58 protein-coding genes (1 of these 58 only partly in view) are annotated in these 115,343 nt (G+C 61.1%); 15 read left to right on the top strand and 43 right to left on the bottom strand.

Translation table 11 applies throughout. The features are described from left to right. Window positions 1–114: 114 nt before the first annotated feature. The 24 genes from map to rpsJ form a co-directional block, all read right to left on the bottom strand. Complete coding sequence (gene map / locus M0639_RS09300) at window positions 115–912, bottom strand: type I methionyl aminopeptidase (RefSeq protein ID WP_003940806.1); 798 nt, start codon at window positions 910–912, stop codon at window positions 115–117. Next, on the bottom strand, window positions 912–1,457 hold the full coding sequence (locus M0639_RS09295) for an adenylate kinase (protein WP_003940868.1): 546 nt from the start codon (window positions 1,455–1,457) through the stop codon (window positions 912–914). The genes map and M0639_RS09295 overlap by 1 nt, the downstream gene beginning before the upstream one ends. Then, window positions 1,454–2,773: a preprotein translocase subunit SecY gene (secY, locus tag M0639_RS09290; RefSeq protein WP_003940773.1), complete on the bottom strand. Its 1,320-nt coding sequence runs from the start codon at window positions 2,771–2,773 to the stop codon at window positions 1,454–1,456. The genes M0639_RS09295 and secY overlap by 4 nt, the downstream gene beginning before the upstream one ends. A gap of 276 nt (window positions 2,774–3,049) precedes the next feature. Next, entirely contained in the window at window positions 3,050–3,493 is a 444-nt protein-coding gene (rplO, locus tag M0639_RS09285; RefSeq protein WP_003940829.1) for a 50S ribosomal protein L15, read from the bottom strand. Window positions 3,494–3,495: 2 nt separating this feature from the next. Further along, window positions 3,496–3,675, bottom strand: a complete 180-nt coding sequence (rpmD, locus tag M0639_RS09280) for a 50S ribosomal protein L30 (RefSeq protein ID WP_003940751.1) — start codon at window positions 3,673–3,675, stop codon at window positions 3,496–3,498. Beyond that, entirely contained in the window at window positions 3,675–4,346 is a 672-nt protein-coding gene (gene rpsE / locus M0639_RS09275; RefSeq protein WP_003940718.1) for a 30S ribosomal protein S5, read from the bottom strand. The genes rpmD and rpsE overlap by 1 nt, the downstream gene beginning before the upstream one ends. A gap of 31 nt (window positions 4,347–4,377) precedes the next feature. Then, window positions 4,378–4,785: a 50S ribosomal protein L18 gene (rplR, locus tag M0639_RS09270; protein WP_003940996.1), complete on the bottom strand. Its 408-nt coding sequence runs from the start codon at window positions 4,783–4,785 to the stop codon at window positions 4,378–4,380. A gap of 1 nt (window position 4,786) precedes the next feature. Then, window positions 4,787–5,326: a 50S ribosomal protein L6 gene (rplF, locus tag M0639_RS09265; RefSeq protein ID WP_003940970.1), complete on the bottom strand. Its 540-nt coding sequence runs from the start codon at window positions 5,324–5,326 to the stop codon at window positions 4,787–4,789. Window positions 5,327–5,340: 14 nt separating this feature from the next. Next, window positions 5,341–5,739 carry a 30S ribosomal protein S8 gene (gene rpsH / locus M0639_RS09260; protein WP_003940873.1) on the bottom strand — a complete coding sequence of 133 codons (399 nt, stop codon included), beginning with the start codon at window positions 5,737–5,739 and terminating at the stop codon, window positions 5,341–5,343. A gap of 451 nt (window positions 5,740–6,190) precedes the next feature. Beyond that, window positions 6,191–6,376 carry a type Z 30S ribosomal protein S14 gene (locus tag M0639_RS09255; RefSeq protein WP_003940698.1) on the bottom strand — a complete coding sequence of 62 codons (186 nt, stop codon included), beginning with the start codon at window positions 6,374–6,376 and terminating at the stop codon, window positions 6,191–6,193. Window positions 6,377–6,380: 4 nt separating this feature from the next. Further along, entirely contained in the window at window positions 6,381–6,947 is a 567-nt protein-coding gene (gene rplE, locus M0639_RS09250; protein WP_003940924.1) for a 50S ribosomal protein L5, read from the bottom strand. Window position 6,948: 1 nt separating this feature from the next. Beyond that, window positions 6,949–7,266, bottom strand: a complete 318-nt coding sequence (gene rplX, locus M0639_RS09245; protein WP_003941019.1) for a 50S ribosomal protein L24 — start codon at window positions 7,264–7,266, stop codon at window positions 6,949–6,951. Next, the gene (gene rplN, locus M0639_RS09240) at window positions 7,266–7,634 is read right to left on the bottom strand and encodes a 50S ribosomal protein L14 (protein ID WP_003940951.1); all 369 of its coding nucleotides are present in this window, start codon (window positions 7,632–7,634) and stop codon (window positions 7,266–7,268) included. Before rplN ends, rplX begins: the two co-directional genes overlap by 1 nt. 346 nt (window positions 7,635–7,980) lie before the next feature. Further along, window positions 7,981–8,262 (bottom strand): 30S ribosomal protein S17, encoded by a 282-nt coding sequence (gene rpsQ, locus M0639_RS09235; protein WP_003941020.1) that lies wholly within the window; start codon window positions 8,260–8,262, stop codon window positions 7,981–7,983. Next, on the bottom strand, window positions 8,259–8,495 hold the full coding sequence (rpmC, locus tag M0639_RS09230; RefSeq protein WP_003940734.1) for a 50S ribosomal protein L29: 237 nt from the start codon (window positions 8,493–8,495) through the stop codon (window positions 8,259–8,261). The genes rpsQ and rpmC overlap by 4 nt, the downstream gene beginning before the upstream one ends. Next, window positions 8,495–8,911 (bottom strand): 50S ribosomal protein L16, encoded by a 417-nt coding sequence (gene rplP, locus M0639_RS09225; RefSeq protein ID WP_003940899.1) that lies wholly within the window; start codon window positions 8,909–8,911, stop codon window positions 8,495–8,497. Before rplP ends, rpmC begins: the two co-directional genes overlap by 1 nt. Window positions 8,912–8,914: 3 nt before the next feature. Then, a complete protein-coding gene (gene rpsC, locus M0639_RS09220) occupies window positions 8,915–9,721 on the bottom strand; it encodes a 30S ribosomal protein S3 (RefSeq protein ID WP_003941003.1) in 807 nt (268 codons plus the stop codon). Further along, entirely contained in the window at window positions 9,721–10,125 is a 405-nt protein-coding gene (gene rplV / locus M0639_RS09215) for a 50S ribosomal protein L22 (protein ID WP_003940717.1), read from the bottom strand. The genes rpsC and rplV overlap by 1 nt, the downstream gene beginning before the upstream one ends. Continuing rightward, window positions 10,122–10,403 (bottom strand): 30S ribosomal protein S19, encoded by a 282-nt coding sequence (gene rpsS / locus M0639_RS09210; RefSeq protein WP_003940820.1) that lies wholly within the window; start codon window positions 10,401–10,403, stop codon window positions 10,122–10,124. The genes rplV and rpsS overlap by 4 nt, the downstream gene beginning before the upstream one ends. Before the next feature lie 13 nt (window positions 10,404–10,416). After that, window positions 10,417–11,253, bottom strand: coding sequence for a 50S ribosomal protein L2 (gene rplB, locus M0639_RS09205; protein WP_003940895.1), 837 nt, complete (start codon window positions 11,251–11,253; stop codon window positions 10,417–10,419). A gap of 39 nt (window positions 11,254–11,292) precedes the next feature. Next, window positions 11,293–11,598, bottom strand: coding sequence for a 50S ribosomal protein L23 (rplW, locus tag M0639_RS09200; protein WP_003940990.1), 306 nt, complete (start codon window positions 11,596–11,598; stop codon window positions 11,293–11,295). Next, window positions 11,595–12,269, bottom strand: coding sequence for a 50S ribosomal protein L4 (gene rplD, locus M0639_RS09195; protein WP_003940723.1), 675 nt, complete (start codon window positions 12,267–12,269; stop codon window positions 11,595–11,597). Before rplD ends, rplW begins: the two co-directional genes overlap by 4 nt. Then, on the bottom strand, window positions 12,266–12,922 hold the full coding sequence (gene rplC, locus M0639_RS09190) for a 50S ribosomal protein L3 (RefSeq protein WP_003940826.1): 657 nt from the start codon (window positions 12,920–12,922) through the stop codon (window positions 12,266–12,268). Before rplC ends, rplD begins: the two co-directional genes overlap by 4 nt. A gap of 17 nt (window positions 12,923–12,939) precedes the next feature. After that, a complete protein-coding gene (gene rpsJ / locus M0639_RS09185; protein ID WP_003938093.1) occupies window positions 12,940–13,245 on the bottom strand; it encodes a 30S ribosomal protein S10 in 306 nt (101 codons plus the stop codon). Window positions 13,246–13,797: 552 nt separating this feature from the next. On the opposite strand from rpsJ, the gene M0639_RS09180 reads away from it, so the two are divergent. From M0639_RS09180 to M0639_RS09160, 5 genes are all read left to right on the top strand, one after another. Further along, window positions 13,798–14,274, top strand: coding sequence for a hotdog fold domain-containing protein (locus tag M0639_RS09180; RefSeq protein WP_003940943.1), 477 nt, complete (start codon window positions 13,798–13,800; stop codon window positions 14,272–14,274). A gap of 85 nt (window positions 14,275–14,359) precedes the next feature. Further along, window positions 14,360–14,884, top strand: a complete 525-nt coding sequence (locus tag M0639_RS09175; RefSeq protein WP_042922406.1) for a chorismate mutase family protein — start codon at window positions 14,360–14,362, stop codon at window positions 14,882–14,884. Further along, window positions 14,881–16,965, top strand: a complete 2,085-nt coding sequence (gene pabB, locus M0639_RS09170; RefSeq protein WP_064073937.1) for an aminodeoxychorismate synthase component I — start codon at window positions 14,881–14,883, stop codon at window positions 16,963–16,965. Before M0639_RS09175 ends, pabB begins: the two co-directional genes overlap by 4 nt. Before the next feature lie 8 nt (window positions 16,966–16,973). Further along, entirely contained in the window at window positions 16,974–17,873 is a 900-nt protein-coding gene (locus tag M0639_RS09165) for a prephenate dehydrogenase dimerization domain-containing protein (RefSeq protein ID WP_064073938.1), read from the top strand. Window positions 17,874–17,879: 6 nt separating this feature from the next. Then, on the top strand, window positions 17,880–18,857 hold the full coding sequence (locus tag M0639_RS09160) for a diiron oxygenase (RefSeq protein WP_064073939.1): 978 nt from the start codon (window positions 17,880–17,882) through the stop codon (window positions 18,855–18,857). Window positions 18,858–18,978: 121 nt separating this feature from the next. Here M0639_RS09160 and M0639_RS09155 read toward each other — a convergent pair whose 3' ends face one another. Beyond that, window positions 18,979–19,836 carry a glycosyltransferase family 2 protein gene (locus tag M0639_RS09155; protein WP_064073940.1) on the bottom strand — a complete coding sequence of 286 codons (858 nt, stop codon included), beginning with the start codon at window positions 19,834–19,836 and terminating at the stop codon, window positions 18,979–18,981. A 404-nt stretch (window positions 19,837–20,240) separates the two neighbouring features. Between M0639_RS09155 and M0639_RS09150 the strand changes: the two genes are divergently transcribed. From M0639_RS09150 to M0639_RS09130, 5 genes are all read left to right on the top strand, one after another. Continuing rightward, the gene (locus M0639_RS09150; protein WP_020969036.1) at window positions 20,241–21,212 is read left to right on the top strand and encodes a daunorubicin resistance protein DrrA family ABC transporter ATP-binding protein; all 972 of its coding nucleotides are present in this window, start codon (window positions 20,241–20,243) and stop codon (window positions 21,210–21,212) included. Beyond that, a complete protein-coding gene (locus M0639_RS09145; RefSeq protein ID WP_007728549.1) occupies window positions 21,209–22,072 on the top strand; it encodes an ABC transporter permease in 864 nt (287 codons plus the stop codon). The genes M0639_RS09150 and M0639_RS09145 overlap by 4 nt, the downstream gene beginning before the upstream one ends. Continuing rightward, entirely contained in the window at window positions 22,069–22,926 is an 858-nt protein-coding gene (locus M0639_RS09140; protein ID WP_007728547.1) for an ABC transporter permease, read from the top strand. The genes M0639_RS09145 and M0639_RS09140 overlap by 4 nt, the downstream gene beginning before the upstream one ends. Window positions 22,927–23,120: 194 nt before the next feature. Next, a complete protein-coding gene (locus M0639_RS09135; RefSeq protein WP_007728545.1) occupies window positions 23,121–24,134 on the top strand; it encodes an alpha/beta hydrolase in 1,014 nt (337 codons plus the stop codon). A 129-nt stretch (window positions 24,135–24,263) separates the two neighbouring features. Then, window positions 24,264–25,127, top strand: a complete 864-nt coding sequence (locus M0639_RS09130; RefSeq protein WP_054827807.1) for an esterase/lipase family protein — start codon at window positions 24,264–24,266, stop codon at window positions 25,125–25,127. Between the two features lie 156 nt (window positions 25,128–25,283). Here the strand turns inward: M0639_RS09130 and M0639_RS09125 are convergent, their stop codons facing one another. From M0639_RS09125 to M0639_RS09080, 10 genes are all read right to left on the bottom strand, one after another. After that, window positions 25,284–47,021, bottom strand: coding sequence for a non-ribosomal peptide synthetase (locus tag M0639_RS09125; protein WP_248671226.1), 21,738 nt, complete (start codon window positions 47,019–47,021; stop codon window positions 25,284–25,286). Window positions 47,022–47,293: 272 nt separating this feature from the next. Further along, window positions 47,294–61,201, bottom strand: a complete 13,908-nt coding sequence (locus M0639_RS09120) for a non-ribosomal peptide synthetase (protein WP_217018615.1) — start codon at window positions 61,199–61,201, stop codon at window positions 47,294–47,296. Between the two features lie 93 nt (window positions 61,202–61,294). Further along, window positions 61,295–90,082 carry a non-ribosomal peptide synthase/polyketide synthase gene (locus M0639_RS09115; RefSeq protein WP_248671225.1) on the bottom strand — a complete coding sequence of 9,596 codons (28,788 nt, stop codon included), beginning with the start codon at window positions 90,080–90,082 and terminating at the stop codon, window positions 61,295–61,297. Between the two features lie 457 nt (window positions 90,083–90,539). Next, window positions 90,540–91,145 (bottom strand): 3-oxoacid CoA-transferase subunit B, encoded by a 606-nt coding sequence (locus M0639_RS09110; protein ID WP_039973146.1) that lies wholly within the window; start codon window positions 91,143–91,145, stop codon window positions 90,540–90,542. A 41-nt stretch (window positions 91,146–91,186) separates the two neighbouring features. Next, a complete protein-coding gene (locus tag M0639_RS09105; RefSeq protein ID WP_007730192.1) occupies window positions 91,187–91,942 on the bottom strand; it encodes a CoA transferase subunit A in 756 nt (251 codons plus the stop codon). A gap of 3 nt (window positions 91,943–91,945) precedes the next feature. Continuing rightward, the gene (locus tag M0639_RS09100; protein WP_003942031.1) at window positions 91,946–92,773 is read right to left on the bottom strand and encodes an HpcH/HpaI aldolase/citrate lyase family protein; all 828 of its coding nucleotides are present in this window, start codon (window positions 92,771–92,773) and stop codon (window positions 91,946–91,948) included. Beyond that, window positions 92,770–93,258: a MaoC family dehydratase gene (locus M0639_RS09095; protein ID WP_003942078.1), complete on the bottom strand. Its 489-nt coding sequence runs from the start codon at window positions 93,256–93,258 to the stop codon at window positions 92,770–92,772. Before M0639_RS09095 ends, M0639_RS09100 begins: the two co-directional genes overlap by 4 nt. Then, window positions 93,255–94,418, bottom strand: coding sequence for an acyl-CoA dehydrogenase family protein (locus M0639_RS09090; RefSeq protein ID WP_007730190.1), 1,164 nt, complete (start codon window positions 94,416–94,418; stop codon window positions 93,255–93,257). Before M0639_RS09090 ends, M0639_RS09095 begins: the two co-directional genes overlap by 4 nt. Next, window positions 94,418–96,457, bottom strand: coding sequence for an acetyl-CoA carboxylase biotin carboxylase subunit (locus tag M0639_RS09085; RefSeq protein WP_064074224.1), 2,040 nt, complete (start codon window positions 96,455–96,457; stop codon window positions 94,418–94,420). The genes M0639_RS09090 and M0639_RS09085 overlap by 1 nt, the downstream gene beginning before the upstream one ends. A gap of 5 nt (window positions 96,458–96,462) precedes the next feature. Beyond that, window positions 96,463–98,052, bottom strand: a complete 1,590-nt coding sequence (locus tag M0639_RS09080) for a carboxyl transferase domain-containing protein (RefSeq protein WP_042453308.1) — start codon at window positions 98,050–98,052, stop codon at window positions 96,463–96,465. Between the two features lie 98 nt (window positions 98,053–98,150). Here M0639_RS09080 and M0639_RS09075 point away from each other — a divergent pair, with 98 nt between their 5' ends. Both M0639_RS09075 and M0639_RS09070 read left to right on the top strand, forming a co-directional pair. After that, a complete protein-coding gene (locus tag M0639_RS09075) occupies window positions 98,151–98,750 on the top strand; it encodes an SACE_7040 family transcriptional regulator (protein WP_003941968.1) in 600 nt (199 codons plus the stop codon). A gap of 48 nt (window positions 98,751–98,798) precedes the next feature. Further along, window positions 98,799–99,545, top strand: coding sequence for a GTP pyrophosphokinase (locus M0639_RS09070; protein ID WP_024487832.1), 747 nt, complete (start codon window positions 98,799–98,801; stop codon window positions 99,543–99,545). A gap of 158 nt (window positions 99,546–99,703) precedes the next feature. Here M0639_RS09070 and M0639_RS09065 read toward each other — a convergent pair whose 3' ends face one another. Then, window positions 99,704–99,964: a GlsB/YeaQ/YmgE family stress response membrane protein gene (locus M0639_RS09065; RefSeq protein ID WP_003942027.1), complete on the bottom strand. Its 261-nt coding sequence runs from the start codon at window positions 99,962–99,964 to the stop codon at window positions 99,704–99,706. A gap of 188 nt (window positions 99,965–100,152) precedes the next feature. Between M0639_RS09065 and dctA the strand changes: the two genes are divergently transcribed. Both dctA and M0639_RS09055 read left to right on the top strand, forming a co-directional pair. After that, entirely contained in the window at window positions 100,153–101,550 is a 1,398-nt protein-coding gene (dctA, locus tag M0639_RS09060) for a C4-dicarboxylate transporter DctA (protein ID WP_021343541.1), read from the top strand. Between the two features lie 532 nt (window positions 101,551–102,082). Continuing rightward, window positions 102,083–102,955, top strand: a complete 873-nt coding sequence (locus M0639_RS09055; protein ID WP_037129871.1) for a glycosyltransferase family 2 protein — start codon at window positions 102,083–102,085, stop codon at window positions 102,953–102,955. 45 nt (window positions 102,956–103,000) lie between these two features. On the opposite strand, the gene M0639_RS09050 is transcribed toward M0639_RS09055, so the two are convergent. The 3 genes from M0639_RS09050 to M0639_RS09040 form a co-directional block, all read right to left on the bottom strand. Continuing rightward, on the bottom strand, window positions 103,001–104,365 hold the full coding sequence (locus M0639_RS09050; protein WP_064074168.1) for an outer membrane protein assembly factor BamB family protein: 1,365 nt from the start codon (window positions 104,363–104,365) through the stop codon (window positions 103,001–103,003). Beyond that, window positions 104,362–105,807 carry a hypothetical protein gene (locus tag M0639_RS09045; RefSeq protein WP_054827684.1) on the bottom strand — a complete coding sequence of 482 codons (1,446 nt, stop codon included), beginning with the start codon at window positions 105,805–105,807 and terminating at the stop codon, window positions 104,362–104,364. Before M0639_RS09045 ends, M0639_RS09050 begins: the two co-directional genes overlap by 4 nt. Window positions 105,808–105,990: 183 nt before the next feature. Then, window positions 105,991–108,237 (bottom strand): MMPL family transporter, encoded by a 2,247-nt coding sequence (locus M0639_RS09040; protein ID WP_047268953.1) that lies wholly within the window; start codon window positions 108,235–108,237, stop codon window positions 105,991–105,993. Between the two features lie 224 nt (window positions 108,238–108,461). Between M0639_RS09040 and M0639_RS09035 the strand changes: the two genes are divergently transcribed. After that, window positions 108,462–109,910: a zinc-binding metallopeptidase family protein gene (locus M0639_RS09035; RefSeq protein ID WP_064074169.1), complete on the top strand. Its 1,449-nt coding sequence runs from the start codon at window positions 108,462–108,464 to the stop codon at window positions 109,908–109,910. A 55-nt stretch (window positions 109,911–109,965) separates the two neighbouring features. On the opposite strand, the gene M0639_RS09030 is transcribed toward M0639_RS09035, so the two are convergent. The 4 genes from M0639_RS09030 to M0639_RS09015 all read right to left on the bottom strand — a co-directional run. After that, window positions 109,966–111,078, bottom strand: a complete 1,113-nt coding sequence (locus M0639_RS09030) for an NDMA-dependent alcohol dehydrogenase (protein WP_003942086.1) — start codon at window positions 111,076–111,078, stop codon at window positions 109,966–109,968. A gap of 47 nt (window positions 111,079–111,125) precedes the next feature. After that, on the bottom strand, window positions 111,126–112,625 hold the full coding sequence (locus M0639_RS09025) for an aldehyde dehydrogenase family protein (protein WP_019744236.1): 1,500 nt from the start codon (window positions 112,623–112,625) through the stop codon (window positions 111,126–111,128). A 108-nt stretch (window positions 112,626–112,733) separates the two neighbouring features. Continuing rightward, the gene (locus M0639_RS09020) at window positions 112,734–114,401 is read right to left on the bottom strand and encodes a sigma-54-dependent Fis family transcriptional regulator (protein WP_003942072.1); all 1,668 of its coding nucleotides are present in this window, start codon (window positions 114,399–114,401) and stop codon (window positions 112,734–112,736) included. Window positions 114,402–114,405: 4 nt separating this feature from the next. Beyond that, window positions 114,406–115,343 carry the 3' portion of an AMP-binding protein gene (locus M0639_RS09015; RefSeq protein WP_003941942.1) on the bottom strand. It continues 700 nt past the right edge of the window, so 938 of the gene's 1,638 nt are visible here — the last part of the coding sequence; the start codon falls outside the window, past its right edge; the stop codon is at window positions 114,406–114,408.

Below are 115,343 nucleotides of genomic sequence, written 5' to 3'. Positions count from 1 at the left end.
AGGGTGACGACGCACACCGCTCCCCCATCGAAAAAGTCCCAGCCTCGAAATGAGGCTGGGACTTCTCGAACGTGAATCATGCTCGCTGCCAACACTTGTCAGCGACTGTGTCGACTACTCCGGCCGGAGTGTCAGAATCCGCGGACCGTCTTCGGTCACTGCGACAGTGTGTTCCCAGTGCGCCGCACGGGACCCGTCGGTCGTCACAACGGTCCAGTCGTCGTCGAGAATCACCGTGTCGGTGGTGCCGAGCGTGAGCATCGGCTCAATCGCCAGGCACGATCCGACAACCAGTTCAGGACCCTTACCCGGGGCACCTTCATTGGCGAGGAACGGATCCATGTGCATTTCCCGGCCGATTCCGTGTCCGCCGTATCCGTCGACGATGCCGTAGGAACGACCGTGCAACTTCTCGGCGGCATGAGTACCGACCTCGATCGCGTGCGAAACATCCGTCAGACGGTTGCCGGCGATCATTGCCGCGATCCCGGCTTCCATGGAAAGCCGAGTGGCTTCGCTGAGCTCCTGATCGGCGACGCTGATCTCACCGACACCGAACGTCCAAGCGGAGTCACCGTGCCATCCGTCGAGGATCGCGCCACAGTCGATGGAAACCAGGTCGCCTTCAGCCAGGATGTCCTGAGCTGAAGGGATTCCGTGAACGACGCGATCGTTGACCGAAGAGCAGATCGAGCCGGTGAAGCCGTGGTACCCGAGGAACGAGGGCACGGCGCCGGCGTCACGAATGACGGATTCAGCGACCGCGTTCAATTCCAAAGTGCTGACACCGGGCTTCGCCGCAGCGCGAACCGCCACCAGAGCCGAACCCACGATCGCGCCGGCAGCAGCCATCGCGTCGAGTTCGCCCGCGGAGCGGAACGGAACAACCTTGCGTTTGCGCCCGAAGACCATTACTTACCCAACGCTGCCAGTGCGCGAGCGTTGACCTCTTCGACCTCGCCGATCGCGTCGACGGAGACGATGCTGTCCTTGTAGTAATCGAACAGCGGTGACGTCTCGTCGCGGTAGACCCGGAGTCGGTTGCGAATGACGTCCTCGGTGTCGTCTGCACGACCGCGGGCGAGCATACGCTCGACCACGATGTCCTCGTCGACGACGAAGGAGAGGACACCGTCGAGCTTGGTGTCGAGATCCTTCAAGATTCCCTCGAGTGCCTGAGCCTGTTCGACCGAGCGCGGAAATCCGTCGAGAAGGAAACCGTTTGCTGCGTCCGGTTCTGCGACGCGAGCCTTCACCATGTCGTTGGTGATCGAGCTCGGTACGAGTTCGCCGGCGTCGATGTACTTCTTTGCTTCCACACCGAGAGCGGTGGCCTGACCGATGTTCGCGCGGAAGAGATCACCCGTGGAGATATGGGGAACGCCGAACTTCTCGGACAAGATAGCGGCCTGGGTGCCCTTGCCGGCACCGGGAGGACCAAGGAGGACAAGTCTCACTTGAGGAACCCTTCATAGTTACGCTGCATTAGCTGACTCTCGATCTGCTTCACGGTGTCCAGGCCGACGCTGACCATGATCAGCACCGCGGTGCCACCGAACGGCAGGTTCTGCGCGCCGCCGCCATTCCCGATGTCGAGGAACAGGTTGGGCAGAACAGCAATGGTGCCGAGGTAAATCGCACCCGGAAGGGTGATGCGACTCAGCACGTAGTTGAGGTAGTCCGCGGTCGGCTGACCGGGTCGGATACCGGGGATGAAGCCGCCGAACTTCTTCATCTCGTCGGCGCGCTCTTCGGGATTGAAGGTGATGGCGACGTAGAAGTACGTGAAGAAGACGATCAGGCCGAAGTAGATCGCGATGTACACCGGGTTGGCCGGATTCACCAGGTAGGTGTTGATGAGGCGCTGCCACCAACTGGGGTCGACCGCTGTACTGGCCGAAGTCAGCTGTGCAATCAAGTTCGGGAGGTACAGCAGTGAAGACGCGAAGATCACCGGGATGACGCCGGCCTGGTTCACCTTCAGAGGCAGGTACGTCGAGGATCCGCCGTACATCTTGCGTCCGACCATCCGCTTCGCGTACTGCACCGGGATACGACGCTGACCCTGCTCGACGAAGACGACACCGGCGATGATCAGCAGCGCTGCGAGGCAGACGAAGGCGAAGACCAGCGGACCACGGCTGTCGAGGATTGCCTTGCCCTCGCTCGGGATACGCGATGCGATACCGGCGAAGATGAGGAGGGACATACCGTTGCCGACGCCACGTTCGGTGATGACCTCGCCGAACCACATGACCATGGCAGCACCGGCAGTCATGACCAGCACGATGATGACAAGTCCGAAAATCGACTTGTCGGCGATGATGTCGTCACAGCCCTGGAGCAACTGTCCGCGTGCCGCAAGAGCGACGATGCCGGTCGACTGCAGGATTGCCAGAGCAATGGACAGGTAACGCGTGTACTGCGTCATCTTGGCCTGGCCGGACTGGCCTTCTTTCCGAAGTTCCTCGAACTTCGGAATCACCACGGTCAGGAGCTGCACGATGATGCTCGCCGTGATGTACGGCATGATGCCGATCGCAAAGATCGACATCTGCAGCAGAGCGCCGCCGGAGAACAGGTTGATCAGCGAGTAGATACCTGCTGAGTCACCGGAGTTGGCGATATCGATGCACTGACGCACACGGCCGTAGTCGACACCTGGGGACGGGATGAGAGCGCCGACCCGATACAGAGCCACCAAGCCGAGGGTGAAGAGGATCTTCCGCCTCAGGTCTGGGGTCCTGAGGGCCGAGACGAAGGCGGAAAGCAAAGATCCTCCTGGCACGACGGTAGGGAGACAGATCGTTTTGACCTGTCGAACTTTTGAACTCTAACAGTGAGCATTTGGGAACTAGGCGGGCAGACCACGAAAACCGGGTAAGCCGAAGATACATTTGCCACTCGGTGACCAGAATACTGGCCCGTCCGAGCATGCACGACCAATCTGTGACACGACCTCGTACCTGTGACACGACCTCGTAGACGCCGATGGCCGCACCGCAGCAAACGCTGCGCTGCGGCCATCGGACTAGCTACGCGTGATCACTCACAGCTCGGTGGCGGAACCACCGGCAGCAGCAATCTTTTCCTTGGCGGAACCGGTGAACTTGTCGACGGTCACCTGAACGGCAACTGTCAGTTCGCCGTCGCCCAGAACCTTGACGAGCTGGTTCTTGCGGACTGCGCCCTTGGCGACGAGATCCTCGACCGTGATTGCTCCACCTTCGGGGAACAGACGGGCGATGTCGCCGACATTGACGACCTGGTACTCGACGCGGAACGGGTTCGTGAAGCCCTTGAGCTTGGGCAGACGCATGTGAAGCGGCATCTGTCCACCCTCGAAGCCCACGCGCACGGTGTTACGTGCCTTGGTGCCCTTGGTACCGCGACCTGCGGTCTTACCACGCTTGCCGCCCTCACCGCGTCCAACACGAATCTTGTTGGACTTGGATCCCGGAGCGGGGCGCAGGTGGTGCAGTTTGATGGTCATGGTTAGACCTCCTCAACTGTTACGAGGTGGCGCACCACGTTGATCAGACCGCGGTTCTGTGCGTTGTCCTCACGAACAACGGTCTGACGGATGCCCTTGAGACCCAGCGTGCGCAGAGAATCCTTCTGGTTCTGCTTGGTCCCGATGATGCTCTTGATCTGAGTGACCTTGAGATCTGCCATTACTTCACACTCCCAGCAGCCTGTGCGCGAGCGCGAAGCATGCCGGCGGGTGCAACCTCTTCGAGGGTGAGGCCGCGGCGAGCCGCAACTTCCTCGGGACGCTGCAGACCCTTGAGCGCAGCAACGGTCGCATGCACGACGTTGATGGCGTTGTCGCTACCGAGCGACTTCGACAGGATGTCCGCGATACCAGCGCACTCCAGCACGGCGCGCACAGCGCCACCGGCGATAACACCGGTACCGGGGCTTGCCGGGCGAAGCATGACGATGCCGGCAGCAGCCTCACCCTGAACGGGGTGAGTGATGGTGTTGGCGATCATCGGGACGCGGAAGAAGCTCTTGCGAGCCTCCTCGACACCCTTCTGGATGGCCGCGGGAACTTCCTTGGCCTTTCCGTAGCCGACGCCGACCAGTCCGTTGCCGTCTCCGACGATCACCAGAGCGGTGAAGCTGAAGCGACGACCACCCTTGACGACCTTGGAAACGCGGTTGATCGTGACAACGCGCTCGATGAACTGTGACTTCTCCGCAGCGTTTCCGCCACGGCCACCGTCGCGACGGTCACGGCCGCCACCACGGTTGTCCCCACGAGCGTTGCTGTTGTCACCGCTGTTGGGGCCATTCTGTCCGGCGGGTCCGCTTCCGCCGTCACGCCTTTGACGTCCCGGCATCAGGCTGTCCTTCCGTTGAAAATGTTGGTCATCAGAACTTCAACCCGCCTTCGCGAGCCGCGTCTGCCAGGGCCGCGATGCGACCGTGGTAGCCGTGTCCGCCGTGGTCGAAGACAACTGCTTCCACGCCGGCAGCCTTGGCGCGCTCGGCGATCAGCTGACCGACCTTCGCGCTCGCAGCCTTCTTGTCGCCTTCTGCCACGCGCACGTCTGCTTCGATGGTCGACGCGGAGGCCAGGGTGTGGCCGGCCAGGTCGTCCACGAGCTGGACGTGGATGTGGCGCGAGGACCGGTTGACGACCAAGCGGGGACGCTCGGGCGTGCCGGAGACCTTCTTGCGGAGACGGAAGTGACGACGCGTCTTCGAGAGACGACGCTTGGTGGACGCATCCTTGCCCAGCGGAATCCGCTTGGCTTTCTGGTTTGCAGTCTGGCTCATATCACTTACCCGTCTTTCCGACCTTGCGGCGGATCTGCTCACCCTCGTAACGCACGCCCTTACCCTTGTACGGGTCCGGACGACGGAGACGACGGATGTTGGCCGAGATCTGCCCGACCTTCTGCTTGTCGATGCCGGACACCGAGAACCGGGTGGGCGACTCGACGACGAAGGTGATGCCTTCAGGAGCCTCGATCGGCACCGGGTGGCTGAAGCCGAGCGCGAACTCGAGGTCCTTGCCCTTCAGTGCCACACGGTAACCAACACCGTGGATCTCCATCTTCTTCGTGTAACCCTCGGTGACACCGGTGATGATGTTCGCAACCAGGGTCCGCGACAGACCGTGCAGCGCGCGGCTACGACGCTCGTCGTCGGGGCGCGTGACGCTCAGCGAGCCGTCCTCTGCCTTTTCGATTGCGATGGGCTCGGAGATGGTCAGCGCGAGGGTGCCCTTGGGACCCTTGACGGTGACATCCTGGCCGCTGATCGTGACGTCAACGCCCGCGGGGACGGTGACCGGAATCTTTCCAATACGCGACATTGTGGTGGCCTCCCTTACCAGACGTAGGCGAGGACTTCCCCGCCTACTCCTTGATTGGCCGCCTGGCGATCGGTGAGCAGACCGGACGACGTGGAGATGATGGCCACGCCGAGGCCTCCGAGGACCTTGGGCAGGTTGGTGGACTTCGCGTAAACCCGGAGACCGGGCTTGGAAACGCGACGCACGCCGGCGAGGCTACGCTCGCGGCTGGGACCGTACTTCAGATCGACGATGAGGGTCTTGCCGACCTCTGCGTCTTCGGTACGGAAATCGGAGATGTAGCCCTCGCGCTTGAGGATCTCGGCGATGTTCGCCTTGATCTTCGAGTGGGGAAGCTTCACCTCATCGTGGTACGCCGTGTTGGCGTTGCGCAGACGCGTCAAGAAGTCTGCGATGGGGTCAGTCATGGTCATAGGTCGACCTCGACACCTTTCTCGCTGTGGTTCCCATGCAACACCGGACGAATCCGATCGTGGGCCTCCAGCAATTCGGCTGGGCCGTCCGACTTGTGTCAGACGGCGTAAGTTACCGCACCGAGCTGAACGCATGCGTCAGCCACGGCAACCGCTCTAGTGTAGGGAACTTTGGCGCAAGTGTCCACCGGGATCCCATGTCGCCTCCCCCACTGCCGCCCGAAGGATGCGATCGGGAAGCTATCGACGCACCCCGAAATCTGAACTGCTCGTTCGGCACCGAAGAACGACACCGACGAACGATGATCGCTTTCCACCAGAGTCGCAGCGGGGCAGTTCTTTTCAGGATCGGCACGATTCACATCTCGATGAAAACCACGAATGGGCGTGGGTTCCAAAGGAACCCACGCCCATTCACATGCGTGGTGTGACGAAGCCCGAGGGCCTCAGATCACCAAGAGCTCTTGCGAACTCCGGGAAGCTCGCCGGCGTGAGCCATCTCGCGAACGCAGATACGGCACAAGCCGAACTTGCGGAACACCGAGTGCGGGCGACCGCACCGCTGGCAGCGGGTGTAGGCGCGAACCGCGAACTTGGGCTTCTTGTTGGCCTTGTTGACCAATGCCTTCTTAGCCATGCGCTCAGTTCTCCTTGAACGGGAAGCCGAGGTGCTTGAGCAGTGCACGGCCTTCTTCGTTGTTGGTTGCGGTGGTCACGACGGTGATGTCCATGCCGCGGGGGCGATCGATCTTGTCCACGTCGATCTCGTGGAACATCGACTGCTCGTTGAGGCCGAACGTGTAGTTGCCGTTGCCGTCGAACTGGTTGCCCGAGAGACCGCGGAAGTCGCGGATACGGGGCAGAGCGACAGACACGAGGCGGTCCAGGAACTCCCACATGCGGTCACCACGGAGGGTGACGCGTGCACCGATGGGCATACCTTCGCGGAGCTTGAACTGCGCGATGGACTTACGTGCCTTGCGGATCTCGGGCTTCTGGCCCGTGATCAGCGACAGGTCATGGACAGCGCCGTTGATCAGCTTGGCGTCACGGGCAGCGTCGCCGACGCCCATGTTGACGACAACCTTGACGACGCCGGGGATCTGCATGACGTTCGAGTAGTCGAACTCGCTGTTGAGCGCGTCCTTGATCTCAGCGCGGTAGCGTGCCTTGAGGCGCGGCTGGACCTTGTTTTCGGTGGAGGTCATGTCAGATGTCCTTCCCGTTCTTCCGGGAAATCCGAACGCGCTTGCCGGACTCTTCGTCGGTGCGGTAACCCACGCGGGTGGGGTTTCCGTCCGAGTCGACGACTGCAACGTTGGAAACGTGGATCGGGGCTTCCTGCGTGACGATGCCGCCGGAGGATGCTCCGCGCTCGTTCGCGGAAACCGCGGTGTGCTTCTTGATTCGGTTCACGCCTTCGACGAGGACCTTGTCGGTCGCGGGGTAGGCCTGAATGACCTTGCCCTTCGCGCCCTTGTCCTTGCCGGCGATGACCAGAACGGTGTCACCCTTGTGCACCTTCATCACAGCACCTCCGGGGCAAGCGAAACAATCTTCATGAACTTCTTCTCGCGCAGCTCACGGCCGACGGGTCCGAAGATGCGGGTTCCACGGGGATCACTGTCAGCCTTGATGAGCACTGCAGCGTTCTCGTCGAACTTGATGTAGGAACCGTCCGGACGACGGCGCTCCTTGGTCGTGCGAACGATGACGGCCTTGACGACCTCACCCTTCTTGATGTTTCCACCGGGGATTGCGTCCTTGACGGTGGCGACGATGACGTCACCGATCCCGGCGTAGCGACGTGACGAACCGCCGAGAACGCGGATGCAAAGGATTTCCTTGGCACCCGTGTTATCAGCGACGCGAACTCGCGACTCCTGCTGAATCACTTGATCTCCCTAGACCTGGAATTTCGTGCGCAACGGATTACCGACCCGGTGCGCGCGGTCATTGTTGCCACCTGCGTCGTGTCTGAGCTGCAGTCCCACCGACTGACGTCGGGAGACGATCACTGCAAGCACCGTTCGAGCTGCGCACGTGAAGACACACCTCTGCCACAGGCAACCGTTCTATTGTAGGGAAGGGTTCACCGAATACCAAATCAGCCGTACTCGACGCAACTCGAACCCTTCGCCCGGAAAGCCCCGAAAGCCCCCGGAAAGCCGAATGGCCCACTCCCCCAAGGGGAAGCGGGCCATTCGGTGATACTCGATCAGCTCGAGGATTCGATCAGGCTTACTTGGCCTTTTCGAGGACCTCGACCAGACGCCAGTGCTTCGTCGCGGACAGCGGACGGGTTTCCATCAGCTGAACGCGGTCGCCGACGCCGGCAACGCCGTTCTCGTCGTGCGCCTTCACCTTGGTCGTACGGCGGATGATCTTGCCGTAGAGCTTGTGCTTGACGCGGTCTTCGAGCTCGACCACGATCGTCTTTTCCATCTTGTCGGACACGACGTATCCGACACGGACCTTACGGCTCGCGCGCTCTTCTGTGCTCACTGCTTTTTCCTCACTCATGCCGCGTCACCTGCATCCGGACCCACAGCGAGTCCGAGCTCACGCTCACGCAGGACGGTGTAGATGCGCGCGATCTCGTGACGAACGGTGCGCAGTCGTCGGTTGTTGTCCATCTGGCCGGTAGCCATCTGGAAACGAAGGTTGAAAAGCTCTTCCTTCGACTCACGGAGCCGGGTGACCAGCTCGTCTTCACTGAGCTCGCGGAGCTCTGCTGCTGGGGTTCCAGTAGCCATCAGAACTGCTCCTCTCTGGTCACGATCCGGCACTTGCACGGGAGCTTGTGCATCGCGCGGCGCAGGGCCTCACGAGCAATCTCCTCGTTGGGGTATGTCATCTCGAACAGAACGCGTCCGGGCTTGACGTTGGCAATCCACCACTCGGGCGAACCCTTACCGGAACCCATTCGGGTTTCGGCCGGCTTCTTCGTGAGGGGGCGATCCGGGAAGATGTTGATCCAGATCTTGCCGCCACGCTTGATGTGCCGAGTCATGGCGATACGAGCGGACTCGATCTGCCGGTTGGTGATGTAGGCAGGCTCGAGAGCCTGGATGCCGTAGTCACCGAAGGTCACCTGGGTACCGCCCTTGGCGGCACCCGAACGGCTCGGGTGGTGCTGCTTGCGGTGCTTGACCCGCCGTGGGATCAACATGCGTCAGCCCTCCTGATTCTGTTCAGTTGCGGGAGCATCGGCGGTTGCGGTCGCTGCGCGGCCGGCCTCGGTGCTGGTCGCAGTGGTACCGGTGGCACCGGAACGACGCGGACGGCTCGGACGCTCACGACGCGGGCGATCCCCGGCCGGTGCGGCCGTGTTGGCGGCGAGCTCACGCTTGCCACCGACGATGTCGCCCTTGTAGATCCAGACCTTGACGCCGATGCGACCGAAGGTGGTCTTGGCCTCGTAGAGGCCGTAGTCGATGTCCGCACGAAGCGTGTGCAGCGGCACACGGCCTTCGCGGTAGAACTCCGACCGGGACATCTCGGCGCCGCCGAGACGACCGGAGCACTGAACGCGGATTCCCTTGACGTTGGGCTGACGCATGGCCGACTGGATGGCCTTGCGCATTGCACGACGGAAGGCAACGCGGTTCGAGAGCTGCTCGGCCACACCCTGTGCGACGAGCTGTGCTTCAGCTTCTGCGTTCTTGACCTCGAGGATGTTCAGCTGAACCTGCTTGCCGGTCAGCTTCTCGAGCTCGGAGCGGATGCGATCGGCTTCGGCGCCGCGGCGGCCGATGACGATGCCCGGACGTGCAGTGTGGATGTCCACGCGAACACGGTCACGGGTGCGCTCGATTTCGACCTTCGCGATTCCTGCGCGCTCCATGCCGGTGGCGAGGAGCTTACGGATCGCGACGTCTTCCTTGACGTACTCCGCGTACTGCTTGTCTGCGTACCAGCGAGACTTCCAGTCGGTGGTGATGCCGAGACGGAAGCCGTGCGGGTTGATTTTCTGGCCCACTACTGAGCACTTCCCTTCCGGCGATTACGGGTCGATGTTCCGGTCTTCGGCAGGCTCTCCACGATCACGGTGATGTGACTGGTGCGCTTGCGAATACGGAACGCACGTCCCTGTGCACGCGGTTGGAACCGCTTGAGGGTCGCGCCCTCGTCCACGAACGCCGTAGCAACGACAAGCGTGCTGGGGTCGAGGTCGAGGTTGTTCTCGGCGTTGGCTGCTGCGGAGGCGATCACCTTGGCGACCGGCTCGCTCGCTGCCTGCGGCGCGAACTTCAGGATGTTCAGGGCGTCTTCAACCGAGCGCCCGCGGACCAGGTCCACAACTCGACGTGCCTTCATCGGCGTAACGCGAACGTGCTTCGCTACAGCCTTGGCAGTCGGGTTGGCGGTTTCGGTGTTGCTCATCGCCTCTTCGCCTTCCGATCATCCTTGATGTGACCCTTGAACGTGCGGGTCGGTGCAAACTCTCCGAGCTTGTGTCCGACCATGGAGTCGGAAACGAACACGGGGACGTGCTTGCGGCCGTCGTGAACTGCAAACGTGTGGCCGATGAAGTCCGGGATGATTGTCGAACGACGGGACCAGGTCTTGATGACCTGCTTGGTTCCCTTTTCGTTCTGTACATCCACCTTCGCGAGGAGGTGGTCATCGACGAACGGGCCCTTCTTAAGGCTGCGTGGCATCCTTCACTCCCTCCTAGCGCTTGTTCTTGCCGGTGCGGCGGCGACGGACGATCATCTTGTCGCTTGCCTTGTTCTTGCGGGTACGGCCTTCAGGCTTACCCCACGGGCTGACCGGGTGGCGTCCACCTGAGGTCTTGCCCTCGCCGCCACCGTGCGGGTGGTCGACCGGGTTCATCACGACACCACGAACGGTCGGGCGCTTGCCCTTCCAACGCATACGGCCGGCCTTGCCCCAGTTGATGTTCGACTGCTCGGCGTTGCCGACCTCGCCGACGGATGCGCGGCAGCGCACGTCGACGCGACGGATTTCACCGGAAGGCATACGCAGCGTGGCGTAGCTGCCTTCCTTACCGAGGAGCTGGATGCTGGCGCCTGCGGAACGAGCCATCTTGGCTCCGCCGCCGGGACGCAGTTCCACACCGTGGATGGTGGTACCAGTCGGGATGTTGCGCAGCGGCAGGTTGTTGCCCGGCTTGATGTCGGCGCCTGCACCGGACTCGACCGGTGAACCCTGCACCAGGCCCTTGGGGGCGATGATGTAGCGCTTCTCACCGTCTGCGTAATGCAGGAGTGCGATGTTTGCTGTGCGGTTGGGGTCGTACTCGATGTGAGCGACCTTTGCCGGGATGCCGTCCTTGTCGTTGCGACGGAAATCGATCAGTCGGTATGCACGCTTGTGTCCGCCACCCTTGTGACGGGTGGTGATACGACCGTGTGCGTTACGTCCACCGCGACCGTGCAGCGGGCGAACCAGCGACTTCTCGGGGGTCGACCGAGTGATCTCGGCGAAGTCCGAGACGCTCGAGCCACGACGGCCCGGTGTTGTCGGCTTGTACTTACGGATTGCCATGAGTCTTCTCGTCCTCTATGTCTCGTCAAGTCCCGGCGCTTACGCGACCGGTCCTCCGAAGATCTCGATGGGCTTGCTGTCAGCGGACAGGGTCACGAGCGCGCGCTTGGTGTCCTTGCGCTTGCCGTAACCGAATCGGGTCCGCTTACGCTTGCCCTGACGGTTGGCGGTGTTGACGCTGGTCACCTTGACGCCGAAGACCTTCTCGACGGCAATCTTGATCTGCGTCTTGTTCGAGTCCGGGTGCACCAGGAAGGTGTAGGTGCCTTCCTCGATCAGTCCGTAGGACTTCTCGGAGATGACCGGAGCGAGCAGGATGTCGCGGGGGTCAGCGATGGTGCTCACTTGGCGTCCTCCTTGTTCTGAGCGCTCTCTGCGGGCCCGTGGATGAACGCGTTGAGTGCCTCGACGCTGAACACGACATCGTCTGCATTGAGCACGTCGTAGGTGTTGAGCTGGTCGGGTGCAATGGGATGCACGCCTTCCAGGTTCTGCACGCTCTTCCAAGCGGCTACATCCTGGCGACCCACGACGAGCAGCAGCTTCTTGCGATCCGAAATCTCGCCGAGGAACGCGATTGCGCCCTTGGTCGAAGGCGTCTGCCCTGCAACCAGTTCGGTGATGACGTGGATGCGCTCGTTGCGTGCGCGGTCAGAGAGGGCTCCGCGAAGAGCGGCTGCCTTCATCTTCTTGGGGGTGCGCTGGCTGTAGTCACGCGGCTGCGGGCCGTGAACGGTTCCGCCGCCGACGAACTGCGGTGCGCGAGTCGAGCCCTGGCGTGCGCGGCCGGTGCCCTTCTGGCGGTACGGCTTCTTGCCACCGCCGCGGACGTCGCCGCGGGTCTTGGTGGAGTGGGTTCCCTGACGAGCAGCTGCGAGCTGCGCGACGACAACCTGATGGAGAAGCGCGATGTTGGCCGGAGCGTCGAAGATCTCAGCGGGGAGATCGACGGTGCCGTTGGTCTTGCCGCCGGCGACCTTGACGTCCAGGGTCAACTTGGTCTCGGTGCTGGTCATGCCCGTGCACCACCCTTCACTGCACTCTTGACGATCACGAGGCCGCCCTTGCGGCCGGGGATCGCACCCTTGATCAGCAGCAGGCCGTTCTCTGCATCCACCTTGTGGACCGAGAGGTTCTGCGTCGTGATGCGGTCGCTACCCATGCGTCCGGACATGCGCATGCCCTTGAACACGCGGCCGGGAGTTGCACAGCCACCGATGGAGCCCGGGCGGCGGTGAACAGCCTGGGTACCGTGCGACGCGCCCTGTCCCTTGAAGCCGTGACGCTTCATGGTTCCGGCGAAGCCCTTGCCCTTGCTGGTTCCGGTGACGTCGACGTATGCGCCGTCCTCGAAGACCTCGGCGGTGAGCTCCTGGCCGACCTCGTAGTCGGAGGTGTCCGCAACGCGGAGCTCCACTACGTGGCGACGCGGGGTCACACCAGCCTTGGTGAACTGGCCGGAAGTCGGCTTGTTCACCTTGCGCGGGTCGATGGCGCCGAACGCGAGCTGAACGGCGCTGTAGCCGTCACGCTCTTCGGTACGGATCTGGGTTACGACGTTCGGCCCAGCCTTCACGACGGTGACCGGGACAACCCGGTTGTTCTCGTCGAAGACCTGGGTCATGCCGAGCTTGGTGCCCAGGATTCCCTTGATCTTGGTATCAGTCATTGTTTTTGTCTCCGCCGTCACTGAATGTTCACGTCGACACTGGCCGGAAGGTCGATGCGCATGAGCGCGTCAACCGTCTTCGGCGTCGGGTCGAGAATGTCGATCAGCCGCTTGTGAGTACGCATCTCGAAGTGCTCGCGCGAGTCCTTGTACTTGTGCGGCGAGCGGATGACGCAATATACGTTCTTCTCGGTCGGCAACGGCACAGGTCCAACGACGCGGGCACCCGTACGGGTTACCGTCTCGACGATCTTGCGCGCTGACGCGTCGATCGCCTCGTGGTCGTAGGCCTTGAGCCTGATGCGGATCTTTTGTCCCGCCACGCTTAGTGTCCTTTTCTTGCCGCGTTTCGTAGCCCGCCTGGTCAGGCTCGAGCTACCTCGTCTGCACAGTCCTTGCCTGGACGATGACACGACGAACACTGAAGCGATCGGGACCAAGTCCAAGTTCTCGGGAGTACCGAGATTCGGATCGAGATCAGGATCTGCTGCCGCTGTTCGTTTGTCATTGTTCTCCGGTACACGCGGTCGGGCGTGTCGCCTTCTCACTCATCCTGCGCCGGACAATCTTTCGATTATCTGGCGCGTGATGCGTACCGGACGTGTTCGATGTCGAACACAAAGTAGGTACTGCTTCCGTCCTGCATTACTTCTCGTCTTGCATGGTCACAGTCGTTGACCCGATTACCCTGACGGGATCTGCGATCGATCGTCTGTGACGTCTTACCCTTACCCGATCACGGCCGCAATCGACCGCGTCCCGGACAAGGCAACCCGACCAGTATGCCGTACCTGGCCCAAATCCTCAACTCCCCCAAACCGCCTTTTCCGAGTGAGCTGCGCGACAACAACCTTACTCAGAAGTAAGATACGCCTATGACTACCTCCAGCCCTACCTATCGCGGATGGCAGAAGTTGCCGGACAACGCCCTCGGACATGCAGTTTTCTCGGCGGCGATGTCCATTCGCGTGCCCTATTTCGCCTCTGTTCTCCCCCGGGTGACCAAGTTGGAACCAGGGCTCTGCGAGGTCCGCTCCCCCAAATGGTGGGGCGTCCACAACCATCTCGGCACTTTTCACGCGATCGCTGCCTGCAACCTCGCGGAGGTCGCGATGGGCATGCTGAGCGAAGCGACGGTTCCGAACTCGCACCGCTGGATCCCCAAGTCGATGAAGGTCGACTACCTCGCCAAGGCCGAGACCGGCCTGCGGGCGGTCGCCCGACTCGAGACTTTGCCGGACTTCGCGGCGATCGAGAGTGGCACGGAACTTCTCGTTCCCATCTCGATCTTCGACCGGGGCGGCAAGGAAGTAGTCCACGCCGAAATCACCACCTGGGTCTCCCCCAAGTAGGCACTCACGAACCCGCCTGCATCGCAACCTGATTCGCCCGCCAAACAGGTTTCGCAGAATTAGGCACCACCGCAGGTTTCGGCAAATGACGATCGTGGAACACCTCCCCGAACGGCGATGGTCGGTCGGGGTGCCGGTGTCCGGAGGTGGGTTGCGTTCCGGGCACCACATTGTCGACCTCGCGTCACGCCGAGCACCGGGAGGCCTCGTGGAAGAGTTCTTGACCACAACGAGTTCCGAAGCAGGCACGCAGACCTCGTCGTATCCGGACGAGGCCGAGGGATTGGACAGCTTCCGGCGCGACCTCGACGCCATCGACGCTCTACTTCTCGAGACGGTGCGGCAGCGGTTGGAACTCTGCCTGCGCATCGGCGAGTGGAAGCGCTCCCGCGAGGTTCCGATGATGCAACCCGGCCGCGTGCGCGTCGTGCAGGAGCGGGCGCGTGAATTCGCTCGTAGACACGACCTCTCTCCTGACTTCTTCAACGCCCTGTACGAGCTGATGATTGCCGAGACCTGTCGACTCGAAGACCTGGTGATCAACGCACCTGTTGAGGAGGAGGACACTGTTCGGGAATCCGTCGGACCGAGATCAGGATCATCGACATGAGTTCCCGCACCCTTCTGGTGGACAATTACGACTCGTTCACCTACAACCTGTTCACCCTGTTGACCGAGGTCAACGGGGTTGTGCCGACCGTGGTCCGCAACGACGCGGATTGGGATTCCCTCGATCTCGCGTCGTACGACAACGTGGTCATCTCCCCAGGTCCCGGCCGGCCGGATCGCGACCGTGATTTCGGAATCAGCCGCCGTTTCATCGAAGAAGCGCCTCTCCCACTTCTCGGTGTCTGTCTCGGCCACCAGGGCCTGTGCGAGTTGTTCGGCGCGGACGTGGTGGTTGCGCCCGTCCCGATGCACGGCCGGATTTCGCTGATCGATCACGACGGTTCGGGCATTTTTGCCGGACTTCCGTCGCCGTTCCGAGCTGTTCGCTACCACTCGTTGACCGTCGAGAATCTGCCGAACGCCTTCGTTCGTACCGCGTGGACGTCCGACGGTCTGCTCATGGGTGTCCGGCACCGGACCAAGCCGATGTGGGGAGTTCAGTTCCATCCGGAGTCCATCAGCACCGAGTTCGGCATAGATTTGCTCGCGAACTTCCGCGATCTGTCCGTCGGACGCACTCTGGATTCGGTGATCCGACCCGAACCTGTTCCGCAAACACCCGACCTGCGGCCGGCGATCAACTACGACGTCGACGACGTGATTCTCGATTTTGCAGTGGACCCGTCGGCGGCCTATGCAGCACTGTTCGCCGACGGCCCGAACGCGTTCTGGCTGGACCGCGCGGCAACCGCAGAGCCGAGTGCGCGCTTTTCGATTCTCGGCGATTCGTCGGGGCCGCTGGCCGAGTTCATCACGTACGACGTGCAAGCCGAGGTACTGACTGTCAGCCGAAAAGGCTTGTCCGACGAGCACATTCGAGTTCCGTTCTTCGATTACTTGGACGCACAACTCGCGACGCGCTTCGTGCCCTCACATCCGGAACTCGACTTCAACCTCGGCTACGTGGGCTACCTCGGCTACGAACTGAAAGCACAGACCGGAGGAAGGGCAGTCCATCCGGCACCCACTCCTGATGCCGCTCTGGTGTTTGCCGATCGCGCCGTCGTCATCGATCACACCGCGGGCCGCACTCACGTTTTGAGGTTGCGCGAGAAAGTCCGGGACGCCGGCTATGACGATTGGCTCGAATCGACCGTCGACACCCTGGCGCGGATCGGCGCGGACCTTCCGGAACGCACCCCCGTTCCGCTGATCAGCGACACCGTCTGGACGCAGGCTCGCCTTCGGCATGATCGCGATCAGTACCTGTCGTTGATCGGAACGGCCCTCTCGGAGATCCGGGCGGGTGAGTCCTACGAGGTGTGTCTGACCAACATGGCGAGCGTCGACGAGACGATCGATGCACAGCAGGCGTTCGAGTATCTGCGCTCGATCAATCCGACGCCGTACAGCGCACTTCTCGACTTCACCGGCATCTCGGTGGTCTCGGCCTCGCCTGAGCGGTTCCTTCGTGTCGACTCGGCCGGCAACGTCGAGTCCAAGCCGATCAAAGGGACCCGCCCGCGCGGCGTCACCCGAGCGCGTGATGCTGCCCTACGGCAGGACCTGCTCGACAGCGAGAAGGACCGCGCCGAGAACCTGATGATCGTGGACCTCACCCGCAACGACCTCACCAAGGTCTGCGTTCCGGGAAGTGTCCACGTTCCGAGGCTGTTCGCGATCGAGTCGTACTCGTCCGTTCACCAAATGGTGTCGACGGTGCGCGGACATCTGAGTCCGGGGTCGTCGGCGGTGGACTGTGTGCGTGCCGCGTTCCCCGGTGGATCGATGACCGGCGCCCCGAAGGTACGGACGATGGAGATCATCGACCGCCTCGAATCAGGCCCACGTGGGGTCTACTCGGGATCGATCGGGTACTTCGCGCTCGGTGGCGCCGCGGACCTCTCGATCGTGATCCGGTCGCTGGTCTGCACCGCGAGCGGCGTGACCTTCGGAATCGGCGGTGCCATCACAGCGTTGTCCGATCCGGAAGAAGAATTCGACGAGACCACGGTCAAGGCGTCCACGCTGCTCCGTGCGCTCGACGCGGTGTCCTCGCGGGTCCTCGAGTACGGCGGGTAGATCCAGCCATGACGGCGTCATCAGGCACAGCGACGGTTGTCGGCGGGCTGGGTGCCGTCGGATCCATGTTCGTCGAACTGCTTCGCGCCGGGGGGTCGACCGTCACCGTCGTCGACCCAGCAGGCAGCGATCCCGACGGAGATGTAGTCGTCGGAGACATCACGAAACCCAGTGAGCAAGTCCTCGCGCACGTGGAGTCCTCGCGCATCATCGTGCTCGCGGTTCCCGAACAGGTCGCTCTAGCCGCACTACCGAGCCTTCGGACATCCGGCGCTCTCGTTGTGGACACGCTGTCGGTCAAATCGCGGATGGACGCAGCAATCGCCGACGCCGGCCGAGAAGGGGAATTCCTCGGACTCAACCCCATGTTCCGTCCGTCGCTCGGGCCACGCGGTCGGGCCGTCATCGCAGTGCCGTACGTCGGCGGTCCGCAGTCCGACAGATTCCTCGACATCGTGCGCTCGTGGGGAGCGTCGGTCGCGGTGATGGACGCCGATCGTCACGACCGGTTGGCTGCGGCCACCCAGGTTCTGACACACGCGTCGGTGCTGGCTTTCGGCGTTGCCCTGGCCGAACTCGGAGTTTCCGCCGACGATCTCCTCGCGGTCGCCCCTCCCCCGCATCGGGCCTTGCTCGCGCTCCTGGCGCGTGTAGCCGGCGGCGAACCGGAGGTGTACTGGGACGTACAAGCGGGCAATCCGTACGCAGGTGCGACACGAAAAGCACTGTTCGATGCCACCGCACAGGTGGACAGGGCGGCCAAGACCCTCGGCGACTTCACGACGCTGATGAAAACCGCCGACGCAGCGCTCGACAATCGCTCAGGCGAATTGAACGCGGAGTGCCAGAGCTTGTTCGATCGCATTGCAGAAGGGCACAGAGAGATCGCCGAAGGGCACAGAGAGTAGGGCACGATGAGACCTGGAGTGAGTCCGCCCAGCCTCCCGGAGTACGACGCCTCCGATCCGGTCGAGAGTGCAATCGTCCGCCGCCTTGCGAGCAATTGGGCGCGCCGGGCAACCGTGAAGAAGGCGGAGCCGGAACTGGACGATCTCTTCGATTCGTCGCTGTCCGACTACCCCGAAGCACTTCTCCCGTTCGCGGAGCATCCGACCTACCTGGCATTGAGACCCGAGCAGAAGCAACGCCTGCAAGCCTGGGCATGGATCGCGTTCAACAAGAACGTCATGGACATCGAGAAGTACGTCGTCAATCCCGGCTTCGACGTTCTCGCCGAAGACCGACTTGGCGTCGGTCTCGGAGATTGGGCTGCAGTGGCGGTCAATCAGGCGATGGTCGACGAGCAATATCACACGCTCATGCACTTCAATGCCAGTTCAGCGACCCGTCGAGGCAGGGGCTGGGGGCTGCCGGCCAAGGCATTGCCCGACGTCCTGACGGTCCGCACGCGGGCGCAAGCCCTCGACGCAGCCGAGGGGCCTCGCAAGATTGCCCTGACACAGTTGGCGTTCATGACCGTCGCCGAGGTGTCGATCACCGCATACCTCGACCTGATCTCGGACGATCCGGGCGTGCAGTCGATCAACCGCGCGACAATCCGGCTGCACGCTCGCGACGAGTACTGCCATGCCTCGATTGCCGGGGAATTGGCCGTCCTGGTCTGGGATTCCCTGGGTGGTGGAGATCGCAGCTATCTACTCGAAGGTTTCGAGGACGCAATGCGTGCGTTCAGCGGGACCGACTTCGGCGCGTGGCGAGCAATCATGGAAATTGAAGCCATACCTGGAGGACGGAAGATGCTCGACGATGTCGCATTGGAACCGCACAACGAACTGTTCGTGCAGGACTACAGTGGAATAACGTCCCTGCTCCAAAAGCTACAAGTTACATCAGAAGTAACAATCGCTGCAGATAAATATTCTGCCAGTTAATCCCGTGCAATAGAAGAAATAGTTCGCAACGAACGAGAACCAGCAATAGTCCGCAATTATCGGGCACTCCCGATTTTTCAGCTAGACACGAGCGTTCTCGAATAAATACCGGACGGATTTATCAAGAAAAGACGGGAAGATCCCGCGCCCGCTGCCTCCGACCCAAGACCCGAGACGAGAGTTGTCCGGAATCCTTGTCATAAATTCGATAAAGAGGCCACAAGATTGCATGCAGAATACTGTCTGCTGCAATCAAGAATGTTAACTTCCAATTCGATACACCATGATGCTCGAGGGTTTTCTTCGATGCTCGATTATATCGTGCATACACTCGCGGCGAACTAACTCCACGTCTACCCGAAACCTTTGCGGCCATGCTCGAGATCTGCCCCACTGCGCAACGAACATGCGCCATGCAGAGGGATAGATCGATATCCTCATGAATGTCGGTTCGATCGCTGACCGCACCCCTAACGGCCAACCAAGCCGACCGACGCATCGCCATGTTACTGCCTGGAACTGCAACAACGGGCCGAACCGCCCCCTGAGCCCCGCGACCGAGTCGCCAATTCGTCCATCGGCGCTGAAGGCCGGCGATCGGAGATTCATAAAGGTAAGTCAGGCCAGTTACGCCCGAGAAATCGTCGCGACGCTCGAAGAATTCGTGAACCGCAACGGCCCAGTCTTCCCCCACGATCGTATCCGCGTCGATACGTCCGATAATTTCTCCACTCGCCGCGTCAAACCCTTTGTTTCTCGCATGCACCACCCCGGGGCGGGATTCTTTGAGAAGCCGAACCTTGGGACAACTACTTTGATACTTCTCGATCAACTCGGAAGTGTTGTCCGAGGAATTATTGTCAACGATGATGATTTCGTCGACATATTCACCTTGAGCAATGAGCGCTTCGATGCACGTTTCGATGTATTCAGATTCATTAAAAGCCGGAACAACCACCGACAACGTCGCGTTCGCCATTTCCCAACGGTATCGCGAATCTCTCCACAAGACATCGAGCAGCGGGCCCAGGGGACCAACCGGAAGGAATCGGGGGACTTTCGTCACCGGTCAAATCAAAGACCTCCGGTCCGCGCAACCGAATACCCACCTGCGCAGATGCGCTGAAAATCTATTTGGTCATTCGTTCAATTAGAAGAGATCTTTACGTTACAAAGAATATTTGTGATTCTTGCCACAAGGTGAAATCGAAGGTGAGAGTTGCTGGCAGGAGCCCCGTACCCCCTCTCACGCGTCCGATTGCCCGAGTGTCGGTTTGACCCTCCGGTAACATCTGAGCGGAGATCACGGATAGAAGACAGAAGGCATCTGTGCGCCCGTCGGGAGCGCGTGCCCGTTCCGACAATGCAGACAGCGGAGTGTTGATGCCCTTTTCCACGGACGCAGCGGTACTAGTGGAGGACGTACACAAGTCCTTCAAGAACGTGCACGCGCTGCGAGGGATCAACTTCACCGCCCCACGTGGGACGGTGCTCGGCATCTTGGGTCCCAACGGCGCAGGCAAGACAACGACGGTGAAGGTCCTCTCCACGCTCATCCGCCCCACCAGCGGACGCGCGATGGTGGCTGGCTACGACGTAGTGCGCAACGCTCCCGAGGTTCGACGCTCCATCATGATGACCGGGCAGTTCGCCGCCCTGGACGATTCACTTACCGGCCGCGAGAACATCGAACTGTTCGGCAGGTTGATGGGGCTCGACCGAATGTCCGCGAAGGTGCGCGCTGCCGACCTGCTCTCTCAATTCGACCTCGTCGAAGCAGGATCCCGAGTAGTCAGGAACTACTCCGGTGGTATGCGCCGACGAATCGATATTGCGTGTGGCCTGGTTGTTCGCCCTGAGGTCGTTTTCCTCGACGAGCCGACCACCGGCTTGGATCCGCGCAGTCGGCAAAGCGTCTGGTCGCTGGTTCAGTCACTGAAGGAGCAGGGAATCACCGTGCTCCTGACAACTCAGTACCTCGAAGAAGCAGATCTACTGAGCGACAACATCATCGTCATCGACAAAGGCGCGGTCATTGCCGAGGGGACTGCTGACCAATTGAAGGCTCGAACCGGCGCAAGCTTCTGCGAGATCGTGCCCGCAGATCTCAAACAGCTGCCTCACGCGGTCCATGCACTCGGCAATCTGGTCCCCCGCGACTTCAGATTCGATCTGGCACAAGAGAGCGGGCGGATCGCGATCCCCGCACCTGTCGGCGCAGGAACGCTCTCTGAAGCACTGCGTCGTCTGGACCACGCACGGATTCCGCTTGCAGACATCGCGCTTCGTCGCCCGTCACTCGATGACGTCTTTCTTTCACTCACCGGTGAACAGCACGTAAGCGAGACACCGTGACGACAACTACAAAATTCGGGGTCGATCAAGTGACTGTCCGCGGGGACAGTCGCAGCAAGATTGCAGTCCCCGAGGCATTAAGCGTTGGAAAGCACCGCCGACCGCATCCATCAGCGATCAATCAGTGGTGGGTGCTGACTGCACGCACCGTCAAATCGATGGTGAAGCGCTACGAACTACTGATCGCGGTAGTCGCGCCATTGATCTTCACGATCGGTTTCTACCTTCCGTTGAAGTTCGTCATGCAACTTCAGGGCATCAACTATGCCCAGTTTCTGATGCCGATCATCGTGCTGCAAGCCATGGCCTTCACGTCGATCTCCGCCGCTCAGATGTCCTCGACCGAATCGATCACCGGCTTCAGCAACCGCATGAAAACCATGCCAGTAGTCGGCCCCGTGCCGCTGTTGTCTCGTCAATCGAGTGGCTTCGTCCGTTCGACAGTCTCACTCGCCGCGGCATTGACCTTCGGCCACTTGATCGGTTTCCGATTCTCAGCAGGCATGGGTCAGGCAGTTCTGTTTTGTGCAATCGCCCTCGCGTTCAGCACATGTCTGTCCTTCGCCGGTGATGCAATCGGTTCACTGTCGAAAAGTCCACAAGCCACCAGTCAGGCGCTGACGCTCCCCCAATTGATTCTGGGGATGTTGTCCTGCGGTTTCGCGCCCGAGACTGGCTTTCCCGAATGGATTCGGCCGTTCGTGCGCAATCAACCGGTATCGCAGTTTTCATTCGCCATGCGTGATCTTGCGCAGGGCGGAGTCACCTGGGGCGTCCTGTTTCCCGTCGTTGCGTGGACGATCGGGTTGATCGTCTTCTTCGCGCCACTAGCGTTCTGGGCAAGTATGAGGCGGTCATGAGCGAACCGACAGATCGTTTCATGGCGGCCGTCCGACCCGCCGAGGGGTTTAACTTTCCTTACCCGGACAAAGCGCTCCCTGAAAGCTCTTTCAAGGCACTGGTCGTGCACAGCGGGATTCAGGCCAAACGTTTGTTGGTCACGTGGCTGCGCGATCCATCAACCACCATTCAAGCTCTTGTGTATCCAGCGTTCATGCTGTTGATGTTCCGAGTCGTCCTGGGCAATTCGATTACAGCAGCGACGGGCCAATCGAGCATCTTCGGAACGGTCCCGCTGATCATCCTCGTTGGCGCCATGTTCGGCTCGATTGCGAGCGCAGTCGGACTCAAAGGCGAACGAGCATCTGGACTCTTGAGCCGGTTCTGGACTCTCCCTGCGCATCGTGCCTCCGGTCTGGTCGGACGCATGATCGCCGAAGCGGTGCGAGTTCTCGTCACCTCCATCGTCATCCTTGGTGTCGGCTATCTGTTGGGATTCCGATTCAACCAGGGTCCCCTGGCCGCGGTGGCGCTCTTGGTATTGCCGATCGTTTTCGGCATCGGCTTCGCGATGATGGTCACGGCGCTGGCAACAGTGGCAGATAATCTCCCGCTTGTAGAGATCGTGTCGATCTCCTGCACGCTGTTGATGTTCTTCAACTCCGGTTTTGTTCCAGTGATGGCTTATCCGAAGTGGCTGCAACCAGTTGTTGCCGAGCAACCAATGTCCGTGGCAATCGATGCGATGAAAGGCCTCTCCTTGGGGGGGCCCGTCGCCGAGCCCCTGCTCAAGACATTGGCCTGGTCGTTCGGGATGGTCGTGGTGTTCGTGTATCCAGCGATACTCGGATACCGACGCGCCGCTTCGGATTGATAGTCATCTGGGTATTGCCTGGTGGATCCGTACGCGCGGTAACGTCTACGGCTGACCATCCGAATTACAAGTAGTTCAGACTCACGAAACACGATTGCCGAGCAGGTCCGGCAGCACAGTTGAACCAACCGAAAGGCGTTGTCTTGACTCGAAAATTTCGGTCCCCCTGGAGGCGCACCGTCGCAGGTGCACTGATGGCGGCGAGCGTCGTCCTTGTATCCAGCAGCATGGGCATCGCCGGTGCCACACCCATTGCGCACCAAGGCGGGGGAGATGCAGCACAGGACGATACGGACGGTTCGTACATCGAATCTGTCGAGCGAGTCAACGATCGTCAAATCGTTGTGAATGTCTACGCAGCATCAATGGACAAGTCGGTCCCCATTCAGGTGATTTTGCCTGCAGACAACTCTCAGCCGCGCCCCATTCTGTACCTTCTCAACGGTGCCGACGGCGGAGAAGGCACAGCAACATGGGACCGGCAAACTGATGTGGTCGATTTCTTCGCCGATAAGAACGTCAATGTTGCGATTCCGGCCAAGGGTCTGATGTCGTACTACACCGACTGGGAGAAGGAAGATTCCGTACTCGGAAAGAACATGTGGAGCACCTTCCTAGGCAAGGAGCTTCCTCCACTCCTGAACAAGGAACTCGGCAGCAACGGTGACCAGTCGATTGCAGCTATCTCGATGTCTGCGACCTCTGTTCTGAATCTTGCGATCGAATATCCCGGGTTCTACAAGTCAGTTGCATCCTATTCGGGTTGTGCACAGACGAGTGACCCGATGGGGCAGGCCTTCGTACGGGCGACCACTGAATGGATCGGCGGAGTTGGCGACATTCAGAACATGTGGGGCCCATTCGACGGCCCGGGCTGGGTCGAACACGACCCGGTAGTCAACGCCGAAAAGTTGCGTGGCACTCCCCTGTACATCAGCACGGGTAGTGGCTTGCCCGGTTTTCCGAACGATACCCCGGAGAACCCTCGGATTCAGGATGGGCGAGCAGCGATGTTCGACCAGATTGTTGTAGGAGGACCGATTGAATTCGCGACCAGCATCTGCACCGGAAACCTCGCTCGACGTCTTGCCGACCTCAATATCCCGGCAACTGTGGACTTCCGGCCGGTGGGTACGCATTCGTGGGGTTACTGGCAAGACGATCTGCACAAGTCATGGCCGTTCATCGCCCAGTCCCTCGGGGTCTGATCGCGACACGCAGATTCTCGGAGCAAGAAGCAAAGCTAGCAACAAGGTGTTCAGCACGCGAGGAAAGAATTGAAGCGATTCACTCTGGTCACGCTGGCGTCATTGGCGGCCTGTGTGGTGCTGGCCGGAATGCCAACAGCTGCATCAGCAGACCCGGCGGAACCCACGCCCGGATTGTCCAGCATGGGTCCTTCCCCTGCCGGCGCCAACGACTGGGATTGCAAGCCAAGTCTCGAACATCCCCGTCCGGTGGTACTCGTACACGGGACCGGGATGAGCATGACCGACACCTGGGATGTTATGGCGCCTCAGCTTGCTGATTTGGGCTACTGCGTCTTTGCGCTGAATTATGGCGGTGTGCGCGAAATTCTGAATCCCAATGCTGTGCATTGGGGAATCACCGACATTGCAAGCTCCGCTGAGGAGCTTGCAATGTTCGTTGACTCGGTGAAATTTCACACCGGTACGACACAGGTGGACATCGTCGGTCATTCCCAGGGCGGCGTCGTTGCTCGCCAGTATCTTAAGTTCAACGGCGGAGCAACTCGTGAAGATCCGTCGAATAACAAAGTGCACTCGCTCATCAGTCTCGGCGCGACCAACCACGGAACTACATTCGGTGGTCTTCAAGCGAATGCACGATCGCTGTCTGCGATGGGCCTCCCTGGCGATCTACTGGTCCAAGCGATTTGGGGGCCTGCTGGCGTCCAACAACTCAGCGGCACACCATTCTTGACAGCTCTCAACGCCGAATCCGAGACGCAACCCGGAATCGAGTACACCGTCATCGCTTCGGCTCACGACGAAATCTCGACGCCACCCGATGCAACTTTCCTTAGCCCAGGTGATGGCGCCGTGGTCCATAATGTCTGGACTCAAGATAACTGTGCCGGGAACACTGCGTCCCACGGACAGTTGGTCAGAGACCCTCACACTCTTGATCTCGTCAAGTCAGCGCTTGACCCGGAGTACCGGTCGCTCCCTTGCGAATAGGCACGTCAAACAAGCAACAGCAGGAATGAAGTAGGCTGGCGGCGCGGAGAAATCCAGCGCCGTCAGCCTTTTTTGTATCTTCATGTACGTCCGTGGGTCTGGCTCGACGGCACGACGCCTAGCCAGGCCCGCGGATCGACGGCCATCGAGATAGTGTCAGGAATTCAGCGAGGCGGCAATCATCGGGCCGATCTCCTCCAGCCCCTCTGGCGTCATCATCGAAACATGGTTCACGCTTGCCTGACGAACATCGATTTCACCGTCGATCAGTGAACGCCAAGGTTCGACCCCATCGGCCTCAGTTTCATTGGATCCCACGAACAGCACTGGCCCCGTGCACGTGTCCGGTTCGTACTCACGTGTCAGCGCCGCGGTTCGCGCGATGCTGGAGAACAACCGCCTGATATCGCTGGCGTTAAGCCCGATAGCTCCGCCATTCACTGCAGTGAGGACATCACTGGCACAGTCGATCGATAGGTTCTCGAGGTCTTCGTCATCCGGAATGACGACGCCCAAGCCAGCAACTTCGTGTCTGACCATCGCCGCAAATGCTTCATCATCCAAGCTCAAGGGCGAGCCGTCCAAGATCACCAAGGCACTCACCTTCTCGCCGAGGGCTTCAAGCCTTGCCGCGATTCCATGCGCGACAACTCCACCGAACGACCAACCCAGAAGTCTGTACGGCCCCTGTTGTTGCACTGATCGGATCTCGGACACGTATCGATCTATGTAGTCTGTCAGTGCGGTCGCGAAAAAGTCCTCCTCGGTCAACGCTGGTGTCTGCAACCCGTAGAGCGGCACTGATCTGTCGACGAACGCGGCGAGAGGTGCGTACGGCCAGGCCAGCCCGACCATTGGGTGCACGCAGAACAGTGGAAGCTCAGATCCGCGTGCACGCAAGGGCAACGTGACAGCGAGTGCCGCATCAAGATCCAGTTCAAATCCAACGTGCATACCGGTTACCAACTTGTCGGACATCTCCGACACAGTCGAGCTGGTGAATAGCATGCGCAGCGGAACCTCAGCCGAAATCGCTTGGCCCAACTTCGCTGCCAACTGCGTGGCGATCAGGGAGTTTCCGCCCAATTCGAAGAAATCGTCATCGAGACCGACCCGATCGATACCGAGCAATTCTTCGAACACAGAAGCAACAAGTCGCTCGACCTCCGTCACCGGAGCCCGGAACACCGCAACCTCGAACACCGGCTCCGGCAACAACTTCCGATCCAACTTCCCCGAAGCATTGAGCGGAAACGCATCCAACACCACAAACTGCGACGGCACCATATACGACGGCAACACCACACCCAACGAATCCACCAGTGCCGCAGTATCAACCACCGCACCCGACGCCGGCACCACATACCCCACCAACTGATCACCGGTCACCGTCGACACCACAGCCACCGACGACACAGACACCGACACATCGGCCACCAACGCCGACTCGATCTCCCCCAACTCGATCCGCTGACCACGGAACTTCACCTGAAAATCGGTACGACCGATGTACTCGAGCTCACCCGACACACCCCACCGCACCAAGTCCCCCGTGCGATACATCCGCGAACCCACCCCACCGAACGGATTCGCCACGAACCGATCCGCCGACAAATCCGGACGAGAAACATACCCACGAGCCAACTGATCACCCGCAAGATACAACTCACCCGCAACACCCACCGGCACCGGACGCAACCGCGAATCCAACGCGAAAACCTGCGAATTCCACTGCGGCACACCAATAGAAACCACACCACCATCGACGGCGCCCGTCACATCCGCGAACGTGATCGACACCGCAGCCTCGGTCGGGCCATACAAGTTGTGAACCCGCGCACCCGACACCACACCGAAATCACGCACCGCCTGCGCCGGCAACGCCTCACCGATGACGAACACATCACGCAACGAACCCAACAACTCCGCAGACACCGCACCCGCGAACACCGACAACATCGTCGGCACGAAGTCCGTCACCGTCACACCCTGATCAGCGATCACCGACGCCAAATACCCCGGATCCCGATGACCGTCATGCGTGGCCACCACCAACCGAGCACCCACCGCCAACGGCAAGAAGAACCCCCACAACGACACATCGAACGTCGTCGCAGTCTTCTGCAAATACACATCCGACCCAGTCAGAACATACTGACCCTGCATCCACGCCATCTGATTGACGATCGCCTCATGCGAAACCGCCACACCCTTCGGCTTCCCCGTCGACCCCGACGTGAAAATCACATACGCAGCATTCGAAACCCGAAGCGGCGCAACACGATCCACATCCAACACCGGCGCATCCGAGAACCCGGACACATCCAACTCGTCAATCAACACCACATCGAACTCACCCGGCAACACCACACCGTCACCAGCAGTGGACAACACACACACCGGCGCCGCAGTCCCGAGAATATGACCATTGCGCTCGACCGGATGATCCGGATCCAACGGCACATACGCCCCACCCGCAGCAACCACCGCATACATACCCACAACAAGATCAACCGACCGACGCATCGCCAACGCCACCAACGACTCCGGCCCCACACCCACCGAAACCAAATACCGCGCAAGGCGATTCACCCGAGACCCGAACTCCGCATACGACAGAGACTGCCCCTCGAACACCACCGCCACCGCATCCGGAGACGCCGCCACCTGCGCAACAAACCCGTCGAGCAACAAAGCACCAACAGTCAACTCGTGAACAGTGTCATTCCACCCCTCGAGCACCAACGAACGCTCAACAGAATCCAAAATGTCTATGTCACCCAAAACGGCCGACTGATCAGCAACGACGGCACCAAGGATGCGCCCGAACCTGTCGGCAAAGCCTGCCACCGTCGACTCGTCGAACAGATCCGTCGCATACGTGAACTGCGCCGCCATCCCCGCCGGAGCACCCGCCTCGTCGAACTGCTCCACCACCGTCAACTGCAGGTCGAACTTCGCCGCCACCGCAGTGGCATCGACCCCCGCAACCCGCAGATCACCCAACTGCAACGCCGACTGCTCCATGTTCTGGAACGCCAACATCACCTGGAACAACGGACTCCGAGCCTGCGACCGCGCCGGATTGAGCACCTCCACCAACCGCTCGAACGGAACATCCGCATGCGCAAACGCCTGAAGATCAGCCTCCCGCACACCTGCGAGCAGATCGACGAAACTCTCCGAAGAATCCACCTCCGTCCGCAACACCAACGTATTGACGAACATCCCGATCAAATCATCGAGAACCTGCTCACCACGACCCGCCACCGGAGTACCGATCGCAATATCGGACGTCCCCGACAACCGCGACAACAACACCGCCAACGCCGCATGCACCACCATGAACAACGACGAATTCGACTCACGAGCAACATCATTCAAACCAGCATGCACATCCGCACCCACCACGAACGAATGATCCGCCCCACGATTGGACGCCACCACAGGCCGCGGACGATCCGCCGGCAAATCCAACTGATCCGGCAACCCCGCCAACGCCGACTCCCAGAACCCGACCTGACGCGAAATCAACGACGACGGATCATCCTCGGACCCCAACACCTCACGCTGCCACAACGCGTAATCCGCATACTGCACCTCGAGCGGCGCCCACCCCGGCACCTCACCCCGAGAACGAGCCTCGTACGCCACCATCACATCACGCGTCAACGGCCCCATCGACACACCATCACCACTGATGTGATGAACCACCAACGCCAACACGAACTCCGACTCCGACACCGCGAACAACCGCGCCCGAACCGGAACCTCCACCGCCACATCGAAACCAGCCGACAAGAACTCCGTCACCGCACCAACGACATCGGACTCCGACACCACAACCGGCGACACATCCAACCGCACCCGATCCGCCGACAACACCTCCTGGAACCCGACACCGTCGACCTCCGGATACACCGTCCGCAAAATCTCATGCCGCGCAACAACATCCGACACAGCAGCCTGCAGAGCCGCCACATCCAACAACCCCGACAACCGAATCGCCACCGGAATATTGTTCGCCGACGACAACGTATCGAAACGGTTCAAGAACCACATCCGCTGCTGCGCCAACGACAACGGCACCCGCTCCGGACGCACCCGAGCCGTCAACGCCGCCCGCGCACCCGAACCGATCTCCGACTCCACCCGCGCAGCCAACAACTCCACCGACGACGCCTCGAACAACACCCGCACCGGAACCTGCGCATCGAGCGCCTGCCCCAACCGAGCCGCCACCCGAGTCGCAATCAACGAATTACCACCCAGCGCAAAGAAATCGTCATCCAACCCGACGCGCTCGACACCCAACACCTCGGCAAACACCGACGCAACGATCTCCTCCACCGCCGTCACCGGAGCCCTAAACACCGCAACCTCGAACACCGGCTCCGGCAACAACTTCCGATCCAACTTCCCCGAAGCATTGAGCGGCAACGCATCCAACACCACAAACTGCGACGGCACCATATACGACGCCAACCGCTCCCCCACACCCACCTTCACCACATCAACATCAACCGAAGACCCCACCGCAGCAGTGACATACGCAACCAACTGATCACGCCACACCACCACCACCACAGAACCCACACCCACCTGATCCCGAACCGCAGACTCGATCTCCCCCAACTCGATCCGCTGACCACGCAACTTCACCTGAAAATCACTACGACCGACATACTCGAGCTCACCCGACACACCGATCCACCGCACCACATCCCCCGTGCGATACATCCGCGAACCCACCCCACCGAACGGATTCGCCACAAACCGCTCCGCCGACAAATCCACCCGCCCGAAATACCCACGAGCGACCTGCACACCCGACAAATACAACTCACCCGCAACACCCACCGGCACCGGACGCAACCGCGAATCCAACACCAACACCGACGAATTCCACACCGGAGCACCCATCGGCACCACCACACCCACACCATCGAGCGGACCCGCCGCCGTCGCATGCACCGTGAACTCCGTCGGACCATACAAATTATGAACCTCAACCGACGGCAACACCGACAACACCCGACCCACCACCGACGCCGGCAACGCCTCACCCGCCGCGAAAATCACCCGCAACGAACCCAACCCACCACCACCGAGACGCGAAATCGTCGCCTCCGACGTGTCGACCAACTGATCGACGAACACCTCCAACATCGACGGCACAAACGAGACCATCGACACCGACTCCGCCGCCACCACCGACGCCAAATACCCCGGATCCCGATGACCGTCATGAGTAGCCACCACCAACCGAGCACCCACCGCCAACGGAACAAACAACTCCCACACCGACACATCGAACGTCACCGGAGTCTTGAACAACACCACATCAGAACCCGACACCGCATAACGCTCCGCCAACCACGACACCTGATTGACCACACTGCGATGACTGACCGCCACACCCTTCGGCCGACCCGTCGACCCCGACGTGAAAATCACATACGCCGTATTCCCCGACCGCAACGGCGCAACCCGATCCACATCCGAGACAGGAGCATCCGAAAAACCAGACACATCAACAACATCAACCTCGACCACCGGCACCACACCAGCATCGAAACCAACATCAGAAGTACTGACCACACACACCGGCGACGCCGCCGCCAACACATACCCATTACGCTCCGCAGGCTGATCCGGATCCACCGGAACATACCCACCACCAGCCCTGAGCACACCGTAAACCGCAACCAACAAATCAACCGACCGACGAACCGCAACACCCACCAACGACTCCGGCCCCACACCCACCGAAACCAAATACCTGGCAAAACGATTCACCCGAGCATCGAACTCCGCATACGACAACGACACACCCTCGAACGAGAGCGCTACCGCATCCGGAGACGCCGCCACCTGCGCATCGAACCCGTCCAACACCGACACACCCGCAACCTCACGAGCCGTGTCATTCCACCCCTCGAGCACCAACGAACGCTCAACAGAATCCAAAATGTCTATGTCACCCAAAACGGCCGACTGATCAGCAACGACGGCACCAAGGATCCGTCCGAACCTGTCGGCAAAGCCTGCCACCGTCGACTCGTCGAACAGATCCGTCGCATACGTGAACTGCGCCGCCATCCCCGCCGGAGCACCCGCCTCGTCGAACTGCTCCACCACCGTCAACTGCAGATCGAACTTCGCCGCCACCGCAGTGGCATCGACCCCCGCAACCCGCAGATCACCCAACTGCAACGCCGACTGCTCCATGTTCTGGAACGCCAACATCACCTGGAACAACGGACTCCGAGCCTGCGACCGCGCCGGATTGAGCACCTCCACCAACCGCTCGAACGGAACATCCGCATGCGCAAACGCCTGAAGATCAGCCTCCCGCACACCTGCGAGCAGATCGACGAAACTCTCCGAAGAATCCACCTCCGTCCGCAACACCAACGTATTGACGAACATCCCGATCAAATCATCGAGAACCTGCTCACCACGACCCGCCACCGGAGTACCGATCGCAATATCGGACGTCCCCGACAACCGCGACAACAACACCGCCAACGCCGCATGCACCACCATGAACAACGACGAATTCGACTCACGAGCAACATCATTCAAACCAGCATGCACATCCGCACCCACCACGAACGAATGATCCGCCCCACGATTGGACGCCACCACAGGCCGCGGACGATCCGCCGGCAAATCCAACTGATCCGGCAACCCCGCCAACGCCGACTCCCAGAACCCGACCTGACGCGAAATCAACGACGACGGATCATCCTCGGACCCCAACACCTCACGCTGCCACAACGCGTAATCCGCATACTGCACCTCGAGCGGCGCCCACCCCGGCACCTCACCCCGAGAACGAGCCTCGTACGCCACCATCACATCACGCGTCAACGGCCCCATCGACACACCATCACCACTGATGTGATGAACCACCAACGCCAACACGAACTCCGACTCCGACACCGCGAACAACCGCGCCCGAACCGGAACCTCCACCGCCACATCGAAACCAGCCGACAAGAACTCCGTCACCGCACCAACGACATCGGACTCCGACACCACAACCGGCGACACATCCAACCGCACCCGATCCGCCGACAACACCTCCTGGAACCCGACACCGTCGACCTCCGGATACACCGTCCGCAAAATCTCATGCCGCGCAACAACATCCGACACAGCAGCCTGCAGAGCCGCCACATCCAACAACCCCGACAACCGAATCGCCACCGGAATATTGTTCGCCGACGACAACGTATCGAAACGGTTCAAGAACCACATCCGCTGCTGCGCCAACGACAACGGCACCCGCTCCGGACGCACCCGAGCCGTCAACGCCGCCCGCGCACCCGAACCGATCTCCGACTCCACCCGCGCAGCCAACAACTCCACCGACGACGCCTCGAACAACACCCGCACCGGAACCTGCGCATCGAGCGCCTGCCCCAACCGAGCCGCCACCCGAGTCGCAATCAACGAATTACCACCCAGCGCAAAGAAATCGTCATCCAACCCGACGCGCTCGACACCCAACACCTCGGCAAACACCGACGCAACGATCTCCTCCACCGCCGTCACCGGAGCCCTAAACACCGCAACCTCGAACACCGGCTCCGGCAACAACTTCCGATCCAACTTCCCCGAAGCATTGAGCGGAAACGCATCCAACACCACAAACTGCGACGGCACCATATACGACGGCAACACCACACCCAACGAATCCACCAGTGCCGCAGTATCAACCACCGCACCCGACGCCGGCACCACATAGGACACCAACGCTGTCACCCCTGATTGCAACTCTTTACCGAGAGTTACGGCTTGCGCCACGAGAGAGTGCTTTTCCAGTGCCGCGTTAATTTCACCGAGTTCGATCCGATATCCCCGAATCTTGACCTGGAAATCGCTGCGGCCAACGTACTCGAGTTGCGGTTGATCGATGCTCCCTATCCAACGGACAATGTCTCCGGTGCGATACATCCGCGAGCCGCCAGGCGAGAATGGGTTGGGAACAAAACGGTCTGCCGTCAGATCCGGACGGTTTCGGTATCCGCGAGCTAGAACTGACCCCGCTAGGTATAGCTCACCTCGCGTGCCGACCGGAACCGGATTCAGTCGTTCGTCGAGCACCAATGCTGAGACACCATTGATCGGCGAACCAATAGTGATTTGACTGTCCGCTTCCAATCTTGCATACGTAGAAATGATCGTTGTCTCGGTTGGCCCGTAAGCATTGAAATAGATCCTCCCCTGCACCCACTTGGCCAGCAGCTCAGGAGAACTAACATCGCCGCCGACAGAGACAACACGGAGATCAGGTAGCGCCGCTGGATCCATCGTCCCTAGGACTGCCGGTGTGATGACGACATTGGAAACGCGTTCCACGCGCATCAATTCAGCCAATTCATCGCCACCGAGAATCGACGCGGGGACCACAACTAGCGTTGCCCCCGAATAGAAAGCAACCATCCATTCAAGAACGGAGGGGTCGAAGATTGGCGCACAAATGTGCAGGACACGTGAGTTCGCTGTGATCTCGTATAGGTCATTCGCGTATTCCAAGAGGCCAAACAGGCCCGTGTGTGTCACAGCAACGCCCTTGGGCCTGCCAGTCGATCCCGAGGTATAGATTATGTAGGCAATATGGTCTGGCATAAGCGTCGTTGTCCGCTCATGCTCATCAATCGGGGATGAAGCAAATGTTGCAACGATCTCCGCGAAGTCTGTGGAATCGATTTCAAACCAAATCACACCATCCGGCACACGATCAACATTTGACGAAGTAGTCAGTCCCATCGACGCGCCGGAGTCCGAAATCATATGCGCGATACGATCACTGGGATAGTTCGGATCGACAGGCACGTACGCGGCGCCCGACTTGGCGACTGCCCAAACAGCTAGAACCATCTCGTACGAGCGTGGAAGCGCAATCGCCACAACCGATTCGGGTCCCGCACCATTCGTGATGAGAACACGAGCCAATTGCGACGAATGCCTGTCAAGCTCGCGATAGGTGACCGACTTGCCATTGGTTCGTACTGCAACAGACTCGCCACCCACCTCACTGCGCGCAGTCAAGATATCCACTAACCTGCGCTGCGGCATCAAGTCGTCATGGAGCGCATTAGTCAACACCGTATGTTCTCTCGCGTCGAGCAAGTCGATGTCGCCCGATCGTATCGACGAATCCGTGACCACCGCAGCCAGGATGCGCCCGAACCTGTCCGCAAAGCCTGCCACCGTCGACTCGTCGAACAGATCCGTCGCATACGTGAACTGCGCCGCCATCCCCGCCGGAGCACCCGCCTCGTCGAACTGCTCCACCACCGTCAAGGACAGGTCGAACTTCGCCGCCACCGCAGTGGCATCGACCCCCGCAACCCGCAGATCACCCAACTGCAACGCCGACTGCTCCATGTTCTGGAACGCCAACATCACCTGGAACAACGGACTCCGAGCCTGCGACCGCGCCGGATTGAGCACCTCCACCAACCGCTCGAACGGAACATCCGCATGCGCAAACGCCTGAAGATCAGCCTCCCGCACACCTGCGAGCAGATCGACGAAACTCTCCGAAGAATCCACCTCCGTCCGCAACACCAACGTATTGACGAACATCCCGATCAAATCATCGAGAACCTGCTCACCACGACCCGCCACCGGAGTACCGATCGCAATATCGGACGTCCCCGACAACCGCGACAACAACACCGCCAACGCCGCATGCACCACCATGAACAACGACGAATTCGACTCACGAGCAACATCATTCAAACCAGCATGCACATCCGCACCCACCACGAACGAATGATCCGCCCCACGATTGGACGCCACCACAGGCCGCGGACGATCCGCCGGCAAATCCAACTGATCCGGCAACCCCGCCAACGCCGACTCCCAGAACCCGACCTGACGCGAAATCAACGACGACGGATCATCCTCGGACCCCAACACCTCACGCTGCCACAACGCGTAATCCGCATACTGCACCTCGAGCGGCGCCCACCCCGGCACCTCACCCCGAGAACGAGCCTCGTACGCCACCATCACATCACGCGTCAACGGCCCCATCGACACACCATCACCACTGATGTGATGAACCACCAACGCCAACACGAACTCCGACTCCGACACCGCGAACAACCGCGCCCGAACCGGAACCTCCACCGCCACATCGAAACCAGCCGACAAGAACTCCGTCACCGCACCAACGACATCGGACTCCGACACCACAACCGGCGACACATCCAACCGCACCCGATCCGCAGACAACACCTCCTGGAACCCGACACCGTCGACCTCCGGATACACCGTCCGCAAAATCTCATGCCGCACAACAACATCCGACACCGCAGCCTGCAGAGCCGCCACATCCAACAACCCCGACAACCGAATCGCCACCGGAATATTGTTCGCCGACGACAACGTATCGAAACGGTTCAAGAACCACATCCGCTGCTGCGCCAACGACAACGGCACCCGCTCCGGACGCACCCGAGCCGTCAACGCCGCCCGCGCACCCGAACCGATCTCCGACTCCACCCGCGCAGCCAACAACTCCACCGACGACGCCTCGAACAACACCCGCACCGGAACCTGCGCATCGAGCGCCTGCCCCAACCGAGCCGCCACCCGAGTCGCAATCAACGAATTACCACCCAGCGCAAAGAAATCGTCATCCAACCCGACGCGCTCGACACCCAACACCTCGGCAAACACCGACGCAACGATCTCCTCCACCGCCGTCACCGGAGCCCTAAACACCGCAACCTCGAACACCGGCTCCGGCAACAACTTCCGATCCAACTTCCCCGAAGCATTGAGCGGAAACGCATCCAACACCACAAACTGCGACGGCACCATATACGACGGCAACACCACACCCAACGAATCCACCAGTGCCGCAGTATCAACCACCGCACCCGACGCCGGCACCACATACCCCACCAACTGATCACCGGTCACCGTCGACACCACAGCCACCGACGACACAGACACCGACACATCGGCCACCAACGCCGACTCGATCTCCCCCAACTCGATCCGCTGACCACGGAACTTCACCTGAAAATCGGTACGACCGATGTACTCGAGCTCACCCGACACACCCCACCGCACCAAGTCCCCCGTGCGATACATCCGCGAACCCACCCCACCGAACGGATTCGCCACGAACCGATCCGCCGACAAATCCGGACGAGAAACATACCCACGAGCCAACTGATCACCCGCAAGATACAACTCACCCGCAACACCCACCGGCACCGGACGCAACCGCGAATCCAACGCGAAAACCTGCGAATTCCACTGCGGCACACCAATAGAAACCACACCACCATCGACGGCGCCCGTCACATCCGCGAACGTGATCGACACCGCAGCCTCGGTCGGGCCATACAAGTTGTGAACCCGCGCACCCGACACCACACCGAAATCACGCACCGCCTGCGCCGGCAACGCCTCACCGATGACGAACACATCACGCAACGAACCCAACAACTCCGCAGACACCGCACCCGCGAACACCGACAACATCGTCGGCACGAAGTCCGTCACCGTCACACCCTGATCAGCGATCACCGACGCCAAATACCCCGGATCCCGATGACCGTCATGCGTGGCCACCACCAACCGAGCACCCACCGCCAACGGCAAGAAGAACCCCCACAACGACACATCGAACGTCGTCGCAGTCTTCTGCAAATACACATCCGACCCAGTCAGAACATACTGACCCTGCATCCACGCCATCTGATTGACGATCGCCTCATGCGAAACCGCCACACCCTTCGGCTTCCCCGTCGACCCCGACGTGAAAATCACATACGCAGCATTCGAAACCCGAAGCGGCGCAACACGATCCACATCCAACACCGGCGCATCCGAGAACCCGGACACATCCAACTCGTCAATCAACACCACATCGAACTCACCCGGCAACACCACACCGTCACCAGCAGTGGACAACACACACACCGGCGCCGCAGTCCCGAGAATATGACCATTGCGCTCGACCGGATGATCCGGATCCAACGGCACATACGCCCCACCCGCAGCAACCACCGCATACATACCCACAACAAGATCAACCGACCGACGCATCGCCAACGCCACCAACGACTCCGGCCCCACACCCACCGAAACCAAATACCGCGCAAGACGATTCACCCGAGACCCGAACTCCGCATACGACAGAGACTGCCCCTCGAACACCACCGCCACCGCATCCGGAGACGCCGCCACCTGCGCAACAAACCCATCGAGCAACAAAGCACCAACAGTCAACTCGTGAACAGTGTCATTGACCGCCACCAACACCTGCGAACGCTCGTCCTCACCGAGCAACTCCACATCCCCGACAACCGAATCAGGCTCCGCCACCATCGCTTCCAGAACCCGAACCAACCGCTCCGCAAACGAGACAACCGTCGACTCGTCGAACAAATCCGTCGCATACGTCAACGACATCGGCATCCCCACACCGACGCCGTCCTCCTCCAACGGTGACACCGTCAACTGCAGATCGAACTTCGCGATCTCCACACCCGCGTCGAAACCGGCAATCGACAGTCCCGGCAGTTCCAAGACACTCTGCGCCATGTTCTGGAAGAACAACGCAACCTGGAACAACGGATGATGAGCCTGCGACCGCGCCGGATCAAGCACCTCCACCAACCGCTCGAACGGAACATCCTCGTTGCCGAACGCCCCCAGATCGACCTCACGAACCCGACCCAACAACTCCGAGAACGACTCCGAAGAATCCACCTCCGTCCGCAACACCAACGTATTGACGAACATCCCGATCAAATCATCAAGCTCCGGCTCGCCCCGCCCAGCGATCGGCGAGCCCACCACAACGTCATCACTACCACTCAACCGCGCCAACACCACCGCCAACGCCGCATGCACCACCATGAACAACGACACACCACGATCAAGCGCCAACTGCTCGAGCGCCAGATGCAACCGCACATCAACCGAGAACTGGTAACTAGCACCACGATTGGACGCAACCAACGGCCGCGAACGATCCGCCGGCAACTCGATCCGCTCCGGCAACCCCTCCAACACCGACGTCCAATACCCCAACTGCTCAGACATCAACGACGACGGATCACCCTCGGACCCCAACACCTCACGCTGCCACAACGCGTAATCCGCATACTGCACCTCGAGCGGCGCCCACCCCGGAACCTGTCCACCCGCACGCGCCACATACGCCATCGACACATCACGCACCAACGGCCCCATCGACACACCATCAGCAGCAATATGGTGAACCACCAACGCCAACACAAACTCCGACGAACCCGTCTGGAACAAACGAACCCGCAACGGCACCTCAGAAGTGACATCAAACCCCTCAGTCACCACCGGCGCCAACACACCCAACAAATCAGCCTCATCGGTCGGCACCGCAGAAATATCCACAGCGAACCCACCCACCGGAAGAACCTGCTGGAACCCGACCCCCTCGAACTCCGGATACACCGTCCGCAAAATCTCATGCCGCGCAACAACATCCGACACAGCAGCACCCAACGCCGCAACATCCACCACACCAGACAAACGCAACACAATCGGAATATTGTTCACACCCGACACAGCATCAAACCGCGACAAAAACCACATCCGCTGCTGCGCCAACGACAACGGCACCCGCTCCGGACGCACCCGAGCCGTCAACGCCGCCCGCGCACCCGAACCGATCTCCGACTCCACCCGCGCAGCCAACAACTCCACCGACGACGCCTCGAACAACACCCGCACCGGAACCTGCGCATCGAGCGCCTGCCCCAACCGAGCCGCCACCCGAGTCGCAATCAACGAATTACCACCCAGCGCAAAGAAATCGTCATCCAACCCGACGCGCTCGACACCCAACACCTCGGCAAACACCGACGCAACGATCTCCTCCACCGCCGTCACCGGAGCCCTAAACACCGCAACCTCGAACACCGGCTCCGGCAACAACTTCCGATCCAACTTCCCCGAAGCATTGAGCGGAAACGCATCCAACACCACAAACTGCGACGGCACCATATACGACGGCAACACCACACCCAACGAATCCACCAGTGCCGCAGTATCAACCACCGCACCCGACGCCGGCACCACATACCCCACCAACTGATCACCGGTCACCGTCGACACCACAGCCACCGACGACACAGACACCGACACATCGGCCACCAACGCCGACTCGATCTCCCCCAACTCGATCCGCTGACCACGGAACTTCACCTGAAAATCGGTACGACCGATGTACTCGAGCTCACCCGACACACCCCACCGCACCAAGTCCCCCGTGCGATACATCCGCGAACCCACCCCACCGAACGGATTCGCCACGAACCGATCCGCCGACAAATCCGGACGAGAAACATACCCACGAGCCAACTGATCACCCGCAAGATACAACTCACCCGCAACACCCACCGGCACCGGACGCAACCGCGAATCCAACGCGAAAACCTGCGAATTCCACTGCGGCACACCAATAGAAACCACACCACCATCGACGGCGCCCGTCACATCCGCGAACGTGATCGACACCGCAGCCTCGGTCGGGCCATACAAGTTGTGAACCCGCGCACCCGACACCACACCGAAATCACGCACCGCCTGCGCCGGCAACGCCTCACCGATGACGAACACATCACGCAACGAACCCAACAACTCCGCAGACACCGCACCCGCGAACACCGACAACATCGTCGGCACGAAGTCCGTCACCGTCACACCCTGATCAGCGATCACCGACGCCAAATACCCCGGATCCCGATGACCGTCATGCGTGGCCACCACCAACCGAGCACCCACCGCCAACGGCAAGAAGAACCCCCACAACGACACATCGAACGTCGTCGCAGTCTTCTGCAAATACACATCCGACCCAGTCAGAACATACTGACCCTGCATCCACGCCATCTGATTGACGATCGCCTCATGCGAAACCGCCACACCCTTCGGCTTCCCCGTCGACCCCGACGTGAAAATCACATACGCAGCATTCGAAACCCGAAGCGGCGCAACACGATCCACATCCAACACCGGCGCATCCGAGAACCCGGACACATCCAACTCGTCAATCAACACCACATCGAACTCACCCGGCAACACCACACCGTCACCAGCAGTGGACAACACACACACCGGCGCCGCAGTCCCGAGAATATGACCATTGCGCTCGACCGGATGATCCGGATCCAACGGCACATACGCCCCACCCGCAGCAACCACCGCATACATACCCACAACAAGATCAACCGACCGACGCATCGCCAACGCCACCAACGACTCCGGCCCCACACCCACCGAAACCAAATACCGCGCAAGGCGATTCACCCGAGACCCGAACTCCGCATACGACAGAGACTGCCCCTCGAACACCACCGCCACCGCATCCGGAGACGCCGCCACCTGCGCAACAAACCCGTCGAGCAACAAAGCACCAACAGTCAACTCGTGAACAGTGTCATTCCACCCCTCGAGCACCAACGAACGCTCAACAGAATCCAAAATGTCTATGTCACCCAAAACGGCCGACTGATCAGCAACGACGGCACCAAGGATCCGTCCGAACCTGTCGGCAAAGCCTGCCACCGTCGACTCGTCGAACAGATCCGTCGCATACGTGAACTGCGCCGCCATCCCCGCCGGAGCACCCGCCTCGTCGAACTGCTCCACCACCGTCAAGGACAGGTCGAACTTCGCCGCCACCGCAGTGGCATCGACCCCCGCAACCCGCAGATCACCCAACTGCAACGCCGACTGCTCCATGTTCTGGAACGCCAACATCACCTGGAACAACGGACTCCGAGCCTGCGACCGCGCCGGATTGAGCACCTCCACCAACCGCTCGAACGGAACATCCGCATGCGCAAACGCCTGAAGATCAGCCTCCCGCACACCTGCGAGCAGATCGACGAAACTCTCCGAAGAATCCACCTCCGTCCGCAACACCAACGTATTGACGAACATCCCGATCAAATCATCGAGAACCTGCTCACCACGACCCGCCACCGGAGTACCGATCGCAATATCGGACGTCCCCGACAACCGCGACAACAACACCGCCAACGCCGCATGCACCACCATGAACAACGACGAATTCGACTCACGAGCAACATCATTCAAACCAGCATGCACATCCGCACCCACCACGAACGAATGATCCGCCCCACGATTGGACGCCACCACAGGCCGCGGACGATCCGCCGGCAAATCCAACTGATCCGGCAACCCCGCCAACGCCGACTCCCAGAACCCGACCTGACGCGAAATCAACGACGACGGATCATCCTCGGACCCCAACACCTCACGCTGCCACAACGCGTAATCCGCATACTGCACCTCGAGCGGCGCCCACCCCGGCACCTCACCCCGAGAACGAGCCTCGTACGCCACCATCACATCACGCGTCAACGGCCCCATCGACACACCATCACCACTGATGTGATGAACCACCAACGCCAACACGAACTCCGACTCCGACACCGCGAACAACCGCGCCCGAACCGGAACCTCCACCGCCACATCGAAACCAGCCGACAAGAACTCCGTCACCGCACCAACGACATCGGACTCCGACACCACAACCGGCGACACATCCAACCGCACCCGATCCGCAGACAACACCTCCTGGAACCCGACACCGTCGACCTCCGGATACACCGTCCGCAAAATCTCATGCCGCACAACAACATCCGACACCGCAGCCTGCAGAGCCGCCACATCCAACAACCCCGACAACCGAATCGCCACCGGAATATTGTTCGCCGACGACAACGTATCGAAACGGTTCAAGAACCACATCCGCTGCTGCGCCAACGACAACGGCACCCGCTCCGGACGCACCCGAGCCGTCAACGCCGCCCGCGCACCCGAACCGATCTCCGACTCCACCCGCGCAGCCAACAACTCCACCGACGACGCCTCGAACAACACCCGCACCGGAACCTGCGCATCGAGCGCCTGCCCCAACCGAGCCGCCACCCGAGTCGCAATCAACGAATTACCACCCAGCGCAAAGAAATCGTCATCCAACCCGACGCGCTCGACACCCAACACCTCGGCAAACACCGACGCAACGATCTCCTCCACCGCCGTCACCGGAGCCCTAAACACCGCAACCTCGAACACCGGCTCCGGCAACAACTTCCGATCCAACTTCCCCGAAGCATTGAGCGGAAACGCATCCAACACCACAAACTGCGACGGCACCATATACGACGGCAACACCACACCCAACGAATCCACCAGTGCCGCAGTATCAACCACCGCACCCGACGCCGGCACCACATACCCCACCAACTGATCACCGGTCACCGTCGACACCACAGCCACCGACGACACAGACACCGACACATCGGCCACCAACGCCGACTCGATCTCCCCCAACTCGATCCGCTGACCACGGAACTTCACCTGAAAATCGGTACGACCGATGTACTCGAGCTCACCCGACACACCCCACCGCACCAAGTCCCCCGTGCGATACATCCGCGAACCCACCCCACCGAACGGATTCGCCACGAACCGATCCGCCGACAAATCCGGACGAGAAACATACCCACGAGCCAACTGATCACCCGCAAGATACAACTCACCCGCAACACCCACCGGCACCGGACGCAACCGCGAATCCAACGCGAAAACCTGCGAATTCCACTGCGGCACACCAATAGAAACCACACCACCATCGACGGCGCCCGTCACATCCGCGAACGTGATCGACACCGCAGCCTCGGTCGGGCCATACAAGTTGTGAACCCGCGCACCCGACACCACACCGAAATCACGCACCGCCTGCGCCGGCAACGCCTCACCGATGACGAACACATCACGCAACGAACCCAACAACTCCGCAGACACCGCACCCGCGAACACCGACAACATCGTCGGCACGAAGTCCGTCACCGTCACACCCTGATCAGCGATCACCGACGCCAAATACCCCGGATCCCGATGACCGTCATGCGTGGCCACCACCAACCGAGCACCCACCGCCAACGGCAAGAAGAACCCCCACAACGACACATCGAACGTCGTCGCAGTCTTCTGCAAATACACATCCGACCCAGTCAGAACATACTGACCCTGCATCCACGCCATCTGATTGACGATCGCCTCATGCGAAACCGCCACACCCTTCGGCTTCCCCGTCGACCCCGACGTGAAAATCACATACGCAGCATTCGAAACCCGAAGCGGCGCAACACGATCCACATCCAACACCGGCGCATCCGAGAACCCGGACACATCCAACTCGTCAATCAACACCACATCGAACTCACCCGGCAACACCACACCGTCACCAGCAGTGGACAACACACACACCGGCGCCGCAGTCCCGAGAATATGACCATTGCGCTCGACCGGATGATCCGGATCCAACGGCACATACGCCCCACCCGCAGCAACCACCGCATACATACCCACAACAAGATCAACCGACCGACGCATCGCCAACGCCACCAACGACTCCGGCCCCACACCCACCGAAACCAAATACCGCGCAAGACGATTCACCCGAGACCCGAACTCCGCATACGACAGAGACTGCCCCTCGAACACCACCGCCACCGCATCCGGAGACGCCGCCACCTGCGCAACAAACCCATCGAGCAACAAAGCACCAACAGTCAACTCGTGAACAGTGTCATTGACCGCCACCAACACCTGCGAACGCTCGTCCTCACCGAGCAACTCCACATCCCCGACAACCGAATCAGGCTCCGCCACCATCGCTTCCAGAACCCGAACCAACCGCTCCGCAAACGAGACAACCGTCGACTCGTCGAACAAATCCGTCGCATACGTCAACGACATCGGCATCCCCACACCGACGCCGTCCTCCTCCAACGGTGACACCGTCAACTGCAGATCGAACTTCGCGATCTCCACACCCGCGTCGAAACCGGCAATCGACAGTCCCGGCAGTTCCAAGACACTCTGCGCCATGTTCTGGAAGAACAACGCAACCTGGAACAACGGATGATGAGCCTGCGACCGCGCCGGATCAAGCACCTCCACCAACCGCTCGAACGGAACATCCTCGTTGCCGAACGCCCCCAGATCGACCTCACGAACCCGACCCAACAACTCCGAGAACGACTCCGAAGAATCCACCTCCGTCCGCAACACCAACGTATTGACGAACATCCCGATCAAATCATCAAGCTCCGGCTCGCCCCGCCCAGCGATCGGCGAGCCCACCACAACGTCATCACTACCACTCAACCGCGCCAACACCACCGCCAACGCCGCATGCACCACCATGAACAACGACACACCACGATCAAGCGCCAACTGCTCGAGCGCCAGATGCAACCGCACATCAACCGAGAACTGGTAACTAGCACCACGATTGGACGCAACCAACGGCCGCGAACGATCCGCCGGCAACTCGATCCGCTCCGGCAACCCCTCCAACACCGACGTCCAATACCCCAACTGCTCAGACATCAACGACGACGGATCACCCTCGGACCCCAACACCTCACGCTGCCACAACGCGTAATCCGCATACTGCACCTCGAGCGGCGCCCACCCCGGAACCTGTCCACCCGCACGCGCCACATACGCCATCGACACATCACGCACCAACGGCCCCATCGACACACCATCAGCAGCAATATGGTGAACCACCAACGCCAACACAAACTCCGACGAACCCGTCTGGAACAAACGAACCCGCAACGGCACCTCAGAAGTGACATCAAACCCCTCAGTCACCACCGGCGCCAACACACCCAACAAATCAGCCTCATCGGTCGGCACCGCAGAAATATCCACAGCGAACCCACCCACCGGAAGAACCTGCTGGAACCCGACCCCCTCGAACTCCGGATACACCGTCCGCAAAATCTCATGCCGCGCAACAACATCCGACACAGCAGCACCCAACGCCGCAACATCCACCACACCAGACAAACGCAACACAATCGGAATATTGTTCACACCCGACACAGCATCAAACCGCGACAAAAACCACATCCGCTGCTGCGCCAACGACAACGGCACCCGCTCCGGACGCACCCGAGCCGTCAACGCCACACGAGCACGCCCAGTGGAAGCTGCGAGCGCAGAGGCAAGCGACGACACGGTCGAAGACTCGAACAACGTCTTGACTTGTACCCGCACGTCGAAGACAGCACTCAACCGTGCTACCAACTTCGCTGCGACAAGCGAATTGCCTCCAAGCTCGAAGAAGTCGTCATCCGCTCCGACCTGCTCCAGCCCGAGCAGTTCACCAAACACCGTGGCGATCTGGATTTCATCCTCAGTGGAAGGAACACGGAATGGACGAGACTCGAAATGCGGCTCCGGCAACGCGGAAGCATCCAACTTGCCCACGGGTGTCAACGGAATTTCACTGATGAGAACGACAGAGGCAGGCACCATATGCCTAGGCAATTCTTGTCTGCAGACGTCGAGCAGTTCCGTGATGTCTACCTCAGCTGCCGCTCGTGGCAGCACGTATGCCACCAGAGCCTGCTCCCCATTGTCGAGCTTGCGAGCGAGGGTTGCAACGAAGTCGACCGCCCGATGGGATGCAAGAACTGCGTCGATCTCTCCGAGCTCGACTCGGAAGCCTCGGATCTTCACTTGGGAGTCGGATCGCCCGACGTATTCGAGGTCCCGTGCACCCCCATCTGCGATGACCCAGCGTACGAGGTCACCACTGCGGTACATTCGTTCGCCCTGCGCTCCAAACGGATTCGCGATGAAACGGTCGGCAGTCATACCCGTCAGATTGTGATATCCGCGCGCAACCTGAGGCCCGGCAAGATACAGCTCACCTGTCGACCCGACTGGGACTGGCTGTAGCCGTGAGTCCAGAACCAGGGCGGAAGCCCCGCGAACAGGTCCACCAATTGTCACGCGGTCACCTGGTGCCAGTTTCGGGCTGATGTTGGTGACAATAGTCGTCTCGGTTGGGCCGTATCCGTTGTAGAAGGCCCTGTCCCGTCCCCACCGTGCAACAAGCTCAGGTGGGCATACCTCGCCACCGACTACAGCGGTGACGATGGAATCCAACCCCGAGGGATCGACAGAGGCCAACATTGACGGGGTTCCCACCACATGCGTGACGCATTCGGTTTTCAATAGTTCCGCGAGCTCGTCACCACCGTAAACGGTCGTCGGAACGATAACCATCGTCGCGCCGGAACCAATGGTAAGCAACAGCTCGAAGAGCGAAGTATCGAAGCTGGGGGTGGCGAAATGCAGAACCCTCGATTGGGCTGTGGCACCAAGTCGCTCAGCCTGTTCACTCAGCAAATTGCCCAGGCCTGCGTGCGTGACAACAACACCTTTCGGACGTCCAGTCGACCCTGAGGTGTAGATAACGTATGCAGGGTGTTCGGTTCGCAGAGTGCGAACACGGTCCGAATACGCCACCGGTTCGCCGGACATCGCTTCCGATGCCTGCGTCGTCTCGAGAGAATCGATCGCGATCCACCTCACAGACGATGGCAAATCAATACCTAATTCGCCGACGGTCAAGCCGATCGAGACACCCGAATCCTCAATCATGTACGCAACACGGTCAGACGGATAGTTCGGATCCACGGGCACAAAAGCTGCACCGGTCTTCGCGACTGCCCACACTGCCAGCACTGATTCGATCGACCGCGGGATGGACACGGCAACCCTGTCCTCCGGACCTACACCGCCGGCGATCAACATACGAGCCAGGCGAGACGACCGCGCATCCAATTCGGCGTAGGAAAGTGAGTGCCCCTCGAATCGCAACGCTTCCCTCGAAGGATCCAACTCGACGGCCGCCGCCAGCAACTGGGGCAGCAACAGTGTCCTCGCTCGGCGAGTGCGAGTGGGCCGCTCCCGTCGACTCTTGCGGGTAGCAGAGGTATCCGGCGTCACACCATCGGCGCTCATGCGGCCACGACCTGCGCTCGAACGGCGTGATGGAGGAGCTCGTGCTGCGTCAAGACATTTCACCTTCGCTTTGGTACTGCAGTTCGATCGGTATTCGCGGGAATCCGATCACTTCCGAGGTTCTACCCTTGACCTGGGCAAATCGAGTTCGACGTCCCGGTATGACCCCAGTAGTTGATCGGACACACCGAACCATTGTTACAGCTGTCGAGGAGTGGACATCATCGGACTGTTCGGGATAAGGGCGTCTATCTACTTCGAGAACGGCGGCGTCAGCTCAGAGTCCACGTCGCGGGATCACACGCCAGGCGTAGATCAGGCAAAGCTCCTTCGACGACATCTGTGAAGACGTCTGTCTGACCTACCGCGTGCGAAACCCACTCCTCCTCGAGGCGGCCGTGCACATCGGCATTTCGAGAATCTTCCGAGGACACAAGGACGACGCCACCCACTACCCCTGCCAGCAGAATCGTTAGAACCGAGGTTTCATCGTCGTCGGGACCGAAGTACATCAAACGCGATTCGTAGTCGACCTCGTGCTTTTGCGACATGGCATCCAACTTCGCCGCGAGCTCTCCCTGGGTGATCTGGTCAGAGGCTGATCCGGTAACCACGACCGCGACGTCGTCCACATTGAGCGGACGAACCCGGTCCGCGTAGTTCACGGAACGACTCGAATACGACGCCACCAATTCGACAACATCGGACTCGTTCAGGTCGAGGATCGTATCCAGCGCAATATCAGAATCTGCACTGCCCGAAGTCAGCGTCAAGGCCACACTCGGGTTTGTTCCTCTTCCAGGCGTACGCACTGCGCCTGTTGTAGCTCCCACGAGTACTGCCGCGCCTGCTTTGGACAGCGCCCAGATCGTTACTACCAGTTCGATGCCACGCAGCCCTGTCATCGCAACTGCGTCGCCCGGGCCGATCCCAAGACTGATGAGGTGGCGCGCAAGGCGAGATGATCGTGCATCGACCTCGTGGTATGTCACTTCCTCTTCATCGCACACGACTGCGACGGCGTCAGGATCAGCCTCTATGGAGTTCGCCAATAGCTGTGGCACAAGTCTGCCCGTCGAAGCGCCAACTGCCGGGGGTGGCGTTGTGTCCACGGAGCCGAGGACTTCTGCTCGTTCGGAGTCGGTGAGCAGTTCGATGTCACCAATCGGACGTGAAGGATCCGAGGAGACCCGATCTAGAACGCGGACGAAGCGCTCGACATGTGCGTCGGCGGTTGCTTGGTCGAAAAGGTCCGCAGCGAAAACCAAATGGCCGAGCAACCCTCCCGTTACCGGATCTGAACTGAGATTGAGTTGGAGGTCGAACTTTGCAGTCGCCTCCACACCCTCGACAGCCGTGATCTTCAAATCCGGCAGACTGAACTCGGCTCCTGCCATCGGTTCGACCGACAGTGCAACCTGGAAGAGCTCGCTCGCTGACGCCGACACGACGCCGGTTACTTCCTCGAACGGGATGTCTCCGTTCGCAAATGCCTCGAGATCGACGTTTCGGACGAGCGAGACCAAGTCGCCGAATCCCGCTCCGAGATCCGGAGCGGTCCTGAGTGCAAGCGTGTTGACGAACATTCCGACTATGTCGTCCAGTTGCTGCTCACCTCGCCCGGCCACTACCGTTCCGATCGCGAAATCTCGGCTTCCACTCAACCGTGCGATGAGAACTGCAAGCGCAGCGTGCACAACCATGAACAATGTGGCGTTGTGTTCGCGCGCAATCTCGTTGAGCCGCGCCGCCGTCTCCGCGTTGACGGAGAACTCCGAGACACCGGCACGTGCAGACATCTGCGCGGGTCGCTGACGGTCGGAAGGCAATCCGGGCGTCGACGACACACCGTCCAACGTCCGGCGCCAGAAGTCGAGTTGCCGTGCAGCCTGTGAGCCGACCTCGCCGGCGCTACCGAGTACTTCGCGCTGCCAGATCGCGAAGTCCGCGTACTGAACAGTCAACGGCGTCCACGACGGCGCGGTGCCGCGCACGCGAGCCTCGTAGGCAACCATCATGTCTCGGGCAAGAGGTCCCATCGATTCACCGTCAGCGGCGATGTGATGAGCGACCAAGACGAATATGAAGTCTGCCGGGCCCAACTCGAGCAACCCAGTGCGTACAGGTACGTCCTGAGCTACGTCGAATCCGGTCGTCACCAACTCCACGACGCGATTGAACGCCGCGGCCTCGTCGTCTACCTGAATCGTCTCGAGAGGCGAAAGGAGTTCGTCGACCGCGACGATCTTCTGAACCGGCCCTTCGATGTCACTCGGGTAGCTGGTCCGGAGTGACTCGTGTCGAATCAAAACGTCGTGAAGAGACTGACGCAAAGCCGCGACATCCAAGTTCCCCGTCAATCGCAGTGCCAACGGAATGTTGTATGCCGCAGAACCGGGATCCATCTGGTTGATCAACCACATACGCTGCTGCGCCAAGGACAGAGGGAGGCGTTCTGGACGTTCCCGCGCTTCCAGCTCCATCCTCGCACCGGAGCCTGCAGTTTTTTGCGCTACTGCCGCCAAACCTTCCACTGTCGAGTTCTCGAACAGCACACGCACCGGGACCTGCGCATCGAGCGCCTGCCCCAGCCGTGCTGCCAACCTGGTAGCGATCAACGAATTACCACCCAGCGCAAAGAAATCGTCATCCAGACCGACGCGCTCCACACCCAACACATCGCCGAACACCGACGCGACAATTTCCTGCACCGCTGTGACCGGCGCCCGAAACTCCGCTGCCTCGAACACCGGTGACGGGAGGGCCTTTCGATCCAACTTGCCCGACGCATTGAGAGGAAGCTCGTCGAGGACAAGAACCTTCGAGGGCACCATGTACGCCGGAAGCACGGCCCGGGCCGACTCCAGAACTTCCGACGCATCTACTGCAGTTCCTACGACATACCCGACCAGGCTGTCGCCGAACGTAGCATCGCTGTGCAGGACGACCACCGCGTCTGCAACCGCCTCGTGCGAGATCAGAGCAGATTCGATCTCGCCGAGTTCGATGCGTTGCCCCCGCAATTTGACCTGGAAATCCGACCGGCCGATGTACTCCAGCTCGCCCCGACCGTTCCACCTGACCAGGTCGCCGGTTCGGTACAACCTACTACCGCCGCCTGATTCATGCTCTCCCACAACCACAAAGGGGTTGGCGACGAAACGTTCCGCAGTCAACGCCGCTCGGTTTCCGTATCCGCGACCGACGCCGACACCGCCGACGTACAACTCACCGATCACGCCCGGTGGCACCAGACCCAACGACCGATCCAGAACGAACAGATCGATGTTCGGCACCGGCGCACCGATCGGAACGCTGACGGTGTCATGCGCAGTCACCGCGTGGAACGAGACCACGTCCGACGCTTCCGTCGGGCCGTAGCTGTTCACCACGCGTACTCCGCCTGACAACAAACTGCCAAGACGATTAAGCCGGATCGACTCGCCTCCAAGGAACACAACATCGAGAACGCTCAAAGCAGAATCCTCGTCGGAATCCACCACGGCTTCGAACGCGCTCGGCGACATGTTCGCCACTGCAACGTCACCGTGCCCGACGCGAGCAACGATCGCATCCGGATCGAAACCGTCTGGGGCAAGCACTACGCTCCGACCGCTGCTCAACGCTGCCCAGACGTTCTTCTGCGTCAAGTCGAAACTCGGTGACGACGCGATCAATAGACCACCAGTTTCGGGCAACTCGCTGCGGTACCAGGCCACCGTGTTCTCGATGCCGGCCATCGGCACCAACGTCGGCTTCGGACGACCCGTCGAACCGGATGTCGAAATGACATACCCCAAGCGGTCCCCCGCACCGAGTTCACGCCATCGATCCGTCGGCCTCTCCACCATCGGCGAATCGCGCATGATGTTGTCGAGGACGATCACGTCCACCGCCAGATCGAGAGTCGTCGTACTCACCGCGCATCGGGCGCCGGTGTCGGCGATTATCGCTTCGATCCGATCCTGTGGGTACGACGGATCGATCGGCCCGTACGCAGCACCCGCCTTCCACGCCGCCAACATACCTACGACCCACTCGACCGACCTCGGCACGATCAACGCGACGACGTCATCCGGACCGACGCCGGCCGCCGTCAATCGCTCGGCCACCACGTTTGCGTAGGCGTCGAGCTGCCCATAGGTCAGCGCCTCGCCATCGCACTCGACGGCAAGAGAATCAGGCGTCCGCCCAACCTGTTCTTCGAACATCGCAGTCAAGGACGCGCCTGCCAACGCTGTGCGCCCACCAGCGGACCAGCTGAGAAGGTTGCTGCGCTCAGCAGCGGTAAGTACGTCGATATCACCCAACCGAACTGACGGATCAACAGTGATCTCAGCAAGGATGCGCCCGAACCTGCCGGCAAAGCCTGCCACCGTCGACTCGTCGAACAAATCCGTCGCGTACGTGAACTGCGCCGCCATCCCCGCCGGGGCACCCGCCTCGTCAAACTGCTCGACCATGGTCAGCTGCAGATCGAACTTGGCCGCCACCGTGTTGGCGTCGATTCCCGCAACTGTCAGATCGCCAAGTCGAAGCACCGACTGCTCCATGTTCTGGAACGACAGCATCACCTGGAACAACGGATTACGAGCCTGCGACCGCGCCGGATTGAGCACCTCCACCAACCGCTCGAACGGCAGATCTACGTGCGCAAACGCACCCAGATCGCCCTCACGAACCCGACCCAACAACCCCGAGAACGACTCCGAAGAATCCACCTCGGTCCGCAACACCAACGTATTGACGAACATCCCGATCAAATCATCGAGAACCTGCTCACCACGACCCGCCACCGGAGTACCGATCGCAATATCGGACGTCCCCGACAACCGCGACAACAACACCGCCAACGCCGCATGCACCACCATGAACAAGGACGAATTCGACTCACGGGCAATTTTTTTCAAAGAATGATGCTCTGGCGCGTCGATAACGAAAGCGTGTTTGGCGCCACGATTGGACGCCACCGCCGGCCGCGGACGATCAGCCGGCAAATCCAACTGATCCGGCAACCCCGACAACGCCGACTCCCAGAAACCGATCTGACGCGAAATCAACGACCCCGCATCATCTTCCGACCCCAAAGTCTCCCGCTGCCACAACGCGTAATCCGCATACTGCACCTCGAGCGGCGCCCACCCCGGCACCTCACCCCGAGAACGAGCCTCGTACGCCACCATCACATCACGCGTCAACGGCCCCATCGACACACCATCACCACTGATGTGATGAACCACCATCGCCAACACGAACTCCGACTCCGACACCGCGAACAACCGCGCCCGAACCGGAACCTCCACCGCCACATCGAAACCGGTCGACAAGAACTCCGTCACCGCACCAACGACATCGGACTCCGACACCACCACCGGCGACAAATCCAACCGCACCCGATCCGCAGACAACACCTCCTGGAACCCGACACCGTCGACCTCCGGATACACCGTCCGCAAAATCTCATGCCGCACAACAACATCCGACACCGCAGCGTCCAACGCCGCCACATCCAACAACCCCGACAACCGAATCGCCACCGGAATATTGTTCGCCGACGACAACGTATCGAAACGGTTCAAGAACCACATCCGCTGCTGCGCCAACGACAACGGCACCCGCTCCGGACGCACCCGAGCAGTCAACGCCGCCCGCGCACCCGAACCAATCTCCGACTCCATCCGCGCAGCCAACAACTCCACCGACGACGCCTCGAACAACACCCGCACCGGAACCTGTGCATCGAGCGCCTGCCCCAACCGAGCGGCCATTCGAGTAGCAATCAAAGAGTTTCCGCCGAGTGCGAAGAAGTCGTCATCCAGACCCACTCGCTCGACCCCGAGTACCGCCGAGAAAACAGAAGCGACAATTTGTTCTACCGGCGTGACCGGGGCCCGGAACACCGCAACCTCGAACACCGGCTCCGGCAACAACTTCCGATCCAACTTCCCAGACGAGTTCAGAGGCAACTCGTCCAAGACCATGATCGCGTTCGGAATCATGTAGACAGGTAGCGATTCAGGAAGCGCATTCCTCAAGACTTCTACGTCGATCACAGAATCCGGGACCGCGATCACATATGCGACCAGCTGATCGCCCATATCGGTGGATGCCACAGTGACCACACACTGAGCTACCGTCGAATGCGCCAGCAGAGCTGACTCGATCTCACCCAGTTCGATCCTCTGACCACGGAATTTGACCTGAAAATCGGTACGCCCGACATACTCGAGTTCGCCTGCGGTGTTCCACCACACCAGGTCCCCGGTGCGATACATCCGACTGCCACCGGGATTGATTTCACCGTTCGTGTCGCTCGCCTCCACAAATGGGTTCGCGACAAAACGATCACTGGTGAGATCGGGTCGCGCGACGTAACCGCGCGCCAGTTGATCACCGGCCAGATACAGCTCACCCGCAACGCCTACCGGCACCGGCTGCAACCGACTGTCCAACACGTAGACCTGCGAGTTCCACTCGGGCACCCCGATCGGAATCCCTGTTGATTCCGATCCATCGACCTCGTAGTAGGTGATCGAGACCGCAGCCTCGGTTGGGCCGTACACATTGTGCAGGCCTGCAGACGACACCTGAGCGAATGCACGCACCGTCTCGACCGGCAATGCCTCACCGATCACGAATACGTCCCTCAGTGACACCAATGCGTGTTCCGGAACCGAAGTCGCGAAGACGGTCAACATCGATGGAACGAAGTCCGTCAGCGTCACCCGATGATCTTCGATCAGACGAGCCAGATACGCGGGATCTCGATGGCCGTCGTGAGATGCCAGCACCACTCTCGTACCGGACAAAAGCGCAGTGAAGTATCCCCACAACGAGACGTCGAATGTCGTAGCAGTCTTTTGCAAATAGACGTCTTCTGGGCCGATGGCGTACTGATCCTGCATCCACAGGACCTGGTTCACGATGGCGTGATGCGACACCGCAACGCCTTTGGGCTTGCCCGTGGAACCCGAGGTGAAGATCACGTAGGCGGCATTCACATCATGCAGACGACCGCGACGATCAGCATCGGAAACGACTGAAGCCGAGTAGCTCGAAAGATCGACACCGTCGATCAACAGCACGTCGGCGCCGTTCGGCGCTACGAAAGCATCCCGCGTCGTCGACAGCACACAGACCGGATCGGCCGTCGTGAGGATGTGCCCGATCCGCTCGGCCGGGTGATCAGGATCCAAGGGCACGTAGGCTCCGCCCGCGGCGATCACCGCGTACATACCCACTACGAGATCGAGCGATCGACGCATCGCCAAGGCCACCAACGATTCGGGCCCGACCCCGTTGTCGATCAGCTTGCGTGCCAACTTGTTCACACGTTCCGACAACTCGCCATAGGTCAGCGACTGGCCGTCGAACACCACGGCAACAGCATCGGGTGCCAACGCAACGCGGGTGTCGAACAGCGAAGCCAACGTCTCGCTGTTCTCAACGTCATGCGCGGTGGAGTTGCGCGCAATCAACAGCGACTCGCGCTCGGCCTCCTCCAACAGTTCGATGTCACCCACGGTGATCGACGGATCCACGACCACCTGCTCGAGGATCCTGGTGAACCGATCGGCAAATCCACGAATGGTCGACTCGTCGAATAGGTCTGTGGCGTATGCGAACTCGGCGAACATGCCAGATTCGTGCGTATCTTCGATGCGAGGAGCGAGGGTCAGTTGAAGGTCGAATTTCGCGATACCCGCGTCGAACTCGAGACCCGACACCTCCAAACCTGAAAGCTCCAACGCATCCTGCGACATGTTCTGGAAGAACAGCGCGACCTGGAACAGCGGGTGATGTGCCTGCGATCGGGTGGGATCGAGCACCTCGACCAACCGCTCGAACGGAACATCGCCGTTGCCGAGCGCCTGAAGGTCTGTCCTCCGCGTTGCCGAGACGAGCGCACTGAACGAACTGGCGAGGTCAACAGGAGTCCGCAGGACCAGTGTATTCACGAACATACCGATCACATCGTCGAGCGCCTTTTCGCCTCGCCCTGCAACCGGGGTACCGATCACGATGTCACTGGTACCGGACAACCTTGCGAGAAGCACGGCGAGGGCCGAATGCATCACCATGAACAGCGACGCGTTCCGCTCGCGTGCAAGTGAGTCCAAGCTCGACCGAAGCTCTTCACTGACGGAGAAGCGGTACGTAGCGCCACGATTCGAGGCGACGACCGGGCGGGATCGGTCAGCTGGTAACGCAAGCACTTCCGGAGAGTCGCGGAGGACGGAGCGCCAGTGGTCCAGCTGAGCCGAGATCAACGAATTCGGGTCGTCCTCGTCGCCGAGGACCTCCCGCTGCCAGAGTGCATAATCGGCGTACTGCACCTCGAGCGGAGTCCAATTCGGAACGCCATTCGAAACCCGAGCGGCGTAAGCAACCATGACATCCCGAGTCAACGGACGCATCGAGAACCCGTCCGCTGCGATGTGATGCATAACGAAGGCGAGAACAAATGCGTCCGCCCCCACCTCGAACAACTGCACACGGAACGGTACCGACATTGTCACATCGAACCCTGCCAGAGCGAGCGTCAGCAGTGCCTCTTCGATCCGAGTTCCGCCCAGAGTGACTGGGGTGAGATCAAAAGATACCTCTGAGGCAGGCAGAATCACCTGCTGACCTTGCCCACCCGCCTCGGGGTAGATCGTCCGTAGCGATTCGTGCCGATCCACCACATCCGATACGGCCAACTGCAGTGCCGACAGATTCAACTGGCCACTCAAACGCAGCGCAATCGGAATATTGTTGACGGCCGATTCGGGGTCGAAGCGGCTCAGGAACCACATGCGCTGCTGAGCAAGTGACAACGGAATCGTCGTGGGGCGAGGTCCTGCGACTAGTGCCGGAATGTTCCCGGAACTGACGTGTGACGAGATCGCCGCCGCCAGCGACTCTACATTCGAATTTTCGAACAGGACCCTCACGGGGATCGTCGTATCGAGCGCTCGCCCGAGCCTGGCGACCAATCGTGTGGCTACGAGCGAATTACCACCCAAAGCAAAGAAATCATCATCCAACCCGACACGCTCGACCCCCAGAACGTCGGCAAAGACGCCCGCTACCGCCAACTCCGTATCAGTTGCGGGTGTTCGATACTCCCGCACCTCGAATACTGGCTCCGGCAACGCCTTCCGATCCAACTTACCGTTCACCGTCAGCGGAAGCTCCTCGAGCACCACCACAGCATCCGGAACCATGTACCCGGTCAGGAACTCGCTCACCCTCGTCGACACAACGGAAGCAGCAAGATCCATGCCAGCCTCGGGGACCACATACCCCACAAGACGATCACCGAGCGCAACATCCGAGCGCACAACCGCCACAGCGCCAGCCACCCCAGGCACACGCAACAACGCAGCCTCGACCTCGCCGAGTTCAATCCGGAACCCACGCAACTGAATCTGCGAATCACTTCGGCCCGCGTACTCGAGCACCCCGTCGACACTCCACCGCGCAATATCACCTGTCCGGTACATCTGATCACCGGAACCGCTGCGGCCGAACGGGTTCGCAACAAAACGACCAGCAGTCAACCCGGGCTGGCCCACATACCCACGCGAAAGCTGACCACCAGCGACATACATTTCGCCTCGAACACCCACCGGCACAGGACTAAGTCGATCGTCGAGTACGAACACCGACAATCCACCAAGGCCACGGCCGATCACCGAACCACTCGCCTCACGAACCATCACCGAATCGAGTGCCGAGAACGACACATGCACAGTGGTCTCGGTGATCCCGTACATGTTCACCAATCGCGGCGAACTATCGTCATGACGGTCATACCAACGCACCAATTGAGACAAATCCAGCGCCTCACCGCCGAAGATCACATGACGCAACGACAACGAACCGGCCGAATCGCCAGCCATCCGATCCGCCTCGGCGAACTGATAGAACGCCGAAGGAGTCTGATTGAGCACTGTCACTCGCTCCCGCACAACCAACTCACGGAACTGCTCCGGCGAGCGAGAAGTCAGGTAATCCACCACCACAACAGTGCCGCCGTACAACAGCGGGCCCCACAACTCCCACACCGAGAAATCAAACGCGTAACTGTGGAACAACGTCCACACGTCCGAACCATCGAAACCGAACCGCGGCTGAGCATTCGCAAACAACTCCACCACATTCCGATGACTGACCGCCACACCCTTCGGCTTCCCAGTCGAACCGGACGTATAGATCACGTAGGCAATATCGTCGGCACGCAACGCAGAACGACGATCACCGTCCGACACCGGCGAACCGTCGTAATTCGCCAAGTCCAACGCCATCACGTCAAGAACTGGCACCTCGACATCGACGACATCACCTGCAGCGACGACGCACACAGGACGCGCGTCCCCCAACGTATAAGCGATTCGCTCTGCCGGATACGTCGGATCAATCGGAAGATAGCCACCACCGGCCTTCACAACAGCCAACAACGTGACAACCAACTCGACCGACCGCGGCAAGATAACCGCCACCAACGACTCCGGACCAACACCCGACTCGATCAGCTTGCGCGCCAACCGATTTGCCGCCTCATCCAGCTCGCCGAACGACAACCGGCGACCCTCGAACACCACGGCAGTCGACGAAGCCTCACCCACAACCCTCGCGTCGAACATCGAAACCAACGTCGTGCCGGGCTCGACCTCGACACCAGGAACCATCCAAGAATCCAAAACGTCCGAACGCTCGGCAGCATCGAGCAAATCGATATCACCGACCACCACCGTGGCATCCGCTGCAATCGCTTCAAGAATCACAGTCAACCGACCGGCGAAAGATTTCACCGATGCCTCGTCAAACAAATCCGTCGCATAAACGAGTGCCACGCTCAGGCCCCCTGACGCAGCAGTCGCGTCGGACTCCCAGATCGTGAACTGCAAGTCGAATTTGGCTGTCGCCGAATCGACATCGAGCCCAGAGATGATCAATCCCGGTACCTCGAGGCTGCTTTGCGTGCTCTGCCCAAGATTCTGCATAGAGAGCATCACCTGAAACAGCGGATTCCTCGACTGCGATCGCGAGGGATTGAGCACCTCCACCAACCGCTCGAACGGAACGTCCGAGTTACCGAATCCATCGAGATCGATATCTCGAACCCGGGCGATCAAGTCGATGAAAGACATGTTGACGTCAACATCTGTGCGGAGCACGAGCGTATTGACGAACATCCCGATGAGGTCATCGAGAGCTTGATCGCCTCGACCGGCGACCGGAGTGCCGATCGCAATGTCCGAAGTCCCGGACAACCGCGCCAGCAGAATCGCCACGGCACTGTGCAACACCATGAACAGTGATGCATTGTTGTCCAGTGCAATTCGATTGAGAGCCTGGTGAAGGTCAGGCTCGATCGTGAATGTGTGCCCGGCTCCCCGGTTCGACGCGACGCGCGGGCGCGGGCGGTCCGACGGAAGATCGAGCTGATCGGGGATACCGGCCAACGCGTGGCGCCAGTAGTCGACCTGGCGAGTGATCAGAGAATCCGGGTCGTCTTCACTGCCGAGAACCTCGCGCTGCCACAGTGCAAAGTCGGCGAACTGTACGGGCAGCGGAGCAAGATCGTGCGAAATTCCCTGTGTCCGAGACACATAAGACGAAACGATGTCCTTGGTCAACGGTCCCATGGAGAACCCGTCACCGCTGATGTGATGGACGACGAACACGAGGACGAATTCGTCGGCGGCGAATTGGAAGAGTGCCGCCCGAATCGGAACCTCGGTGGTCACGTCGAATCCCGGAGTCACGAAGTCGGTCACGCGCTCGACGATCGCCGACTCGTCCACCCGTATGGGAGTCAGGTTCGGTACCACGGCTGCAATGTCGACCAGGCGCTGATATCCGACGCCGTCGACCTCCGGGTACACAGTCCGAAGGATCTCGTGCCGCTCGATCAAATCCTCGAGTGCGCCTTGCAACGCATCGACATCGAGCGCTCCGCTGAGCCGCAGCGCGACCGGAATATGGTCGACTGCCGATTCTGGTTCGAATCGATTGAGGAACCACATGCGCTGCTGTGCCAAAGACAGCGGAACCAACTCGGGGCGCTCGCGAGGGATCAGGGGAACGTGAGCCTTGCGGTCTTCTGAGATTTTCGCTTCGTCGATGAAGACGGCAAGTTCTGCGGCGGTGGGTGCGTCGAAGAAGTTGCGCATGTCGATGGCGATGCCGTGTTCGGCATTGATCCGCGCAACCACGCGAGTGGCGAGCAATGAGTTGCCGCCCAGTTCGAAGAAGCCGTCATCTGCCCCTACCCGATCCTGCCCAAGTAGATCGGCAAAGATCGCGACCACACCGGCTTCGGTGGGTGTCGCGGGCTCGCGATACTCAACCGTCTTCGACGCGAATTCGGGTGTGGGCAAAGCCTTTCGATCCAGTTTGCCGCTGGCGTTGAGCGGAAACTCGTCCAGTTCGACGAACATGGCAGGGATCATGTAGTCGGGTAGCCGTTCGCCAAGCGACGACGTCAGATTCTCAGAATCGATACCCTCGGCGACGATGTAGGCCACCAAGTTGTCACCGATCGTTTCGTCCGAATGGACGATCACCACGGCTTGGGAAACACCTTCGCAATCGAGCAGTGCCGCCTCGATCTCACCGAGCTCGATGCGCAGACCGCGGAGCTTGACCTGAAAGTCGGTGCGACCGATGTATTCGAGCTGACGGTTCGCTCCGGCACCGCGCCAGCGCACCAGGTCTCCGGTTCGGTACATCCGGGATCCGTCAGTAGCGCCGGGCCGCGCCACGAAGCGGTCTGCCGTGAGATCGGGACGCGACACGTATCCCCTGGCCAGCTGAATCCCGGCAAGATAGAGCTCTCCTGCTACACCCGACGGCGAGGGCCGCAGCGCATCGTCGAGCACCAGGAGCTCGGTGTCCGCAACTGCTGCACCGATCGGCACCGACACCTGATCCTGCTCGCCGGTTTCGTAATAAGTCACGTCGACGGCGGCTTCGGTCGGGCCGTACAGGTTGTGGAGTCCAGCGCTGCTGACCTCGCGCAGACGTGCCGCCGTTCGAGCCGGCAACGCCTCACCGGAAGCGAACACGTAGCGAAGGGTTTTGACCTGCGCAACAAGGGGTTCGGCGACGAACACGGCGAGCATCGACGGCACGAAGTGCACCGCCGTCACTCCGCGCTCGATCATCGTGCGAGCCACGTACACCGGATCACGATGTCCGTCGGGTTCCGCGATCACCAGCGATGCACCGACCTGCAGCGGCCAGAAGAACTCCCACACGGACACATCGAAAGTGAAGGGTGTCTTCTGCAAGATCACGTCGTCGGCAGTGAATCCGTACTCGGTCTGACGCCATTGCAGGTTCGCGACGATGGCACGGTGAGAGACTGCAACGCCTTTGGGGCGTCCGGTCGATCCGGACGTGAAGATGACATACGCAGTGTTGTCCGCGCGCAGCGGCGCCAACCGGTCGGCGTCGGTGACAGTTGTCTCGGCACGACCCGACAAGTCGAGGGTGTCGACGTCGAGCGTGGGCGTACCGTGCGGCAGCACCACGGCATCGGACGTTCGTGTGAGCACAGCCGTGGGCTTCGCGATCTCGAGTACGTAAGCGAGACGGTCGGCAGGATGATCCGGGTCGAGTGGAACGTACGCGCCGCCGGCCTTGACGATCGCGTACATCGAGACGAGGAGATCGATCGATCGACGCATCGCGAGACCGACGAGGCTGTCCGGTCCGACACCTGCCGCGACGAGTTCACGGGCCAGGCGGTTCGCCCGCGCGTCGAACTGCGCGTAAGTGAGCTGCGTTCCGGCGTAATCCAGCGCGAGCGCATCCGGCGTCCGCTCGACCTGCTCGTCGAAGAGTCCTGCGAGGGTCACGTGTGCATCGGACTCCGACGCGACCTCCACGATCGAAGTGCCGTCGGTGATGAGACGGTCGACCACCGCGCCGAGACCGTCGGCCTCGCTGCCGATCAGCTCTGGCAGCACCGTGGAAACGACAACAGGAACCAGGGCATCCGCCCCCAATGCCCCACCCATCGCGGTGTCGAGAGTGACCAACTCGTCGTTGAGTCGTCCGTAGCTGATTTCGGTTCCACCGTGGCTCAGAGCCACACGATCAGGATCTACCGCCGCAACTGCAGCCACCAACTTCGGCAGATCTTCGATCGTCAGCGACTGCGGTCCCGGAATACCGACGGACATCTACACTTCCTCCAACTGACTTTCGTGAAGTGCGCCCCGGTCGAGCACAGCGTTCTGCTCGGCCGGAGGCGTTCACTGGGCAAATACTGAATGTTACCCGGCCGTACCCCCACGGCCCGCTGACACCGACTGTGCGTCAGCTATCACCGAGCTCACAAGTGTGGCGAGACCGTCGACGCCAAGTGCCGGCAGGATGCCCGGAACAAGTCCGGCGAGCGACACAGAAACCAGAGCATCGGGGGCGAGAGCAGCCCCCATGGCGGTACGCATGGCAACGAGCTTGGTCGACAACTCACCGAAGGTGACAGCCTGATCACCGTGGGTGAACGCAATTGCCTCAGGATCGGCGGCCGCCGCTGCGGCTGCCAGTTCGGGTAGGTCCGCCGCGGACTTCGGCTCGGCAGCGCTCGCTTCCTCGCGTTCCTGCTCGGTCACGATGTCGATCGTGCGAATCACGACCCCGGGATCGGTCACCAGTTCTTCGAGCACCCGCCCGAATCGCGCCGCAAAAAGCGCGATGGTCGATTCGTCGAACAGGTCGGTCGCATAGGTGAAACGCATCCTCAGCCCGGACAGCACCCCGGCATCGTCGAATTGCTCGATACCGGTGAGCTGCAGATCGAACATCGCCTGGTCGAAACCGTTGTCGACCGCAGAGAGCTCGAGGCCCGGGAGCTGGAACGTACCGAGAGCCATGTTCTGGAAGGTGAGCATGACCTGGAAGAGCGGCGAGTATGCGTGAGAGCGCTCTCGCCCCAGTTCGTCGACCAACCGCTCGAACGGTACGTCGGCATTGGCGAATGCCGACAAGTCCTTGTCCTTCACGTGTGCCAGAACGTCGACGAACGTCGAAGCAGGCGCGATCTCCGTTCGCAAGACCAACGTGTTGACGAACATCCCGACAAGATCGTCGAGCGCCCGCTCACCTCGACCCGCGATCGGCGTACCGATTGCGATGTCGTTCGATCCACTCATCTTCGCCAACAGCACGGCCAGGGCAGTGTGAACCACCATGAAGACTGTCGAGTTCTGCTCCCGTGCGATCGTCGCGAGCCGGTCCGTGGTCTCGGAATCGACGGCAAACTCGAATTCCGCACCGCGCATGCTGGCCCGCGCCGGCCGCGGCCGGTCGGTCGGCAGTTCCAGAAGCTCCGGAGTGCCCTTGAGCTCGTTCACCCAGTACGCGAGTTGACGGCCCAGCTGACTGTCCGCGTCCTCCGGCGATCCGAGGACATCACGCTGCCACAGCGTGTAGTCGGCGTACTGCACCTCGAGCGGAGCCCACTCCGGGGTCTCCCCGCCGGTACGTGCGGTGTACGCAACCATGGTGTCTCTGATCAACGGAGCCATCGAGAAGCCGTCACCGCTGATGTGGTGAATGACAACGACGAGGACCCGCTCGGATTCGTCGACCTCGAAGAGACGGATTCGCAACGGAACGGCTGTCGTGACATCGAAGCCCTCGCGAACTGTGTCAGCCACCTGCTCGGCGACCGACGCTTCGTCGGTTGCGATCACTTCCAGTCCCACCGCCGCTGCGGAGCGAGGCAGGATCATCTGAACCGGTCCGTTGCCCCGGTCCGGGTATACCGTCCGGAGCACTTCGTGACGCTCGATCAGATCCGACACCGCTGAGTGAAGTGCGTCGACATCGAGTGCGCCGGACAGCCGGATCGCGACGGGGATGTTGTACGCACCCGAGGTCTTGTCGAACTGATTGAGCACCCACATACGTTGCTGCGCCAACGACAGCGGAATCTCGTGCGGACGCACCTGAGCCACCAACGGTGGGCGGCCACCAGATCCCGCGTGTTCGAGAACCCTCGACGCCAATGCCCCGACAGTCGACGCCTCGAAGATCACGCGGACCGGAATCTGCGCGTCCAACGCCTCACCCAGCCTCGACACGACCTGCGTCGCGACGAGAGAGTTTCCGCCGAGCTCGAAGAAGTCGTCGTCGAGTCCGACCCTCGCCACACCGAGTACGTCAGCGAACACACCCGCCACGATCTCTTCGACGGGGTTGGTCGGCGCACGGAATTCGGTCGCCTCGAATTCGGGGTCGGGCAGGGCTTTGCGATCGACCTTGCCGTTGATGTTGAGCGGTAGTTCGTCCAAGACCATCAATGCCGCCGGCACCATGTAACTCGGCAACTCAGCCACAAGAGTCCGCTTCAAGGTTTCGACATCGATGCTTTCCCCGCTTTGAGGAACGACGTAGCCGACAAGTCGATCACCGATACGCGCATCCGACTTGGCCACCACCACAGCGGAGTCCACGCTGGCCTGCTTGCGAAGAAGCGCTTCGATCTCACCGAGTTCGATGCGGTAGCCACGGATCTTGACCTGGAAGTCGGCGCGCTCCACGTAGTCGAGTTCGCCGTTCTCCGTCCACCGGACGAGGTCGCCCGTGCGGTACAACCGCGAACCCGCGTCACCGAAGACGTTGGCCACAAATCGTTCCGACGTCAGATCCGCGCGACCGTGATAGCCGCGAGCAAGCTGGGCACCGGCGAGGTAAAGCTCCCCGGTGACTCCGACGGGGACCGGATGCAAACGCGTGTCGAGCACGAACACCTGCGTGTTCCATTCGGGGGCACCGATCGGCACCGAGGTCGTATCGTCCGAACCGACGACGTGCGCTGTCACCGAGACGGCGGCCTCGGTCGGACCGTACAGATTCACCAACTGCGCGTCGCTGAGTTCTGCGAACTCGGTCGCGGTCGCGGCCGGCAACGCTTCACCGATCGCAAGCACCTGACGAAGTGATTCCGGAAGGCCATTTTCCGATGCCGACTGCAACATCGCGAGCATCGACGGCACCACGTGGAGCGTCGTGATCTTCTCCCGGGTCATCAGGTCGAGCAGGTAGCTCGGGTCCTTGTGACCTTCGGGTTCGGCAATCACCAGTCGTGCACCGGAAGTCAGTGCCGACCAGAACTCCCAGACCGAGAGGTCGAACGTTGCCGCGGTCTTGAGCACCATCGCATCGGATCGGTCCAGGCTGTACTGATCGCGCTTCCAGAGAATCTGGTTGACCACCGCCTGATGCGAGATCGCGACGCCCTTCGGTCGCCCCGTCGATCCCGACGTGAAGATCACGTAGGCGGTGTTGCCCACTCGCAGTGGAGCAATCCGATCCACATCGGTAACCGTCGCTTCCGCGTAGGACGCGAGATCGATCGTGTCCACCTCGATCACGGAATCACCGAACGCCGGATTCTTCGCAGTGGTCGAGGCAGTGAGGACGCAGACCGGATCTGCCATGGTCAACACGTACTCGATGCGGTCCGCCGGGTGGTTCGGATCGATCGGTACGTATCCACCACCTGCCTTCACCACCGCGTACATGGCGACCAGCAGTTCGACCGATCGCTCGATTGCCAACGCGACCAACGACTCCGGACCGACACCGGTTGCAATCAGATGGCGTGCGAGACGGTTCACACGTGCATCGAACTCGGCGTAGGTCAGCGACGTGTTCCCGGCGATCACTGCCACCGCACCCGGGTTCGAACCGACCTGCTCGTCGAACAGTTCGACCAGAGTGACTCCCGGGACGGAGTGATCGGTCTCGTTCCAGCGGTTCAGGATCCGGTCGCTCTCGGACGAATCCAGCAGCGCGAAGTCGCCGACGGTCAACGACGGATCGGACGCGATCTCCGCGAGCAATCGCACGAATCGATCGGCGAAGTCCTGCACGGTCGACTCGTCGAACAGATCATGCGCGTAGCTGAACATCGACGTGATGCCGGCTGCAGATCCGTTCGCGTCGTACCGATCACTGACGATCAACTGAAGATCGAACTGCGCGACCCCGTTGTCGATATCGACGCCCTTGACGGTGAGCCCCGGAAGCTCGAGCCCTCCGGTTTCCATGTTCTGGAAGAGGAAGCCGACCTGATAGAGCGGATGACGAGCGGTCGAACGTGGTGGGTTGAGCACCTCCACGAGTCGCTCGAAAGGAACGTCCGAATGTGCAAATGCTTGAAGGTCGGTCTCCCTGACACGTCCGAGCAGGTCGAGGAACGGCGCGCCGCTGTCGATCTGCGTACGGAACACCAAGGTGTTCACGAACATGCCGATGAGATCGTCGAGTGCCCGCTCACCACGTCCTGCAATGGGTGTACCCACCGCGATGTCCTCGGTTCCGGACAGTCGAGCCAACAACATCGCGAACGCAGTGTGCGTGAGCATGAACAGCGTCGAATTGTTTGCCCTGGCAAGACCGCTCAACCGAGCATGCAACTCTGCATCGATATCGAAGTGCAGGTAACCACCGCGGAATGACTGCGTCGCGGGGCGCGGCCGGTCGGCGGGAAGTGCAAGCTGATCAGGCAGCCCGGCAAGAGCATTGCTCCAGTACGCAATCTGCTGCGAAGCAATAGATCCCGCGTCTTCCTCACTGCCCAGCACCTCTCGCTGCCACAGGCTGTAGTCGGCGTACTGAACGTCGAGAGGAGCCCAGGACGGTGTGTACCCGGCAACCCGCGAGGCGTATGCGGTCACGACATCCCGAGCGAACGGTGCCATCGAGGAACCGTCGGCGGAAATATGATGAATCGCGACACCGAGTACGTATTCGTCGGAAGCCAACTGGAACAACCGGATACGAATCGGAATCTCGCGTGTGACGTCGAAGCGCGTCGACGCCAGCGCGACCAACTCACCTTCGAGTTCGTCCACGCCAGTCGGTTCTGCGACGATTTCGTCCGACCAACTCGACACGGGCTTGACGACCTGCACCGGACCGTCTCCGATTTCCGGGTAGACGGTTCGAAGTGATTCGTGCCGCCCGATCACATCAGAAATCGCCGCGCTCAGCGCCGAGACGTCAAGATCGCCCTGAAGGCGCAGCGCCATCGGGATGTTGTATGCCGCTGCACTCCCGTCGAATCGGTTGAGGAACCACATACGCTGCTGCGCCAACGAAAGCGGAATCCGCTCTGGCCGCTCGACCGCGGTCAGCGCGACTCGCCCACCCGACCCGGTCCGGCTTTCGGCGTGCGCTGCGAGATCCTGCACCGTGGATGCTTCGAACAGAACTCGAACCGAAAGTTCGGTGTCGAGAGCATCGGCGATTCGTTTGATCGTGCGAGTGGCGTTGAGAGAGTTGCCGCCGAGCTCGAAGAAATCGTCATCGAGACCCACACGATCAACACCCAACACCTCGGCAAACACCGACGCAACGATCTCCTCCACCGCCGTCACCGGAGCCCTAAACACCGCAACCTCGAACACCGGCTCCGGCAACAACTTCCGATCCAACTTCCCCGAAGCATTGAGCGGCAACGCATCCAACACCACAAACTGCGACGGCACCATATACGACGCCAACCGCTCCCCCACACCCACCTTCACCACATCAACATCAACCGAAGACCCCACCGCAGCAGTGACATACGCAACCAACTGATCACGCCACACCACCACCACCACAGAACCCACACCCACCTGATCCCGAACCGCAGACTCGATCTCCCCCAACTCGATCCGCTGACCACGCAACTTCACCTGAAAATCACTACGACCGACATACTCGAGCTCACCCGACACACCGATCCACCGCACCACATCCCCCGTGCGATACATCCGCGAACCCACCCCACCGAACGGATTCGCCACAAACCGCTCCGCCGACAAATCCACCCGCCCGAAATACCCACGAGCGACCTGCACACCCGACAAATACAACTCACCCGCAACACCCACCGGCACCGGACGCAACCGCGAATCCAACACCAACACCGACGAATTCCACACCGGAGCACCCATCGGCACCACCACACCCACACCATCGAGCGGACCCGCCGCCGTCGCATGCACCGTGAACTCCGTCGGACCATACAAATTATGAACCTCAACCGACGGCAACACCGACAACACCCGACCCACCACCGACGCCGGCAACGCCTCACCCGCCGCGAAAATCACCCGCAACGAACCCAACCCACCACCACCGAGACGCGAAATCGTCGCCTCCGACGTGTCGACCAACTGATCGACGAACACCTCCAACATCGACGGCACAAACGAGACCATCGACACCGACTCCGCCGCCACCACCGACGCCAAATACCCCGGATCCCGATGACCGTCATGAGTAGCCACCACCAACCGAGCACCCACCGCCAACGGAACAAACAACTCCCACACCGACACATCGAACGTCACCGGAGTCTTGAACAACACCACATCAGAACCCGACACCGCATAACGCTCCGCCAACCACGACACCTGATTGACCACACTGCGATGACTGACCGCCACACCCTTCGGCCGACCCGTCGACCCCGACGTGAAAATCACATACGCCGTATTCCCCGACCGCAACGGCGCAACCCGATCCACATCCGAGACAGGAGCATCCGAAAAACCAGACACATCAACAACATCAACCTCGACCACCGGCACCACACCAGCATCGAAACCAACATCAGAAGTACTGACCACACACACCGGCGACGCCGCCGCCAACACATACCCATTACGCTCCGCAGGCTGATCCGGATCCACCGGAACATACCCACCACCAGCCCTGAGCACACCGTAAACCGCAACCAACAAATCAACCGACCGACGAACCGCAACACCCACCAACGACTCCGGCCCCACACCCACCGAAACCAAATACCTGGCAAAACGATTCACCCGAGCATCGAACTCCGCATACGACAACGACACACCCTCGAACGAGAGCGCTACCGCATCCGGAGACGCCGCCACCTGCGCATCGAACCCGTCCAACACCGACACACCCGCAACCTCACGAGCCGTGTCATTCCACCCCTCGAGCACCAACGAACGCTCAACAGAATCCAAAATATCAACGTCACCAACACGCACCGAAGGATCGGTGGCTACGGAGGAGAGCAGTCGAAGAACTCTGTCCAGCAACGCAGTTGCGTAGTCGGCATCGAAGAAGTCCGGTAGGTACCGCAGCGTCAAGTGCAACTGCTCGTCGAGTGCGATCAGCAGGGTCAACGGGTAGTTCGTGGAATCGTCCGAGGCGATGTCGTCGATCATCATTCCGTCGAGAACATCCGCCTGTGCGGCGAGGCCCTCACGGTCGACCGGGTACGACTCGAATACAACCAACGTGTCGAACAGTGTTCCGACGTCCGCTGCTTTCTGGACATCGGTCAAACCGAGATAGTGATGATCAAGCATTCTCGCCTGCTCGATCTGGACCCTGGCAACCAATTCTTCGACGGACTCCGCGGCGTCGAAGCGCACCCGCACGGGGAGGGTGTTGATGAACAACCCGACCATCGATTCGACGCCGGTGAGCGCCGGTGGCCGGCCGGACACTGTTGCACCGAAGACAACGTCGTCGGTTCCGGTCAACGCACCGAGCAGGACCGCCCACGCGCTCTGCACGATCGTGTTGGCGGTGACCCCGAGTCGTGCAGCCAGAGCGGTGAGCGCCGCGGTTGTCTCCGACGACATCGACACGTTCAGCTTCTGGGACAGCGCGGTGAATTCCTGTCCGCCTGTGACCTGAGCAAGCAGCGTCGGCTCTTCGACGCCGGAAAGCACATCCGCCCAGGCTGTGAGTGATCGATCACGATCCTGATCGACAAGCCACGCCAGGTAATTGCGATAGCTACGCACACGCGGAAGAACCGAGTCGTCACCACGCGTCGCGTACAGCGCCAACAGGTTCTGCAAGAGCAGTGGCACCGACCAACCGTCGAGAATAATGTGGTGATTCGCCACCACCAAGCGATAGTCCCCCTCCGCCATGGTGACGAAGGTGAACCGAATCAACGGCGGTGACGCCATGTCGAAGTGTGTCGCCTGGTCAGCCGTCAAAACTTCGTTCAGAGCTGCCTCACGGTCGACGGCCGCAATATCGCTGAGATCGATGTTCCGCCACGGGACTGGAACGTCTTCGAGGACTATCTGGACCGGCGTTCCGTCGTCGTCGGCCGTGAATGCCGTTCGCAGGTTCGCATAACGGTCGATGATTCCCTGTGCTGCAGTGCGCAAGCGGTCGGCATCCACCTTCCCGGACAGAGTGAGAATCATCTGCACCGAGTAGAGGTCGACGCTGGATTCTGCCAACATCGCGTGGAAGAGCAAACCGGACTGCAGCGGTGCCAGGGGCCAGATGTCGGTCACCGTACCGAATCGATTCTCGAAGCCGTCGATATCTCGTTGGCTCACGGAGACAAGCGGCACGTCGGACGGTGTGAGTCCACCGGCTCCGACGGAGCGAGAATGCTCCGCCAGGGCAGTCAGTGCTTCGACCCAAATCTGTGCAAATGTCTCGACACTCTCGCCGTCGATGGCACCGACGGGGTATGCGAAAGAGGCCTCCAGAACAGCACCGTCTGCGCCGTCGTTGACGATCGCATTGATGTCGACGACCTTGTTTGCGGGCATGTCGACGTCTTCGGGTGCCGACACGTTGGCGAAATCGCCGGCCGGCAGCCACCCGAGTCCCTCGACGCCTGCCGGAAGATCCTCGGCGACAACTCGTCCCAGGTAGTTGAAGCTGACCTGTCCCCCGGCGAAGCGAGAAAGCACTGCGCGCGTGTCTTCGTTCAGGTAGCGCAGCAGTCCGTACCCGACGCCCTTGTCCGGGATCGCCAGAAGCTGTTCCTTCACTGCTTTGATCGCGTGTCCCGCCGAATCACCTCCGGCGAAAGCGTCACCCAGATCTACCTCGGAAAGATCGAGACTGATCGGGAAGGCAGCGGTGAACCAGCCAACGGTCCTTGACAGATCCGCGCCAGGAATCACGGCTTCTTCGCGACCGTGGCCCTCGAGTTGCAGCAAGGCAGACGTCGAGTCGATTCCGGCTCGGCGACGCCACTCGATCAGCGCGAGTGCCAGTCCAGCGAGCAGGCCGTCGTTGGCGCCGCCGTTGAAAACCTCCGGCAGCGTGGTCAACAGAGTCTCCGTCACCTGAGTGGGGACCGTCACGCTTATCCGCTGAACCGTTGCCGCAACGTCGACGGCAGAGTCGTACGCCCTCTTACCCAGCACCGGGTCCGGTGTCTGCAACACCTTCCGCCACGTATCCAGCTCGGCCACACGCGAATCCCGATGGGCCTCTTCGGACAAAGCATGAGCCCAGCGTCGCATCGACGTACCGGTCGGCTCGAGAGCAACATCCCCCGTCGTTCCGGCTACATCCCCCGTCGTTCCGGCTACATCCCCCGTCGCTCCGCTCGCCCCGGCCATCTGAGCCGCAGCCGACACCAGATCCGGAACGATGATTCGCCAGGAGACCCCGTCGACGATCAGGTGATGTGCAGCGATGATCAAGCGCCCGGTGCGAGTGGGACCGAAGTCGACCCACACGAACTGAACCATTACGCCGTCCGCCGGATTCAACCGGCCGAGAGCCTCGTCGAGGCCCTTGGAAGCCGTGAGAACAATTGTCGACTCGTCCGCAGCCGCGTCGACATCGACGCGGCTGAGCAGATCCTCGACGTCCACGGTTCCGGGCTCGGAGACCGACATCCCCCATCCGCGACCGTCGGAGATCAGCCGCGAGCGGAACATGTCGTGGTGGTCGACGACTGCAGCGAGTGTTCGCACGATGTCGGCTCGCTGCACTCCGAGTGGAAGCTCGAGAGTCATCGTCTGTGTGAATCGGTTGTAGCTGCCACCGCGCTCGACCATGAATCGTTCGATCGGCGTCAACGGCATCCAGCCGACTCCACCGCCCGGCAACTCCTCGAGCACCACCGCGGCCTCGACGTCGGCGGCATACTTCGCCACTTCGGCCAATGCCGCGACAGTCTTGCTCTCGAAGACGTCACTGGGTGCGAATACGACCCCACGTGCCTTCGCACGAGAGACGAGTTGGATGGACATGATCGAGTCGCCGCCCTGAGCGAAGAACGAGTCGTCGGTGCCGATGCGATCCAGGCCGAGAACGTCCGCGAAGATCTCGCTCAGGATTTGTTCCATCTCGGTGACCGGGGCGCGGAATTCCTTGGTCTCGAAAACCGGTGCTGGGAGCGCTTTTCGGTCCAGCTTGCCTGCCGGACTGAGCGGCATGTCCGAGGAGACCATGACCGAAGCCGGAACCATATGGGCCGGAAGGGTTCTGGAGACGAATTCGATCAATTCCGCCGAAGTGACCGAAGCGTGCTTTCCGGTGAACACGTACGACACCAGCGCCGGGGCACCCGACGGCAGGGTCGTACCCATCGTCGCAGCGAACTCGACCTCGGGGTGTGCCGTCAGCGATGCATCGATTTCGCCCAGTTCGATACGGAAACCGCGAATCTTGACCTGGAAATCGTTGCGGCCCACGTATTCCACGGCGTAGGTGGAGGGTGCCGTTCCAGCGACCCAGCGCACCACGTCACCGGTTCGGTACATTCGCTCGCCCGGATTACCGTGCGGGTTTGCCACGAATCGATCGGCACTCAAGCCTGGACGACGATGATAGCCGCGGGTCACCTGAGGACCGGACAGATACAGCTCGCCCGAGACTCCCAGTGGAACTGGATTGAGTCGTGTGTCCAGGACGAATGCTGCCATGTCACCGATCGTGGCGCCGATGTCCATTCGGTCACCGGGCAGAAGCGGAACGCTGACGTTCGTCACGATCGTCGTCTCGGTCGGGCCGTAGACATTCAGGAATGTCCTGGGAGCCGAAGCCGACGCGGCCGATCCGTCCCCTGTCGTCCACTTGCTGATCAGTTCCGGCGAATACGCTTCGCCACCCACGCCTACCACCGTCAGGTCGTCCAGGCCGCTCGGGTCCATCGACGCCAGGGCAGCGGGTGTGATGAACGCATGCGTGACTCGTTCGCTACGGAACACCTCAGCCAGTTCGTCGCCGCCGTACACGCCAGGCGGGACGATGACCATCGTCGCGCCGGTGGCCACCGCGAGGAACAACTCGAGCATCGACGCGTCGAAACTCGGTGACGCGAAGTGCAATGTCCGCGAGGTGGGCTTCACGAGGTAATGCGCGGCCTGCGTGACACTGAAGCTCGCCAGTCCCGCGTTGGTCGCGACAACGCCCTTCGGCAGTCCTGTCGTGCCGGAGGTGTAGATGACCCAAGCCGGATGAGCAGTCGTCAGTGCACGGACACGTTCCTCGGCATCTATTGGCGCTCCGGACACTCCGGCGATCATCTGTTCGCCGAGCGGTCCGTCCACGACCAACCACTCGACGTCGTCGGCGAGATTCGGACGTTCGACGTCGAGGGTCAGGCCAACCTTCGCACCCGAGTCGCTGAGCATGTGCGCGATACGGTCTGCCGGATAGTGCGGATCGATCGGAACGACCGCTGCCCCGGTCTTCGACACTGCCCAGACCGCGAGTACCGATTCGACGGATCTCGGAATCGACACCGCCACAAGATCTTCAGCCCCGAGACCACGGTTGATCAAAACGCGGGCCAGCCTCGACGACCACTCGTCGACCTCGCGATACGTCATGGACCTACCGGCCGCGGCCTGCGCCGTGCCGGGGTAGCGCAAAGCGACGTTGTCCGGGTAGCGCGCAGCAGCGTCGGCAAGAATCTCGGCCAACGGCGCCTGCGCTACTCCTGACGAAGCCCTTTGACTCGTCAGAACCTCACGCTCGGACGCGTCGAGGATTTCGATGTCACCCACTGAAGTTGCGGGGTCCGTCGCAATTCCGTTCAGAATGCGCATCAATCGTGCGGCGAATCCGCGGACGGTCGATTCGTCGAACAGATCCGTCGCGTACGTGAACGTCGCCGACAGCCCTTCTGATACCTCACTGATCGTGAGCTGCAGGTCGAACTTGGCCACGGTCTCGTCGATTTCGAACTCGGCCGCCGTCAGACCGGGCAGAGCCAACGAGTTCTGCCCCAGGTTCTGAAATGCCAATGCCACCTGGAACAGCGGGTGATGTGCCCTCGACCGAACGGGATCCAGCACTTCCACGAGCCGCTCGAACGGAAGGTCCGAGTGCGCGAACGCCTGAAGGTCGGTTTCCCGAGCCGAGGCCAGAAGTGTTGTGAACGCCGCCGAAGGATCAACCTCGGTACGCAAAACCAGGGTGTTGACGAACATTCCGATCAAATCGTCGAGTTCGGATTCACCTCGCCCGGCCATCGGTGCACCGATGTTGATGTCCGTTGTTCCCGACAGACGAGCGAGAAGCGACGCCAGAGCCGCATGGACCACCATGAACATCGACGCATTGTGTTCCCGGCCCACGCTGATCAGCCGCTCATGCAATTCCTGACCGATCGAGAATTCGAATGTCGCTCCCTGACCGGAGAATACCGCCGGCCGAGCCCGATCCCCCGGAAGATTCAACTGTTCGGGCACGCCGTCCAGTGCTTGCGCCCAGTAAGTGATCTGTTGCGCGATGACGGACTGCGGATCGTCCTCGGACCCGAGAACCTCACGCTGCCACAACGAATAGTCGGCGTACTGCACCGGCAACGGCGTCCAGGTCGGAGCCTGGCCGTTGGTTCGGGCGTAGTAGGCGGTCATGACGTCGCGGGTCAACGGGCCCATCGAGAAACCGTCGGTCGAGATGTGATGCACCACGAATACCAGAACGTGCTCGTCGGCCTTGATCTGGAAAAGCTTGGCGCGCAACGGCACCTCGGCCGTCACGTCGAAGCCTGCCGCTACGAAGTTCGTTACCTCGGAAACGATCTCCGAATCCGAGACTGAGGTTGCAGCGAGGTTCACGTCGACATCAGCCGGTGCAACGATCTTCTGGTAGCCGACGCCGTCGACCTCGGGGTAGACCGTGCGCAGAACCTCGTGACGGCCGATAACGTCGGCGACCGCTTGCTCCAGCCCCAAGACGTCCAGTTCTCCGGTGAGAGTTATCGCAACCGGGACGTTGTTCCCTGCCGAGCTCGTATCCAACTGGTTGAGGAACCACATGCGCTGCTGCGCCAACGACAACGGAACCCGAACCGGACGCACCTGCGCAGTCAACGCCGCACGTGAACCGCCACCGACATGAGAACCCAAACGAGCAGCCAACGCCTCCACCGTCGACGCCTCGAACAACTCCCGCACCGACACCGAAGCATCCAACGCCTGACCCAACCGAGACGTCACCTGCGTCGCAATCAGCGAATTACCACCGAGCGCGAAGAAATCATCATCCAAACCAACACGCTCGACGCCCAGAACATCCGCAAACGTCTGCGCAACAACCTCTTCCACCACCGACGTCGGAGCACGGAACACCGCAACCTGCAACGACGGAACCGGCAACGCCCGACGATCCAACTTCCCGTTCACCGTCAACGGAATCGAATCCAACACCACAAACGCCGACGGCACCATGTACTCCGGCAACAACGAACCCACCGACACCCGAAGATCGTCGACCGAAACGCTCACACCCGCAGCCGGAACCACATACGCCACCAACCGCTGATCACCCGGAGAATCCTCACGAACAACCACCGCCGTCTGCGCCACCGACACATCCGCCAACACCGCAGACTCGATCTCACCGATCTCGATCCGGAAACCACGGATCTTCACCTGATCATCCGCGCGACCCAGATACTCCAAATCACCAGCACTGTTCCACGACGCGACGTCACCCGTGCGGTACAACACCTCGCCGGCATTGAACGGATTCGCCACAAACCGCGTCGACGTCAACCCCGCCTGACCCAGATAACCCCGAGCCAACTGAACACCAGAGACATACATCTCACCCGCGACACCAACAGGCACCGGAGCCAAACGCGTATCGAGCACGAACACCTGCAGACCCGAAATAGCCTGACCCACAACACTCGCCGACGCATCCGCCGCCAACGCAGCATCCAACACACGATGGCTCACATGCACCGTCGTCTCCGTGATGCCGTACATGTTCACCAACGTCGGCGCGAAGTCACCGCGGCGGCCGTACCAATCCGACAAGCGACGCAACTCGAGCGCCTCGCCGCCGAAAACAACCCACCGCAACGACAACTCAGCAGCCCGACCGGATTCCGACGCCAACCGATCAGCCTCGGCCAACTGATAGAACGCCGACGGCGTCTGATTGAGCACCGTCACCCGCTCAGCAGCAAGCAACTCCAAGAACTGCTCCGGCGACCGCGACGTCACATAATCCACAACCACCAACGTGCCGCCGTACAACAGCGGACCCCACAACTCCCACACCGAGAAGTCGAACGCATAACTGTGGAACATCGTCCACACATCGGATTCGTCGAACCCGTACACACCCTCGGTATTCGCAAACAACTTCGCCACCGTCGTGTGCGGAACCTGCACACCCTTCGGGCGACCCGTCGAACCCGACGTGTAAATCACATACGCAACATTCGACGACCGCAACGGCGCAACACGATCCGCATCCGAAACCACCGAGCCATCGAACTCCGACACATCCACCGCGTCGATATCAACCACCGGCAAACCAGCGGGCAACACCAACTCACGCCCGGACCACGAAATCGCAGCCACCGGAGCAGCATCAGCCAACATGAACTCGACACGATCAGCCGGATACGACGGATCTACCGGCAAATACCCCGCACCGGACTTCACCACCGCCAACAACGCCACCACAAGATCCGCCGACCGCGGCAACGCCACCGCCACCAACGACTCCGGACCACAACCCTGAGCAATCAACCTGCGCGCCAAACGATTAGCCCGCACCGACAACTCACCATACGACAACGACTCGCCACCGAACCGCACCGCAACCCGATCACCAAACCGCGCAGCAGCATCATCGAACCACGCCGACAACGTCGAATCCACACCACTGTCGACACCCGTGTCGCTCCATGACAGAACGCGATCCAACTCACAGGCGCTCATAACATCCACGTCGCCAACGGCAGCGGCCGGATTCGCGACAACGCCACGGAGGACGGACACGAACCGATCAGCGAACTCGGCCGCTGTCGACGCGTCGAACAGATCCGTCGCGTAGGTCAGGGTGCCGGACATACCGGCGTCAGCGGCGTCTTCAAGTGTGAATTGCAGATCGAACTTGGCCAGTGCTGCGTCGAATTCCACAGCAGCGGCGGTGAGTCCGGGCAGTTCGAGAGCACTCTGTCCAAGGTTCTGGAACGTCAACGCCACCTGGAACAACGGATGACGAGCCTGCGAACGAACCGGATCGAGAACCTCCACCACACGCTCGAACGGAACATCCGCATGCGCGAACGCCTGCAAATCCACCTCACGCGCCGACGCCAACAACTCGGCAAACGACATCGACGGATCAACCTCGGTACGCAGCACCAAGGTATTGACGAACATACCGATCAGATCGTCGAGCTCGGCTTCACCACGACCCGCGATCGGGGCACCGATCGCAATGTCGGTCGTCGCGGACAGTCGTGCCAACAGCACCGCCAGAGCCGAGTGAACAACCATGAACGGAGTTGCGTTCGTTGCCTTGGCCAGTTCGTCCAGCTCAGACCACAGCTGCGGTTCGATGGTGAAACTGTGATTGGCGCCGCGCCCTGAAGCAATCTCGGGACGCGGACGATCACCAGGCAGATCCAACTGCTCCGGAAGATCAGCCAACGCATCCGACCAGAACGCAATCTGCTTCGCGATCATGGACTGCGGATCGTCCTCGGACCCGAGAACCTCACGCTGCCACAACGAATAGTCGGCGTACTGCACCGGCAACGGCGTCCAGGTCGGAGCCTGGCCGTTGGTTCGGGCGTAGTAGGCGGTCATGACGTCGCGGGTCAACGGGCCCATCGAGAAGCCGTCGGTCGAGATGTGATGCATCACGAACGACAACACGAAGTCGTCATCGGCGACCTGAAAAAGCTTGGCGCGCAACGGAACCTCGACAGTAACATCGAAGCCCTGGGCGAAGAACGAATACAGCTCCGCCTGGATTCGGTCGTTTGTGACGCGTTCTGCGCCGAGATCGATCGAGACATCTTCTACCGAGCAGATCTTCTGGTAGCCGACGCCGTCGACCTCGGGGTAGACCGTGCGCAGAACCTCGTGGCGGCCGATAACGTCGTGAACTGCCGAATTCAGGGCCGCCAGATCGAGCGCACCCGTGAGCCGAACGGCAACAGGGACATTGTTGACAGCAGAATCGGTGTCGAATCGGTTGAGGAACCACATGCGCTGCTGCGCCAACGACAACGGAACCCGAACCGGACGCACCTGCGCAGTCAACGCCGCACGTGAACCGCCACCGACATGAGAACCCAAACGAGCAGCCAACGCCTCCACCGTCGACGCCTCGAACAACTCCCGCACCGACACCGAAGCATCCAACGCCTGACCCAACCGAGACGTCACCTGCGTCGCAATCAGCGAATTACCACCGAGCGCGAAGAAATCATCATCCAAACCAACACGCTCGACGCCCAGAACATCCGCAAACGTCTGCGCAACAACCTCTTCCACCACCGACGTCGGAGCACGGAACACCGCAACCTGCAACGACGGAACCGGCAACGCCCGACGATCCAACTTCCCGTTCACCGTCAACGGAATCGAATCCAACACCACAAACGCCGACGGCACCATGTACTCCGGCAACAACGAACCCACCGACACCCGAAGATCGTCGACCGAAACGCTCACACCCGCAGCCGGAACCACATACGCCACCAACCGCTGATCACCCGGAGAATCCTCACGAACAACCACCGCCGTCTGCGCCACCGACACATCCGCCAACACCGCAGACTCGATCTCACCGATCTCGATCCGGAAACCACGGATCTTCACCTGATCATCCGCGCGACCCAGATACTCCAAATCACCAGCACTGTTCCACGACGCGACGTCACCCGTGCGGTACAACACCTCGCCGGCATTGAACGGATTCGCCACAAACCGCGTCGACGTCAACCCCGCCTGACCCAGATAACCCCGAGCCAACTGAACACCAGAGACATACATCTCACCCGCGACACCAACAGGCACCGGAGCCAAACGCGTATCGAGCACGAACACCTGCAGACCCGAAATAGCCTGACCCACAACACTCGCCGACGCATCCGCCGCCAACGCAGCATCCAACACACGATGGCTCACATGCACCGTCGTCTCCGTGATGCCGTACATGTTCACCAACGTCGGCGCGAAGTCACCGCGGCGGCCGTACCAATCCGACAAGCGACGCAACTCGAGCGCCTCGCCGCCGAAAACAACCCACCGCAACGACAACTCAGCAGCCCGACCGGATTCCGACGCCAACCGATCAGCCTCGGCCAACTGATAGAACGCCGACGGCGTCTGATTGAGCACCGTCACCCGCTCAGCAGCAAGCAACTCCAAGAACTGCTCCGGCGACCGCGACGTCACATAATCCACAACCACCAACGTGCCGCCGTACAACAGCGGACCCCACAACTCCCACACCGAGAAGTCGAACGCATAACTGTGGAACATCGTCCACACATCGGATTCGTCGAACCCGTACACACCCTCGGTATTCGCAAACAACTTCGCCACCGTCGTGTGCGGAACCTGCACACCCTTCGGGCGACCCGTCGAACCCGACGTGTAAATCACATACGCAACATTCGACGACCGCAACGGCGCAACACGATCCGCATCCGAAACCACCGAGCCATCGAACTCCGACACATCCACCGCGTCGATATCAACCACCGGCAAACCAGCGGGCAACACCAACTCACGCCCGGACCACGAAATCGCAGCCACCGGAGCAGCATCAGCCAACATGAACTCGACACGATCAGCCGGATACGACGGATCTACCGGCAAATACCCCGCACCGGACTTCACCACCGCCAACAACGCCACCACAAGATCCGCCGACCGCGGCAACGCCACCGCCACCAACGACTCCGGACCACAACCCTGAGCAATCAACCTGCGCGCCAAACGATTAGCCCGCACCGACAACTCACCATACGACAACGACTCGCCACCGAACCGCACCGCAACCCGATCACCAAACCGCGCAGCAGCATCATCGAACCACGCCGACAACGTCGAATCCACACCATGATCGATCTGGCCGGCACTGAAGCGGGACAGCAGGTTTCGTTCTCCATCGACCAAGATGTCAACGTCACCCACCGCTACGGTGGGATCAGCAGTCACCGCACGGAAGGTCCTTACCAGCCGATCACCGAATTCCACAACGGTCGACTCGTCGAACAGATCCGTCGCATACGTCAAAGAGGCGGACATTCCGGCGGGTGCGCCGGCCTCGTCGGTTCGTTCGGTCAGGGTCAACTGGAGGTCGAATTTCGCCAACGCAAGATCGGCACTTTCGATCGACACTTCGAGGTCGCCCAGTTCGAGCGTTGTCTGTTCGTGGTTCTGGAACGTCAACGCCACCTGGAACAACGGATGACGAGCCTGCGAACGAACCGGATCGAGAACCTCCACCACACGCTCGAACGGAACATCCGCATGCGCGAACGCCTGCAAATCCACCTCACGCGCCGAAGCCAACAGATCCGTGAACGACATCGACGGATCAACCTCGGTGCGCAACACCAAAGTGTTGACGAACATACCGATCAGATCGTCGAGCTGCGCCTCACCGCGACCCGCGATCGGTGTACCGATCGCGATGTCGGTCGTTGCGGACAAACGAGAAAGTACGACGGCGAGCGCTGCGTGAACAACCATGAACGGTGTCGAGTTACTGCTGTGCGCAATCGAATTGACAGCTTCGTGCAGGGTGGCGTCGATATCGAACTCGACCTCGGCTCCGCGCCCTGAAGCGACCTCGGGACGCGGACGATCGGCAGGCAGATCCAACTGCTCCGGAAGATCAGCCAACGCATCCGACCAGAACGCAATCTGCTTCGCGATCACGGACCGCGGATCGTCCTCGGACCCGAGAACCTCACGCTGCCACAACGAGTAATCGGCGTACTGCACCGGCAACGGCGTCCAAGCCGGCACCGACGCTCGTGTACGTGCTTCGTAGGCAACCATCACGTCACGGGTCAACGGACCCATCGAGAAACCGTCGGTCGAGATGTGATGCACGACGAACACCAGGACGTATTCGCTGTCGCCGACTTTGAAGAGCTTGGCGCGCAACGGGACTTCGGACGTCACGTCGAAGCCGACTGTCGCCAGCTCGGCGACGCCCGCAGCCAGGCGATCTTCCGTGATCGACACGGGGCTGAGATCGACGACAACGTCTTGGACGTCGAGGACGTCCTGATAGCCGACGCCGTCGACGTCTGGATACACAGTTCGCAGTGATTCGTGTCGGCCCACGACATCGATCACGGCGGCGTCAAGAGCTGCCACATCGAGGGCGCCCGAAATCCTGATCGCCGCCGGGACGTTGTTCACTGCCGACGCGGGTTCGAACCTGTTCAGGAACCACATGCGCTGCTGCGCCAACGAAAGTGGGATCCGAGCTGGCCGGGGCTGCTGCACCAGTGGGGCGGTGGCGCCCGAACCGGCGTGCAGCTCGAGCCGGACGGCGAGTGACTGCACGGTCGACGCTTCGAAGAGCGCACGAACCGGAACGCTTGTGTCGAGCGCCTCTCCCAGCCGAGCGGCGACACGGGTCGCGATCAACGAGTTGCCGCCGAGTTCGAAGAAATCGTCGTCGCGGCCAACCTGTGCGACTCCGAGAACTTCGGAGAACACCTGCGCGACAGTCTCTTCGACGGTCGTGATCGGCGCCTGGTACACCTTGGACTCGAATACGGGCGAGGGCAGAGCCTTGATGTCCGTCTTGCCCGCGGTGGTCAACGGAATCGAATCGAGCACCAGTACCGAGTCGGGGACCATGTAGCCGGTCAGGAACGTCGACACCGACTCGATGACCTGTGCGGGATCCACCTCGGCGCCGGCCTGCGGCACGACGTATGCAACGAGACGATCTCCGAAGTGATCGTCGGAACGAACGAGAGCAACAGCTTGCGCAACGCCCGCGCAACGGGTCAGCGCGGCCTCGATCTCGCCGAGTTCGATACGGAACCCACGGATCTTGACCTGGAAGTCACTGCGGCCCACGTACTCCACTGCGCCACCGTCGATCCACCGGACCACGTCACCCGTGCGGTACAACCGCTCTCCCGGCGCCCCGAACGGGTCTGCGACAAAACGACCCGCTGTCAATGCCGGCTGTCCCAGGTATCCACGAGCGACCTGAACACCCGACACGTACAACTCACCTGCGACACCAACCGGAACGGGCTGCAAGCGGCCGTCCAAGATCCGCGCGGCCATTCCCCGAATCGGGCCGCCGATGTTCATACGATCAAACGCGGTCAGCGTATCGCTGATGTTCGAGGCGACTGTCGACTCCGTCGGACCGTACGCATTGAAGAATCCACGCACACCGCCATCCGGAAGCGGCACCGCCCACTTGGCAACGAGAGACCGCGAACTGGCTTCGCCACCGACGACAACCACCCGCAACGCGTCGAGCCCGCTCGGATCCACTGATGCCAGCGCAGCGGGCGTCACGAACGCATGCGTCACGCCCTCCGAGCGCAAGATCTCGGCCAATTCCGCGCCGCCGTACACCGTCGTCGGCGCAATCACCATCGTCGATGCTGCTCCGAATGCCATCAGCAACTCGAGAACAGAAGCATCGAAACTCGGCGAGGCGAAATGCAGCGTTCGAGCATCCGCGGTCAGCGCATAGCGCTCGACCTGCTCGGCGCAGAAGTTCGCCACACCCGCATTGGTGACCACAACGCCCTTGGGCAGACCCGTGGTGCCAGAGGTGTAGATGACGTAAGCAGGCTGCCGCTCGTCGATCGCACTGCGTCGATCCGAATCACTCACCGGCGCGCAAGATTCTGCCGCGCACGCCGCCACTGTCTTCTCGTCGTCGAGAACAACCCACGTCAACGCCGACGGCAATCCTGCCTCGACGTCACTGAGCGCAAGACCCAGCACCGCACCGGAATCGGAGATCATGTGGGCGATACGGTCAACCGGATACGTCGGGTCGACGGGCACGAATGCAGCACCCGTTTTCACCACTGCCCACAGAGCGAGAACCGAATCGGCCGAACGCGGAATCGCGATCGCGACCCGATCCTCCGGCCCGACGCCCTTCTCAATCAGAACACGAGCGAGTCGCGACGACCGCTCGTCGAGTTCGCGGTAGCTGATTGACTGACCGTCGAAGCGAATCGCATCCGCCGACGGATCCAAAGCGGCCGCCGCTGTGAGGATCTCGACCAGGGTTCCCGAGACCGACTGACCTCCATGAACATCGGCCAGCACACCCCGCTCGGCCGCATCGAGAATATCGATGTCACCGACGACAATCGAAGGAACCGACACGACGGTCTCGAGGATACGAACCAGACGCCGAGCAAACCCCTCGACCGTCGAAACGTCGAACAGATCTGCAGCAAACGTGAATTCGGCCGAGAGCCCTTGCTGGATCCCGTCTTCGCCGATCGACTCTGTTACTGCGAGTTCGAGGTCGAACTTGGCAGTGGTCGTGTCGATTTCGGCGGCCTTGATCGCCAGTCCCGGCAGTTCCAATGCCGTTTGCGCGAGATTCTGCAAGGACAGCACGACCTGGAACAGCGGATGTCTGGCCTGCGACCGGGCGGGAGCCAAGACGTCCACCAACCGCTCGAAGGGCACGTCCGAGTGAGCGAACGCTCCGAGCACAGAATCACTCGCCGCAGCCAGCAGATCCGTGAATGCCTGGGCCGGGTCGACCTCGGTCCGCAGAACAAGCGTGTTGACGAACATGCCGACGAGATCGTCGAGCGCCTCGTCGCCACGACCGGCAACGGGAGTGCCCACGGCGATGTCCGAGGTTCCGCTCAGTCGGGCCATCAGAACGGCAAGCGCCGAGTGCAACGCCATGAAGAGCGTCGCGTTGTTCTCCCGTGCCAGCGCGTCCAATCGACGGTGCACATCCCCGGAGATCTCGAACGCGAATCGCTCGCCGCGCATCGACGCCACATCAGGCCGAGACCGGTCCGACGGAAGCTCGATCACATCCGGTAGGTCTGCCAGAGTCTCGGTCCAGTACGAGATCTGCTGCGAGATCAGTGATTCCGAGTCGTCTTCCGACCCCAGAACCTCACGCTGCCACAACGAATAGTCGGCGTACTGCACAGTCAACGGCTGCCACGCCGGCGCGATCCCGTCCTTGCGTGCCGAGTAGGCAATCATGACATCGCGAGCCAGGGGCGCCATCGACCAACCGTCAGCGGCGATGTGATGAACCACGATCGCAAGGGTGTGCTCGGTGTCGCTGACCGTCAACAGGCGGACACGGATCGGCACGTCGACAGTGACGTCGATCGCTGAGGATCCGATTGCAGCGACTCGACTTTCGAGCTCGTCCGGATCCGAAACCGACTCCACGGTCAGCCCGTCGAACGCCTCCGAAAGCGACAGAATCGACTGCTTCGGTCCGGAAGCCCCGTCCGGATATACCGTTCGGAGCACCTCGTGCCGGGCCAGTACGTCCTCCAGCGCCATTTCCATCGCGGCAGTATCGAGATGACCAGTCAGGTGCAGAGCAAAAGTGATGTTGTAAGCAGCTGAGTCGGTGTCGAAGCGGTTCAGGAACCACATGCGCTGCTGCGCCAGCGACAACGGAATTTCCGCGGGACGCACCTGTGCGACGAGCGCCTTCTGCCCGCCGCTACCTACGTGCGACTCGATGTGTGCGGCGAGCGCCTCGACGGTGGAAACGTCGAACAGCGTTCGCACCGGCACCGTAGTGTCGAGCGCCCGCCCCAATCGGGAGGTGACCTGAGTAGCCACCAGGGAGTTGCCACCGAGTTCAAAGAAGTCGTCGTCGAGGCCGACTCGTTCCACTCCGAGAACATCCGCAATCACCTGCGCGACAATCTCTTCCACCGGCGTGGTGGGTGCACGAAACTCGCGGACCTCGAAAACAGGCTCCGGCAAAGCCCGGCGATCCAATTTGCCCACCGGGGTCAACGGAACCTCAGCGAGTTCCATGATGACGGACGGAACCATGTAGCTCGGCAGAGCCTCCGCCACGAACGAGGCGAGCACGTCCCGATCGAAACTCGACCCGTCAGCCAGTTCGACGTAGGAAACGAGGGTTGTGACACCCGCCGCGCCTTCGCTTCCGACCGTCACCGCGAAGCGCACAGACTCGTGCGAGGACAGAACTGCGTCGATCTCACCGAGTTCGATACGGAATCCGCGAACCTTGACCTGGAAGTCACTGCGGCCGACGTATTCGAGAACCCCCGCGTCACCGCGCGCGTCTCCGCCGGTCCAGCGCACGACATCGCCGGTCCGGTACATTCGCTCGCCATCCGGCGAATACGGGTTGGCGACAAACCGTTCCGCAGAAAGGCCTCGCCGCTCATGGTAGCCGCGAGCCAATGCAGCGCCCGCAAAGTAGAGCTCTCCCCTGGTACCGACTGGAACAGGATGCAGACGCTCGTCGAGTACCAGTGCCGACATGCCCTCGACGGGACGCCCGATGTCGATCGATCGGCCGATCGCGAGATCGCCGAACGACGAGATGATAGTGGTCTCGGTCGGACCATACCCATTGAAGTAGGCGCGCCCTGGGGCCCATTTCGCCAGCAACTCGGGAGTGGTCACGTCACCGCCGACGGAGACGACTCGCAATTCAGGCAGCTCTGCCGGCTCCATGGTCCCGAGTACTGCGGGAGTGATGATCGCGTGTGTGACCTTCTCGGAATGAAGAAGATCCGACAACTCGTGTCCACCGATAATTGTCGACGTAACGATCACCAAAGTTGCACCCGCGGAGAAGGCGACCATCCATTCGAGTACCGACGGGTCGAAGCTCGGTGAACAGATATGGAGGAAGCGCGAGGACTGTTCTACCTCGTAGCGACGCTGTGCTGCGTCTCTGACCCCACGGAGTCCACCGTGAGTGACGCTGACACCCTTCGGTTTTCCCGTGGAACCGGATGTGTAAATGACATATGCAACGTGAGAACTGTGAATCGGAGCGATTCGGTCCTCGTCCGTGACCGGCGCTGGAGATTGCGCCGACAGTTCTCCGTTCAGCGCCTGGCCGTCAAGGACCAACCATTCTGTGACCGCAGGAAGCTGATCTACGAACTGTCCCGACGTGAGTCCCATCGCGGCCGAAGAATCGGCCAGCATGTGCCGGACACGATCTTCCGGATAACTCGGGTCGACTGGGACGTATGCCGCCCCTGACTTCGCCACCGCCCATACTGCACAGACCATCTCGTACGAGCGAGGAAAGGCGAGAGCAACAATGGTCTCGGGGCCGGCGCCACGTCCGATCAGAACCCGTGCGAGCTTCGACGACTGCTCATCGAGCTCTCGATAGGTGATCGATCGACCCTCGAAGCGCACAGCAACCGAATCCGCCTCAGCCGTGCCGGACAGGAAGATGTCGACGAGACTCTGCCGGGGCATCGTGTCATCCGCGGCTACGACCGTCAGATCGGTGCGCTCGGAGCGTGAGAGCAGGTCGATATCGCCGACGATCGTTTCAGGTCGGGTAGCCACGGCATCGAGGATGCGCACGAACCGAGTAGCGAAAGTGTTCACCGTGGCCGGATCGAACAGGTCCGTGGCATAGGTGAAGGTGGCGCTCAAGACGTCCGAGTCTTCGCTGCCTTCAGGATTCTCGGACACCATGAGCTCGAGATCGAATTTGGCGACCGGTACTTCCAATTCAGCTGCAACTGCTTTGACACCTGAGAATTCCAGTTCGCGTCGTCCACTGATCTCCGCAGTGAGCGCAACCTGGAACAGCGGGTGTCGAGCCTGCGAACGCGCCGGACTCAGAACTTCGACCAACCGCTCGAACGGCACATCGGCATGCCCGTAGGCAGACAAGCCCGATTCCCTTACCCGAGCGAGCAACTCTTCGAATCGTTCGTTCGGATCGACCTCGGTGCGAAGCACCAGGGTGTTCACGAACATGCCGATCACGTCGTTGAGCGCTTGATCGCCTCGCCCACCGATCGGGGCACCGATCGCGATGTCGGAGGTACCACTGAGCCGGCTCAACAGCGTTGCATATGCCGCCTGCAACACCATGAACAGCGAGACGCTCCTCGAGCGCGCCAACTCGTTCAACTTGCGCGTCGTGCGTTCGCTGATCTGAAAATGGTGCTTGGCGCCGTGATTGGACGCGATGGCAGGACGAGGTCGGTCGGTCGGCAGATCCAACTGATCCGGCAGATCGGCAAGTGCCCGGCGCCAGAAGTTTATCTGGCGAGACGACTCCGAGCGCGGGTCTTCGTCGGATCCCAGTGCTTCGCGCTGCCACAGGGCGTAGTCGGCGTACTGAATTGGCAGCGGCGTCCACGCCGGCGCAGACTTCTCACTTCGCGCCGAGTAGGCGACGAGAAGGTCACGTGCGAGCGGACGGAACGACAGTCCGTCTGCAGCGATGTGATGGAGAACCATCACCAGGACGTAGTCCGTCGGAGACACCTCGAAGAGGGCAACCCGTACCGGGATTTCGAGCGTCACGTCGAAGCCGCGAGACGCCACGTCGAACAGCGCCGCGTCGAGATGCGAATTCCGAATCTTGACCGGATTCAACTCCACCGCGGCCCGGTCGACCGGCAGAACCAGCTGTTGCGCGGTTCCGTCGACATCAGGGTAGATCGTCCGCAAGGACTCGTGTCGCTCGAGAAGATCCATCACCGCGGCATGCAGGGCGGACGGGTCCACCGAACCGGTGAGCCGGACCGTGAACGGAAGATTGTAGGCGGGCGTCGACGGATCGAGACGGTTGATGAACCACATGCGCTGCTGCGCAAGCGAGAGCGGGACGACCTCGGGACGAGGCTTGGCGATCAGCGGGGTGAGCTGCCTGGCGTTGCCCGCCACCGACTCGGCGCGGGCCGCCAGGGTGGCGACCGTGGTGGATTCGAAGAGCTCTCGAACGCCGAGTTGCACTCCCAATGCCGAACCCACTCGCGTCACTAATTGTGTTGCAACCAGAGAGTTTCCACCGAGCTCGAAGAAGTCGTCATCGATACCGACGCGCTCGACACCGAGAACGTCGGCAAACACGTCCGCCACGATGCGTTCGATTTCGGTGCGGGGCTCGCGGTACTGCTTCGCACTCGCGAACACCGGCTCGGGCAACCCGGCACGATCCAATTTGCCACTCGTGTTGAGCGGCAACGCATCGAGCACCATCAACGCGGCCGGAACCATGTACGACGGGAGGCTTCGGCCGGCGAACTCACTGAGCACCGCAGCATCGATGTTTCGGCCTGGACCCGGCACGCCGTAGCCGACCAATTGATCACCGGTCGGGGTGACGGTCACCAAAACGACAGCCTGCGAAACGTCGGGGTGCGCCAGAAGGACGGTCTCGATCTCGCCGAGTTCGATGCGCTGCCCGCGGAACTTCACCTGGAAGTCTGTACGCCCGATGTAGTCGAGATTTCCGTCCTCACGGCGACGAACGAGGTCGCCGGTCCGGTACATACGCTCACCGGCCGTGCCGTACGGATTGGCTACGAACCGATCCGAGCTCAGGTCCGGTCGACCAACGTATCCGCGCGCGAGTTGAACGCCGGCGAGATAGAGCTCACCCGGCTGCCCGATGGGGGTCGGGCGAAGTTGTCCGTCCAGTACGTGCGCCTGAGTGTTCCACTGCGGCATACCGATCGGCACGGAAGTAGTATCCGTGGCCACGGCCTCGTAGTACGTGACCGATACCGCGGCTTCGGTCGGACCGTACAGGTTGTGCAGTCCGGCTCCACAGAGTTCGCGGAAGGCGGAAGACGTCTCGGGCGGGAGCGCCTCGCCGATGACGAACACGTGGCGCAACGAATCACAAGATCCGGCAGGTGCATTCGCAGTGAACAGCGTGAGCATGGATGGCACGAAGTCGGTGATCGTGACGCCGAGCTCCGCGATCTTGTTCGCCACGTAGATCGGGTCTCGATGACCGTCCGGAGTCGCGACGACGAGCGTGGCGCCGACCTGCAACGGCATGAAAAATCCCCACAGCGACACGTCGAATGTCGTAGCGGTCTTCTGCAGGTAGATGTCCGACGCCGAAAGCCCGTACTCGGCGTTCATCCACTGAAGCTGATTGTTGATCGCCGAGTGAGTGACCGCGACACCCTTGGGTCGACCGGTCGAACCCGAGGTGTAGATCACGTACGCAGTGTTCGAGAAATGCAAGGGAGACAGGCGATCCGCGTTGACGATCGGTCTGCTGTCGAGCTGCCCATAGTCCAGTGTGTCGATCTCGATGACCCGTGTGCCCGAGGGCAGATCCACGTCGTCCCGCGCAGTGGTCACAACACACGTGGGCTGCGCCGACTCGAGAATGTAGGCGGTGCGGTCGGCTGGGTGGTCGGGATCCACCGGTACCCAGGCTCCGCCGGCCTTGGCAATCGCGTACAGACCGACCATCAAGTCCAAAGACCTGCGGATCGACAGTCCTACAAGCGATTCGGGCCCAACACCCATGGCGATGAGTTGACGAGCCAAACCATTTGCGCGAGAGTCGAATTCGGCGTACGTGAGGCTGGCGCCTTCGAAAATGACAGCGGTGGCATCGGGAGTTCTCTCGACCTGACGCTCGAATGCTTCGGTGATGGTCTGCGAGGCAACGTGGAAGCCGGTGCGGTTCCACAAGGCAACCTTGTTTCGCTCCTCGTCGGTTGCGACAGGAAGATCCCAGACCTTGCGGCTCGTTTCGGCCGAGACGAACTTCTCGAGAAACTCTACGAACCGCGAGTGATTTCGCTGGGCGTCCGCGGGCGCGTACAGATTGGGATTCGACTCGAAGTCGATGTGTGTGCGGGTATCGCCGACGCTCTGATACAGGTTGACACCGAGGTCTTCGATCAAACCCGTGGACAAGATGTGAAGTTCGCCGACGAGGGGCCCGAACGCCAACTCGGTGGAAAACATCATGATGTTGATCCACGGGCCGAAGAATCCGCCCCGGCCCGGCCCGTCACCGCCGCGAACCATGTCCTCGTGTCGGTATCGCTGGTGGCGCAGTGCGCCGGACATTTCGTTCCTGACGTCGTCCAGAAGCTCCTGGACGGTGGTGTCCGCAGTGACGGTCAGTCGCAGCGGCACGACGTTGGAGACCATGCCTCCGGATCGACGCAGCACGGCTGTTGTTCGACCGGAAACGGGCAGACTCAGCGACACGTCCTCTCGCCCGGTCATCTGAGCGAGGTACGCCGCAAACGCCGCGACGACAGTGCCGGCAACAGTGGTCTTCTCGATGCGCTCGAGGAACCGCCCGAGCAGAGCCTCGACGTGGTTGGACAGCGCTGCACTGTCGATCCGACTGACTGGAGCCGGCGCGGCACTTCGACCCGCGAGGCTCGAGATCTCGTCGAGATTCTCGATCTTGTCTGCCCAGTACTTGCGATCGGTTTCGAAACGACTCGACTGGCGGTACTTGTTGTCCACCTCGTAGACGTTCCGGAGATCGGAGGCCTCACTCGGCTCCGGATCCCGGCCCTCCACGCGCGCCGAGTACAGCTCCGCCACACGAGTGACGAACGTCGACGCACCGAATCCGTCGAGAATTGTGTGGTGGACCCGCGTGTACCAGTAGTAGCGATTCTCGCCGAGCCGCAGGATCGTGGCAGAGATCAAGCGGTCCGTGAGCATGTCGATCGGCCGGCTGCGATCTGCTCGCATCCACCGCATGGCAGCGTCGTGCGAGTCGTCTTCACTACGAAGGTCGACGTAACCGACCGAATCATCGAGTGTGGGGTCGATGATCTGGTAAGGCTGGGCGTCGATCTCGAAGATCCGGACGAAGGCCGACCCGATTTCGCGACCGGCGTCTGCGCAGGCCTGCCGAAGGGCGTCAAGTTCCAGAGCACCACGGAGTTCGACGTACTGAGCGATGTTGACCGGAACGGCGGGATCGAGGTGTTGCGCGAACCACATACCGAGCTGGGCCGCGGAAAGCGGGAATGCGTCGGATCGCTGAACGTCTTCCGGCGAGCTGCCGACCTCCGGCTTGCCGCTCCCCAGTTCTCCGTTACCCAGCGAATTCACGCCCACAGCCTCTCTTCCACACCATTGCGCACCCGTGCGAGCCGAACGTCCGATTCGCAGCAGCTACCGACCTCATCCAACCTCGACGAGCCAGAACCACCCATTGTCTCCGATACATAGGTGACAAGAGAAATCCATACCCCGGTGTATCGACGGTTTTGTTGCAATTCGTTACAAATCGCCCAGCTCATCTACCCCCCGATCGCATTGCCGAAACGCACCGTTCAGACGCGGCGCGCGACACCTCTCCCCCTGGGACAATCAATTGCAACCGACGATCTACACCCCAATCCACATCAGTCACCTCGGACAATTTACAGGGCCGCCGGGTACTGGGTGTCTGAGCTCGAACAAGATTCGACAGTCGCTGATCGAGACTATCGGTACTCGCCGACAGACCGACGAAAGAACGCGCCGACCAGCGGTCGGCGCGTTCTTCGATTTACGGTACGAAGCTTCAGGAAAAGCCCACACCAGTCACACTCTTCAGGTGCTCGCTGCTGACCCCTGGAGCCAGCTCCACAAGCTGCAGCCCGTCCGCGGTGACGTCCAGCACTGCCAGGTCGGTGATGATCCGGTTGACGACGCTCTGACCGGTAAGCGGCAGCGTGCAGGCCTCGACGATCTTGGGATTGCCGTCGCGGTCGGTGTGCTCCATCACGACGATGACGCGGCGGGCACCGTGGACCAGGTCCATCGCCCCGCCCATGCCCTTGACCATCTTGCCCGGCACCATCCAGTTGGCAAGGTCACCGGTCTTCGATACCTGCATCCCGCCGAGCACCGCGGTGTCGATGTGACCACCGCGGATCATGCCGAAGGAGAGAGCCGAGTCGAAGAACGCGGCGCCTGAATTGACGGTGACGGTTTCTTTACCGGCATTGATGAGGTCAGCATCGACCTGATCATCGGTCGGATACGGTCCGGTACCGAGGATGCCGTTCTCGCTGTGGAGGACCACCTTGACGCCCTCGGGCAGGTAACTGGGGATCAGCGTCGGCAGGCCGATGCCGAGGTTGACGTACTCCCCCGGCCGCATCTCGGCGGCAGCGCGAGCGGCCATCTCGTGGCGAGTCCAACCGATACGGGTTTCCTCTGCACTGGTCACTTGGTGCCTCCTGAGACGGTCCGCTTCTCGATCCGCTTCTCCTGTGGGCCTGTGTGCACGACCCGCGCGACGAACACTCCAGGTAGGTGCACGTGCGCGGGGTCGATGTCGCCCGGCTCGACGAGGTTCTCCACCTGCGCGATGGTGATCCGGCCGGCCATGGCAGCAAGCGGGTTGAAGTTCATCGCCGTCTTGTTGAAGACGAGATTTCCTTCGGTGTCGCCGTAGTCCGCGTGCACGAGCGCGAAGTCAGCGGTGATCGCCTCTTCCAATACATACGTGCGGCCACCGAACACTGCCGTCGCCTTCGGTGGCGACGCCACGGCGATCGAACCGTCCGGGTTGTATCGCCACGGCAAGCCGCCCTCGGCGATCGGGGTGCCGACGCCGGCCGGAGTGTAGAACGCCGGGATGCCGGTACCGCCTGCTCGCAGCCGCTCGGCCAGCGTCCCCTGCGGCGTCAACTCCACTTCGAGCTCACCGGCGAGATACTGGCGCGCGAACTCCTTGTTCTCCCCCACGTACGACGCCGTCACCCTGGCGATCCGGTGCGCGCCGAGCAGAATGCCGAGACCGTAGTCGTCGACACCGCAGTTGTTGGAGAACACCTCGAGATCGGTGGCGTCGCCGTCGGCGATCGCCGCGATCAGTGCGTCGGGAATACCGCACAGCCCGAAGCCGCCCACTGCGAGCCTGGATCCGCTCGCGATGTCGGCAACTGCCTCAGCTGCCGTATTCACGACTTTGCTCATCCGTTAGTTCTCCTTCTGCTGAAAGATTCCGGCTCGGTGAAGAAGCTTCTCGGCGTGCCGAAGAACGGGAGCGTCGACCATCTTGCCCTCGAACGCGAACACACCACGTTCAGTAGACACCGCGGCAAGCACTCGTGTGGCCCAGTCGATCTCTTTTTCCGAAGGTGCGAAGGCCCCGCGGATGACCTCGACCTGACTCGGATGGATCGCAACCTTCACGTCGAAGCCGACTGCGACGGCATCAGCGGACTCGACGCCCAGGCCGACGAGGTCCTTGATGTCGAGGTACACGGAATCGACAGCCAACCGGCCGTAGCTCTTCGCGGCCAGGAGAGACGTCGATCGGACGTGCTTGGCAACGTCGCGGTACGAACCGTTCGGGTGCCTGCTCGAGTTGCCGCCGAGACCGGCAACAAGATCCTCGGCTCCCCACATGACACCGATGGCGTTCGCAGCAAGCGCGATGTCGGCCACGGCGAGGGCTCCTCGCGGGGACTCGACGAGCGCAACCACGTCCGCCGGTGCGAGCGAGAGGACGTCCTCGGCCGATTCGCACTTGGACAGCATGAGACGCGAATAGTGTGTGCCGTCCAGCGCGATCAGATCGAGTTCGTGATCAGGCGTACCGACCGGATTGACGCGCACGACCGTCCGCTCCGGATCGAGAGGCGTGTCGATCAGGGCTGCACGTGCGGCTTCCTTGTCGGCCGGAGCCACACCGTCTTCGAGATCGAGGATCACGACGTCGGCAACAGCCGCGGCCTTCGCATAGCGCTCGGGACGATCCGCCGGGCAGAACAACCACGCCGGCCCCGGCGGTGTCCACGTCATGAGGACACCTCTGCCGGACGCAGTTGCACCAGTGTCTTGCGCGTGGCCAATGCGACGACGTCACCGTGCTGGTTACGCCCGGTGTGCACGAGCGTCACGATGCCTTCACCTGGACGGCTCTTCGACTCGCGCTTGTCCGCGATGAGCGTCTCGGCATACAAGGTGTCGCCGTGAAAGAGCGGCTTCGGGAAGCTGATCTCGGAGAAACCGAGGTTCGCCACGATGGTGCCCTGCGTCAACTGCGCGACGGACAGGCCGACGATGGTCGACAGGGTGAACATCGAATTGACCAGCCGCACACCGAATTGAGTGTCCTCGCTGTACGCGGCATCGAGATGCAACGCCTGCGTGTTCATGGTCAAAGTCGTGAACAGGACGTTGTCAGCCTCGGTCACCGTCCGGCCTGGGCGATGCTCGTAGATCGCGCCGACCTCGAACTCCTCGAACCAGAGCCCGCGCTGAGTGATCTTCTTGGGGTTCGTCACAGCCCTGCCTCACGAGCGATGAGCATCAACTGCACCTCGGTCGTTCCCTCACCAATTTCGAGGATCTTGCTGTCACGGTAGTGGCGCGCGACGGCGTACTCGTTCATGAAGCCGTATCCGCCGTGGATCTGCGTGGCGTCACGGGCGTTGTCCATGGCAGCTTCGGAGGAAATCAGCTTGGCGATAGAGGCCTGCTTCTTGAACGGCTTGCCCGACAACATGAGTGCGGCCGCGTCGTAGTACGCGGTACGTGCGACGTGGGCACGAGCCTCCATACGCGCGATCTTGAACGCGATGGCCTGGTTGTGTCCGATGGGGCGACCGAACGCCTCGCGTTCCTTGGCGTACTTGATCGACTCGTCGACGCAGCCCTGGGCGGCACCGACGCTCAACGCGGAAATAGCGATGCGGCCTTCGTCGAGGATGCGCAGGAAGTTCGCGTAGCCGCGGCCGCGCTCACCGAGCAGATTCTCTTCGGGGACACGAACATCGGCGAACGTGAGCGGATGGGTGTCGGATGCGTTCCAACCGACTTTGTTGTACGCCGGTTCGGCCGTGAAGCCGGGCGTCGTGGTCGGCACGAGGATCGTCGAGATCTCCTTCTTGCCGCCGTCCTTGACACCCGTGACCGCGGTGACCGTCACGAGCTTGGTGATGTCGGTGCCCGAGTTGGTGATGAACTGCTTGTTGCCGTTGATGATCCACTCACCGCTGTCGAACTTCGCGGTGGTCTTGGTTCCGCCGGCGTCGCTACCCGCACCGGGTTCGGTCAGGCCGAAGGCAGCCAACGACTTGCCGCTGGTGAGCTGCGGAAGCCACTCCTGCTTCTGTGCCTCGTTACCGAAACGGTAGATCGGCATGGCACCAAGGGACACACCAGCTTCGAGAGTGATCGCGACGCTCTGGTCGACCTTGCCCAGCTCTTCGAGCGCCAGGCAGAGTGCGAAGTAGTCGCCGCCCATTCCGCCGTACTCCTCGGGAAACGGCAGGCCGAACAGTCCCATGTCGGCCATCCCGGCCACTACCTCGTACGGGAAGGTGTGGTTGGCGTCGTGCTCGGCAGCAACCGGTGCCACTACGGTCTTCGCGAAATCCGCAACCGTCTTGGCGAGCTGCTGGTATTCGTCCGGAAGCGCTCCGGTGGCAAGGTAATCGGACATCAGGCGTCTTCCTTCTGCGTCGTGTTCTCGGTCTTTACTTCTGCAGTCTCTTCGTCCGCGACAGGTACCACGCGGGCCAGAACCTGATCCACCATCACCTGATCGCCCTGACGGACAAGCACTTCCACGATCCCGTCGATCGGGGACGTCAAGGAGTGCTCCATCTTCATGGCCTCGACCACGACGAGTGGTTGTCCCGCGCTCACTGCCGCGCCGTTCTCGACGTTGACTGCGATGACGGCACCGGGCATGGGGCTGGCGATTTCGGCGTCACCGGCATGCTTGTCCTCACCGCGAACGCTGACTTCGGCTACCTCGCGCACGTGCCAGGTTCCGCCGCCTGCCAGCCACAGACCGCCATCGGTCTGGGCGACGACAAACGTGCGTCGACGTCCGTCGATCACCACCGCCAGTTCGGATCCCGTCAGGGTCGCGCTGAATGCGCGAGGCTGTGAACCTTCGACCTCGACCTTTGCATCCGCGGGAACGCCGACGATCGCAACGTGCGCCGTTCGGGTGCCGGCGGAGAGCCTGATGCTGGTCGGAGCGGGAGTTCCGACGCGCCACCCACTCGGGACGTCCCAGGGATCAACGGATTCCGAAGTTGTCCACCGCGAGAGCCAGCGATACGCCGCGGCAGCAATGAGCACCTCGTCGGAGGCGTCGGCTGCGACAAAGTCTTCGACGCGACGATCGAGCAGACCGGTGTCGAGGTTGCCCGCGATCACATCCGGATCAGCGAGGAGGAACCGTGCGAATTCGATGTTGGTCACGACTCCGAGCACTGCGGTGTCACCGAGTGCGCGATCGAGCTTGCGCAGTGCGCCCGCGCGGTCGGGAGCGTGGGCGATGACCTTGCTGAGCATCGGGTCGTAGTCACTGCCGACGACGGTGCCCGCGAGCAGTCCGGAATCGACGCGCACGCCGGAACCTGACGGCTCGACCAGATCGACGACGCGGCCGCCCGTCGGCAGGAATCCACGGCCCGGATCCTCCGCGTACACACGAGCTTCGATGGCGTGCCCGGTCAGCGTGATGTCACTCTGGGAGAAGGCCAACTTCTCCCCTGCTGCCACACGGACCTGCCATTCGACCAGATCCAGTCCGGTCACCATTTCGGTGACGGGATGCTCGACCTGCAGTCGGGTATTCATCTCCATGAAGAAGAACTCGTCCGGCTTGTCGGCGGAGACGATGAACTCCACGGTGCCGGCGCCGGTGTAATCGACGCTTCGAGCGGTGTTGCAGGCTGCCGCGCCGATCCGGTCACGGGTCACCTGATCGAGCAGCGGCGACGGAGCCTCTTCGATGACCTTCTGGTGACGCCGCTGCAGGCTGCATTCGCGCTCACCGAGGTGAACGACGTTGCCGTGCTGGTCGGCGAGAACCTGGACCTCGATGTGCCGGGGCCGCAGGACGAATCGCTCGAGGAACAGGGTGTCGTCGCCGAACGACGACGCGGCCTCACGGCGGGCACTGCGAAGAGCCTCGGCCAGATTGGCCGGATCCTCGACCAGACGCATTCCCTTGCCGCCTCCGCCGGCCGAAGGCTTGACCAACACCGGGTAGCCGATGTCCTCGGCCGCTGCGATCAGTTCTTCGTCGGTCAGATTGGGGCGAGCGATACCCGGGACCACCGGTACGTCGAACGCGGCAACGGCGTTCTTCGCGGTGATCTTGTCACCCATCACCTCGATGGCGTGCTCGGAGGGGCCGAGGAAGGCGATTCCGGCAGCCGCACAGGCAGCCGAGAACGCCGAGTTCTCCGACAGGAAGCCGTAACCGGGGTGAATACCCTGAGCACCGGTGGACTTGGCAGCGTCGATGACCTTGTCGATGACGAGGTAGCTTTCACGCGCCGCGGCCGGTCCGATGTTGACGGCAGTGTCGGCCTCGCGGACGTGGCGAGCATTCGCGTCGGCGTCGCTGTAGACGGCGACGCTGCGAATTCCCAACTCACGCAACGTGCGGATCACGCGAACCGCGATCTCACCGCGGTTGGCCACGAGAACAGTATCGATAGTGCGCAACTCAGTCATTTCGCTCACATCCGGAAGACGCCGTAGGAGACCGGCTCGATCGGCGCGTTCGCGCACACCGAAAGGGCCAGGCCGAGAACAGTTCTGGTATCTGCGGGATCGATGACACCGTCATCCCACAGCCGCGCAGTGGAGTAGTACGGATTGCCCTGAGCCTCGTACTGCTCGCGGATCGGCGCCTTGAAGGATTCTTCGTCCTCGGCCGACCACGGATTACCCGCGCTGTCGAGCTGGTCACTACGAACCGTCGAGAGCACCGACGCGGCCTGCTCGCCGCCCATGACCGAGATGCGCGCGTTCGGCCACATCCACAGGAAGCGAGGTGAATACGCGCGTCCACACATGGAGTAGTTGCCGGCGCCGTACGAGCCGCCGATGACGACTGTCAGCTTGGGGACCCGTGCACACGCGACTGCCGTGACCATCTTGGCGCCGTGCTTGGCGATGCCGCCGGCCTCGTAGTCGCGTCCCACCATGAAGCCTGCGATGTTCTGCAGGAACAGCAGCGGCACACTGCGCTTGTCGCACAGTTCGATGAAATGTGCTCCCTTCATGGCGGATTCGCCGAAGAGCACGCCGTTGTTGGCGATGATGCCGACCGGGTGGCCCTCGATGTGGGCGAAACCGGTGACGAGCGTCTTGCCGTATTCAGCCTTGAACTCCTGGAACGCGCCACCGTCAACGAGCTTGGTGATGACCTCGTGCACGTCGTACGGAGTACGGGGATCAGTCGGAACGACGTCGTACAGCTCGCTCTGATCGGCGACGGGCGGAACCGTGGAGATGACGTCCCACGGGCGCTCGGAGCGGGGGCCGAGCGTGGCAATGATGTTGCGCACGATCCGAAGTGCGTCGCGGTCATCCTCGGCCAAGTGATCGGTGACGCCGGAAACCTTGGAGTGCAGGTCGCCGCCGCCGAGCTCTTCGGCCGTCACGATCTCACCGGTGGCAGCCTTCACGAGCGGCGGTCCGCCGAGGAAGATGGTGCCCTGGTTGCGGACGATCACTGCTTCGTCGCTCATCGCGGGCACGTAGGCGCCTCCCGCGGTGCATGAACCGAGAACTGCGGCGATCTGGGGAATCCCCTTGGCGCTCATGGTCGCCTGGTTGTAGAAGATCCGGCCGAAGTGCTCACGGTCCGGGAAGACCTCGTCCTGGCGCGGCAGGAAGGCGCCGCCGGAGTCGACGAGGTAGATGCAGGGAAGGTTGTTCTGCAGCGCAACTTCCTGCGCGCGCAGGTGCTTCTTCACCGTCATCGGGTAGTAGGTGCCGCCCTTGACCGTCGCGTCGTTGGCAACGATGACGCACTCGCGACCCGACACACGGCCGATACCGGTGATGACGCCGGCGCCCGGGCACTCGTCGTCGTACAGGCCGTTGGCCGCCAGTGGGGACAGCTCGAGGAAGGGGCTGCCCTGGTCGAGCAGCGAGTCGACGCGATCTCGCGGCAGCAACTTCCCTCTGCTCACGTGACGCTCGCGAGAGCGCTCGTTGCCACCCAGCGCTGCTTGCGCCAGTTTCTTCTTCAGTTCGTCCACCAGAACGGTGTGATCGGACCGGTAGCCCGATCCTTGCGTGATTCCACTGGGAGTCATCCCGCCGCCTTCGCCATGAGTTAATGCTCGATAACTGAAACTAGATTAACTATGATTAACTGAGTTGTCCAGAACACAAGCGAAGAAAGATCGAGAGAATGACCTCTGAGCAGGTAGCAGCTCCGACGCGACGCGATCAGATGAAGGCCGACCGTCGACGTCAGCTCTTGGACGCCGCCGCACGGTTGATCGCCGAACGCGGATTCGTGAGTGTGCGACTCGAAGACCTCGGCGCGGCCGTCGGTATCAGCGGCCCGGCCGTGTACCGGCACTTTCCGAACAAGGACGCCGTCCTCGTGGAACTTCTCGTCGGCATCAGCACGCGCCTGCACGAAGGAGGTTCTGCGGCAGCGGAGGCAGCGGACTCACCGAGCGCCGCACTCGACGCACTGGTGGAGTTCCACCTCGACTTCGCACTGGGCGAGCCGGACCTGATCCGCATCCAGGACCGCGACCTCGAAAGCTTGCCGGCCGACGCGCGTCGACAGGTACGCCAGACGCAGCGCAAGTACGTCGAGGTCTGGGTCGGGGTGCTCGAGCAACTCGATCCCCAACTCGATCAGGCGGACGCACGAATCAAAGCGCATGCCACCTTCGGTCTGATCAACTCGACCCCTCACAGCGCCAACCCCGCTTCGCCGGCACGCGCGCGTCGAGTCCTGCGGGATATGACGCTCGCCGCACTGCGCACCCACTGAAACCGGACACGGCACAATCGGTGGCAGACTGGTTACACCAGCTAACAGATGAGGGTGCCGAACGTGGAAGACAGCAGTGGGGTCAGCAGGGCCGATTTCGCCGAACTGCGGACCGAGTTCTCCCGCTTCATGATGTTGTACCAATTCGGAATCTCCGAACTTATGACCAAGGTGAACATCCTCAAGGACGAGTTCACTCACATCAATCAGTACAGCCCTATCGAACACGTCACGTCACGGGTCAAGTCACCGGACAGCATCCTGCGAAAGGCTCAACGCCTGAACGTCCCGCTGACGATCGACGACATCTCGAAGAACATCTTCGACATCGCTGGAGTACGTATCACCTGCAGCTTCATTTCCGACACGTACCGAATCGCCGAGATGCTCACCAGCCAGACGGACCTTCGGGTGATCGAGCGCGAGGACTACATCGCCGATCCGAAACCCAACGGCTACAAGAGCTTGCACTTGATCGTCGAGGTCCCGGTTTTCATGAGTGACCGCGTCAGGCACGTACCGATCGAACTTCAGATCCGCACGATCGCGATGGATTTCTGGGCGAGCCTCGAACACAAGATCTACTACAAGTACAACCGCGAGGTTCCCGTCGAACTCCTTGACGAACTCACCGAGGCTGCAGCCGCGGCACACCGCCTGGACGTCAAGATGGAACGACTCAACGACGAGTTCGCCAAAATCAAAGCGCTACCGCATCCTGACGACGAAATCCTCGAGCAGGATCTGCCGGCGCAGTTCCTCGAGGCGCTGCATCTTCAGCGACGGGCGCTCTGAATTCGGTCCCCCTCCCCTGAGCGAACGCGCCTTTCGGCGCATCTGAGGCGACGAAAGTGCCGTTCGCTCACAACTGGGGTCGGACAACTAGGGCAAACAAAAAGAAGTGCGCCCTCCCGAACTTCGGGAGGGCGCACTTCTCGAATTGGGTCGGCTTGCTATTTCTTGCCAGTGACGGCGCTGTAGCCGATCGAGAGCACGGCCGCCGCGGCGATGCTGATGATCCAGCGGATCCAGTCGATTCCACCCGTGTCGCCCTTGTCCGAGATCGCCCCCCAGACCCAGTACCCGATAAGCGCTCCGGCGATACCCAGCACGACGGTCACGATCATGCCGTACTGCTGCTTACCTGGCAGTACGAGACGAGCCAGGATTCCGATGACTGCGCCGAAAATGATGGTTCCGATAATTTGCCCCATGACAGCCCCTCTCACACGTCGTGCATGCACGCGGACGGAAGATCACCGCTCAGGGAAACAATAGCCACAGTCACACACAACTGTCGCTTGTTGACCGAATTGTTGTCCGAGATGCAACCTCGACGCGTTACATCCACGACATTCGCGAGTTATTTTTTCGCAATCAAGCGGACCTACCGTTCCCATCCATGCCAACTTCCGTAAAACTGCCGAACAGCGAGCTCGCGCGACTCGCCAACAAGCCGCCCTGGTACCGATCACTGTTCGTGCAATTGATCGCCGCTATCGTCATCGGTGTTCTCATCGGCTGGTTGTGGCCGGAATTCGGCGCGAACCTCAAGCCCCTCGCCGACGGGTTCATCAAGCTGATCAAAATGCTGATCGCGCCGATCATCTTCTGCACCGTTGTGATCGGGATCGCCCACGTCGGGGATCTGAAGGCCGTGGGGCGTATCGGCGTCAAAGCACTCATCTACTTCGAAGTCGTGACCACCTTCGCCCTGTTGTTCGGGCTGCTCATCGGAAATCTGATGAAGCCGGGTGCGGGATTCAACATCGATCCGGAGACGCTGGCGAACGGTGCGGACGCCGTGGCCGCCAAGACCGGAAGTGGCGAACTTCCCCACACCGTCGAATTCCTGCTCAATATCATTCCGGTGTCGATAGTTTCGGCCTTCGCCGAGAACGCACTCCTCCAAGTCCTCTTCTTCGCCGTACTGTTCGGGCTCGCATTGGCCAAGGCGGGTGAGAGTGGACCACCGATCGTGTTCGAACTCGTCGATCGTCTGAGCCATCTGTTCTTCACGATCATCGGCTGGATCATGAGACTGGCGCCGTTGGGCGCTTTGGGCGCGATGGCGTACATCGTCGGTCAGTACGGGATCGCTTCGCTCGGAAGTTACGGAAAGCTGATCGCCGCATGCTATCTCGCCGCCGTCCTGTTCATCCTCATCCTGGCCGCGATAGTCAGGTACTTCGCGGGCGTGAACCTGTGGAAATTCGTCAAGTACATCAAGGACGAACTCTTCCTCGCTTTGGGAACGGCGTCGACCGAAGTAGTTCTGCCCCGAATCATGGTCAAGCTCACCAACGCCGGATGCTCGCGCACTACAACAGGATTGGTGGTGCCTACCGGCTACTCGTTCAATCTCGACGGCGCAACGCTGTACCTGTCGATCTGCATGCTGTTTCTGGCGCAGGCACTCGGCGTGGACCTGACACTCGGTGAACAGATCACTGCCGTCCTGGTTCTGATGCTCACCTCGAAGGGAATGGCCGGCGTGCCGGGATCGTCATTTCTGGCGCTGTCGGCCACCGTGGCCGCAATCGGTCACGGCGCAATTCCAGTTGCCGCAGTCGCTCTCCTACTGGGCGCCGATCGAATCATGGATTCGATGCGGGTGTCGGTGAACCTGCTCGGGAACTGTGTCGCAACCTTCGTGGTCGCCAATTGGGAGGGGCAGCTCGACAAGGAGCGCATGCGCCGAGTGCTCGACGGAGAAGACGTTCCACCGCTCGAGGAAGTCGATCCGATCACGGGGAAAACCGTTCCGGCACCCGAAACCGAAGGCATCCTGACCCGATAGGTAGGTGCCGGCTGCTGTTTGCACATCGGAAATCGGTGCTGAAAAGTCGCGGGGGCAGACTTCACTGGAAAATCCAGACCGACAGCTACAAAAGCAAATATTTGCAGATGGCGGCAACCTTGCCGTCAAGGGTCCGTTGAATCTACAAATATGGCACTTGCGCTGCACCGACTCCACTTCGCTGAAAAGCAACTTGCGACATCTAGATATTGCCCGACGGTTGCCGCAGTGGCGATTCACAATTCAGCGAACGGGCAGCATTATATTTGCCGGAATTAGAAGGACTAAAGTCCGGTGTTCGACCGACGAATAGACTCGAGCGGGTAAAAATCAATCAGCTCCGAAAGCCTTATTCTGCATGCATTTATGCCGTGCCAGCTGCACTTATGCTGATAGTTTCCCGCAATAAGCTGTTGCGGGATTGATCATATGGCCCTCGGTTCAAATTGTCCGAATGGTCACCTATTGCTATCGTAACCTTTGCGAAGGACTGGACCCAATTGCCCAGCAAAGGAATACAGTGACCGCATCCATGCAGGATATTGAACACTTGTCCACTAATCGACTTTCGGTGGTTGTTCCGGTATTCAACGAAGAGAACGCGGTTTCCGGCTGCATCGAGCGTCTACTGACCGAGTCGGAAATCGATGAGATTCTGATTGTCGACAACAACTCGACGGACGGTACTGCATCGATCATCCAGGAGTTCGCCGAGAAGTACGACAAAGTCAGATATGTCTTCGAGGCCCGCCAAGGCGTCGTACACGCCCGGAACGCGGGCTTCGACGCCTCGACCGGCAACATCATCGGTCGTATCGACGCGGACACACGGGTACAACCGGGATGGGCAGATGCGGTCAAGGGTTTCTTCCAACGCAGCACCGCTCATTCAGCAGTTGCCGGACTCACCTACCTCTTCGAATCGCCGTTTGCTCGAATCCACCGCTACGCACTGGACAGGCAGGTGAAGCAGGGGAAGTTCGATTGCGAACGTCAAGTACTCGCTGTCGCCGGAGCGAACATGGCGATCAGAAAAAGCGCATGGTTGTCGGTCCGCGAGCAAGTCAGTGACCGGCCGGACATCCACGAAGATATCGACCTTTCACTGTGCCTTCGGGAGGAAGGGATGACGATCGGTCAGATCGCCGACATGCGAGCAGAAACGTCCGGTCGACGCGGTGAAACCCCTCCGTTGGAGTACCTGAAGTACAACCAAGCATCCGAATCGGTTCTGCACCTTCACAACATCATGAATTGGCGCCTCAAACTGACCATCTGGGGCGACTCGATGCTCCATGCGCTCGTGTGGCCCGTCTACCGCATCTACAACTTCGAGCAGGAGCGCCTGGAGTTCAGGCGCTTGTTCGGCATGTCGAAAGGTCGAATCATGCCAGTTCACCAGTAACCCATCGAATTTCGCTAATCGCCGAAGGTTCGCAGCCACCGAATTTCACGACAGTTTCAACGCCGTGATGCGGTCTTCACTGGAACGCAACAGCACCTTCTCCCCCGCCCACAGCTCGCGCGGCATCACCCAAGGCGTGAACTCGTCGTCCCCGTCCTGGACGACTTGGACCTCCCAACTCCGTTGGCCGGTCCTGACATCTGTTCCGTAGACGTTGCCCTCGTCGATAACGACATCCCCGTGCCAGGCGATCTCTCCGGCGCGCTCGGCGTTCGAGCGCCACAGGACCTCCCCGGTGAGCAGGTCCACGAACTGGACCTCGGGCTCGGAACCGGAGCGGGTCACGGCGATCACGTTGCCGATCACCGCCAACGACTGTGCGGTGTCGAAGACTTCACTGTTGGACCACAATTTCTCGCCCGAAGTCCGGTCGAAACCGCTGTGTCCCAGAATGATCGGAGTCGATCCTCCCGCCGGATCATCTCGGCTGTATCGTCCGCCGTAGTACGAGGACTCCGAAGGCAGTTCGTCCGTCCTGGCGAACTCGCGCCCGTACTGATCGAGCGCGTACTCACTTGTCGGACGGCAATTGCCTTCGCAACCGCCATCCGACACCAATGTCACCCCGTCGGACGATGTGTGCGCGGTCGAACAGGTGGAGTAACCGTGTACCCACCGCTGTTCGCCGGTCTTCACGTCGAATCCCAAGGACTCGTCGAGAGCGATCACGCCCAGGTCGCCGTGAACCGACATCACCGGATCGACGTATCCGGCTTCCCACGATCCACCGACGTCGAACGCTTTGGACCAGTTCGCTTCCGGATCGTCGACGGTTCCGCTGTGCACGCGAACGTCGTTGCTCTCGATATCACCTTCGAGCGCGAGTACGGTGTCGCCCGAGACAACCGCGACGATCGGCGACCACGGTGTCTTGATGTCTCGCCGCTCTCCCGTCTCGATGTCGAACAGCGAGTACGAACCACCGGATACGTACGGCCCGGAGAAACACAGCACCGAACTGCCGAGCAGAGTCTCGGAGCAACCACCGATGTCGACCGCCGACGTGCGCCAACGAACTGTGCCATCTTCGGCGTCCAATCCGACCAATTCTGCGTCGTCCAACGAATACGCCTGACGATCCGGCATACCGATCATCGTGACCACGAGTGATCCGGCGTCGATGAATCCGCCCATGTCCATGTTGAATTCGGTTCCAACAAGTGGGCTCCGGAAGATCGCGAACTCGCGCCCGAGAATCTCGGAGGCCTCGACGCTCCATAGCGGCGACGAGATCGCTGTCGGTTCGGAACTCGTCGACGTGACCACCGTGGCGATGGCGGCAGTGACGGTGACTACGGCTGCGGCGGCCGCGATCCGAAGTCGCGATTTCGGGGAGAATCTGGTGGTCATCGAATCTCCAAGCCTTCGGTCGTCGCGAGAAACTCCAACTGCGCGAACGTCATCGGATCGTTCGGGATCGCAGCCGACGACGAAACCGAGACTTGGGTCCCATTCGGGCGGGTGACGACCACCGACCTGCTCGTTTCCTGCGTCGATTCTGCTTTCGAGCCGTCATTTGTCATGGGCACGGTCGCGTAGTTCCGTTCGTCTCGCTCGATCACGGATCCATCCGGTCGCGTCACGACCTCCAAGGGGTGCCCGTCGTAGGAAGGGTCGTATTTGTTGGGCTCCGTAGGGAGTGGTTGTCCGCCGGTAATTGTCATGTTGAGCGTCGACTCGCTGTCTCCCGTCCGGGTGAGAAGTCTCTGACATGCAGTGGACTTGTCATTCTCCGCCACCGTCAGAGTGCCCGGTCCGGTATCAAGAATCGGAAAACCCGGAGGTACAGCGCGCCATCTGACTTCGAGTACCGCGTTGAGACGTTCGATCGTCGCGCGATCGAGTTCGGCCACGTCGCCAGAGTCTCGGGGGATCCCGTGGCACCCGGGCGAAAGCGGTGCCGTACCCGGCGGAGCAGGCGTCGTGATTCGCAGTTGCGGCAGGCTGACCAAGGACACCAGTTCGTCGATGGTCAGTGGAAGCGCGCCGCTTGCCTGAACCTCGGCGCCGACTCGATCGGCAGTGTCATCGAGATAGGCGTGAACTCGTGTGCCATCGATGCCGTAAAGGAACGCCGAACGAGAGAGAGTGCGTTGTCCGTTGATTTCACTCCACGAGTCCTGCACGTCCACAACTGAACCATCCGCGAGTGAGCGACGTTCGACGAGAGAACCGGCAATGCACGGAGGAACCGGCGCCTTACTGCTGTTGACCGAGACCGACAGTCCACCACTGGCCTCGCCTCGAAGTATTGTCGCCGACGCATCAGTGGACGCCAGATCCTCGATCGTCCATCCCTCGGGTAACTCGTCCGAGGTCGACGGTGCCGAGATCGGACCGAACTGGAGTGATCGGCTCGGACTGGCGAACTTGATCTCGACGCCGTCCGGAATCGCATCGGCGACCGCATCCGACATCGATACAGCTTTGGCGCCGGAAAACCACGGAAAACGTGGGTCGTCGTACGCGTCGTCGCCACCTGTCGATGTGAAGATCGAGATTCCGTGTTCGTCGTCCGGCGCTTCGACGCTTTCACAACCCGGAATCGTGGTCGGGTACACCGCGCTCGGCGTGACGTACGAGAATTCAGGCAGGTCCTCCGGCGCCATCTCTTCCGGTGTGGACGTCATGCTGATCGACGAAGTCGCAGCTACCGAGATGTCATCGGACGGCGAACTGCTCCACCGATCCACCAGCCCGGCAACCACTGTCCCGCCGGCGATCAGGGAGACGACCGTCAGCGCGAAGGTCCACTTCTCGGCCCGCTTCAAATCGGTTTGCTCCTTCGACACGTACCCTCGCAGTCACCGTCACGGCTCGCCCCCGATGCGCGTCGCCTCTGGAATTCCTGTCGCGATCACAGCAATTTCTGTTACCAACCGGATGGTTTCCTATCGCGCGGGCTCCGTATGAACACAGAAGAACGGGGTGCCAGTTGCTGTGCAACCGGCACCCCGTTCTGACTGCCTGAGTGCTTACACCCTCACAGGCACCTGATTCGGGTCTGGATCGGAATCCGGATCCTGCTCGATCGGAATCCGTCGAATCGCTTCACCCTCGATGTCGACGTTCGGCAGGATCTTGTCGAGCCACGCCGGCAACTTCCATGCCGAATCACCGAGAATCGACATGACCGCAGGGATCACGATCATGCGGATGATGAAGGCGTCGAAGAAGACTGCAGCCGCGAGGCCGAAGCCCATCATCTTGCTTGTCGTCTCCGAGGACAGCATGAATGCGCCGAACACGGAGATCATGATGATGGCCGCCGACGCGACCACGCGAGCACCATGGGTGTAGCCGGAGATGATGGCGTCCTTGGCCGACAATCCGTGCACGTATTCCTCGCGCATTCGCGTCACGAGGAACACTTGATAGTCCATCGCCAACCCGAAGACCACACCGATCATGAAGATCGGCAGGAACGAGATGATGGGTTGTGTGTGCTCGATCAGCCCGAAGTCGCCCTCCTGGAAGATGGCCACCGTGGCGCCGAAGGTCGCACAGACGGAAAACAGGAATCCGAGAGTTGCGGTCAGCGGCACCAGGATCGAGCGGAAGACGACCATCATGATGATGAACGCCAGCCCCACAACCACGATGAGATACGGGATGAGCGCGGAACTGAGCTTCGACGACATGTCGGCAACGATCGCGGTTTGCCCCGCTACACCGAGTTCTGCGCCTTCCGATTTCACCGTCGATCCGTAATCCCGGATCTGATTCATCAGCTCGTGGGTTTCGGGGCCGCTCGGTGACATCTGCGGGGTGACCGCGATCAGCGCAGAGTTGGCGCCCGCCATCGGGTTTGCTGCGTCCGGTCCGTTTCCGACCCACATCAACTGATCCGGAGTTGCGACGTTGTCGAGGCCCTTGATGTGCGCGACAGTGCCTTCGGCAATCGCGGTGATGTCGGTGCCGTCAGGCGCGTCGAGCACGACGAACAATTCGCCATTGACGCCTTCACCGAACCCACGTTGCAGCAGGGCAAGTGCCGGCCGCTCTTCGTCCTGAGTGAACGAGAGTCCGAGTTCGAGCTTCGTCATCGGAATAGCCGCGATCACCAGAAGCACCAGCGCAGCACCCGCGATCGGCCACGGGTACTTGGTGACTATCTTGGCCCAGCGATGTCCGTTGGATTCCATCGTCTCGGGCTCGTCACCGTGGCGCAGCCCGGGGATACGAGGCGAGAACGCGAATCGGCCGAAGATACCCAGAACCGCTGGGATCAATGTGATTGCGCCGAGCACAGCGATGATGACGGCAACCGCTGCCGAGATTCCCATCTGCGTGATCATCGGAACCCCGACCACCGCCAGGGCCGCCAGCGCAACCACCACTGTCAGGCCTGCGAATACGACAGACGAACCGGCAGTACCTACTGCGCGTCCGGCGGCGGCTTCCCTGGTTCCGCCCAGGTTGAGCTCACTGCGGTAGCGCGACACGATGAACAACGCGTAGTCGATCGAGACTGCGATGCCGATCATCGTGACGATTCCCGTGACGCCTTCGTTGATGTCGAAGAAGCCCGAGCCGAGGGTGACAGTCAGAGTGGCCAGCGCAATTCCCAGAATTGCAGTGAACAACGGGATGAACGCCGCGATGAGTGCACCGAACGCCACGATCATCACGATGAACGCCACCGCGAAGCCGAGCATCTCCGACAGACCGCCCGCGGCCTGCACCTGCATCATCGAGCCGGTTCCTTCGACTTGCAAGCCGCCGGTGCGGAACTTTGCCATCAAGTCCAGGAACGCGGTCTTGTTGGCCTGCGTCTGATCCTCGATGCGAATCGACTGATTGAGCTGGATCAGCCCGACCTTGCCGTTGTCGCCGAGAACGGCCGACGCCACCGCTGGATTTGCCTCCGCGAGAGTGACCGGATTGACGATCTTCTCGGGATCGACGATGTCCGGCAACGTCTTCGCCTGCGCGATCAACTGATCGATCTGATCGCTGTGCGCGGCAAGCCCGTCGTCTGCCGCGATGAGAATGCTGGTCGACGCCTGAGTTTGCTGCTCCGCTGCCGCTGCAAAGTTCTCGTTCATCAACTCGGTCGCACGCTGTGAATCAGTGCCCGGAAGATTGAATTCTTTGGAGAACGTCGGATTTGTGGCGCTGATAGCGCCCCCCACCACCGCGATCACGATAATCCACGCGGCCACCACAAGATACTTGTGGCGGAAAGCGAACTTCCCCAACCTGTAAAGATACGTAGCCAACGTAGGCCTCTCTCGCCGTGGACTGGTCTGTCCGAAGAACACGGAGTCTTTCGGTGCCAAGGTCATACGGTACGGACCGACCGGCTCGTTGGCACCTGGTATATCTGCGAAAACGGCATATCCGGCGCGCTCTCCGAGTCCTTTTCAGACCGCTCGGTACCGTGGACACGACACGGGCAGGCGCCTCACCAGAGCAGACGTCGCGTAGCACGAAAGGCAATCCCATGAATCACGGCCAGGCCGTCGATCGCGATCTCCTCCTTGCAGGCCAACAGCGACTCGACGCGCGGGGGCCACGATTGACGGGATCACCTTCGCACCACGCGGTGGTGGAGGAAGTCGCGAACGAACTGACCGAACTGGGCCTCGAAGTCCGGCGTGATTCACACACTTTCGAACGCTGGGATCTACCGGCAACGTCTGACGGACTTCGCATCGAATTGCCCACGGGGCCGATCAAGGTTTCGTCCGCATTCCCCTACTCGGGATTGACCGGCCCTCAGGGAATCTCCGCTCCCCTGGTCCACGTCAGCGCGCGACGCCCCAAGTGGTCCTTGGCCAAGGGCGCGATCGCAGTGATCGAGGTCCCGCACATCGATCTTCCCCGCAAACTACTGGTCAGCGAGTGGGGTCCGATCGCCACCGACGAGACTCTTCGAAATCCGGTTCTCTCCGCGACTCTTCTTGGCCCGAAACTCGACAAGGCCCGCAAAGCCGGAGTGCTCGGCGTGATCGCGGTGTGGCGTGACATCGCTCCGGACAACGCGCTGGGACAATATCTTCCGTTCACGCAGCCGTACCACGACATCCCCGCCGTCTGGGTGGCCGGCGACGAGGGCAGGAAGGTTGTCGCTGCAGCTCGTTCGGGCCAGCGGGCCACTCTGGTTCTGGATGCAACTCTGCATCCGGACACCCGGACCGACACGGTGTGGGCGGTATCCCCGGGGACATCACCGGAAGAGACGATTCTGCTCATCACTCACAGCGACGGAACCAACGGCGTCGAGGAGAACGGGCATCTGGGAATGTTGGCCTTGGCGCGGCACGCCGTCGCGCAGCCGCATCGACGGTCGTACGTTTTTGTGCTGACGACCGGCCACCTTCGCATTCCAGCGGTGTCCAAGCACGGACAGGCAACGTCCACCTGGCTCGAAGCACACCCCGAGATGTGGAAGGGCGAAGACGGTCAGGCGCGCGCAGTAGCGGGGATCGCAATCGAACACCTCGGCGCACTGGGCGATACCGAGAACACCTCGATCGGCAGCTATTCGTTGGAGACCACTCCGGAACCGGAACTGCTCTACGCGACGAGTCGGGAAGTACACGACATCGTTGCACCGCTGTGGCGCGACATCGGGGCAGGCGATCGCCGAATCGTGGCGCCAGGACCGGTCATTCATTTCGGTGAGGGTGAACCGTTGTTCGAGCGGAAGATACCGGCGGTCGCCTTGGTGACGGCGCCGCAGTACCTGCTCGCTCTGCGTGACGCCGACACAGTCACGCACGTCGATCTCGACGCGATGGTCAAACAGGTCGAAAGTTTCCGCGATCTGCTCGACGCCTTCGACGCAACCGACACCGCGGCTTTCGGTCCGGTGGTCTCGCGCTCGGTGTTCGCGAAGTTCTCGGCGCTACTTCAGTTGATGCAGATTTTGTCGAAAGCCAAGAAATAGTGCTGTGCGCCTTTATTAACCGCGGGCGGTTAATAAAGGCGCACAGCACTTGGGGTTACTTGTCGTGAATGATCACGCCACGGATGTTCTTGCCGTCACGTAGATCCTGGTAGCCCTTGTTGACGTCTTCGAGGCTGTAGGTGTTGGTGATCAGTTCGTCGAGCTTGAGCTGACCGGCATCGTAGAGACGCAGCAGTCGCACGATGTCGTACTGCGGATTCATGGACCCGAACAACGTGCCCTTGATCGTCTTCTGATTCAGCGTCAGGTCGGTACCCGACACGTGAACGGTCAGCTTGGCGGGGTCGGCGAGTCCCGTGATCACCACGGTGCCACCCTTGCCGATCACTGCCGTCGCTGCACTGACCACGTCCTCGTCGACGGTGCCGACAAGGATGAGCGCAGCGTCGGCACCCTGTCCCCACGTCAGCTCGTTGACCTTGGCAGCAGCGCTCTCGGCGTCTGCAAAGGCATGGGTTGCACCGAACTTCAGTGCGGTCTCACGCTTGAGAGCAACCGGATCGACCACAACGACGTACTTGCAGCCGGCCGAAACGGCGCCCTGGACGGCGTTGATGCCGAGACCACCGATGCCGTAGATCACAGCGGTGTCACCGGCGCGAAGGTTACCGGCATTTACTGCCGTTCCCCAACCCGAAGGCACGCCGCAGCCGACGACCACCGCTGTCTCCAAGGGAAGCCAGTCGTCGATCTTGACTACCGAGTGCTGAGAAATGGTGGCGCGCTCGGAGAACGTTCCCAACATGCACATTCCGCCGAAATCCATTCCGTTGCCGTGGAAACGGAAGGAACCGTCGGGCATCGAGCCTTCGAGGATGGTGGCACCCATGTCGCAGAGGTTCTGGCGACCGGTCGAGCAGTAGCGACAGGTGCCGCAGTTGGGGATGAAGCTACACACGACATGGTCGCCCGGCTTGACCTTCGTGACGCCTGGGCCGACCTCTTCGATGATGCCCGAGCCTTCGTGTCCGCCGACGATCGGGTAACGCGGCGGGAGATCACCGTCGGTCAGGTGCAGATCCGAATGGCACAGTCCGGCAGCGGTGTACTTGATCAGTACCTCACCCACACCCGGGCCGTCGAGGTCGAGTTCCATGATCTCGAAAGGCTTTCCGGGCTCGAGCAGTACAGCAGCTTTGGTCTTCACTGGTGATCTCCTTGATTGTCGGACGAGAGAATGAGCGATGGGGTCGGTCAGAGAGCGATGTTGACGGCCTTGGTCTGGGTGTAGAGATCGATAGCCGAAGCGCCGAGCTCGCGGCCCCAGCCGGACTGCTTGTATCCACCGAAGGGCATTGCAGTGTCGAAGCCGTTGTACTGGTTGATCCACACCGAACCGGCCTTCAAGCGCTTCGCCGTGCGGTGAGCCTTGGAAATGTCCCGGGTCCAGATGCCGGCGGCCAAGCCGTAGATGGAATCGTTTGCGGCAGTGATCGGTCCGTCGTCCGCATTGAACGGCAGCGCCGCCACGACGGGTCCGAAGATCTCCTCCTGAACGATGGAGAATTCGGGCTTGACGTCAACGAAGACGGTCGGCTCGACGAAGTAGCCCTGATCGCCCCAGCGGTTGCCGCCCGTCAGTGCACGTGCGCCGTCGGCGATTCCCTCACGCAGGTAGCCGGTCACCTTGTCGAACTGCTCCTGCGAGACCAGGGGTCCGAGCTGGGTGGTGGGATCGAGGCCGGGTCCGATCTTGACCTGACTCGCTGCGTGCGCGACGGCCTCGGTGAACTTCTCGAAGATGGTGTCCTCGACGTACAGACGAGTACCCGCAACGCAGCACTGTCCGTGGTTGAACAGCCACGCGTTGAGCGAACCCTCCACCGCGGAATCGAAATCGGCGTCGGCGAACACGATATTGGGGCTCTTGCCACCGAGCTCGAGCGTAACCTTCTTCAGATTGCCCTTGGCGGCGTCGACGATCTTCTTACCCACCTCGGTGGAACCGGTGAACGCAACCTTGTCCACGTCGTCGTGGCCGGACAGAGCAGCACCTGCATCGCCGAAGCCGGGAACGATGTTGACGACGCCGGGCGGGAAGCCTGCTTCTTCGAAGACCTCCGCGAGAAGCAGTGCGGTGAGCGGGGTCTGCTCAGCGGGCTTGAGGATCACCGTGTTGCCGGCGGCGAGCGCGGGGGCGAGCTTCCACGACGACATCAGCAGCGGGAAGTTCCACGGCACGATCAGTCCACAGACGCCGATCGCCTCACGCAGGGTGTAGGCGTGGAACTCGCCGCCCGGAGAGAAGGGCATCGACACGTTGACGGTGCTGCCTTCGATCTTGGTGGCCCAACCCGCGTAGTAGCGGAAAACGTCTGCGGCCCAAGCCACGTCGACGGCGGTGGCGATGGCAACGGACTTGCCGTTGTCGAGAGCTTCGAGCTGACCGAATTCCTCGGCACGAGCACTGAGAATGTCGCCGACGCGCCAGATCATCCGCTCGCGCTCGTTTGCCTTCATACGTGACCAGGGGCCGTCCTCGAAAGCCGTTCGAGCGGCACGTACCGCGCGGTCGATGTCTTCGGCCTGACCGTGTGCCACGTCTGCGAGCTTCTGTCCGTCAGCCGGGTTGTACGTCGCGAAGGTCTGACCCGAAGCGGCGTCGACGAATTCGCCGCCGATGTAGAGCTTCTTCGGTCCGTTCAGGAAACCCTGTACCGCGGAACTGATGGTGTGTTCGGCTACTGCCGTCATCGGAAACTCCCCTGAAGTAGTGAGGTGCGAATGTGATGCACGCCATACTTCCGCGCTTCCAGGGGTGCTAACTGTCCGAACTTTGTACAACTGAAGTCGGACAGCAAACTACACAGTGATGTCGAGCGCCCGCATCCGTGTATAGAGAGTGCTTCGGCTGATTCCGAGTTGCGCCGACGCGTGAACCTTGTTGCCGCCGCAGTCTTTCAACGCTCCGATGATCGCCTGGCGCTCGGCTTTCTCCCGCCCTGCCAACCGCGACACCTTGGTCGTGGTGCGATAGTCCTCGGGCAGATCAGCGACGTCGATGCGATTGCTCGAGCGTTCATCCGAGGCGCGATTCAACACGACGCGCAATTCGGCCAGGTTGCCCGGCCAGTTGGCCGCCGCGAGTGCTTCGGCAGCGCTGGCGGTCAACCTCAGTTCTGGCGAGATCCCCTCCAACATGACTTGTGCCAACTCGGCGATCTCAGCCTGTCGCTCGCGCAGTGGGGTGATGACAACCCGGGAGGCGCATCGTGAGAGCAGCGCGGCGATGGTCGGCGGAAGATCAACTGCCGCTCCGCTGGTCAGTACGATTTTCGGCCCCTCGGCGCTGGCGTCGATCAGGTCTGCGACCAGCGGCAACACCGAGTCAGGAAGGAGTTGTACCTGTTCGATCACGACCACGCCCGAACGCTTACGGGCTGCTCGCACGAGATCGGTGACCCACTGCTCACGGCCGTCGAACGCGATTCGCGTGGCATCGAGCCAACTCGCATCGACACTGCCGACGACATCCGATGCTGCCGAGGTTCGGCCGGATCCCGCTTCACCAGAGATCGCCACGGCGGCAGAGGTTGCCCGCGCCCGCATCAGGTCGCGCCGCAGTCGTTCGCCCGGAGACGGTGCCCGCTCGTGCGTTCTGCGGATCGGTGCCCGTTCCCGTTGGAGTGGTTCGACCAGGAAGAGCGCACCACCGTCAGCCCCGGAAATCCGGTCGGCTTGAACTCGCGCCAGAGCGCCGGACGCCAATTCGACTGTCACCAATCGTGATTGGTCCGGATTCAGGTCGGCAATCAAGGAACGGAGCGATACATGGTCTGCGGTGTCGAGCAAATCCAAAGCGGTTCGGTTGCTCAGCAGGATGTCGTCGCCGATGGCCGCGACGGCAATGTGGCGCTGATGTGAAACTCGCTGGAATGCGTCGACCAGCCGCTGCTCCGATGCTTTCGAGCCTTCGAGCAGCCGTTTCTCGATGTCCGCTGCAGCACGCGCAAGGAAGGGCGCGAACAGTGGGTTGGCCTGCGAGACAACGCCGGTCATGTCGAGAATGCCTTCGACACGACGTGTGACGGGATGCAGGATCGGCTGTCCATAGCAGCTCAAACCCTTGAGGCTGTCGAGGAAATGCTCGTCACCGTGGATCACCACGCTTCGTCCGACCTCGAGGGGCGTACCGAGCGCGTTGGTGCCGGCGTGCTCTTCGCCGAAGCGTGAACCGTTGACGACGCCCAACCGCTCGATCGTTCGCTCGACGCGACTGTCGGAGTACACCGAAGCGACGACGCGGCATTCTCGATCGGCAAGCAGCACGCAGAAACCGGTGCCCGCGATCTGTTGCGAAACTTCGTCGAGCACGGGTGCGGCTGCCCGGAGCAGACGAGACTCACCGTCCTGCTCCTCGGTGTCCACGGCGATGGCCGACGACGGGTCGAGGCCACTGAGTCGAGAACGCTTCCAGGAGAGCGCGATCTCGGGGCGTACCGGCTCACGCTCCCCTGGGTTCGCGGACATACTCTCAGGCCTGACCGATCAATTCGATCGCCTGTTCTCGCATCGCGATCTTGCGGACCTTGCCCGTGACTGTCATCGGGAACTCGTCGACGACATGGACGTACCGCGGAATCTTGTAGTGCGCGAGCTTGCCGGTGCAGAACGCGCGGACCGAATCGGCGTCGAGATCGTCTGCACCTTCGCGCATCTGGACCCACACCATCAATTCCTCGCCGTACTTTGCGTCGGGTACACCGATGACCTGCGCATCGAGAATGTCGGGGTGGGTGTAGAGGAACTCCTCGATCTCACGCGGATAGACGTTCTCGCCACCGCGGATGACCATGTCCTTGATGCGTCCCGTGATGGCGACGTATCCGGCCTCGTCCATGACTCCGATGTCTCCGGTGTGCATCCACCGGGCAGCGTCGATCGCCTCGGCGGTCTTCTCCGGGTTCTCCCAGTATCCGAGCATGACCGAGTAACCACGCGTGCACAGTTCACCCGGCTCGCCACGGGGCACCGTCAATCCGGTTGCCGGATCGACGATCTTGATCTCGAGATGCGGCCCTACCCGTCCGACCGTTTCGGTGCGCTGCTCGATCGAATCGTCCGAGCGGGTCTGCAACGACACCGGCGAGGTCTCCGTCATGCCGTAGCAGATGGACACCTCCGACATGCCCATGCGATCGATGACCTGCTTCATCACCTCGACCGGGCAGGGCGAGCCCGCCATGATGCCGGTGCGAAGGGACGACAGATCGAAGCTGTCGAAGTCCGGCAACGCCAACTCCGCGATGAACATCGTCGGAACGCCGTAGAGGGACGTGCACTTTTCGGCCTGAACGGCTTCGAGCGAAGCACGCGGATCGAAAGCCGGACCCGGAATGACCATGGCAGCACCGTGACTGGTGCACGCAAGGTTGCCCATTACCATGCCGAAACAGTGGTAGAACGGCACCG

The organism is Rhodococcus qingshengii JCM 15477, from assembly GCF_023221595.1.
Classification (GTDB): domain Bacteria; phylum Actinomycetota; class Actinomycetes; order Mycobacteriales; family Mycobacteriaceae; genus Rhodococcus_F; species Rhodococcus_F qingshengii.
The sequence above is the reverse complement of the archived record's forward strand: the minus strand, read 5'-3'. Positions and strand labels throughout refer to the sequence as shown.

What these genes read in the sequence shown, in the direction of transcription:
- map (WP_003940806.1), bottom strand. Translation starts at nt 912, where the DNA reads ATGGTCTTCGGGCGCAAACGCAAGGTTGTTCCGTTCCGCTCCGCGGGC.
- rplO (WP_003940829.1), bottom strand. Translation starts at nt 3,493, where the DNA reads ATGACCATCAAACTGCACCACCTGCGCCCCGCTCCGGGATCCAAGTCC.
- rpmD (WP_003940751.1), bottom strand. Translation starts at nt 3,675, where the DNA reads ATGGCAGATCTCAAGGTCACTCAGATCAAGAGCATCATCGGGACCAAG.
- rpsE (WP_003940718.1), bottom strand. Translation starts at nt 4,346, where the DNA reads ATGCCGGGACGTCAAAGGCGTGACGGCGGAAGCGGACCCGCCGGACAG.
- rplR (WP_003940996.1), bottom strand. Translation starts at nt 4,785, where the DNA reads ATGAGCCAGACTGCAAACCAGAAAGCCAAGCGGATTCCGCTGGGCAAG.
- rplF (WP_003940970.1), bottom strand. Translation starts at nt 5,326, where the DNA reads ATGTCGCGTATTGGAAAGATTCCGGTCACCGTCCCCGCGGGCGTTGAC.
- rpsH (WP_003940873.1), bottom strand. Translation starts at nt 5,739, where the DNA reads ATGACCATGACTGACCCCATCGCAGACTTCTTGACGCGTCTGCGCAAC.
- M0639_RS09255 (WP_003940698.1), bottom strand. Translation starts at nt 6,376, where the DNA reads ATGGCTAAGAAGGCATTGGTCAACAAGGCCAACAAGAAGCCCAAGTTC.
- rplE (WP_003940924.1), bottom strand. Translation starts at nt 6,947, where the DNA reads ATGACCTCCACCGAAAACAAGGTCCAGCCGCGCCTCAAGGCACGCTAC.
- rplX (WP_003941019.1), bottom strand. Translation starts at nt 7,266, where the DNA reads ATGAAGGTGCACAAGGGTGACACCGTTCTGGTCATCGCCGGCAAGGAC.
- rpsQ (WP_003941020.1), bottom strand. Translation starts at nt 8,262, where the DNA reads ATGAGTGAGGAAAAAGCAGTGAGCACAGAAGAGCGCGCGAGCCGTAAG.
- rpmC (WP_003940734.1), bottom strand. Translation starts at nt 8,495, where the DNA reads ATGGCTACTGGAACCCCAGCAGCAGAGCTCCGCGAGCTCAGTGAAGAC.
- rplP (WP_003940899.1), bottom strand. Translation starts at nt 8,911, where the DNA reads ATGTTGATCCCACGGCGGGTCAAGCACCGCAAGCAGCACCACCCGAGC.
- rplV (WP_003940717.1), bottom strand. Translation starts at nt 10,125, where the DNA reads ATGAGCAACACCGAAACCGCCAACCCGACTGCCAAGGCTGTAGCGAAG.
- rpsS (WP_003940820.1), bottom strand. Translation starts at nt 10,403, where the DNA reads ATGCCACGCAGCCTTAAGAAGGGCCCGTTCGTCGATGACCACCTCCTC.
- rplB (WP_003940895.1), bottom strand. Translation starts at nt 11,253, where the DNA reads ATGGCAATCCGTAAGTACAAGCCGACAACACCGGGCCGTCGTGGCTCG.
- rplD (WP_003940723.1), bottom strand. Translation starts at nt 12,269, where the DNA reads ATGACCAGCACCGAGACCAAGTTGACCCTGGACGTCAAGGTCGCCGGC.
- rplC (WP_003940826.1), bottom strand. Translation starts at nt 12,922, where the DNA reads ATGACTGATACCAAGATCAAGGGAATCCTGGGCACCAAGCTCGGCATG.
- M0639_RS09180 (WP_003940943.1), top strand. Translation starts at nt 13,798, where the DNA reads ATGACTACCTCCAGCCCTACCTATCGCGGATGGCAGAAGTTGCCGGAC.
- M0639_RS09175 (WP_042922406.1), top strand. Translation starts at nt 14,360, where the DNA reads ATGACGATCGTGGAACACCTCCCCGAACGGCGATGGTCGGTCGGGGTG.
- pabB (WP_064073937.1), top strand. Translation starts at nt 14,881, where the DNA reads ATGAGTTCCCGCACCCTTCTGGTGGACAATTACGACTCGTTCACCTAC.
- M0639_RS09165 (WP_064073938.1), top strand. Translation starts at nt 16,974, where the DNA reads ATGACGGCGTCATCAGGCACAGCGACGGTTGTCGGCGGGCTGGGTGCC.
- M0639_RS09160 (WP_064073939.1), top strand. Translation starts at nt 17,880, where the DNA reads ATGAGACCTGGAGTGAGTCCGCCCAGCCTCCCGGAGTACGACGCCTCC.
- M0639_RS09155 (WP_064073940.1), bottom strand. Translation starts at nt 19,836, where the DNA reads ATGGCGAACGCGACGTTGTCGGTGGTTGTTCCGGCTTTTAATGAATCT.
- M0639_RS09150 (WP_020969036.1), top strand. Translation starts at nt 20,241, where the DNA reads ATGCCCTTTTCCACGGACGCAGCGGTACTAGTGGAGGACGTACACAAG.
- M0639_RS09140 (WP_007728547.1), top strand. Translation starts at nt 22,069, where the DNA reads ATGAGCGAACCGACAGATCGTTTCATGGCGGCCGTCCGACCCGCCGAG.
- M0639_RS09135 (WP_007728545.1), top strand. Translation starts at nt 23,121, where the DNA reads ATGGCGGCGAGCGTCGTCCTTGTATCCAGCAGCATGGGCATCGCCGGT.
- M0639_RS09130 (WP_054827807.1), top strand. Translation starts at nt 24,264, where the DNA reads ATGCCAACAGCTGCATCAGCAGACCCGGCGGAACCCACGCCCGGATTG.
- M0639_RS09125 (WP_248671226.1), bottom strand. Translation starts at nt 47,021, where the DNA reads ATGAGCGCCGATGGTGTGACGCCGGATACCTCTGCTACCCGCAAGAGT.
- M0639_RS09120 (WP_217018615.1), bottom strand. Translation starts at nt 61,201, where the DNA reads ATGTCCGTCGGTATTCCGGGACCGCAGTCGCTGACGATCGAAGATCTG.
- M0639_RS09110 (WP_039973146.1), bottom strand. Translation starts at nt 91,145, where the DNA reads ATGGCCGCTCGCGCTGCCGCCGAGATGCGGCCGGGGGAGTACGTCAAC.
- M0639_RS09105 (WP_007730192.1), bottom strand. Translation starts at nt 91,942, where the DNA reads ATGAGCAAAGTCGTGAATACGGCAGCTGAGGCAGTTGCCGACATCGCG.
- M0639_RS09100 (WP_003942031.1), bottom strand. Translation starts at nt 92,773, where the DNA reads ATGACGTGGACACCGCCGGGGCCGGCGTGGTTGTTCTGCCCGGCGGAT.
- M0639_RS09090 (WP_007730190.1), bottom strand. Translation starts at nt 94,418, where the DNA reads ATGTCCGATTACCTTGCCACCGGAGCGCTTCCGGACGAATACCAGCAG.
- M0639_RS09085 (WP_064074224.1), bottom strand. Translation starts at nt 96,457, where the DNA reads ATGACTGAGTTGCGCACTATCGATACTGTTCTCGTGGCCAACCGCGGT.
- M0639_RS09080 (WP_042453308.1), bottom strand. Translation starts at nt 98,052, where the DNA reads ATGACTCCCAGTGGAATCACGCAAGGATCGGGCTACCGGTCCGATCAC.
- M0639_RS09075 (WP_003941968.1), top strand. Translation starts at nt 98,151, where the DNA reads ATGACCTCTGAGCAGGTAGCAGCTCCGACGCGACGCGATCAGATGAAG.
- M0639_RS09070 (WP_024487832.1), top strand. Translation starts at nt 98,799, where the DNA reads ATGAGGGTGCCGAACGTGGAAGACAGCAGTGGGGTCAGCAGGGCCGAT.
- M0639_RS09065 (WP_003942027.1), bottom strand. Translation starts at nt 99,964, where the DNA reads ATGGGGCAAATTATCGGAACCATCATTTTCGGCGCAGTCATCGGAATC.
- dctA (WP_021343541.1), top strand. Translation starts at nt 100,153, where the DNA reads ATGCCAACTTCCGTAAAACTGCCGAACAGCGAGCTCGCGCGACTCGCC.
- M0639_RS09055 (WP_037129871.1), top strand. Translation starts at nt 102,083, where the DNA reads ATGCAGGATATTGAACACTTGTCCACTAATCGACTTTCGGTGGTTGTT.
- M0639_RS09050 (WP_064074168.1), bottom strand. Translation starts at nt 104,365, where the DNA reads ATGACCACCAGATTCTCCCCGAAATCGCGACTTCGGATCGCGGCCGCC.
- M0639_RS09035 (WP_064074169.1), top strand. Translation starts at nt 108,462, where the DNA reads ATGAATCACGGCCAGGCCGTCGATCGCGATCTCCTCCTTGCAGGCCAA.
- M0639_RS09025 (WP_019744236.1), bottom strand. Translation starts at nt 112,625, where the DNA reads ATGACGGCAGTAGCCGAACACACCATCAGTTCCGCGGTACAGGGTTTC.
- M0639_RS09020 (WP_003942072.1), bottom strand. Translation starts at nt 114,401, where the DNA reads ATGTCCGCGAACCCAGGGGAGCGTGAGCCGGTACGCCCCGAGATCGCG.